Here is a 115343-nt window from a genome sequence, read left to right on the forward strand (position 1 = left end):
AGGACCTTTTGCTTACTTTTGGGTCCCTCCAAAAGTGAGTCGCTGTAAAAGCGAAACCATAAGTGGCCGTTACCGCAGCAACGGATATGTACTCGGTCAAAACCAACGACATGGTCGGCCCGAAGGCCGCCACGGAAACAAGCCCCCTCCCACATTTGGTTCTGCGTACATCAGGCAGGTAAGATGGCAGCCCTTCGCACAGCGTTTTGCTGCGCACTGCCAACCATAAGCCCTGCCCAATGCCCTTCGAACTCAGCGTAGACCTCACCACCCTCGCCATTCTCGCCGTCGTGGCCTTTATCGCCGGCTTTATCGACGCCATCGCCGGTGGCGGCGGCCTGCTTACCACCCCGGCGCTGCTCACCGCCGGGATGCCGCCCCACCTGGTACTGGGTACCAACAAGCTCAGCTCCACCTTCGGTTCGGCCACGGCCAGCTTCACCTTCTACCGTCGCAAGCTGTTCCACCCGCGTCAGTGGGTGCATGCGATCATCGGCACGTTGATCGGTGCGCTGGCCGGTGCGGTGGTTGCCCACTACCTGCCCGCCGAAACCCTGAACAAAATGCTGCCGGTGATCGTATTCGCTTGCGGCGTGTATTTGCTGTTTGGTGGCACGCCCAAGGCGCCACTGGACGCCGACGCGCCGATCAAGAAGAAATGGCAAGGCACCCAGGGTTTCGGCCTGGGCTTCTACGACGGCGTGGCCGGCCCCGGTACCGGTGCATTCTGGACCGTGAGCACCATGCTGTTGCACCCCATCGACCTGGTGAAGGCCAGCGGCGTGGCGCGCAGCATGAACTTCGTCAGCAACGCGGCGGCGCTGTCGGTGTTTATCTTCAACGGTTCGGTGGATTGGATTGTCGGCCTGGCGATGGGCGTGTCGGTGATGTGTGGCGCGTTCTTTGGCGCGCGCAGCGCGATCAGCGGCGGCGCCAAATTCATTCGCCCGGTGTTTATCACCGTGGTTCTCGGCCTGACCGTGCGCCTAGCCTGGCAGCACTGGTTCAGCGTGGCCTAGGCGACGGGCCAGGTAGAGGTCGATCAGGTAACGCGCAATCGAGCGTGACGCCGGCAACGGCGGCAGGTCGTGGATGCTGAACCACTGCGCGTCCTCGATCTCGTCGGCCTGGGGCACGATGTCGCCACCGGCGTACTCGGCATGGAAGCCCAGCATCATCGAATGGGGGAACGGCCAGCACTGGCTGCCCATGTACTGGATGTTCCTGACCTCCACCTGCACTTCTTCACGCACCTCGCGGATCAGGCAGTCTTCGGCCGACTCCCCCGGCTCGGCAAAGCCCGCCAAGGTGCTGTAGACCCCGGTGACAAACCGCGGCGAGCGCGCCAGCAGGATCTCGTCGCCACGGGTCACCAGCACGATCATGCTCGGCGAAATCCGCGGGTAGCTGCGCAGGTCGCAGGCCTGGCAATACATCGCCCGTTCCCGTGGCACCTGGACCATGGCCTGGCCGCAACTGCCGCAGAACCGATGCTCCCGCGCCCAGGTGCCGATCTGCGCGGCGTAGCCCAGCACTTTGTAGAGGGTGTGATCACCTTGCAGCATGAAGCCGCGCAGGCCCTGCCAGCTGCAACCAGGCACTTCGCCCGCCGAGTCGAGTTCCAGCAGATACACCGGCTCACCGTCGAGGTGGCCGATGCCATGTTCGGCAAACACCGAAAGCTCCTGGCGCTTGAGCCATTCCCGAGGGAACAGCGGGCCGTTGGCGTCATGCAAAAAGCCGTCGCGGCTGCGGGCGACGGCCCAGCCGCCGGGGGCGTCGTTGTCCAGCAGCGTTGTGGTAATCCAGCCTGGGGTCATGTCAGTCAATCCACGAATTCGGGTTTCTGCTTGCTCATATGGGCCGCGATGGCCACGCGCAGGTCGTTGGATTGCAACATAGCCGAGTTCCAGGTGGCAACGTATTCCAGACCGTCATTGACCGTATGGTCACGCATGTAGCTGATCATGGCTTTGGTGCCAGTGACCGCAATCGGCGATTTGGCCGCGATTTCATGGGCGATCTCGAACACGCCGGCCAACAGGCTTTCCTGGTCGGCATACACGCGATTGACCAGGCCGATGCTGCGCGCCTCCTCGGCACCGAACGGGCGGCCGGTGTAGGCCAGCTCACGCAGCATGCCGTCGCCGATGATGCGTGGCAGGCGTTGCAGGGTGCCGACGTCGGCGGCCATGCCGATGTCGATTTCCTTGATCGAGAATTGCGCGTCTTCAGCCGCGTAGCGCATGTCGCAGGCGCTGATCAGATCGATGGCGCCACCGATGCAGTAACCCTGGATCGCTGCCAGTACCGGCTTGCGGCAGTTGTCGACGGCATTGAACGAGGCTTGCAGCTCGAGGATCTTGCGCCGCAGCAGGCGTGCATTGCGGCCCACATCCTTGCCGAAGTCATTGGCCACCGAGGCCAGCATCATCAGGTCGATGCCGGAGGAAAAATGCTTGCCGGCACCGCTGAGCACCACGGCGCGTACGGCGTCGGTGTCTTCGATCCATTGGAAGATGTCGATGATCTCGGTCCAGAACGCGGCGTTCATCGCGTTGATCTTTTCCGGGCGGTTGATCTGCACATGGGCTACGTTGCCGCTGAGTTCGACGACGAAAGCTTGATATTCGGACATGGCAGTGATCCCTGGCTGGCGAGTGATAAGGCCTGAACTATAACAAGGGTACGTGACGGCGCATCGGCCAAAAGCGGGACTGGCAACGGCGATGGAAAAGACGCTGGATAAAAGCCCCGGCACACGCCATCCTTCGCGCTTTGAGCCGCCCCATCAGCGGCGTTCGACGTTTAAAGGATATGCCCATGCACGCCCAACCCCTCGCCCTCGCCGATTTCGAATTCATCGAAGAAACCCTGTTGAAATACGGCGACGACCATTCGGTGCTGAACCTGGCCGAACTCGACGGCTACTTCACCGCGCTGGTGTCCAGCCCGGCACAGGTGGACATCGCCGAGTGGTTCCCGGCGATCTGGGGCGGGCAGAACCCGGAGTGGGAAAACGCCGAAGAGGCCCAGCAGTTCCTTGACCTGTGCGTGCGTCATATCAACACCCTGGCCGCACAACTGGCGACTGACGCCAAGGCCTTTAAGGCACGCTTCGATGAAACCGAACACCAGGGCCAGGACGTGACCCTCGCCGAAGAGTGGTGCTTTGGCTATATCCGTGGCGCGGCGATCGGCAACTGGCCGGAATTGCCGGCCGAACAAGCCGCACAGCTGGAGAAAATCTCCTGGTGCGCCGAACAGGACAACTTCGAGTTGCCGGCCGACCTCGATGTGCCGGCCCATCAACAACGCGTCAGCGAAATCGAACCGGCGGCGCGGGCCCTGCATGATTACTGGCTGGCCTTGCGCTAAGCCTCGACAAGCACCGCACCTTTGGCCGATTATTCGGGTCCGCCCGTCGGCCACTCCGTACCACCTTGCCTTGATCAGGAGCCTTGCACCTTGAGTTCGCAGAAAACCGTGACCGTTACACCGCCCAACTTCCCCCTGAATGGCAAGGTCGCGCCCCCCGGCTCCAAATCCATTACCAACCGCGCCCTGCTGCTGGCGGCGCTGGCCAAGGGCACCAGCCGCCTGAGCGGCGCCTTGAAGAGCGACGACACCCGGCATATGTCGGTGGCCCTGCGCCAGATGGGCGTGACCATCGACGAGCCGGACGACACCACCTTCGTGGTCACCGGCACCGGCAAGCTGCAATTGCCGGCGCAGCCGTTGTTCCTCGGCAATGCCGGCACCGCGATGCGCTTCCTGACGGCCGCCGTGGCTACCGTGCAAGGCACGGTGGTACTGGACGGCGACGCGTATATGCAGAAACGTCCGATCGGCCCGCTGCTGGCCACCCTCGGCCGGAACGGTATCCAGGTCGACAGCCCGACCGGTTGCCCGCCGGTGACGGTGCACGGCGTGGGCACGGTCCAGGCCAAGCGCTTCGAGATCGACGGTGGCTTGTCCAGCCAGTACGTCTCGGCCCTGTTGATGCTCGCCGCGTGCGGCGCAGCGCCGATTGAAGTGGCGCTGACCGGCAAGGACATCGGCGCCCGTGGCTACGTGGACCTGACCCTGGACTGCATGCGGGCCTTCGGCGCCCAGGTCGATGTGGTCGACGACACCACCTGGCGCGTGGCCCCCACCGGCTACACCGCCCATGATTACCTGATCGAACCCGACGCTTCCGCCGCCACCTACTTGTGGGCTGCCGAAGTGTTGACCGGTGGCCGCATCGACATCGGCGTGGCCGCCCAGGCCTTCACCCAACCAGACGCCAAGGCCCAGGCCGTGATCGCGCAGTTCCCGAATATGCAGGCCACCGTGGTCGGTTCGCAGATGCAGGACGCGATCCCGACCCTGGCGGTCCTGGCTGCCTTCAACAACACCCCGGTGCGTTTCACTGAGCTGGCCAACCTGCGGGTCAAGGAATGCGATCGCGTACAGGCCCTGCATGACGGCCTCAATGCGATCCGTCCGGGCCTCGCCAGCATTGAAGGCGATGACCTGCTGGTCGCGGCCGACCCGGCGCTGGCCGGCACGTCGTGCAACGCCCTGATCGACACCCATGCCGACCACCGCATCGCCATGTGCTTTGCACTCGCGGGGTTGAAAATCGCGGGAATCCGCATTCAGGACCCGGACTGCGTGGCCAAGACCTATCCTGGGTACTGGAAGGCCCTGGGCAGCCTTGGGGTCGCGTTGAGCGACTGACTCAACGGCGTCGGAATGGGGAGGTAAGGATCATGACCATTCGCCAACCCTGCCCACCCGGTGCCTGTGTCTGCGACCGTGAACAACTGCTGGAAGCCCCCGGCGCGGACCTGCGTATCCTCAGCCTGACGCGGCAGGAAGAGAAACGCCTGGTCGAGCGCCTGGAAAACCTGCAAAGCCTGCAAGACCTGGAGCGCATGCAACAGCGGATGCACGAGCTATTGGGCATCCGCGTGCATATCGCGCCGGGGCACAACGAGGTCAAGAGCATGCGCGGCATCCAGATCGTCATCGACGAGCTGCCAGGCATGTGCCGCAAGACCCGGCAAGCGATCCCGGCGGCGATTCGCCGGGGCCTGGAGAAAAATCCGGAAATTGCCTACCGCCTGCTGGACGCCCACGACCTGTTTCGCGAAGGTTGAATCAACCGGCGACCGTCTCGGCCTCGAACAGTTTCTGCCCTACCGCCCTGGCTGTTTGCAGATGCGCGGTCGCCGCGCCATCTTCCGACTCCAGCAACAACGCCGACGTCACCACTTTCGCTCCACAGTAATCAAAAATCCCGTAGTCGATCTGCGTGCGCATCGCCTTGGCGTAGCCGTGTCGGTCAAACGCGCTTTCATCGGCCGCCCCCAGGGCCAACAGGTGCACGTGCAAGTGCCGCAGTTTTTTCACCACGGGCATGTCCGGGCCGTAATCGATCGCCCAGCCGTTGACGAACACGCGGTCGACCCAGCCCTTGAGCAGGCCCGGCAGCGACCACCAGTAGATCGGGAACGCCAGCACCAGGGCATCGGCGCGGTCGATGCGTGCCTGTTCCGCCAGCACGTCGGCCGGGGGCGTGGCGCGGGTGTGGTGTACGAGGTGGTCGGCGGCGGTGTAGCGCGGGTCGAAGCCTTCGGCGGCGAGGTCGGCGATTTCGAAGGTGTGGCCCTCAGCAGTCAGCCCGGCAGCCACTTGCGCGGCCACGGCGTGGGTGAGGGATTGTGGGTCGTGATGGGCAACGACGATGAGTGCATGCATGACTTTGACTCCCTTTGGGTTTAATCTACTTTTGGTAAGTTAACGCCAACAAGTTACTTTTGGTATATAAGCATGTCAAGCCCTGAATCCCCTGCCCCACGTCGTCGCCTGTCCCGTGAAGATCGCCTGCGTCAATTACTGGAGGTGGCCTGGCAACTGGTGCGCGAGGAAGGCACCGAAGCCCTGACCCTGGGCCGCCTGGCGGAACTGGCCGGCGTCACCAAACCGGTGGTCTACGACCACTTCGTCACCCGTGCCGGGCTGCTCGCCGCGCTGTATGAAGACTTTGACGCGCGTCAGACCCAGGTGTTTGCCGAAGCCCTCGACGCCAGCAGCGCGACCTTGGAAGAACGTGCCTGGGTGATCGCCTCGTGCTATGTCGATTGCGTGTTATTGCAGGGCCGGGAAATTCCGGGGGTGATTGCCGCACTGAGCAGCTCGCCGGAGCTGGAAGCGCTCAAGCGTAAGTATGAGGCGATTTTTCTCGACAAATGCCGCGCCGCGCTGGCGCCCTTTGGCCAGGTTTCACAGCCAGGATTACGGGCGATGCTGGGGGCGGCGGAAGCGCTGTCCGATGCTGCGGCGAGCGGCGAGATCAGCCGGGAAGAAGCGCAACAGGAACTACTGGCAACCATCCTGGCGATGGTCAATCGCGCACAGCGTTGAAGACTGAAGAAGCTTCTGTGGTGAGCGGGCTTGTTGTGGTGAGCGGGCTTGCCCCGCGCTGGGCTGCGAAGCAGCCCCAATAAGAGCACTGCAGTGTGCCAGGCAGCTCAGGGGCTGTTTCTGGGGCCGCTTCGCAGCCCAGCGCGGGGCAAGCCCGCTCACTACAGAAGCACTACAAAAAAGCCAAGCAGGCCAGGCTAACGCCCTGCCACAAACAGCTGGACCTTGCGTGCCAGTTGATCGAGGTGCCGGTCCCGCTGTTTCTCGGCATCCACCATCGCCCGCTTGCCGTGTTTTTGCAGCAGGTAGGTATGGATCTGGCGTACCTCCAGCGAACTGTAGATTGCCGCCACATCCAACACGCCCATCAAGCCATCGGTGCCGTAGGCCCGGGTATTCATCAACACCTGGGTGCCCCGCGCACCCCGCACTTGAAAACCCATGGCCTCGAAGGCCGCTACCTTCTCCACGGCACATGCCAACTCGGCATGGGGATAGCGCGCCACCACGTCCGCCATCATCCCGCGCGCCACACCCTGACGCCGGAAACCGGCCTGTACCGCCATAAAGGCGATGCCACAGGCTTCAGGATCATCTTTCACCGGCAGGTACAGGCAAAAGCCAATCACCTGCTCCTCGAGCATCGCCACGATCAACTCAACGGCAATCCCCTTCGACCCGCCCAATGCCTCCAGGTACAGGTGCACCTCAAAGCCGATGGCATATTGGTAGATGTTGTAGAGCAGGTTGCTCGGCGGCAGTGCGACGCTGCTGATGTCGGTGAGGTTGTCCACCACCATCTGCAGGATCTGGGCATTGATGGGCTCGGGGCACGGTGTGGTGTAGCGGGTAAGGCTGAACATGCAGATTCCTGGGGTTTCGCGTCAAGGCAGCGGCGATTGTACCTGTTGCAGGCCGTTCAGTGTCCGCACACCTCACGCACGCACCCGCGCAACCAGCGGTGGGCCAGGTCGGCATCCAGCCGCGGATGCCAGAGCATCGCCACGGTGAACGGTGCCAGCGTCAACGGCAACGCAAAGCTGTACAGGCCTTCGCGCTGATGGGCGGTGTAGCGTTCGGGCACGCAGGCAATCAGGTCGGTGTCGCGGGCCAGGGCGATGGCCGTGGCGAACCCGGCGACGATGGTGCCGATCTGCCGCGTCAAGCCCAGGGCTTCAAGCCCATCGTCGATCTGGCCGCGCTCCTGCCCGCGCCGCGAGACGTAGACGTGGCGCCCCTGGGCAAACCGCTCGGCACTGATGTCGCCCTGGCTCAGGGGATGGCCGCTGCGCACCACGCCAATCAAACGGTCGCGAAACAGCGCCTGGGTCAGCACTTCGGGGCTGGCGTCAGGGTCGACCACGCCGGTTTCCAGGTCGACGCTGCCTTGGCGCAGTAACGTGCTGTCCTTGTCGGTCTTGCTGACGAAACGCAGGCGTACACCGGGCGCCTCCCGTGCGATGCGCGCCAGCAACACGGGACCGAAGTTTTCGACGAACTCTTCACTGGTGCGCAAGGTGAACGTGCGCTCCACCTGGGCCAGGTCCAGGGCGTGTGCCGGGCGCAGCACCGCATGGGCGTCCTGCACCAGGCGGCTGACCTGCTCACGCAATGCCTGCGCCCGCGGCGTCGGCACCAGCCCGCGCCCGGCGCGGACCAACAGCGGATCGCCGGTAGTCTCGCGCAAGCGCGCCAGCGCCCGGCTCATGGCCGAGGGGCTCAACTGCAAGCGTTTGGCCGCTCGGGCGACACTGCCTTCGGCCAGCAAGACATCCAGGGTAATCAGCAGATTAAAGTCGGGCATGGGCGCTCCTTAGCAGGCGTTTGACGCAGGTATTAACTGCAAACCCTGCGTCTTCCGCCATGTTAGGCCAGGCCGTAGATTTGTGACAGTTGCGTCCACCCAAGGAATCTTCCATGAATACGTCTTCACGCGGCGGCCTTGCCAGCCTGTCGCTGTCCATGTTGCTCGCCGCCCTCGGCACCAGCATCGCCAATGTCGGCCTGCCCAGCCTGGTACAGGCATTCGATGCGTCGTTTCATGCCGTGCAGTGGGTGGTGCTGGCCTACCTGATGGCGATCACGGCGGTGATTGTCATGGCCGGCCGAATGGGCGATCGCCTGGGCCGTCGCCGGCTGTTGCTCGCCGGGCTGCTGTTGTTTGCGCTGGGCAGTGGGCTGTGTGCGGGCGCGCCCTCGCTGGGCTGGCTGATTGCCGCACGCCTCCTGCAGGGCTTGGGCGCGGCGAGCATGATGGCCATGGCGCTGGGGATGGTCGGCGACACGGTGCCCAAGGAACGCACCGGCCGGGTGATGGGCCTGCTGGGCACGATGTCAGCCGTCGGTACCGCCATGGGCCCCGCCGCTGGCGGGTTATTGCTCAGTGTGTGGGGGTGGCGCGCGCTGTTTCTGGTGGGCATGCCCTTGGGGTTACTCGCGGCCAGCCTCGCGTGGCGCTACTTGCCGGTTGATCGACGCCAAGCAGGCTCACCTTCCAGCGTCTGGTCACCGTTGAAGGAAGCACCCTTGCGCACGAGTCTCGCGATGAGTGCGTTAGTAGCGGCGGTGATCATGGCAACCTTTGTGGTCGGCCCTTTCTACCTGTCCAAGGGGCTGGGGCTGGACCCGCAATGGATGGGCCTGGCCATGGCCGTCGGGCCCTGTGTCGCGGCGCTCAGCGGTGTACCGGCGGGGCGCCTCACCGACCGCCAGGGCTGGCGCCTTATGACTTTCGCCGGGTTGGGCATCCTGTTTTGCGGCGCATTACTGTTGTCGTTGGCCTCGGGATTGATCGCCTACCTTGGGGGGCTGGTGATTCTGACGACGGGCTATAGTCTGTTCCAGGCCGCCAACAACACTGCGGTGATGTGCGATGTAGACGGTGCGCGCCGAGGTACGGTCGCAGGCTTGCTCAACCTGTCACGCAATATCGGGCTGATCTTCGGTACCTCGGCCCTGGGGGCGGTGTTCGCCTGGGCGACCCCGGATGTCACCCGCGCCAACGCGCAATCCGTGACCAGCGGCCTGCATGCGACTTTCACCGTCGCCGTGGGCTTGATCCTGCTGGCCACCGCGATGGCAACGGGCCGTATCCGCGCCGTGAATGCCCCACAGAATACCCGTTGAGGCAAAAAAACAAAAAAGGCGTTGCGCCAGACGGGGTTACATCGCGCATCATGGGCACTTTCAAGCTCAAGGGTAACGTCCATGCGCGTTCTGTCATTGATGATGGGTCTTACGACGCTGGCCGCCAGTACGGTGTTCTGCGCCAGCGCGATGGCGAATGAAGAAAGTCAGTTGGTGCAACAGATCAACGAGTACCGCAGCCAGGTGCAGCGCTGCGGCGACCAGGGTTCCCAGGAACTGCCACCGTTGGCCAACGATACACGGCTGGTGCTGCCGGCCAATAACGTCGGCGACCTGCAGCAGGCCCTGGCCCGTGCCGCGTACCCGATGGTCAATGTGCAGGCGATCAGCCTGTCCGGGCCCAAGGACGCCCAGGCAGCCATGAAAGCCGTGCGCGAGAGTTTCTGCCGGGTGGTGCTGGACCCGCAATTCGTCGACATCGGCGTGAGCAACAGCGGCCAGGACTGGCGCATCGTGCTGGCCCGCCCGTTGCTGTCCAGCGGCCTGGGCGATTGGCAAACCGAAGGCCGCAAGCTGCTCGACCTGATCAATGCCGCCCGCACGCAACCGCGCCAGTGCGGTACCCAGGCGTTTACCGCGACCACGCCATTGTCGTGGAACGAGGCGCTGGCCGGGGCCGCCAACAGCCACACGCGCAACATGGCCAACGGCAATTTCTTCGACCACCTGGACCACGACGGCCGCACGCCTGGCGACCGCGCGGAACTGGCCGGGTATATCGCGAAGAACATCGGCGAAAACATCGCCGCCGGCCTGGACACCCCGCGCAAGGTGGTCGACGGCTGGCTCGCCAGCCCAGGTCATTGCGCCAACCTGATGAACCCGCAGTTTCGCGAATTGGGCTCGGCCTATGCCATGGACCCGAAGAGTGACGCGGGCATCTACTGGACCGCTTTATTCGGCACGCAGTAAGGGTTGGGCAATCGCCCGCCCCCCGGCCTTCGCTCTTTCAAACGAATACAGCATCAAAATGCCATCTAGCGGATAATCGTGCTGAACTGGCAGCGACCAGACAGGTCTGTAGCTTTACGCCACATCCTTGCGGGCGCGTTGAAGATTCCGGAATACAAGGTGTTCTCCCAATGATGAATTGGCTGCAAAGCAGCAGCGACATGGCTGAGCAAGTACGTCAGCATGATTGGGCCAATACGCCCCTAGGACCGCTGGAACAGTGGCCGGACGTGTTAAAGACCACCGTGGCGCTGTGCTTCGCCTCCAGCTTTCCCCAGGCGATTGTCTGGGGCCCGCAGCTGATCACGCTCTACAACGATGCGTTTATCCCGATCCTGGGCAGCAAGCCCTACGCGTTGGGGCGCCCGTTCAACGAAGTGTGGGCCGAGGTGTGGGATGACGTCAGCCCCATCGCCAACGCCGCCTTCGAGGGCCACGCCACCTATATCGAAAACTTTCCCCTGGTGATTGAACGCGGCCCGAGGCGGGAGCAGGCGTACTTCACCTTCTGCTACAGCCCGATCCGCGATCCCCAAGGCAAGGTGGTCGGCATGCTCGACACCGTCACCGAGACCACCGCCACGGTGTTCCTGGCACGCCGCCTGGCGGTGCTGGACGCCATCGGCAACGCGGTGGTCAACGCCGTCGATGCCGAAGCCATCATGACCAGCACCACCCGCTTGCTGGCCGAGCACCTGCAGGTGAGCAATTGCGCCTACGCCGACATGGACGCCGATGAAGACGGCTTTACCATTCGTGACAATTGGACCGCGCCCGGCTCGCCCAGCATCATCGGCCGCTACAGCCTGGCGGCGTTCGGCGAGATGGCCGTCAAATGCCTGCGCGCCGGCGAGCCCCTGGTGATCCACGACAATCTGCGCGAGTTGCCACCCGCAGAGTCCGCCACCTTCCAGGCCCTTGGGGTGACGGCGACGATCTGCATGCCGCTGATCAAGAACGGTCGCCTGACCGCCCTGATGGCCGTCCATGACAAAAACCCACGCGCCTGGTCACCCTACGACCTGGCCCTGTTGCGGGAAGTCACCGAGCGCTCCTGGGCGCATATCGAGCGCGTGCGTGCCGATGCCGATGTGCGCAAGGGCCTGGCGGCCTATGCCGAACTGAACACCACTCTCGAACAGCGCGTCGAAGAACGCACCCTGGCGCTGGCCAAGGCCGAAGCCGCGCTGCGCCAGTCGCAGAAACTCGAAGCCATCGGCCAACTCACCGGCGGCGTGGCCCATGACTTCAACAACCTGCTGACCATCATTCGCTCATCGGTGGACTTCCTGCGTCAGCCAGACCTGCCGGAACAGCGTCGCCAGCGCTATATGGGCGCAGTGGCGGATACCGTAGAGCGGGCGAGCAAGTTGACCAGCCAATTGCTCGCCTTTGCCCGCCGCCAACCGCTGAACCCGGAAGTCTTCGACGTGGGCCAGCGCGTACAGAACATCGGCGAGATGCTGGAGAGCGTCACAGGCGCGCGTATTCATGTACGTGTCGAGATGCCTTCGCAGCCGTGTTTTGCGCGGATTGATGCCAGCCAGTTTGAAACCGCACTGATCAACATCGCCCTCAATGCACGGGACGCAATGGAGGGCCAGGGCACCCTGACCCTGAAGGTCCTCGGGGCACAGCCGTTGCCCCACATTCGCGGCGACGCCGGGTCGGGTAAGGCGTATGTCGCCATTTCGCTCGCCGATACCGGCCCCGGCATTCCCGAAGACACCGTCGAACGCATTTTCGAGCCGTTCTTCACCACCAAGGCGGTGGGTAAAGGCACCGGCCTGGGCCTGTCGCAAGTCTTCGGCTTCGCCAAGCAGTCGGAGGGCAATATCGATGTGACCAGCACGCCTGGCCAAGGCAGCGTATTCACCTTGTATCTGCCCCAGGTCGAAGCAGAAGCAGCGCCGCCCCCCTGCGAGGAAACGCTGGCGTCGTCCCACGACACATCACAGTGCCGGGTGCTGATTGTGGAGGACAATCTGGAGATCGGGCGGTTTGCCAGCCAGATTCTTCAAGACCTGGGCTACCAGGCCAGCTGGGTGACCGATGCCGAACAGGCCCTGACCCTTGCGGGGCACGATGGGAGGGCCTTCGATGTGATCTTCTCCGACGTGGTCATGCCCGGTATCACCGGCGTCGTCATGGCCAAGCTGCTGCGCCAGCGTCGAGCGGACCTGCCGGTGATACTGACCTCGGGCTACAGCGAAGAGCTGGCCGATAATGGCTATGACGGCTTCGAGTTCCTGCCCAAGCCTTACTCTGCCGAGCAGGTTTCGCGGGTATTGATCAAGGCCATGCACAAGGATTGAGCAGCGCCCTACTCCGCCACGGCCACTTGGTTGCGGCCCAATGCCTTGGCCCGGTACAGCGCTTTGTCGGCGCTGTTCATCAGGCCGTGCAGGTCCTCGTCCACGGCATGGGTAAACGCCACCCCAAGGCTGGCTGACAGCCCCTTGACCGGCTCGGCGGCCAAACCGGCTATAGCCTTGATCAGGTCCTCGGCAATATTGCGCGCGGTGTCCAACGACGTATTGGGCAACAACACGGCAAACTCTTCGCCGCCCAAGCGACCATACACATCGGCCTTGCGGAACGACGCACTGATCACCCCGCCAATCTGGCGCAAGACCTGATCGCCGGCCTGGTGCCCATAGGTGTCGTTGATTTGCTTGAAGTGGTCCATGTCCATCATCAGCGCGCACAGCGGCTGCTGGTTATGACGGCATTGCGCATACAGCAATTGCGCATGTTCGAAAAACGCCCGGCGGTTCATCAGGCCGGTCAGCTCATCGGTCTGTGCGGCACGGGTCGAGATGTTATGGGCCCGTTCCATTTGCCGGGTCAGGCGAAAGGCTTTCTCCAGTGCATCGGACAACTTGCGCGTGGCACTGGCCACAAACGTGGAAAACACCAGGACCGCGATGCCGATACCCACTTGCATCGATGTCGGCTGGAACAACAGCCACAGGGTGCACGGCAGCAACACCAGACCGATGGACACCAGGGTCATATAGCGATAGGCCGAATAACACGACACGGCACTGACCGACATCCCCACGGTGAACAGCATCACCAGCGCCTGGGACAACCGATCATCGGGGGGCATCAGCGCGAGTGCCCCAGCCCCCCAAATGCTCGCGGACAGTACCAGCGTGACCCAGTAGCGGCGCTCCCAGCGATCCGGGGTGCGTTCGCTGTTGGGGCAGCGGAACCAGTCCAGGAACATCTTGACCCGCAGCAGCGACGACGCGCCCAGCACCACCAGCCACACCACCATGAACGTGTGATCGAAGCGCTCCCAGCACAGCCAGCAGAGCATGGCGGCTGCCATGTAGCTGCCGAAAATGGCTGCAAATGACTGGCGAAACAACTGGTGCAAACGGTCGGTTCGCACCTGTGCCTCTATAAAGCAATCCTGATCCCGCCCATGCCCAAGGCCATTCATGAAATTCGCCTGATTCGACTGCCATGACAAAGGCGCCATTGTGGCACCCTGCCACCAGCGTGGACAACTGAATCCAGCAGGGTAGAGCCTTTAACTCCCGTCAGGCCGCAAAATCAGCACCCCCAACGGCGGCAGGTTCAACGACAGTGACACCGGTTGCCCATGGCGTGGCTCATCCTCGGTGAACACGCCACCGCCATTGCCGTAATTGGAACCCGCGTAGGTATCGGCGTCACTGTTGATCACCTCGCTCCAACGCCCACCGAACGGTACGCCCACCTTGTAGGCCTCACGGGGCACCGGGGTGAAATTGGCCACCACCAGCACCGGCTTGCCGTCCTTGCTCCAGCGTAGCCAGGCGTAGACGCTGTTGATCGCGTCGTCGCCGATCAGCCACTGGAACCCCTGAGGCGCATCATCCTGCTCGTGCAGGGCCGGCTCTTCGCGATACAGGCGGTTCAAGTCACCCACCAGCTTTTGCACGCCTTTGTGCTCGGCGTACTGCAGCAAGTACCAGTCCAGTTGCTGGTCGTGGTTCCACTCGCGCCACTGGCCGAATTCGCAGCCCATGAACAGCAGCTTCTTGCCCGGATGCATCCACATGAACGCCAGGTAGGCGCGCAGGTTGGCAAACTTCTGCCAACGGTCGCCCGGCATCTTGTCGATCAGCGAGTGCTTGCCGTGCACCACTTCATCGTGGGAAATCGGCAGGATGAAGCGCTCGGACCACGCATACACCAGGCCGAAGCTCAGCTCGTTATGGTGATGGGCGCGATAGACCGGATCCTGCTGGATGTAATGCAAAGAATCGTGCATCCAGCCCATGTTCCACTTGTAGTTGAAGCCCAGGCCGCCCTGTTGGGTGGGCTGGCTGACGCCGGGCCAGGCGGTGGACTCTTCGGCGATCACCAGGGCGCCGGGCGCTTCCAGTGCCACCACGTCGTTCAAGTGGCGCAGGAAGTCGATGGCTTCCAGGTTCTCGCGCCCGCCATGGCGGTTGGGCACCCATTCGCCGGCCTTGCGCGAATAGTCGCGGTACAACATTGACGCCACAGCGTCCACGCGCAGCCCGTCAATGTGGAAGTGTTTGAGCCAATGCAGTGCCGAGGCCAGCATGAAGCCGTGGACCTCAGTGCGGCCCAGGTTGTAGATCAGCGTGTCCCAGTCCTGATGGAAGCCTTCCAGCGGGTTGGCGTATTCATACAACGCAGTGCCGTCGAATTGCGCCAGGCCGTGGGTGTCGGTGGGGAAATGCGCCGGCACCCAGTCGAGGATCACGCCGATATCGGCCTGATGGAGCGCGTTGATGAAATAGGCGAAGTCCTCCGGCGAGCCAAAACGCGCCGTCGGTGCGAACTGTGAAAGCGCCTGGTAACCCCACGAACCGCCGAACGGGTGTTCCATGATCGGCATCAATTCGACGTGGGTGAAGCCCAGTTGCTGCACATACGGCACCAACCGCTCGGCCAGCTCGCGCCAGGTGTATTGGCGCGCTACTTCGCCGGCCTCGTCCAGCTCGCACTGCCAGGAGCCCACATGCAACTCGTAGATCGACAGCGGCGCCGTGGCCTTCTGTCGCTCGACCCGCGCTTGCATCCACTCATGGTCCTGCCAGTCCACCTGCAACGGCGCGGCGACTTTCGAGGCGGTATCGGGTGGCAACTGGGTCGCCAGCGCCATCGGGTCGGCCTTGAGCGGCAGAATCCCGTGGGCGCCGAGGATTTCGTACTTGTAGGCGGCGCCAGGTTGCAGGCGGGGAATGAAGATCTCCCACACGCCCGACGGATGCCGCAGGCGCATCGGGTGGCGGCGGCCGTCCCAGATATTGAAGTCCCCCACCACCGAGACCCGCCGCGCATTCGGCGCCCACACGGCAAAACGCACGCCGTCTACGCCATCGACGCTGGTCACCTGGGCCCCCAGGCAACTGCTGAGGTCACGGTGGTTGCCTTCGGCGAACAGGTACAGGTCCATCTCCCCCAGCAACAGTTGCTGGAAGCTGTAAGGGTCTTCGGTGATCTGCTCGCCACCGGCCCACTGGATTTTCAGCAAGTACGCCTGGCGGGTGTTGAACTGCCCGACGAACAGGCCCGGCACCTGGGTCGCATCCAGGCTGCCGATCTGTTCACCGCCATCGCGGCTCAGCACCTGGACACTCAAGGCCTCCGGCAGGAACGCGCGGATAAATTGGCCGCCCTGCTCGTCATCGTGTGGCCCGAGAATGGAAAACGGGTCGTGGTGCTCGGCGCGCACCAGCGCTTCGACGTCCTTGGACGCCGGCATGGCTGTCAACTTCGGTTGCAGCGGTTCTTTATTCGTAAAGCTCATGACGTCTCCCCACCGCGTGCAGTGTTCGATTTAGATGTAATCCCGCTCAACAACCCGTGCAAGCCCCGCAGGGGCACCGGCAACCAGGTCGGGCGGTTTTCCGCTTCGTACGCTACCTCATACGCGGCCTTCTCCAGGCTGAACAACGTCAGCGCGGCGTCCTGGCCCTTGGCATCCTGCCAGTCATGCGCCAGTGTAGACGCAGCGGCCTGATAAGCCTGGATAAATGCCTGGCGGGCCTCTTTCAGGTAGCGATCGGTCACGCGCCTGCGCGCCTGGTCCGCTGCGGGCGAGTGATCCACCCCTTGTACGTTCAAGGCCATGGCCGCCGCGTAGTCAAAGGAGCGCAACACGCCGCTCACATCTTTATACGGGCTGTGCTTGCCGCGCCGTTCATGCAGCGGCCGCGCCGGTTCGCCTTCAAAGTCGATCAGGTAGGCATCGCCCTTCACCACCAGCACCTGGCCCAGGTGCAAGTCACCATGAACCCGAATGCGCAGCCCGCCCAAGGTGGCTTTCGCCAGCGCCTGGACATGCGCGCCGATGGCTTTTTTCTGCGCCAGCAATTCACTGACCAGCGCCTGATCGGCAGGGTTCAATTGGCTTTGATGCAGCTTGAGCAATTGCAATGCACGGTCGATCTGCGTCCCAACGTCCTTGGCCCAGGCTTGGGTATCCTTGGCGCTGGTCGGTTCGGGGTTGAAGTCCTTATTGGTCGTGTTGGCACCCAGTACCCCGTGCATTTCACCCAGGCGCTGGCCGAGCAGCCCGGCGAAGTCCGCCAGCTCGCCCAATGCGTTGTAATGCTGTTCCTGTTCGGAGATGGCCTCGGCCAGTTCATCGCGGATGGCACGTTCCAGATTGTTCTGGGTCCAGCTCCATGCGTCACCCTGGTTGCTCAAGTAGCCCTGGGCGATCATCAGCAGGTTGTCCTCGCCTGCGCCATCATGGCGAATCACCGAACCCATCAGCGGCGAGATATTCGGGTAACCCGCCTGCGTCAGGTACGCGCTCATTTCCAGCTCCGGGTGCACCCCGGCGCTGACTTTGCGGATCAGCTTGAGCACCAGGCTCTCGCCCACCACCACCGAGCTGTTGGACTGCTCGGCAGACAAGTAACGTACCGGCGACTCGTCCGTCAGTTGCAGCGTGTCCAAGTGTGGCGTGGCTTCAAAACGCAGGTCGCCGTCGCTGCCGTTTAACACGGTACCGGCCTGCAGGCCTTGGATCACCGCGCGGATAAAGTGCTCCAGGCTGAAGGCGTCCGTCACCAGGCCGACCTGACGCACCCGCCGTACCCGGGCCAGGGCCAACTGTTGCGGCAAGGCGCTGGTGAACTGGTCTTCGCCAAGAAAACCGAACGGCAGCTGATAACGGCTGACCTGGCCACCGGCGGTCACCTCAAGCTCGCTGAGCAAGACCGGGTGCTGGGGGTCGCCAAAGCGCACACCGTAGGCGATGCGCACGCTGTCGATGGCGGTGTCCTTGCCGGCAAACCAACGGCGCTTGGGCAGCCAGGCGGGCAGCGAGGTCTGTTCGAGGGCGGTGCGACACGGTTCGTCGAGCAGCTCTTCCATGCGTTTTTTCAATACCAGGGTGGTGAAGTCCGGCATGCTTTGCGCCGGCTCCACGTGCCAGCTGGGCATCTGGTTTTCCGCCGCCAGCACGAACCAATAGAAGCCATACGGCGCCAGGGTCAGCAGGAAATTCAGCTGGCCGATGGGCGGGAACGCATTGCCGCCGAGCATCTCCACCGGGACCATGCCGGCAAAGGCCGATAGGTCCAGCTCGGCCGCCTGGGCGCTGCGCGAGACGTTGGCCACACACAGGATGATTTCGTTGCGCCCGTCTTCGCCGGTGAATTCGCGGGTATACGCCAGGATGCGGCGATTGCTTGGCGAGAGCATTTTCAGGCTGCCGCGCCCAAACGCCTTGGACTGCTTGCGCACCGCTAGCATGCGGCGGGTCCAGTTCAACAGTGAGTGCGGGTCCTGGGCCTGGGTTTCGACGTTGACCGACAGATAGCCGTACTGCGGATCCATGATCGGTGGCAGCACCAGGCTGGCCGGGTCGGCGCGGGAGAAACCGCCGTTGCGGTCAATGGACCATTGCATCGGCGTGCGCACGCCATCGCGGTCGCCGAGGTAGATATTGTCGCCCATGCCGATTTCGTCGCCGTAATACAGGGTCGGCGTGCCGGGCATCGACAGCAGCAGGCTGTTGAGCAACTCCACACGGCGGCGGTCGCGCTCCATCAAGGGCGCCAGGCGCCGGCGAATGCCCAGGTTGATGCGTGCGCGGCGGTCAGCAGCGTAGTAGTTCCACAGGTAGTCGCGCTCTTTATCGGTGACCATTTCCAGGGTCAGTTCGTCGTGGTTGCGCAGGAAGATCGCCCATTGGCAGTTGGCGGGGATCTCCGGGGTCTGGCGCAGGATATCGGTGATCGGGAAGCGATCCTCCTGGGCCAGCGCCATGTACATGCGCGGCATCAGCGGGAAGTGGAACGCCATGTGGCACTCATCGCCGTCATCGCCCTTGCGGTCGCCGAAATACAGCTGCGTGTCTTCCGGCCACTGGTTGGCCTCGGCGAGCAGCATGCGGTCGGGGTAATGGGCGTCGATCTCGGCGCGGATCTGCTTGAGGACGTCGTGGGTTTCCGGCAGGTTTTCGTTGTTGGTGCCATCGCGCTCGATCAGGTAAGGGATGGCGTCCAGGCGCAGGCCGTCGATGCCCATGTCCAGCCAGTAGCGCATCACCGACAGCACGGCTTTCATCACCTGCGGGTTGTCGAAATTGAGGTCCGGCTGGTGGGAATAAAAACGGTGCCAGAAGTACTGGCCGGCGACCGGGTCCCAGGTCCAGTTGGACTTTTCGGTGTCGAGGAAAATGATGCGGGTGCCGTCGTATTTCTGGTCGTCATCGGACCACACGTAGAAGTCCCGCGCCGCCGAGCCCGGCTTGGCCTTGCGCGCCCTCTGGAACCACGGGTGCTGATCGGAGGTATGGTTGATCACCAGTTCAGTGATGACCCGCAACCCGCGTTTGTGGGCTTCGGCGATAAAGCGCCGGGCATCGGCCATGGTTCCGTAGTCGCTGTGCACGCCCCGGTATTCGGCAATGTCATAGCCGTCATCGCGGCGTGGCGAGGGGTAGAACGGCAGCAGCCAGATGGTGTTGACACCCAGGTCGGCGATGTAGTCGAGCTTGGCGATCAGGCCGGGAAAATCACCGATGCCGTCGTTGTTGGAGTCGAAATAGGATTTGACGTGAACCTGGTAGATCACCGCGTCCTTGTACCAGAGCGGGTCTTTGATGAAGGTGGCAGCCTTGGGTTTCTTCGCCATTGGAAACTCCTGAAATACTCGAAAAATCGTGCAGACTGAACCGGGTCAATGTGGGAGGGGCTTGCCCCCTCCCACATGTTGCTCTTCACCAGGCTCAGGAGGTGCTGATGCGCCAGATCCCGAACGGCATCTGCGGCTCCAGCCGCGTCCACTGGGTCTTGCCATACCAGGTCCAGCGGTGGCCGTTCATTAGGTCTTCGCCCTGGGTCTGCGCATCGTCCGGCAGGCCCAATTCCCACAACGGCAACTCAAAGTGGGCCTCCTGGGCATTGAACGGATCGAGGTTGACGGCTACGAGGATGAAGTTGCTGCCGTCCTCGCTGCGCTTGCCGAAGTACAGGATATTGTCGTTCCAGGCGTTGTAGAGCTTCAGGCCCAGGTGAGTCTGCAAGGCCGGGTTTTGGCGGCGAATGCGGTTGAGCTGGGCGATCTCGGCGATGATATTGCCGGGTGCGGTGAAGTCCCGAGGGCGAATCTCGTATTTCTCCGAGTCCAGGTATTCCTCTTTGCCCGGCACCGGTGCCGCTTCACATAGCTCAAAGCCCGAATACATGCCCCACAGGCCCGAGCCCATGGTGGCCAGCGCGGCGCGGATCAAAAAGCCCGGGCGCCCGGATTCATGCAGGAACCCTGGGTTGATATCCGGTGTATTGACGAAAAAATTCGGCCGGTAGCATTCGCGCCACGGCGACTCGTTCAATTGCGCCAGGTATTCGGCCAGTTCGGCCTTGGTGTTGCGCCAGGTGAAGTAGGTGTAGCTCTGGGAGTAACCGACCTTGCCCAGGCGCGCCATCATCGCCGGGGTGGTGAAGGCTTCGGCGAGGAAGATCACCTCGGGATGCTTTGCCCGTACATCGGCGATCAGCCACTGCCAAAAGGGCAGCGGCTTGGTGTGGGGGTTGTCGACGCGAAAGGTCTTCACGCCCTCTTCCACCCAGCCCACCACGATGTCGCGCAGTTCAGTCCACAGGCCTGGGACCGCATCCGCGGCATAGAAGTCGACGTTGACGATGTCCTGGTACTTCTTTGGCGGGTTCTCGGCATATTTGATCGTGCCGTCCGGGCGCCAGTTGAACCAGCCCGGGTGCTCTTTGAGCCACGGGTGGTCCTGGGAGCACTGGATGGCGAAGTCCAGGGCGATCTCCAGGCCATGCTCGGCGGCGGCCTTGACCAGGCGACGGAAGTCTTCGCGGCTGCCCAACTGCGGGTGGATGGCCTCGTGGCCGCCGTCCTCGCTGCCGATGGCATAGGGGCTGCCCGGATCATCGGGGCCTGCGGTTAGGGAATTGTTCTTGCCTTTGCGGTGGCTGCGCCCGATCGGGTGGATCGGCGGGAAGTACAGCACGTCGAACCCCATGTCATGGATCATCGACAGGCGCGAGTGCACGTCGTTGAACGTACCGTGGCGGGCCGGATCGTCGGTGATCGAACGGGGAAACAGCTCGTACCAACTGGCAAATTGCGCCGCCTCGCGCTCCACATCAATCGGGTAGACGGTGCTGATGCTCAAGTAGGCGCGGTGGTCGGCCTGGGTCATCAGGTGTGCACTGTCTTCGTGCAAAAACAGCGCGACCTGCTCGGTTTCCAGCAAACCGGAGAGTTCGTGGTGCAACAGCATCAGGCGGTCACGCAGTTCGTTGTCGCTGCGTTCGGCGGCCTGCAGCACCAGGCTGCGGCCTTCCTGCAACTCCAGGCTGACCGGCACCCCGGCTTCATGTTTTTTGCGCAGTTCATAGCAGAAGCTGGCGTAGGTATCGATCCAGGCCTCGATGCAGTATTCGTGAGGGCCCTGGACGGTGACGGTAAACGCCCCTTCCCAGCCATTGTTGCCCACGTCGTTCATGACCACGCTGTGCCAGCTTTCGTCATGCAGCGGGCGCCAACGGATCAATACGGCCAGCTTGTCGTGGCCATCGGCGAATACCTTGCTGGTGACGTTGACCCGCTGGCCCACCACAGCCTTGACGGCAAATTCGCCGCCGTCGATCACGGGTGAAGTGCTTTCGATCGCGATCCTGGGCAGCAACAGCGCCTGGGACAGCGGCAATATGGAGTCTTCTGGAGCCAGTGTTTCAGCAGTCATCGAGCATCTTCCCCTTACGCCCTGTGGACGCTCTTTGCTTGATCCGAATTCCGATACGGCAGCGCTCTCCCTGAGCAGGGCCGCTATAGGTCCGAGCCTGGGCCAAGGTTAAAAGTTCAGCTGGATGTTCCGCCATTGGGCGGGGAATCAATTGGCCCCGGTGGATGTCCACCACTGGAGCAAAGCACAAAGGAGGCCACACCGATGAATATCCCTATCCCGGCTGAAACCCCGGACCCGAATATCGACAACCCGACCTTGCCCCCCACGGAGCCGGAGCCGATTCCTGAGAAGGAACCGCCGGAAACCCAACCGCCAGCGGTGGAAGAACCACCAACGACAATGCCACCGGTAATTGTAAGAACCAGCTGACGGCGACGGGAGGCTCGCTCGAAAACAAGATATCGCCCTTCGAGCGGACCTCATGAAAAACCGAAATTTCCTTCGCTATTAAGAAAATATTGCTTAAGCCCAGCTTTATATACTGACCTCGCGAAATGCTCCCCCCACCCTTTGGGATAAGGCGTTTCAGTCCATTCTTCGTGAGGTTATATATGTCGACCATCCCTCCTCAGCTGACCCCGAACTACGTACCGTCCACCCCCGTCACTCCGGCGCACACCGATGCAACGCCTCTGGCTGAGCTGAACTCGCTGTTATCCCAGCACAACATCCACTGCATTCTGCACGCCCCGAACTCCTTTCATTCCCGCACACAGCTTGACAAAGTCCGCAGACTGTTAACTGAAGACAACATCCGGTTGATGTTGCACGGTGAGAATGCTGAAGCGAACGCCAAAACCCTCGAAGCGCTCGGTAAACAGTTAAATCCGGACATGATCAGCACCAACCTGGAATCCGCCAGGCGTGATGCGGAAGAAACCCTGATCAAGGAGCTCAGGTTGAAAGGGCTTGAAAACTTGATGAAAGCATATTCTGGCAGTGACACCGCAGATCTGCTGAACGCTTATCATAAGTCGAAAGACGATGTGGAGACCCTTGGCAAGAACCATTCAGCAATGGGACGTATGGCTGGGTTCTTGACTGGGTTTGGTAGTCTGTTGAACATGCACAGGCTCGACTCTTTACGCACAGAACGAGTGCCCGCCGAACGCCAACACGGTCCTGAAACCTACAGCGTCAACATGAAGGTCCCTTATTAAGTCAGGTCTCCTTGTCCAACAGCTTGACGATCCTTGGCATCACGCTGAACACCGCCAGGGCCAGCAAGGTACTCAACACCGCCGTCGACTCGCGGCCCATTCCCGCCGCCACCCCAATGGCGGCGGTCATCCATAACCCGGCAGCGGTGGTCAGGCCTTTGACGTGCTGGCCCTCTTCATCTTCCTTGCCCTTGAGGATCGTCCCTGCGCCGAGGAAACCAATCCCCGCGATCACCCCCTGGACCACACGACTCATGGCATCCGCCTGGTTGCCAGACATCTGAGGTACCAGCACAAACAATGCGGCGCCCATTGCCACCAGCATATGGGTGCGCACACCGGCAGCCTTGCCCTTGTGCTCGCGCTCAAACCCGAGGATGCCGCCCAACAGCGCTGCGATCAGCAGGCGAACAGTGATTTGAGTGAGCTGTTTCGCGTCGCCAAGGTCGGCGAATTCGGCCTGCAGGGTTTGCCACACTTCGTGCCACCAGGCGTCCATGGATGCTGTCCTTTATTTATGGATAAAGGATGGACAGCGGCGACCGCCAGTCAGTTGCCTTGAACCCACACACCTTGCTGCCCCCTAACCTTCATACCCCATGAAAAAGGAGATCGGCATGCCCCTGCGTATCGAAAACCAACTGTGCTACTTCATGCTCGATGACAATGGCCAGGAACAGAGCGTGCCGGCGACCCGCGTCCATATCGTTACCGACACCGACAAATCCATGTCGTACGTGGAACTGGCCGCCGAGCGGATCTATATCACCGAAGCCGAGGCCGACGCCCTGACGGTGGCAGGTGCCCATGATGGGCGCCAACATGTAAAGGCTGAAGAACCTGGTTCGCTGATTTAATTGACCTGTATCAGCACGCGCCAGATCTAGCTGCACCTCCAGCGCCATGGGGTGCAGCACATTGACGCAGGCCCATGGCCAAAGCCCATCTGATCCGCTTTTTATCGCCATACCTGAGCCTGTTATGCAAACAGACCGGCGCGCATAGTTCATCGGCCTGATGGAGGCTGATGAGCGAACGACCATGAGCGAACGAATCCCAACCGTGGAAACCTTTGAGCCGATCCACCCAAAGAAGGTGAAGGCCAAATCCAGCGACAACCTGATCCATACCCGCAGTTTCACCGGCCTGTTCCGCACCTTGCGCGTAGCTGGCGCGGGCTTTCTGTTCCTGGCGTTCTTCGGCACGGTGTGGCTGAACTGGGGTGGGCGGCAAGCCGTGCTGTGGGATTTGGCCGAGAGTAAATTCCATATTTTCGGCGCCACCTTCTGGCCCCAGGACTTCATCCTGTTATCGGCTTTGCTGATCATCTGTGCCTTCGGCCTGTTTGCGATTACGGTGTTCGCCGGCCGCGTGTGGTGTGGCTACACCTGCCCGCAAAGCTCGTTTACCTGGCTGTTCATGTGGTGCGAAAAGCTCACCGAGGGCGAGCGCAACCAACGTATCAAGCTGCAAGCGGCGCCCTGGAGCCTGAACAAACTCGCGCGACGCTCGGCCAAACACATGTTGTGGCTGGGCATCAGCGTGCTCACCGGGCTGACCTTTGTCGGCTACTTCACGCCGATCCGCCCCCTGGCCGCCGAACTGCTGACCTGGCAAATGGGGGGCGTGAGTCTCTTCTGGGTGCTGTTTTTTACCGCCGCCACCTACATCAACGCCGGCTGGCTGCGTGAAGCGGTGTGCATGCATATGTGTCCGTATGCGCGGTTCCAGAGCGTGATGTTCGATAAAGACACCCTGACCATTTCCTACGATAGCGCCCGTGGCGAGCATCGCGGCCCGCGTAAACGCGAGGTCACGCCGGCCGCTGTCGGCCTGGGTGACTGTATTGACTGCCAGCTGTGCGTGCAGGTCTGCCCCACCGGCATCGACATCCGCGACGGCCTGCAAATGGAGTGCATCGGCTGCGCGGCGTGCATCGACGCCTGCGATTCGATCATGGACAAGATGGGCTATGCGCGGGGCTTGGTGAGCTACACCTCCGAGCATCAACTCCAAGGCGGCAAGACCCACCTGCTCAGGCCGCGCCTGATCGGCTACAGTGCGGTGCTGCTGGTGATGATTGCGGCGTTGGTGGTGGCATTGGTGGAGCGGCCAATGGTGTCGCTGGACGTGACCAAGGACCGTGGCATGTTCCGCGAGAACGCCCAGGGCCAGATCGAAAACATCTACAGCCTCAAGGTCATCAACAAGACACAGCAGCGCCAGGAATACCGGGTGCAGCTGCTGGATGCAGAGGGTTTCCAACTGCAAGGCAAGACCGAGATCAGCCTGGCACCGGGGGAAATCGTCGATGTGCCGGTTTCGGTGGCATTGCTGGCCGACAAGCCGGCGAGCAGTTCGCAGACAGTGCGCTTCAAGGTTTCGGATGTGGACGAGCCGTGGATCTACAGCGCCGCCGACAGTCGCTTTGTGGCACCGCTCAACCGCTGAGACCTCGCTATCGAAAATGATGCAGATCAAATGTGGGAGGAGGCTGGACTCATATTACCTATTTGTTTAAGGCCAACATGAAACGCTACGAAAAATTCGCCGATGACATCGCAGAACTGATCCGCTCCGGCGTGCTCGGCCCCGGCCAGCGTGTGCCGTCGGTACGCTATGCCAGCCAGACCTATGGCGTCAGCCCGTCCACGGTGTTCCAGGCCTACTACCTGTTGGAGCGTCGCGGGCTGATCCGGGCACGGCCGCGCTCCGGCTATTTCGTCAACACCCATGCACCCAGCCCGTTCTCCGAACCGGTGGTGAGCGAGCAGGTGCATGAGTCCACCGAAGTCGATGTCAGCGAACTGGTGTTCTCGGTACTCGATTCGATCAAAGACCCCAACACCGTGCCCTTCGGCTCGGCCTTCCCCAGCCCCATGCTGTTCCCGCTGCCGCGCCTGGCCCGCTCCCTGGCCAGCGCCAGCCGCGAGATGGACCCGCGTCTGGTGGTCACCGACATGTCGCCGGGCAACCCGCAACTGCGTCGGCAGATTGCCCTGCGCTATATGGTCGGCGGCCTGATGCTGCCCATGGAGGAGCTGCTGATCACCAACGGCGCCCTGGAAGCGTTGAACCTGTGCCTGCAAGCGGTCACCGAACCGGGCGACCTGGTGGCCATCGAGGCCCCGGCGTTCTACGCCTGCCTGCAAGTGCTGGAACGCCTGAAGCTCAAGGCGGTGGAAATCCCCGTGCACCCGCGCGACGGCATCGACCTCAACGCCCTGGCGCAAACCCTGGAGCGCTACCCGATCAAGGCCTGCTGGACCATGACCAGTTTCCAGAATCCCATGGGCGCCACATTGCCGGAAGCAAAGAAGCAGGCGCTGGTGGAACTGCTGCGTAGCCACCAAGTGCCGTTGATCGAGGACGACGTGTACGCCGAGCTGTACTACGGGCAGCAGGCACCCAAGCCGGCCAAGGCCTTCGACAACGAAGGCCTGGTGATGCACTGCGGCTCCTTCGCCAAGAGTCTGGCGCCGGGCTATCGCGTCGGCTGGGTGGCGGCCGGGCGCTATGCGCAGAAGGTCGAGCGCTTGAAGCTGATGACCTCGCTGTGCCCTTCGATGCCGGCGCAAGCGGCGATTGCCGACTACCTGCAACACGGCGGCTATGACCGCCACTTACGTAAACTGCGCTATGCCCTGGAAGAACAGCAAAGCGCCATGCTGGCGGCTATCGCCCGCTACTTCCCGGCGCAGACACGGGTGAGCCAGCCGGCCGGCGGGTATTTCCTGTGGCTGGAATTGCCGGAGCAGACCGATTCGTTGAAGTTGTTCCAGATGGCGCTGGCGCAAGGCATCAGCATTGCGCCGGGGCCGATCTTTTCTGCGACCCAGCGCTTTCGCAACTGTATTCGCCTGAACTACGGCAGCCCGTGGACCGAGGTCTCGGAGAAGGCGATGGAGACGTTGGGGCGGATTGTGCGGTCGTTTTGAGGGATGGCGTTGCGCTTTCTGACGCCATCGGGGGCAAGCCCCCGATGGCCATGGGTATCTACACAACTTCCAGTGAATACGGAATCTATGGCAATTAGGCTTCTGTGGTGAGCGGGCTTGTCGAATCGTCGCACCGCCCGCTCACCACAGAGTTATGTGTCAGCCTTTAAGAGTTGTGTAGATACCTATGCCCCGATGGCGCCGGTACAGGCACTGCATCACTAGCGCCCGCCACCCAAATCCAGAAAAGTCCCCGTGGCATACGAAGCCTTGTCCGACAGCAGCCAGATAATCGCTTCCGCCACTTCATCCGGCCGCCCGCCACGGGCCATGGGAATACCGGACTCGAGCTTGCTGACCCGGTCCGGGTCGCCGCTCAGGGCGTGGAAGTCGGTGAAGATGTAGCCGGGGCGCACCGCGTTGACGCGGATGCCCTCGCCCGCCACTTCTTTCGACAGGCCGAGGGTGAAGGTGTCGAGTGCGCCCTTGGATGCGGCGTAGTCGACGTACTCACCCGGCGAACCCAGGCGTGCAGCCACCGACGACACATTGACGATACTGCCGCCCTGCCCGCCATGCTTGGGCGACATCCGCAGCACCGCGTGCTTGGCACACAGGATCGGACCGAGCACATTGGTCTTGAGAATGTTCAGGATGCGGAACTCGGACATCTCATCCACCCGCGACTTGTGCCCCACGGTGCCGGCATTGTTCACCAGCGCGGTGACCCGGCCCAGTTCGGCGTCCACGCGATGGAACAGCGCAATCACCTCATCTTCGATACTGACATCCGCGCGCACCGCAATCGCCTGGGCACCGAGGCCGCGAACCTGCTCGAGCACGCTGTGGGCGGCTTTTTCATCGGAGTGATAGTTGATGCAGATGCGATAGCCCTCGCGGGCAGCCAGCAATGCCGTCTCGGCGCCGATACCACGGCTCCCCCCGGTGATGATGAGGACTTTGTCCATGCGTGCGGTCTCCTGATCCAACCTGGTGTTTAGGGTTGGATCCGATACTAACCGTCACGCACGGCTTTTGTCAGGCGCCGCTGCATCTTCGCCGCGCTGGATATGGGCCATGAAACCGTCCGCCGGCAACGGGTGGCCGAGCAGGTAGCCTTGCAGGGAGTTACACCCCAACCGCGTGAGAAAACTCTGCTGCACATCGGTTTCCACGCCTTCGGCGACGATTCGCAGCCCCAGCGCCTGGCCCAAGGCAACAATGGCAGACACGATGGCGGCGTCGTCGCTGTCATGCTCCAGGTCACGCACAAAACCACGGTCGATCTTCAACTCGTTGGCCGGCAGGCGCTTGAGGTACATCAGGCTGGAGTAGCCCGTGCCGAAATCGTCGATGGACAGGTCCACGCCCATGTCCGACAGCTGCTGCAACACCGTCATGCTCGCATCGGCGTCGCTCATCGCGGTGGTCTCGGTGATTTCCAGGGTCAGGCTGTTGGCCGGCAACCGGTGCTGCGCCAGGGCGCCGGCCACGCTGTTGACCAGCCCGGCGTGGCAAAACTGCAACGCCGACAAGTTCACCGCGATGCGCCAGTGCTCATAACCCTGGGCGTACCACAGGCTCATTTGGCGACAGGCTTCATTGAGCACCCATTCGCCGATGGGGATGATCAGGCCGGTTTTTTCCGCCAGTTCGATAAAGGTCGCCGGCAACAACAAGCCTTGTTGCGGATGCTCCCAGCGCACCAGCGCTTCGGCGCCCACCGGGATCCCACTGATCGCATCAAACTTGGGCTGGTAATACAGCCGGAACTGCTCGTGCTCAAGAGCATTGCGCAGGTCTTGCAGCAGCTGCAATTGCTTGCGCGCATTGGTGTTCATCGACACATCAAAGAAGCTGTAGCCGTTCTTGCCCATGCCCTTGGCATGGTACATGGCGGCGTCGGCGTTCATCAGCAGTTCCTGGGGGGTGTTGCCATTGCCCGGGAACATGGCGATGCCGACGCTGGCGGAAATCTTCAGCTCATGCTCGGCCACCTGGAACGCGCGGTTGATCAGCACCACCTGGCGTTCGGCAAGGCCGAGGGCATCGTCGGGCTGGGTCAACTGCACCAGCAATACAAACTCATCGCCGCCGATGCGGGCCAGGGTGTCGTGACTGCGCAGGTCTTCGCGCAGGCGCAGGCCGACTTCGCGCAACAGCTGGTCGCCCATGTGATGGCCAAAGGCATCGTTGACCGGCTTGAAGCCATCCAGGTCGATGAACATCAGGGCAAAGCAACCGCCCTGCTCCTTTACCGCCTCGATGGCCTGTTGAATACGATCGGCCAGCAAGGTGCGATTGGGCAGGCCGGTGAGCATATCGTGCAGGGCCAGGTGGGTCAGTTCCTGGTTGGCTTGGGTCAACGAGTCGGCGAGCACCGCAGTACGGGCTTCCAGGCGCGCGTCGAGCAACGACGTCAGCAACGCGATGGCCAGTACCGCCAGGGTCGTCACCAACACCAGGTTATCCAGGCCCTTGCCGCTCAAGCCATCCAGCACGGCGGCGCAGTAACTTTCATCGGCAAAGCCTGCGGCCGCCATGCCGGTGTAATGCATGCCGACGATTGCAAAGCCCATCACCACCGCCGCACCACCACGGGCCAGGCGTACATAAGGCGTGTTGCGGCGCAGGTTGAACGCAATCAACAGTGCGGCTCCGGACGCCACCACCGCGATCAGCAACGACAGGCCAAATAGCGTGGGGTCATAGTCGATGCCCGGCGTCATGCGCATCGCGGCCATGCCGGTGTAGTGCATGCTGGCAATACCGCTGCCCATGACCAGCGCGCCAAACGCCAGTTGCCAGGCAGGCAAACGCGCTTGGCTGACCAGCCATAATGCAAAGCCGCAGGACAATACCGCGATCAACAACGACAGCGCGGTGATACCGATGTCGAAGCCCAAGGCAAACGGCAGGCGCAACGCCAGCATGCCGATAAAGTGCATGGACCAGACGCCTACCCCCATCGCCATGGCCCCGCCGGCTATCCATAAATACACAGCGCGCCCCTTGGCGGTCGCGATGCGGCCGGTGAGGTCCAGGGCGGTGTAGGAAGCGAGGATCGCGACAAACAGCGAGATCGCGACCAGCGAGGGGGAATAGCTACCGATAAGCATGGGACTTCTCGTGGGCAACGGACCCGAAACGCCCGTACCAAGTGGCAAAGCGGGCGATTGTAGCGAGAATAATTCTTGAACAGTTGATTAATTATCAGAGGGCCATTAGTGGCAGTTTGACGCCAATCTACTGATTGAAATTACCCACACACTGCGTTCCCACACACGTGAGAACGATCGATCAATCCTTCTCGGCAATCGGCGTCTGCCCATCCCAACCACCACCCAGCGCGGCGATCAGTTGCACGCTGGCCACCAGGCGGCTCTGCAACAGGGTCAACACGGTGCGCTCGTTACTCAGCGCCGTGGCCTGGACCGTCACCACATCCAGATAGGCAATCAGCCCGGCCTTGTACTGGTTCTGGGTCAAGCGCAGCGATTCTCGGGCGGCCTCGAGGGCTTCGTTGCTGACCACCGCCTCGTCTTCCAGCACCTTGAGCTGGACCATGTAGTTTTCCACTTCACGGAAGCCGTCGAGCACGGTCTGGCGGTACTTGGCCACGGTTTCGTCGTAGGACGCCACGGTGCGGTCGACTTCCGCCGAGCGTTGGCCGCCGTCGAACAGGGTCATGGCCAGTTTCGGCCCTACCGACCAGAAGCGGTTCGGCAGGCTGATCCAGTCGGCATAGGTGCTGCTGGAATAGCCGCCGGCCAGGCTCAGCGTCAGGTCCGGGTAATAGGCGGCCTTGGCCACGCCAATATTGGCGTTGGCGGCGATCACCGAGCGTTCGGCCGAGGCGATGTCCGGGCGCCGTTCAAGCAATTGCGACGGCAGGCTGACCGGAATCTGCGGCAGGGCCGGGATGTCCTTGCTCACCGCCAGGCTGAAGTTGGCCGGTGCCTCGCCGATCAACACGGCGATGGCGTTTTCCAGTTGGGCACGTTGCCAGATCAGGTCGATCAGGCTGGCCTGGGTGGTCTTGAGCTGGGTTTGCGCCTGGGCCACCGCGTCCTTGCCGGAAACCCCGGCGCGGTATTGGTTTTCGGTCATTTGCAGGGAGCGCTGGTAGGTGTCCAGCGTGGCTTGCAGCAGGCGGGTCTGCTCGTCCATGACCCGCAGTTGCAGGTAGCTTTGCACCAGTTCCGACTGTTGGCTCAGGCGCATCGCGGCCAGATCCGCCGAGCTGGCTTCGGCACTGGCCTCGTTGGCCTCCAGGCCACGGCGCAACTTGCCCCAGATATCGGCTTCCCAGCTCACGCCGAGCTGCGCATTGAGGGTGTCACGGATCCCGCTGCTGGAACTGCTGAGGCTGGCGCTGCTGCTGCCGGTGCCCTGGCTGGCGCGGGTTTTGCCCGCGCTCAGGTCGACGCTGGGGTAAAACGCCCCGCGTGAACTGCGCACCAGGGCCTGGGCCTGGCGAAAACGCGCTTCGGCCTGGGCCACGGTCTGGTTGGAATTATTCAGGCGCAGCACCAGGTCGTTGAGTTGGCGGTCGCCATACAGCTCCCACCAGGCGCCACGGGCCAGGGAATCACTCGGCGCGGCCTGGCGCCAGCCCTGGGCTTCCTTGAACTGCGCGGGTTCAGTGACTTCCGGGCGTTTGTAATCCGGGCCGACGGCACAGGCGCTGAGCAACAACGCCAACCCTACTGTAGGAGCGAGCTTGCTCGCGAAGGTCGTTAACGATAACGCGCCGAGCCTGAATGAACGCGGTGCCTGCCGTTTTTTCGCGAGCAAGCTCGCTCCTACAGGGATGAGTGCCGTGTCGGAAGCCCGCAGTGCATTGGCGTTGGTTGAATCGGTCATAGCGCAGTGTCCAGGGCAGCATCGGTACGCACGCCGCGCCAGGCATTGAAACGGTGGCGCGCGCGGTCGAGATAGAGGTAAACCACCGGGGTGGTGTAGAGGGTCAGGACCTGGCTGAAAATCAGGCCGCCAATGATGGTCAGGCCCAGGGGATGGCGCATTTCCGCGCCATCGCCGGTGCCCAGCAGCAACGGCAAGGCGCCGAGGATGGCCGCCAGGGTGGTCATCAGGATCGGCCGCAGACGCAACAGGCAGGCGCTGCGAATCGATTCCAGCGGGCCTAGCCCATCGTTGCGTTCCAGCTGCAACGCCAGGTCGATCATCAGGATCGCGTTCTTCTTCACCACCCCGATCAACAGGAACAGGCCGAGCAGGGAAATCAGGCTGAACTCCCCTCCCGTCAGGTAGATGGCAAGCATCGCGCCGACGCCGGCCGACGGCAGGGTCGAGAGGATCGTCAGCGGGTGAATGTAGCTCTCATACAGAATGCCCAGCACCAGGTACACCGCCACCAGCGCGCCGAGGATCATGAACGGCTGGCCCTTCTGCGTGGCCGCAAAGGCATCGGCAGTGCCGGCCATCTTGGCGATCACATCTTCCGGCAGGCCGACCTTGGCAATCGCCCGCTCGATGGCCGCCGTGCCCTGCTCCACCGTGACCCCGGGGGCCATGTCGAAGGCGATGTTTTCCGAGGCGAACTGGCCTTCGTGGCTGACGCGGTCGTCCGCCAGGCTGTTCTCGTAATGGGCAATGGTCGACAACGGCACCCGCGCGCCGCTGGAGGTGATCACCTGCATCTGGTTGAGGGTGATCGGGTCCTGGGCGTATTTGGGGTTGACCTCCATCACCACCTGGTACTGGTTGAGGCTGTCGTAGATGGTGGAAATCTGCCGCTGGCTGTAGGCGTTGTTGAGCACCGCGGTGACCATGTCCATGTCGATGCCCAGGCGCTTGGCCTGGTCACGGTCGACAATCAGCGTGACCTGGGCCGCGCCCCGGCCTTCGCGGGCGTCGATGGCGGTCAGTTCCGGCAGCTCACGCAGCGCCGCAACCACTTTCGGGTACCACAGGCGCAGCGCGGCCAGGTCGCCGCTTTGCAGGATGTAGGAATACTGCGCGCTGGTCTGGTCACGGCTGCCGCCGAATTGCAGGTCCTGGTCGGCCATCAGGAACAGGCGCCCGCCCGGCACCAGCGGTACATCCTTGCGCAGGCGCTCGATCACCGCCTGGGCGGACACCTTGCGTTCGCTGATGGGCTTGAGGCGGACCAGCATCACCGCGTTGTTGGTACCGTTGTTGCCGCCGATAAAGCCGGCCACGCTGAGCACCGCTGGGTCGTTGAGCACCGCCTTGCGGAAGATTTCCATCTTCGGCTGCATGACGCTGAACGACAGGCCGTCGTCCCCGCGCACAAAGCCGATCAATTGGCCGGTGTCCTGTTGCGGCATAAAGGTCTTCGGGACCACCACGTACAGCGCCACGTTCACGCCAATGGTCAGCAGCAGGCTGAGCAAGGTCAGGCGGCGATGGCGCAGCACCCAGTCCAGGCTGGTGGCGTAGCCGGCCACCATGCGGTCGTTGATCTTCTGGCTCCAGCGCTGCAGGCCGGTCATCTGCCCTTTCACGTGGGGCTTGAGCCAACGGGCGCAGAGCATCGGCGTCAACGTCAGCGACACGATCAGCGAAACGATGATCGCCGCCGACAAGGTGATGGAAAACTCGCGGAACAAGTTGGTGACGATCCCGCCCATGAACAGGATCGAGAGGAACACCGCCACCAGCGATACGTTCATCGACAGCAAGGTAAACCCGACTTCCTCGGCACCCAGGTAGGCGGCCTTCATCGGTGGCACGCCCGCGTCGATATGCCGGGAAATGTTCTCCAGCACCACAATGGCATCGTCCACCACCAGGCCGGTGGCCAGGATCAGCGCCATCAGCGAGAAGTTGTTCAGTGAGAACCCGTACAGGTACATGATCGCGAACGTGCCCACCAGCGACACCGGCACCGCCAGGGTTGGAATCAGCGAGGCGCGGAAGTTGCCGAGGAACAGGTACACCACCAGGATCACCAGCCCCACCGCAATCAGCAGGGTCATCTCGGCTTCATGCAGGGTCGCGGTGATCACCGGCGAGCGGTCCATGGCCAGGCTGAGCTTGACGCTGGACGGCAGCACCGCCTGCAACGCCGGCAGTTGCGCCTTGATCTGCCTGACGGTCTCGATGATGTTGGCGCCGGACTGGCGGTTGATCACCAGCAGCACCGCCGAATCATTGTTGAAGAAGCCACTGTTGTAGCGGTCCTCCACGCCGTCGCTGATCTTCGCCACATCCTTGAGGCGCAGGGCGGCGCCGTCCTGGTAGCGAATCAGCAGCGGCTCGTAATCCTTGGCCTTTTCCAGCTGGTCGTTGGCCTGGATCTGCCAGTTGCGCTCGCCGTCTTCCAGGGAGCCCTTGGGCCGACGCTGGTTGGCATTGGCGATGGTGTTGCGCACGTCGTCCAGGGCCACGCCGTACTGGTCGAGGGCCTTGGGTTCCAGCTCGATACGCACCGCCGGCAGGGAGCTGCCGCCGATCTGCACTTCGCCCACCCCCGGCACCTGGGACAGGCTTTGGGAGAGGATGGTCGAGGCCAGGTCGTACAGCTGGCCCTTCTGCAACACGTCCGAGGTCAGCGACAGCACCATGATCGGCGCCTGGGACGGGTTGATCTTCTTGTAGGTGGGCATGCTGCGCATGCCGCTGGGCAGCAGGTTGCGCGAAGCGTTGATCGCCGCCTGCACTTCCCGCGCGGCGCCGTTGATATCACGGTCGGAGTCGAACGCCAGGATCACCCGGGTGGAGCCCTGGCTCGACGAACTGCTCATGGTGGTGATGCCGGCAATCGCGCCGAAGGAACGCTCCAGCGGCGTGGCCACCGTGGAGGCCATCACCTCGGGGCTGGCGCCGGGCAGGCTGGCCGAGACCACGATCACCGGGAAATCGATCTGTGGCAGCGGCGACACCGGCAGCAGGTTGAAGCTGACCCCGCCCAGCAACATGATCGCCAGGCTCAGCAGCAGGGTCGCTACCGGCCGGCGAATGAAAGGTCCGGACAGGTTCATGACTCAACCGGCTCCAGGCTTTGCGGCTCTTTGCGCCAGCGGCGGCCGAGGCGATCGAAATACAGGTAGATCACCGGCGTGGTGAACAGCGTCAACACCTGGCTCACCAGCAGGCCGCCGACCATCACCAGGCCCAGGGGCTGGCGCAGTTCGGCACCGGAGCCGGTAGCGAGCATCAACGGCACTGCACCGAACAGGGCGGCCAGGGTAGTCATCAGGATCGGCCGGAAGCGCAGCAGCGCCGCCTGGTAGATCGCGGTCTGCGGGTCCAGGCCCTGGTTGCGTTCGGCGTCGAGGGCGAAGTCGATCATCATGATCGCGTTCTTCTTGACGATACCGATCAGCAAAATGATGCCGATGATCGCGATCATGCCCAGGTCATTGCCGCTGAGCAGCAAGGCCAGCAAGGCCCCCACTGCCGCCGACGGCAAGGTCGAGAGAATGGTGATCGGGTGGATATAGCTCTCGTAGAGCACGCCCAGCACGATGTACATGGTGACCACCGCTGCCAGGATCAGCAGCAAGGTGCTCGACAGCGACGCTTCGAATGCCTGGGCAGCGCCCTGGAACTGGGTCTGCACCCCCACCGGCATGCCGATGTCCTTCTGCGCCTGGTTGATCAGCTCCACGCCTTTGCCCAGGGCAACGCCGGGGGCCAGGTTGAACGACATCATGACCGCCGGGAACTGGCCGATATGCGCAATCGCCAACTGCGCCTGGCGCTGTTCCACATGGGCGAGGCTGGACAGGCGCACCTGGCCGCCGTCGGTGGTCTTCACATGGATCTGGTTCAGCGCCGCCGGGCCCAGGGTTTCCCCAGACTGGGCCTGCAAGACCACGCGGTACTGGCTGGCCTGGGTGTAGATGGTGGAAATCTGCCGCTGGCCGAACGCGTCATACAGAGCATCGGTGATGGTCGACACACTGACGCCCAGGCGCGAGGCCGCATCGCGGTCGATCACCAGGTACACCTGCAGCCCCTTGTCCTGCAGGTCGCTGGCGACGTCTGTGAGCTCCGGCATCTGGCTCAGTGCGTGCACCAGCTTGCCGCTCCACAGGGCCAGCAGGTCGGCGTCCGGCGAGGACATGCTGAACTGGTACTGGGTGCGGCTGACACGGTCTTCGATGGTCAGGTCCTGCACCGGCTGCATGAACAGGCGGATTCCCACCAGCTTGTCGATTTGCGGTTGCAGGCGCGTGATCACCTGGGCCGCGCTCAAGTCGCGCTGGCCGTGGGGCTTGAGGTTGATCAGCAAGCGGCCGCTGTTGAGGGTGGCGTTATCGCCATCCACGCCGATATAGGACGACAGGCTTTCCACCGCCGGGTCGGTGAGGATGATCTGCGCCAGTTCCTGCTGGCGCTGGCTCATGGCGGCGAATGAAATCGACTGCGGCGCTTCGGAAATACCCTGGATCACCCCGGTGTCCTGCACCGGGAAAAAGCCCTTGGGCACCACCAGGTACAGCACCACGGTCAGGCCCAGGGTCGCGATGGCCACCAGCAGGGTCAGCGGCTGGTGCCTGAGCACCCATTGCAACTTGCGCCCGTAGGCTTCGATCAGCCAGTCGATCCAGGCGCCGCTGGCCTTGTAGAAACGGCTCTGCTCTTCTTCCTTGGGCTCGCGCTTGAGCAAACGCGCGCACATCATCGGCGTGAGCGTGAGGGACACCACCAGGGAAATAAGGATCGCCACCGCCAGGGTGATGGCAAATTCGCGGAACAGCCGTCCCACCACATCAGCCATGAACAGCAGCGGGATCAATACGGCGATCAGTGACAGGGTCAGGGAGATCAGGGTGAAGCCGATCTGCCTGGCGCCCTTGAGCGCGGCGGCCAGCGGCGTCTCGCCTTCCTCGATATAGCGGGAAATGTTCTCCAGCATCACGATGGCATCGTCCACCACGAAACCGGTGGCAATGGTCAGGGCCATCAGCGTCAGGTTATTGATGGAGAACCCGGCCAGGTACATCACCCCGAAGGTGCCCACCAGCGACAGCGGCACGGCAATCGACGGGATGATCGTGGCGCTGACCCGCCGCAGGAACAGGAACGTCACCATCACCACCAGGGCAATGGCGATCAGCAATTCGTGCTGCACATCGGTGACCGAGGCGCGGATGGTCTGGGTGCGATCGGTAAGCACCGTCACGTCGAGGCCGGCCGGCAGGTTGTCGGTGATGCTCGGCAGCAGCGCCTTGATGCGGTCGACCACCTCGATCACGTTGGCGCCCGGTTGGCGCTGGATATTGAGGAGTACGGCCTGGTTTTCATTGGCCCAGGCGGCAAGGCGTTCGTTTTCGGCGCCGTCGACGATCTGCGCCACATCCTTGAGGCGCAGAGGCGCGCCATTGTTGTAGGCCAGGATCAGCTCGGCGTATTGCTGGGGCGACACCAACTGGTCGTTGGCATCGAGCATCGACACCCGCGTGGGGCCGTCGAAGTTGCCTTTGGGCTGGTTGACGTTGGACGCGGCGATCAGGGTGCGCACATCGGAGAGGTTCAAGCCGTTGGCCGCCAGGGCTTCGGGGTTGACCTTGATGCGCACGGCCTGGCGCTGGCCACCGGCGATGCTGACCATGCCGACGCCGCTGATCTGCGCGATCTTCTGCGCCATGCGTGTGTCGACCAGGTCATTGAGCTTGGGCAGCAGCATGGTCTTGGAGGTAATGGCCAGGGTCAGCACCGGGGTATCCGCCGGGTTGACCTTGTTGTACACCGGCGGTGCCGGCAAATCCTTGGGCAGCAGGTTGGTGGCGGCGTTGATCGCAGCCTGCACCTGTTGCTCGGCGACATCCATATTGATGTCGAGGTTGAAACGCAGGGTCAGCACCGAGGCGCCGCCGGAACTGGTGGACGCCATCTGGGTCAGGCCGGGCATCTGCCCGAACTGGCGCTCAAGGGGCGCGGTGACCGCGCTGGTCATCACATCGGGGCTGGCACCGGGGTACAGGGTCATCACCCGGATGGTCGGGTAATCCACCTGAGGCAGCGCCGAGACCGGCAACAAGCGGTAGGAAATAATGCCGGCCAAAACAATCGCCAGCATGCTCAGCGTGGTGGCGACCGGACGAAGGATAAACAGTCGCGACAGGTTCATGAACCGACCTTTTGCGCCTTGCCGGCGGTGGTGCCGGTCTCCCCTTTAGCCGCCGGCTTGCCTTGCAGGTGTTCGGTGGGCGTCGTCGGCACTTCGCTGCTGTCGTTGACCACTTCGATCTCGCTGCCGTCCTTGAGGCGGTCGGTGCCTTCCAGCACCACACGGTCGCCGGCGACCAGGCCTTCCTTGATCACAGTGTTGTCGCCATCGGTGTCACCCACCACCAGCGGCTGGACCTTGACCTTCTTGTCGCCATCGAGCTTGTAGACAAAGGTGCCGGTGTTGCCGAACTGAATCGCGGCGGACGGCGCCAGCACCACGTTGTGCAAGGTATCGGCGAGCAAATGCACGTTGACGAACTGGTTGGGGAACAGCGCCTGGTCCTTGTTATCGAAACGCGCCTTGAATTTCAGGGTGCCGGTGGTGACGTCGATCTGGTTGTCCAGGCTTTGCAGCACACCAGTGGCCTGCCGCTTGACGTCGCCACGGTCCCAGGCTTCCACGGGCAGCTTGTTGCCGGCGTGATAACGGGCGAGCACGGTTTCCAGGGTGTTTTCCGGCAGGGTGAAGGCCACGCTGATCGGTTGGGTCTGGGTGATCACCGCGAGGAAGGTGGTGTCGTTGGCCGCCACCAGGTTGCCCACATCGACCTGGCGCAAGCCGACGCGACCGCTGATAGGCGCGCGGATCTTGGTGAACTCGAGGTTGAGCTTGGCGTCGTCCACCGCGCCCTGGTTGGTCTTGACCGTGCCCTGGTATTGCAGGACCAGCGCTTCGGCGGTGTCCAGGGTCTGCTTGGCGATACTGTCCTGGGTGTACAGGTCGCGATAACGCTGCACGTCGACCTGGGCGTTTTTCAACTGGGCCTGGTTCTGCATCAGCGTGCCCTGGGCCTGGAGCAAGGCATTCTGGTAGCTGCGCGGGTCGATCTCGGCCAGCAGGTCGCCGGCCTTGACCATCTGCCCTTCTTCAAAGGCGATCTTGACCAGCTCGCCACCCACCCTGCTGCGCACATTGATGGTATTGAGCGCGGTGACCGTGCCCAAGGCCTTGTAGTACACCGGGAACTCCCCCAGCACCGCTGGCGCTACACGCACCGGCACCGGGCCGGTGGACCCGCCGAACCCCGGGCGCGCCATGCCGGTTTTACCGGTATGCCCGGCCGGTGCGTCTTTGTGGGCGGCGCCGCCTGGCCAGAATTTCCAGCACAGGCCGGCGATAACCAGCAGCACGAGCAGGCCGAACAGCCAGCGGCGGGAGTTGCGGGGGGAGGATTGCATGGAGTGATCAACCATTGGGCGCGAGAGCTTCTTCTTCGGGAGGCTGAAAGATAAGCACTGGAGCGCGTTAAGAAAAGCGCCTTTACCGGCTATTTACCTTGGGCTTACAACTTTTAACTTCTGCGGCTTAGTCTGCGGGCTATTTCGCTAAACGTCTGAGCCACAAATAAAAACGGCCTGGACTAGGCCAGGCCGCAATCATGTCTTACGGGTGTTACTGCAAAACGACAGTAACGCGCCGCAACAGTTACTTCAAAACAGCCAGGGCCGCTTCGTAGTTCGGCTCCTGGCCGATTTCCGAAACCAGTTCGCTGTGCAGCACGGTGTTATTTTCGTCCAGCACCACGACCGCACGGGCGGTCAGGCCCTTGAGCGGGCCATCGGTAATCGCTACGCCGTAATCGACGGCAAAACCAGGGTCACGGAAGTCCGACAGGTTCTTCACGTTTTCCAGGCCTTCGGCGCCGCAGAAACGCGCCTGGGCGAATGGCAGGTCGGTGGAGATGCACAGTACGACGGCGTTGTTCAGCTCGTTGGCCTGGGCGTTGAACTTGCGTACCGACGTGGCGCAGGTCGGGGTGTCGACGCTTGGGAAGATATTCAGCACTTTGCGCTTGCCGGCAAAGGTAGCCAGGGTTGCATCCGACAGATCGCCGGCGGTCAGGGTGAAGTCTGCTGCTTCAGAGCCGACTTTCGGCAATTCGCCTTCAACCTGGACAGGGTTACCGCGAAGAGTGACTTGAGCCATGAACAGAATCCTTATGCTGGGTTTTGGTTAAACGAATTCGAGAGGCGGAAGTTAACCACAAAGTACCGTGGCTACCTACCGCCAGACACAAATTGTCATGCCACGCGGTTGTGGTTTAATTGCGCGCTTTGCGCCTGCCCTCCAAGGAAACCGTTTCTAATGAATCAGCCCGCCACCAAAGTCCTGGTCATTGGTTATGTCTGGCCGGAGCCCCGTTCCTCGGCCGCGGGCGGGCATATGATGCAGATCCTTGAAACTTTTCTTACACAAGGTTGGGATATTACCTTCAGCAGCCCGGCAGCACTGGGCGAGCACAAGGCCGACCTGCTGGCGCTGGGCATCGCCGAATGCGCGATCGAGCTCAATAGCAGCAGCTTTGACGACTTTGTCCGCGAGTTGGCTCCGGATATCGTGCTGTTCGACCGGTTCATGATGGAAGAACAGTTTGGCTGGCGCGTGGAGAAGTGTTGCCCCGACGCCCTGCGCGTGCTGGAGACCTCCGACCTGCAAAGCCTGCGCGACGCCCGTCAGCAGCGCCTCAAGGCGCACCTCAAGGCCCACCCGGGCAGCGACGACTTCAGCGCGCTGTTCGCCCCGGCCCTGGAGGAGGCGTTCCAACTGATGGCCGACACCGACCTGGCCAAGCGCGAAATCGCCGCGATTTACCGCTGCGACATCAGCCTGATGATCTCCGACGTGGAAATCCGCCTGCTCACCGAACAGTTCAAGCTGCCCGCCGCCCTGCTCCACTGGTGCCCGCTGATGATGACGCCGCCAACCGAGGCCTTCGTACCGTTCGAAGAGCGTGCACACTTCCTCAGCATCGGTAACTTCCGCCATGCGCCGAACTGGGACGCCGTACTGTGGATGAAGAACAGCGTCTGGCCAATAATTCGCCAGCAATTGCCGGGCGCCCAGCTGCATATCTACGGCGCCTACACCCCGCCCAAGGCCACCGCCCTGCACAACCCGGCGCAGGGCTTTCATGTGATGAACTGGGCCGAAGATGCCCTGCAAGTGATGAGCGCCGCGCGCATCTGCCTCGCGCCCCTGCGCTTTGGCGCGGGTATCAAGGGCAAGCTGGCCGATGCGATGCTGTGCGGCACGCCCAACATCACTACCCCCATCGGCGCGGAGGCCATGGGCGATGAGCGGCCATGGCCCGGCGCCATCGAGCAATGCGCCGAAGCCCTGGCGGCGGCGGCCGTGGCGCTTTATCAGGATCGCGAACGCTGGACCCAGGCCCAGCAGGATGGGCGCCAACTGATTGCCGGCCGTTATGACCGCACTGTCCACGGGCCTGCACTGGTGGAGTGCCTGCAACACTGCCGCAGCCACCTCGCCGCCCATCGCCGCAGCAACTTCACCGGCAGCATGCTGCGCCACCATGCGCATAAAAGTACGCAGTACATGTCCCAGTGGATCGAGGCGAAAAACCGTAGCCTGTAAACCGCGGCGCTGGCGAGGTCGTGCGCGAGGGGGCATTATCCCAAGCAGCAACCACAATAAAGCGACGGCAGCATGACCCGAGCAACGCGAATCACCGACCCTTCCTACGAGCTGATGGACGATCACAACGGCCTGTCCATCATCTATCGCCAGCATGGTTTCCCCTGCCCGCTGGTGCGCTGGCATTTCCACAAGGAATACGAGCTTCACCTGATCGTCGCCAGTTCCGGCAAGGTGTTTATTGGCGACTATATCGGCAACTTCTATCCGGAGAGCCTGTTCCTCACGGGGCCCAACCTGCCCCACAACTGGATCAGCCAGGTGGAGGAAGACGAAGTGGTGCCCAAGCGCGACATGCTGGTGAACTTCACCGATGAGCTGTTCGAGCAGGGCAGCCATATTTTTGCCGAGCTCAAGACCTTGACGCCCATGCTGGAACGCGCGCAGTCCGGCATTGAGTTTCGCTGCAAGAAAACCATCGCCCAGGCCATGACCCTGATGCAGCGTATCGAAGACGCCCGGGGCATGGCGCGCCTGGGGCACTTCTTTATCCTGCTGGAAGTGTTGAGTAGCTGTGAGGACTACCAGTTGCTGTCCGGCGTGACCACGCCGCAACTGGCGGATGAACATAGTATCGACCGCACCAACCGCGCGGTGGACTACATTTTCGCCCACTACGCGCGCGAGTTGCCCCTGGAGGAAGTGGCGGAACACCTGGGGATGAAGCCGACGTACTTTTCCCGGGTGTTCAAGCAGGCGACCGGGCGCACGTTTATCGAGTTTGTAAATCGGCTGCGCATCAGCAAGTCCTGCGAGCTTCTGGCCGATGGCGACAAGGCCGTGACGGATGTGTGTTTCGAGTCGGGTTTCAACAATATTTCCAACTTCAACCGGCGCTTTCAGCAGCTCAAGGGGATGACCCCCTCTCACTACCGCCGTTTGGCAGTTCAGCGTCTGACGGAACAAAACCTGGCCTGACCCAGCACCTAAACAGGTGCTTACAAAGCGTGTCGGCAATTCCCACCCCAAACAGGAACGTGGAACAAGCCCCAGGCCACTTAGCGAAGTGCCTCTCTCGTTTAACCAGCAAGAGGGGAACTCAATCTACGCAGGCATAGGGTAGTTCCATGATCAATGTTCGGCCGTCGCACACGCCAGGTTTCTTCATTCCAAAGGAACTGAATCTGCCCACAAAACCTGCCGGGTCAGTGACACCCCAAGTCATCGAGCTGTTTCTTAAACGCTTGAACGACGCTCAACCCATGCGGGCGAGCGCCCAAGCGAGTGATATACCCTTGCCAGACCGCACGCGCATCGAGCAGTTGCTCAGGTTTGCGGTCACCAAAGAACAGCCCAGCCTGGACGAACAAATCAGCCAGTTGATCAAGAACACACGTGAACCGCTGGCGGACGTAGCGCTGCACAATGAGGTGGGACAGCGACTCAACCAGCCCAGCGCAATCAATCCGCAAAAAACCTATGCCCAGCTTATTCAGGAGATACTGGATGGCGCCTCGCCCAGTGCACCAAACACTTACCCTGCCCCGCCGCGCCTGAGCCGAAAGCGCCGTGATACTTCATCAACCTCCGCCCCACGCATTGCACCCGTTCGCCAGTTCGCCGAAGCCTTGGTTGAAAACGGTGACCGACAATTGGCCATAGGCGTCGCCAATAGCTTGATGCGCCAACGGCTTGCCGTCGAGAAAGGTCACTCCGGCGATGCCGAGGACAAGGTGACCATCCCGGCCGACTCCACCTTCGGCCACGCCTGGGCGGAACTGGCTGAAGCGCTGCACTCGGAACCGTTCAAATCGTTTGCCGAGGCCAGGAAGCTCGATCTCTCCCAACTGACCATGACTCCCGAAGGCCGCCTGATCGAAACAGGCAAGGAACCGCCTGCCGACTTCTCCCTGGGTAACGACGCCCGCTGGGCAGCCGCGTCAGGGGCGGTATTGGCCGCAGTCAAAAGGATCGCCGGGAACACCTCGCTGGCCGTTGATTTCCATGGGCGCAATCAAGCTTCGGCCTTCAACGTCGCCGCTTTCTACGGCTTGCAACTGGGTCAAATCGAAAGCGACCACACCTTGCTTGCCATCGAACAACTGCTGAGCGAGGGCAACTTCCACGCGTTCAACACTACCGATCCGAACTACGCCACGGTTTACGCGCCGGTCAAACAGCGACAGCGAGAAGCCAGCCAACGAATCATGGATTTACCGCCGGATCAATTGAAACTGCGCCTCGAGCAGTTCACACCCTCAAGCGTGGAGCAAAAGGTCCAGGAAGCCGATCGGGCCCTGGCACAACAGTGCAGCCAGGCCATGCTGAAACTCACACCTCAATTGCGAATCGAAGGCGACGATTTCCCGCCGGTGCTCAAAGAGGTTCCGGAGTATTCGACCTTCTACCAGGTGCGCAAAAACCTCCTGGATGCGCTGACCGGCAGTGCCTTTACCACCTTTGCACAAGAAAAAAACGTTGAGGCCGGCAGCGTGCGTATCCACCCCGTCACCGGTGAGCTGACAGGCAAGGTGAATGGCAGGGACACCCTCTTTGTCCCGAACGATCTTTCGGGCTGGGGTGGCGTCTGGGCAGAAATAGCCGATGCAATCCGGCAGATGGCGGCCGGAGCGGAACGCCCCGTTCGATACCCCTCCCCACCCTCTGCATCACTGTATGAGGTCATGTGGTTTTACAAGGAAGAGATACCTCGTCAACAAAACGGCCTACCCGCCCTGGTCTCGCTTCTCGATCGAAGTATCGAGATGACCGGTAACAACGGTTTCAAGGCATTCACAGACCCCCACGCGGACAGCACCTGGTATACGGCTGTACGTGAGCGCCAATACGCCATCACCCAACAGCTTGCCGACACGCCCACTACCGGCTCTGAACTTGAAACCCTGGCGGCCGCTGTGGAGTCGGGTCTCAGCGCGACGGTGGAGAGCGCACCGTCCCCGCAAGACGCCCTGGCCAGCGCCGAAAGCGCACTGGCCACCGCCACGTATCGCGCAATGCACGGGCTGAAAAACAATCCCGCCCAAGCCTCGACGAGGATGATCGGACCGATCCCGGCTGACAGCCTGCTCGGCCAATGGCGCAGCTACCTGGACAAAGCCATCAAGGCGCGTGGTTTCACCGAGTGGGCCGAGAAACACAAGGTTGATTTGACCTCTCTGCGCTTTGACCCCGATGGCGAGGCGCTGATCGGCAAAATCGACGGCGTTGACCGGCGCTTTGGCGCCGCCGACTTTGCGAAAAACCACCCCGAGCATTTCGACGTGCTGGCGCCGGTGCTCAGCGCCGCCAGGGTATTTGCGACGCCTGGAAGGCCGTTCACACTGTCTCAAGCCAGCAGCAACACCGTGCCGCTGGACTGGGTAGGCCGCTTTTATGGCATCACTACGCAGCCCGGCAGCCAGGCATTCGACACCAGCATGACGCAGCTGGACAGTATGAAGATGTTCCCAAGGAGTCCCGACCACCCGGAACAAATGGTGAATTGGCTGAACCAGCAAAAAACCGCATTGGGTGACAGCAACGATCGGTATGCACTGATCAATCAGCTCAAGCAGGGCAACCTTTCTAACGACGACACCACGCGCTTCATTGTCGACCCGGCTTCGTCCCATCGGCCTAAAGGCGAGACGACCGTGCAGAAATTCCTCGCGGATCAGGGCTGGTTTGGAGCCACGTCGGCAGCGCAGGTCGATAACCTGTTACTGGCACTGCAGACACCTACGCCGCAAGCTCCGACATTGGGCAACAACTGGGGTTTTCTGGCCACGGACCTCCCGCTGAGCACGGCCCAACGCGAAGCCGTGAGTAGGTTCGTGAAACAATCCATCGTCCCCCATCCCAACCTCTTCAGCTACCTGAGTGCGCAAACCCCTCAGCTCAGCAGCAGCCCTGCACGCGCGCTGGAACAACTGCTGTCCAGCGACAGCGCCCTGGAACTGGCCACGAATCTGCAAACCGAGATGAAGGGTGCAGTCACTTCAACCAGTCTCAAGCAGTGGCTACTGACCGCGTGGGTACTGGAGCTTGATCCCGCGGCCGGCACGCAGCGCAATCGTGTGGCGGGTTATGACTTCATGCAGGCGCAAAACTGGGGCAGGCCTGCGCATGAAATACGCCAAGGCTTTGCACTCCACCTTGATCAGCCCGGCACCGGCGACGTGCCGTCTCAGAAGGCAATGATTGCGGCGCATTTGCTGATGTCAGGTGCCGCACCGCAGTTTCTGGTTAACGATCTGCCCCCGTCTCTTGTTCAGGGCACACCCCAATGGGCGATGTTTCATACGGCTGTAAACCGGATCGAACAAATAGCGCCCGGCGCCACGCGGCACATGAACTTCAAGCAAGTGATGGATTACCACAAGGTCAAGCCTCTCTCCTCCCATGAACAGCTGCAATTGCTCAGAGCGCAAATGAACCCTCTGATTGATTGGGGGATCATCAATGACATCATCGGCAGGAATTCAAATGACGAGTACACGCCAGAGCTGCTGCAAGCGTGTATCAAGGCACTGGGTGAACAAACCACTGCTGTGGCGCAGGCCAAACGCTATATCAAGGATAACCCTGAGCCCACACGACGAGCCCTGGCACTTGAGAACCTCGAGCAAAAATTTGGTAAGGGAATCCCCTATGAACAACGCAGCCTCTGGAGAGAGAGCGATCAGTTATACGGCACCCTGGCGAGCGTGGTCGAAGCCTATGAAGCCGGACAATTGGGGGATACGTACAAGCCAACAAACCTGATCGATAGTTTGACAAGTGGCTCGACCACTCCTGCCTGGGAAGCCAGGGATGCGCGTATCCCTATCCAGGCAATGCATGATCAGGCGAACCAATTGCCCGACGTCAATACACAGTACGACGCAGCGATCGAAAGCGATTTCGTCCCTCGGCGCGCGCACTCGATCGTGATTATCAAGGACCTGCTGTCCAGGCTCCCGGCCGAAGTCCGCAACCATCTGGCCAACGGCAGGATTGAGTACTACAGCGTTCGCGAATCAGACACCAGCATATGGCAAAACCTCAGCGCCAAAACCGGTAAAAAAGGCAGCCATGGCCTACTGATTCGTGCGACCGGACACAACGGGAACATCACCGATGTAGCCGTCTTCCCCGATGCGGGCACGGTAAAAACAATGTCGAAACTGCCGAACCCCATGCCCATAGGCGGTACGAACAAGCATTTCGGCAAGATTTATGACGGCGCCGATGAAGGCCCCCATGAATTGCCATTGGACTTCGCCGCCTTCGATTCGGCGGCGGCGCCACGAGACGGAATGATCTCCAAGGTCATCGTCGACCGCGTCACACCGAGCACGCTGGTGAATGGGGAGCTGGTAAATGACGGTCGGGCCACATTCGGCGACACCCGCTCAAACGCGGCGCCCGCGTTCTTCAATGAGCAACTCGAGAAAATCGCCACCATCTGCGTCGATTCACACTTCCTGCGCAAAGACGAGTACAAGGCGATCAATCATGGTCATAACCCTCTGGAAACAGAAGGCCCCACGTTTCTTGAACGGCTCAATTCCCTGGCGCGCATGATCCCTGGCGTCAGCAGCGTCGAAGACCTTTACGAAGGCAACTACGCCGAGGCCGGCCGGGACCTCTTATTTGATGCGCTGAGCATTGTCGTCCCTGGTGCATTAGGAAAGGTTTGGTCAGTCGCCGCGGGGGCCTTCGAACGTGCAGCCGTCAAGTTTGGAGAAACTGCCGTTGAATCTGCAGCCGAAAGAGCCGTCGCCTCAATGGCGGTTACAGACGTGACTGCCGCCAATACTGCGAAGTCGTCCGGCGCAGTCAGCCGTATGCAGGGCAGCCCTCTGGTGGAACAGACGGACGGTGAATGGAACATGGCGACCGACAGGGCCGACGGTGCGCTTATTCAATCCGGCAGTGCGCAGCAGATCAGGCTCACCGCGGTGCGGCAAGATGGAGAATGGTACGCCTACGACGCCAAGACCATGACAGCTTACGGGCCAGCCCTGGAAGGGTTCGTCTCTGATACGTCTTCAGTCGTGAGACAAGAGACCTTTTCGGACGGTACTCAAGCACTGGTCACGGAAAAACCACTGGCGGCCGACGCCTATACCCTGCCCCGTAGCCATGGCTTTGATCTGGTCAATGAGGGCAAGGTTTACCGTTACGACACCCGCACCCCTGGCGTGCTGAGCGATCTGGAGTCAGCCGATCACTTTAAGCCCCTGGAGGGTTTTGAAGCGACCTGTCCAGCCCCTCCGGTTGCACTGGGCCGGGTCAGGCGCGGGGCCAGTGATACGTGCTTTTCCAAGGAAATAGAGATCGTCGCCGAAACATCGCGCCGGGATCTTCAAGCCCTTGAACACCAGCGCCTGTTCCCCTCGACGCCAGGTTTTTTGAGAAGGGACCAAGTTGTCATTTTCGAGCGACGTCGATACAAGGTGGTCGATGGCGATATGGGCCCCCAACTGGTCCCGATGCCTCAGAACAAACCCATCGTCTACAAATCGCAGATCAGCGGCAGCCTGAAACACGATCCCAATTTTGGTTTTTCCGGCGCACACGCCAGTGATTCGTTTGCGAAGGAAACCCGGGTGGTCAAGCTCAACAAAATCAGCGATGACTGCAATGACAAGCGTGAACTTCGAGGCGTGATTGTGGAGAGGGGCGCAAGTAAAACCAAATACCTGGTGATAGAGGCTGATACCGCAGAGTTTTATTACACCAAGCTGAATGACGCCTCCACCGGCGAGCTGACGTTCAATAAATGCACGCCCCAGGATTTTCCGCTGGTAGAAGGTTACCGAAGCGCGTTCGGTATTCGTCAAGCTGTCAATGAGGCGCCCTTTGATGCCAACTTCATTGCGTTGCCCAAACTGGATTCAGCCTTTAAAGAGCTGGAGCGTTCCGGTTTCCTGAAAGAAGACATCGATCAACTAAAAGCATCGTGTAAAGGCCTTACTCACGAACAACAGCGCGAAGTGATCTATCAGTTGCAGCGGACCAGGGCGATAGGCAAACCGGATATAGCGTTGCGGCCGAACCAAGTTGCCAGGGTCAACCCACCCCGCGATTTCGCCGGTTGGACACAAGGACGAAAAAACGAGTTCTATGCAGTCCAGGCAAAAAACAGCGTGGATCGCGCCATGAAGGCAACCGGGCTGGGGCCCGGCAATATCATCCGCTCAACAGCGGACAAGGCACGCGCAGAGGCGGCAAACATGACCAATGAATGGTTACGCAGAACCGTGCCGGAACATGCCTTGAATCGCCCGAGCCTGATCTTGAAAGCCGGCGCTGGCAACTGTGGAGAAATGGCCTTGCTGTCCAAGGACATCATTGAAAAAAGCGGTGGCAGCGCTTACGAATGGAAAGCTTCAGATGCGCATGCGTTCACCGTCGTCGGAGGTCCCTCCACGCTCCCCCAAGGCACAGTAGACTTCTCGGAACCTGCTTGGGCGGATGCCTGGATTGTCGATGCATGGGCAGATATCGTCTGCCCAGCCAGCCAGTACACACAGAAATTGAGCGAAGTCATGAAGCGCTGGAGTCGTGAAAACCTGAAGATTTTGGAGGGAGGCAAATCCATTGACCCGCTGGACCCAACATGGTTGGAGAAGCTTATCGTAAAACCGAAGACCCCCTATTCTCATGGGTATATCGGCGGGTTGGCCGCGCAGGGATAGGACCCCCTCGTACGCCTGGCGTTTGGCAGCGCAGCGTTTCACGCAACAAAACCTGCGCTGACCAATCCAGGCAAAGACTTACAATCACTCAACGTTCTCACAGCCCTGCACAGGAACGCCCATCAGTCCCTTGGCCACGTATTGAAGTACCTCTCTGTATCTGTCGAGAGGCCATTCTTATAAATACGCCGGTAAAGGGGCAGTCCCATGATCAGCTTTAATCCGCCACACACTGTCAGCACCACGATTTCAAGCGAGATGAATCGGTCCACGCCCCCCATAGGCTCAGTAAGCTCTAAAGTCATCGAGTTTTTTCATAAACGCCTCCAGGATATTCAAACGTTCCCCGCGTCCGCGCAATCGAGTGATGGACTGGCGTCAGCCCGCAAACGTATCGAGCAATTGCTCAGATTCGCCGTGACAAAGGAATACCCCAGCGTAGCCGAGCGCATCAGCCAGTTGATTAAAAGCAGTCATGAGCCACTGACGGACACAGCGCTGCGCAATCAGGTGGAGCAACACCTGAACCAGCCAAGCGCCCTCGACGCGCAAAAAACCTACGCTCAACTTCTTCAGGAAATACTCGACAGTTCGGCCTCCCACACTTCGAACACTCGCCCTGCCCCGTTGCGCTTACGCCGAGATCTGCAAGCCCCTGAACCGGCCTCCGCTACGCGCAATGCGGCGGTTCGCCAATTCACCGATGCCTTGATCGACAGCGGTGACCGGCAGTTGGCCATAGGTGTGGCCAATAGCTTGATGCGCCAACGGCTTGCCGTCGAGAAAGGTCACTCCAGCGATGCCGAGGACAAGGTGATCATCCCGGCCGACTCAACCTTCGGCCAAGCCTGGGCCGAACTTGCCGAGGCGCTGCACTCGGAACCCTTTAAATCGTTTGCCGAGGCCAGGAAGATCGATGTTCGCGGATTGATGATCGACTCCAGTGGACAACTGACCGAAATGCGCGACAACGTGCCGGTCAACCTCTACCTGCATCGGGACGCGGACTGGGCAGCGGCGTCGACCCAAGTGATGAGCGCAGCCAGAAAAGTCTTTGCGGGGAAACAAGGCGTTGTCATGTTTCGCGATAGGGAACACGCATCGGCTTACAACATAGCCTCGTTTTACGGCCTGCAACTGGGCGGCATACGCAGCGACGACACGCTGTTCAGCATCGGACAATTGCTGCGCGAGGGTACCTTCCACGCCTTCAGCAGCACCGATCCGCACTACGCGACCGTTTACGCCCCGGTCAAACAGCGACAAAACGAAGCCAGTCAGCGGCTTATGAATTTACCGCCGGATCAGTTGACGCAACGCCTTGATAGGTTCACATCTTCAACTACGGCACGAAAGGTCCAGGACGCCGATCGAACCCTGGCGCAGCAGTGCAGCCAGGCCGTGATGAGGCTCGCCCCTCAAGCCCGAGTCGAAGGCGAAGCATTCCCGCCGGTGCTCAAAGAGATTCCGGAGTATTCGACCTTCAACCAGGTGCGCAAAAACCTTCTGGATGCGCTGACCGGCAGTGCCTTTACAACCTTTGCACAAGAGCACAACGTTGAGCCCGGCAGCGTTCGTATCCACCCCGTCACCGGTGAGCTGACAGGCAAGGTAAATGGAAAGGATACCCCCTTTGTCCCGAACGATCTTTCGGGCTGGGGTGTTGTCTGGGCAGAAATTGCAGATGCAGTCCGGCAGATGGCGGCTGGAGTGGAGCTACCTGTTCGATACCCCTCCCCACCCTCTGCATCGCTGTATGAGGTCATGAGGTTTTACAACGAAGAGATCCCTCGCCAACAAAACGGCCAACAAGCCGACTGGCGTCAACGCGCGCTGATATCGCTGCTTGATCGAAGTACCGAGATGACCCGTAACAATGGCTTCAAGGCACTCATTGACCCCAGCACGGGCGACAACTTCTCTAAAGGTGTACGTGAGCGCCAATACACCATCAGGCAACAGCGTGCCGACGCGCCCGCGCCCCTCTCTAAACTTGAAACCCTGGCGGCGGCTGTCGAGCCCAGCTCCAGCGCGACAGTGGGCGGCGCACGGTCCCCGCAAGACGCCCTGGCCAGCGCCGAAAGCGCACTGGCCGTCGCTACGCATCGCGCAATGCGCGAGGTGAAAAACAACCCGACCCAAGCCTCGATGAAGATGATCGGACCGATCCCGGCCGCCAGCCTGTTCGGCCAATGGCGCAGCTACCTGGACAAAGCCATCAAGGCGCGCGGTTTCATCGAGTGGGCGGAGAAACACAAGGTTGATTTGACCTCCTTGCGCTTTGACCCCAATCGCGAGGCGCTGATCGGCAAAGTCAACGGCGTTGACCAGCGCTTCAGCGCCGCCGACTTTGCGAAAAACTACCCCGAGCATTTCGACGTGCTGGCGCCGGTGCTCAACGCCGCCAGGGTATTTGCGACGCCTGGAAGGCCGATCACGCTGTCTGACGCCAGCACCACTAACGCACCGCTGGAATGGGTAGGCCGTTTTTATGGCATCACTACGCACCCCCGCAGCCAGGCATTCGAACGCAGCATGACGCAGCTGGAAAGCATGAAGAAGTTCCCAAGGAACCCGGACCACCCGGAACAAATGGTGAATTGGCTGAACCAGCAAAAAACCGCATTGGGGGATAGCAATGATCGCTATGCACTGATCAGTCAGCTCAAGCACGGCAATATCGACAACGACGACACCACCCGTTTCATTGTCGATCCGGGCTCATCCCACCGCCCTAAAGGCGTGACGACCGTGCAGAAATTCCTCACGGATCAGGGCTGGTACGAGGCGAAGTCGGCAGCGCGGGTCGACAACCTGTTACAGGCTCTGCAGACTCCCCTGCCGCAAGCGCCGACACTGGGTAATAACTATGGGTTTCTGGCCTCGGCCCTCCCGCTGAGCAAGGCCCAACGCGAGGCCGTGAGTACCTTCGTAAAACAAGCCATCAGCCCCCATCCCAACCTCCTGAGCCACCTGAGTGCCCAAGTGCCCAAGCTCAGCAGCAGCCCTGCACAAGCACTGGACCAACTGCTGTCCAGTGACAGCGCCCTGGAACTGGCCACGAATCTGCAAACCGAGATGAAAGGTGCAGTCACTTCGACCAGTCTCAAGCAGTGGCTGCTGACCGCTTTGGTACTGGAGCTTGACCCCGAGGCCGGCACCTCACGCAATAGCCTCGCAGGCTTTGATCTGATGCATAAGGATAATTGGGGGTTGGACACGGACAAGATTCGTGAGCTGTTCAACAACCACTTGACCACAAATCGAAAAATCCCGGCAAACCTTGCGCCAGTAGCCGCGCACCTGTTGATGACGGGCGCTGCGCCCCATCTGCTGGTTAACGATGTGCCATCGACCGTGACGCTGGGCTCGACCGATTGGGTCAGCTTTATGACCGCCGTCAATCGGATCGAACTGAATGCTCCCGGTGCCGCCTCGGGTATGACCTTCGGGCAAGTCATGAACCTTCACCGGATCAGCCCCATTTCCGAACGTGAATCCCAACTGCACTCTGTCGCCCAGATGAACCCGGTGTTGGATTGGGCCATCGTGAATGGCCATATCGTGAGAAATGACAAGGACGAATACACCCTTGAACAGCTCGCCAGCAGCCAGGAGAAGCTCAAAAAACAAAATGATGACATCTCCAGTGCCAGGCATTACTTGAGTAATTTCAACCCACCAAGCAGAAGGGAAATGGCCCTGTCAGAGCTGAGGGAAAAATGGGGTACCGATACCCACTATGAGCGTCCGTACCTCACTGAAATGGTTGGCCCGTTTGGAATGTTTTCCAATACTCGGGAAAGTATTGTCGACGTCTATGAAGCTGGCCGCCTGGGTGAAAGTTGGCGCTGGGAGTCAACGAGGGGGCCCGACTTCGATGCACTTCGCGCGCGCGCCTCCGAGTTGCCTGACATCAACGCGAAATTCAATCAGGCATTTGAAGAAGACTTCGCCCTACGCAGGACCCACACCATTTCCCTGTTCAAAAACATGTTCAGCCAGCTACCGCTGGCGGACCGGGACATCGTCAACAATGGCTCTGCGACAATCCTGCAAGTGAAAGGCACCGGTAGTGGCATCCTGATGCAGTTCACCCATAAGGAGCAGTCCAGAACGTTCGCGATCTATCCAGCCTATGGAAAAATAGTGCCGGTCCCCAATATCGAACAGAGAGCACCTTACCGCCAAACCACCGAAGAAACCGTCGACACAGCCGCGTTTAAAACCAACGCCCAGCCAAAACCGGATATCAAATCCAAGGTCCTCATAACACGCCTTGATCAAAACAGCCTCGTCGACCCGGATCACTTTGCACACGGCAGGCGGCCCTTATATGCGGAGAACGACAAAACTGACCTTTCCAGCTATGACGGAACAAGAATACAGCACCTCGCCGAGGTGCTGGTTGACAGTGTGTACTTGAACAAGGCGGCTGCACTCGCTACGCAACGTGGGCTGAACAACGCTGTTGAAAACGGTTTGGAGCTCAGTGACTACTTCCAAAAAGGTTTGCGCTTCTTACCGGGAGGCTCGAGCCTCGTGGACATCTACCACGGTGAATATGCGGAGGCGGTAAAAGACCTGGGCGTTGATATCGCGATCTACGTATTTACCGAGGGCGTCGGCAAACTCTGCAATGTGGCCAAATCCGGCGCGGCCTGGGCGGCGGCCAAGGCCTCGGCGAAATTCGTCGAAAGGTTTGGGATCGAGGAAACAGAAAGCATTGTGCTCCAAGACCTGACTACCACCGGCGCCGAGAAGGCGTTCAGCTCAGTGAGCCAAATGCAGGGCGGCCAATATACAAAGCCAATTGGAGAGGCGTTTGTCCCGACTGCGGACATGGTTGATGGCACGGTGAGAAACGGCGATACCTCTGCACTTGTCAAACTCACGGCCATTTTCCAGGATGGCGAGTGGTATGCCTATAACCCCAAGACAATGGCGGCTGATGGGCCTGCGCTAAAAGGGTTCGTGCCCGAAAGTAACCAACGCAACGTCAATGGCCTGTTTGACTTTTTTTCCAATGCCGAACCCGATCCGGACATGCCCGCCAGATTCGAGATGAACGTCGTGAACTCGCAGCTAAGAGATGAGCAAGCCTTTAAAGCCGGCTACAACAGCTTGAAACCGGAAACTATACCGGGCTACCGCAGCGACATGGGCAAAGACCGAATCAGACAACTGATTGCAGACACCCCGCTAAGCGCCGAACAAGTGGGAAGCCTGGTTCGGCAACGGGAAAGACTCATCATTGCCGATTCCCGCATCAACATTGAGACGTTCAATCGAGAAGTAGAGGGTGCGGGCGGAACCAGTCGTGGAATGTCCCAAGGCTATTATCTTGCCCTGACACAACCAGGCTCAGACGGTGAATGTGCTGCCCTGTCCAATACGATGGCGCTCGCGCTCTCGGAGGGCACCGAAAACACGTTGATCGATAACGTGCATATGGCCATGGCCAACCCGAAGTCCGCTGGCGGTTCAAAATTCATCTCAGAGCTGTCAGCGTTGCAAGCTAACGTAGACAGACAAAGCACCTTTCAAACCGGGACCTCAGGCGTCCTCACGCCCTACAAGGATATTGGCACAACACTGGGTAACGCCGAGACTTCGAAGACCTTGCTGATCGGCGCGAAAGATCATGGCATGCTCGCGGGGGTTAGGGTCGACCCCGCCGACGCCAGCAAAAAAAGCTGGTTTTATTACGATCCCAACTATGGTTTGGCGACATTCAATTCAGAAACATCAATGAAAGCCGGGCTGGAAAAAACACTGAACAGTGGCAAAGTCGGCAAAGGACTCAACCATTTTGGCAACGCATTCACGGGACCAAAATATAACGTCGGTGTCTTTGATATCAATGCGATGGCACAGCGCAGATTTGATATTGCCCGGGTTAGAGACCTGACCCGGCCAATCAGCCTTGACACAACGCAAGCCGTCACCGACGCCCTGTATGGCCGAATCAGGCTGGGAGGCCCGATGGAAACGGTCAGGCCACTTGATGGCGATCCAGACATTTGTCGATACTTATGATGGAAAGCCCCGGCTCAATATTATCGGACACGCCCCTGAGCCAGAAAACCCAGGCGATCCGATAAAAATCGTCGGTGACAATGACGCACGCTATTCGGCCGCAGAGGTTAATCAAAAGCTGCTGGATCGAGGCGTAGACATTCGTGACTACGCCAATGTCCGGACATTGACCTGCTTCTCCGCAAGTGGCGGCACTCGTTCGTTCGCTAACGAGTTGAATAAGCTAACGGGCGTCCCCGTAAAGGGATTTGAAGGTCCGGTAACGACCGAATGGATGGCGGGTACAGATCTGAATGAGCAATATCAACTGCTATTAAAGCGCGCCAGGACAAAGTACCCGAAATTCAAGCAAGAAGACATCGAGTGGATCGCGGAAAATGACCTGAATAAAATCTATCATAATAAATTCAGAGTCTTTACCGTTAGAAAGGACGTGGGCACTCTTGTCGAGGCCAATATGGGAACAACGAAAAAACCGGTATATGTCACGCTTCCAGTCGATTATCGACCTGTACGTTTCGGCCCCGCCAAAGCACCCAAGGAATCCGTCACGCTTTGACCGCTGAACCATTAGCATGATGAAAGAAGCGAGGGAAGCCAATGCAACGGTGCCCCCTCGCTGCTGCCGCGTGAATACGCGACACACCACGCTTGATGGTTTCAGCTGTTTACCTAACGAGTGCAAAAAAGTATCAGTCCAAGTGCTCCCAAGGATTTGTCACAACCCCGTTTGAAGGCTGTAATCAACGCACACTCTTCCTGACTCCCCGTAGGAAGACACAACAACAATAACTGTCCTTCCGTAGCCCCTGGGCGCGGAAATGGAGTGCGCGATGAAGTTCACAGCAAAAGCTCTGCTTGCCTGTACCTGTATGACCCTCAGCGCCGTCAGCCTTGGCGCGCAAACCCTGACCATTGCCACCGTCAACAACAGCGACATGATCCGCATGCAGAAGCTCTCGAAAACCTTCGAGGCCGAGCATCCGGAGATCAAGCTGAACTGGGTGGTGCTGGAAGAAAACGTGCTGCGCCAACGCCTGACCACTGACATCGCCACCCAGGGCGGGCAGTTCGATGTGTTGACCATCGGCATGTACGAAGCCGCACTCTGGGGCGCCAAGGGTTGGCTCGAACCGATGAAGGACCTGCCGGCGTCCTACGACCTCGACGACGTATTCCCTTCCGTGCGTGACGGTTTGTCGGTCAAGGGTTCGCTGTACGCCCTGCCGTTCTATGCGGAAAGCTCAATCACCTACTACCGCACCGACCTGTTCAAGGACGCCGGGCTGAGCATGCCCGAGCACCCGACCTGGAGCCAGATCGGCGAATTCGCGGCCAAACTCACCGACAAGAGCAAAGAGCAATACGGCCTGTGCCTGCGCGGCAAAGCCGGTTGGGGCGAGAACATGGCGCTGATCACCACCCTGGCCAACGGCTACGGTGCGCGCTGGTTCGATGAGAAGTGGCAGCCTGAATTCAACGGCCCCGAATGGAAGGACGCGCTGAACTTCTACGTCGACAACATGAAGAAATCCGGCCCGCCGGGTGCTTCCAGCAACGGTTTCAACGAAAACCTGGCGCTGTTCAACAGCGGCAAGTGCGCGATCTGGGTCGATGCCAGCGTCGCCGGCTCGTTCGTCACCGACAAGACCCAAAGCAAAGTGGCCGACCATGTGGGCTTCACCTTTGCCCCCCACGAAAAAACCGACAAGGGCACGTCGTGGCTGTACTCCTGGAGCCTGGCGATCCCGACCAGCTCCAAGGCCAAGGATGCCGCCAAGGTGTTCACCAGTTGGGCCACCTCCAAGGAATACGGTGCCTTGGTCGCCAAGACCGACGGCGTTGCCAACGTGCCGCCAGGTACCCGCAAGTCGACCTACAGCGACGAGTACATGAAGGCCGCGCCGTTCGCCAAGGTGACCCTGGAATCGCTGAAAGTCGCCGACCCGACCAAACCGACCCTCAAGCCGGTGCCGTATATCGGTATCCAGTTGGTGACCATTCCTGAGTTCCAGGCGATTGGGACCCAGGTCGGCAAGTTCTTCTCCGGCGCGCTGACCGGCCAGCAAACGGTCGATGCTGCACTGACCGCCGCGCAGACCACCACCGAGCGTGAAATGAAGCGGGCGGGTTACCCCAAGTAACCCCCGATCCTGTAGGAGCGAGCTTGCTCGCGAAAAAGGTACATCCGACGCCGCAAGGCGCCTGAAATACCTTCGCGAGCAAGCTCGCTCCTACAGGGGTTTTACGCACCTGTACCTGACTGGCCTTGACTATCATGAATACATCCGCCAAAAACCGCCTGGCCAACCCCGGCTGGTTCCTCGTCACGCCCTCGGTCGCCCTGCTGCTGCTGTGGATGATCGTGCCGCTGGGCATGACCCTGTACTTTTCGCTGATTCGCTACAACCTGCTCTACCCCGGCGAGAACCAATTCGTGGGGCTGGAGAACTTCACCTACTTCATCACTGACTCGGGTTTCCTGCCCGGCGCCACCAATACGTTGTTGCTGGTGGGCAGCGTGCTGCTGATCAGCGTGGTGTTCGGCGTGTTGATCAGTGCGCTGCTGGAGGCCAGTGAGTTCCTCGGGCGTGGCATCGTCCGGGTGCTGTTGATTTCGCCGTTCTTCATCATGCCCACCGTCGGTGCGCTGATCTGGAAGAACCTGATTTTCCACCCGGTGTCGGGGATTCTCGCCGCCGTGTGGAAGTTCTTCGGCGCCGAGCCGGTGGACTGGCTGGCGCACTACCCGTTGCTGTCGATCATCATCATTGTCTCGTGGCAATGGCTGCCGTTCGCCATCCTGCTGCTGATGACCGCCATGCAGTCCCTCGACCAGGAACAAAAGGAAGCCGCACGCCTGGACGGTGCCGGCGCCATCGCGATTTTCTGGCACCTGACCCTGCCCCACCTGGCCCGCCCGATTGCCGTGGTGGTGATGATCGAAACGATCTTCCTGCTCTCGGTATTCGCCGAAATCTTCACCACCACCAACGGTGGCCCCGGCTACGCCTCGACCAACCTCGCCTACCTGATCTACAACCAGGCATTGGTGCAGTTCGACGTGGGCATGGCCTCGGCCGGCGGCTTGATCGCCGTGGTCATCGCCAATATCGCGGCGATCATCCTGGTGCGGATGATCGGCAAAAACCTGACTGACAAGCCTTGAGGGCCGCGCCATGACGCTTCAACAATCCCGCCGCCTGCAAAGCCTGTTGCTCGGCACCCTGGCCTGGGCCATCGCGATCCTGATTTTCTTCCCGATCTTCTGGATGGTGCTGACCAGCTTCAAGACCGAAATCGACGCGTTCGCCACGCCGCCGCAGTTCATCTTCACGCCGACCCTGGAGAACTACCTGCACATCAACGAGCGCAGCAACTACTTCAGCTATGCCTGGAACTCGGTGCTGATTTCATTCAGCGCCACCGCCCTGTGCCTGCTGATTTCGGTGCCGGCCGCCTACTCCATGGCGTTCTACGAAACCAAACGCACCAAGAGCACGCTGCTGTGGATGCTCTCCACCAAGATGCTGCCACCGGTGGGCGTGCTGATGCCGATCTACCTGCTGGCCAAGAGCTTTGGCCTGCTGGATACGCGCATCGCGCTGATCATCATCTACACCCTGATCAACCTGCCGATCGTGGTCTGGATGGTTTACACCTACTTCAAGGACATCCCCAAGGACATCCTCGAAGCCGCGCGCCTGGACGGCGCCACGCTGTGGCAGGAAATGGTCCGGGTGCTGCTGCCGATCGCCAAGGGCGGCCTGGCCTCCACGGTGCTGCTGTCGCTGATCCTGTGCTGGAACGAAGCCTTCTGGTCGTTGAACCTGACCTCGTCCAACGCAGCGCCGTTGACCGCACTGATCGCTTCCTACTCCAGCCCCGAAGGCTTGTTCTGGGCCAAATTGTCTGCCGTCTCGACCCTGGCCTGCGCGCCGATCCTGATCTTTGGCTGGATCAGCCAGAAACAGCTGGTGCGCGGTTTGTCCTTCGGCGCCGTGAAATAACGGTTTCCTATAAAAATTCAAAAAGGAGGCCCATCCCATGGCCAACCTGAAAATCAAGAATCTGCAAAAAGGCTTCGAAGGTTTCTCGATCATCAAGGGCATCGACCTGGAAGTGAACGACAAGGAATTCGTGGTCTTCGTCGGCCCCTCGGGCTGCGGTAAATCCACCCTGCTGCGCCTGATCGCCGGCCTCGAAGAAGTGAGCGAAGGCACCATCGAACTGGATGGCCGCGACATCACCGAAGTCACCCCGGCCAAGCGCGACCTGGCGATGGTGTTCCAGACCTATGCCCTGTACCCGCACATGAGCGTGCGCAAGAACATGTCATTTGCCCTGGACCTGGCCGGCGTCGACAAGCAGCTGGTGGAGAGCAAGGTCAACGAAGCGGCGCGCATCCTCGAACTGGGCCCGCTGCTGGAGCGCAAGCCCAAGCAACTCTCCGGTGGCCAGCGCCAGCGTGTGGCGATCGGCCGGGCGATTGTGCGCAACCCGAAGATCTTCCTGTTCGACGAGCCGTTGTCCAACCTCGACGCCGCCCTGCGCGTGCAGATGCGCCTGGAACTGGCGCGCCTGCACAAAGAGCTGCAAGCGACCATGATCTACGTGACCCATGACCAGGTTGAAGCCATGACCCTGGCCGACAAGGTGGTCGTGTTGAACAGCGGGCGTATCGAGCAGGTCGGCTCGCCGCTGGAGCTGTACCACCAGCCGGCCAACCTGTTTGTGGCGGGTTTTCTCGGCACGCCGAAAATGGGCTTCCTCAAGGGCAAGGTCACCCGCGTCGACGGCCAGGGCTGTGAGGTGCAGCTGGACGCCGGCACCCTGATCAGCCTGCCGCTGAGCGGCGCCAGCCTGAGCGTGGGCAGCGCGGTGACCCTGGGCATTCGTCCGGAGCACCTGGAAATCGCGTCGCCTGGGCAAACCACCCTGACGGTGACGGCCGACGTCGGCGAGCGCCTGGGCAGCGACACCTTCTGCCACGTCATCACCTCGAATGGCGAGCCGCTGACCATGCGGATTCGCGGCGACATGGCCAGCCAATACGGCGAAACGCTGCACCTGCACCTGGACCCGGCGCACTGCCATCTGTTCGACACCGACGGCGTGGCTGTGGCCCGTCCACTGCGCGCCGCCGCCTGATTTCGCGAGTATTGATCGATGAAACTGAATAAGCAGAACCTCACCCAGCTGGCGCCCGAAGTGAAATTGCCAGCCTATACGCTTGCCGACACACGCCAGGGCATCGCCCATATCGGCGTCGGCGGCTTCCATCGCGCGCACCAGGCGTATTACACCGATGCGCTGATGAATACCGGCGAGGGCCTGGACTGGAGCATCTGCGGCGTTGGCCTGCGCAGCGAGGACCGCAAGGCCCGCGATGACCTGGCCGGCCAGGACTACCTGTTCACCCTGTACGAACTGGGCGACACCGACGACACCGAAGTGCGCGTGATCGGCTCGATCAGCGACATGCTGCTGGCCGAAGACAGCGCCCAGGCATTGATCGATAAACTGGCCAGCCCCGAGATTCGCATCGTCTCGCTGACCATCACCGAAGGCGGCTACTGCATCGACGACAGCAACGGCGAGTTTATGGCCCACTTGCCGCAGATCCAGCACGACCTGGCTCATCCGTCGTCGCCAAAAACCGTGTTCGGCTTTATCTGCGCGGCATTGACCCAGCGCCGCGCGGCCGGCATCCCGGCGTTTACCGTGATGTCCTGCGATAACCTGCCCCACAATGGCGCTGTCACGCGCAAGGCACTGCTGGCGTTCGCCGCCCTGCACAATGCCGAGCTGCATGACTGGATCAAGGCCCATGTGAGCTTCCCGAACGCCATGGTCGACCGCATCACGCCGATGACCAGCACCGCCCACCGCCTGCAACTGCACGATGAACACGGCATCGACGATGCCTGGCCAGTTGTTTGCGAACCCTTTGTGCAGTGGGTACTGGAAGACAAATTCGTCAACGGCCGCCCGGCGTGGGAAAAGGTTGGCGTGCAGTTCACCGACGATGTGACACCCTATGAAGAGATGAAGATCGGCTTGCTCAACGGCAGCCACCTGGCCCTGACCTACCTGGGTTTTCTCAAGGGCTATCGGTTTGTGCACGAGACCATGAACGACCCGCTGTTAGTGGCCTACATGCGCGCCTACATGGACCTCGACGTCACGCCAAACCTCGCGCCGGTACCGGGCATCGACCTGACCGACTACAAGCAGACCCTGGTGGACCGCTTCTCCAACCAGGCGATTGCCGACCAGTTGGAACGGGTGTGTTCGGATGGCTCGTCGAAGTTTCCCAAGTTCACCGTGCCGACCATCAACCGCCTGATTGCCGACGGCCGTGAGACCGAGCGTGCAGCACTGGTCGTCGCGGCCTGGGCCTTGTATTTGAAGGGTGTGGATGAGAATGGCGTGAGCTACACAATCCCCGATCCGCGCGCCGAGTTCTGCCAGGGGCTGGTGAGTGACGATGCACTGATCAGCCAGCGGTTGCTGGCAGTGGAAGAGATTTTCGGTACGGCTATTCCCAACTCGCCTGAGTTTGTGGCAGCGTTCGAGAGGTGCTATGGGAGCCTGCGTGATAACGGCGTCACCACTACCCTGAAGCACCTCCTGAAGAAACCGGTTTAAATGTGGGAGGGGGCTTGCTGTGGTGCGGGCTTGCTGTGGTGAGCGGGCTTGCCCCGCGCCAGGCTGCGAAGCAGCCCACAAATCTGTGGTGAACCCGTCGGGGGACAAGCCCCACTCACCACAGCAAGCCCCCTCCCACACTGGACCGGGTTGCCAATCCAAAAAAATAACACCGCTGAGCACACCCTCATGACCCAGCAAAACCTGTTCCTCGGCATCGACTGCGGCACCCAAGGCACCAAGGCCATCGTCCTCGACGCGTCCAGCGGCAAGGTACTGGGCCTGGGCGCCGCCGCGCACACCCTGATCAGCGGCGCCAATGGCCGTCGCGAGCAGCACACCCAGGAATGGCTGGACGCCTTTACCGAAGCCACCCACCGCGCCTTGCAACAGGCCGGCGTGGACGGCCAGGACATCCTCGGCATCGGCGTGTCCGGCCAGCAGCACGGCCTGGTGTTGCTGGATGACAGCGGCCAGGTGCTGCGCCCGGCCAAGCTGTGGTGCGACACCGAAACCGCGCTGGAGAACGAGCGCCTGCTGGCCTACCTGGGCGGCGAAGGCGGCTCGCTGGAACGCCTGGGCGTGGCGATTGCGCCGGGCTACACCGTGTCGAAACTGCTGTGGACCCGCGAGCAGCACCCGGATGTGTTCGCGCGCATCGCCCATGTGCTGCTGCCCCACGACTACCTCAACTACTGGCTCACCGGCCGCGCGGTCGCGGAATACGGCGATGCCTCGGGCACCGGTTACTTCAACGTGCGCACCCGCGCCTGGGATATGGCGCTGCTCAAGCACATCGACCCCAGCGGCCGTCTCGAAGCTGCGCTGCCGACATTGATCGAAGCCGATCAAAGCGTAGGCACGATCCTGCCGGCCATCGCCGAACGCCTGGGCATCAACCCCAATGCCAGGGTGTCCAGCGGCGGCGGCGACAACATGATGGGTGCCATCGGCACGGGCAATATCGCCCCCGGCGTGATCACCATGAGCCTGGGCTCGTCCGGCACCGTGTATGCCTTCGCCGACCAGCCCAACGTCAGCCCGCAGGCGTCGGTCGCAACCTTCTGCTCGTCCAGCGGCGGCTGGCTGCCGTTGATCTGCACCATGAACCTGACCAACGCTACCGGGGTGATTCGCGAGTTGTTCGAGCTGGACCTCAACGCCTTCAACGCACTGGTCGAGCAAGCCCCGATTGGCGCCGATGGCGTCAGCATGCTGCCGTTCCTCAATGGCGAACGCGTACCCGCCCTGCCCCACGCCACCGGCAGCCTGCATGGGCTGACCATGACCAACCTGACCCGTGCCAACCTGTGCCGCGCGGTGGTCGAAGGCACCACCTTCGGCCTGCGCTACGGCCTCGATCTGCTACGCCACACCGGCCTGCAAAGCCAGAGCATCCGCCTGATCGGCGGCGGCTCGAAAAGCCCGGTGTGGCGGCAGATGGTCGCCGATATCATGAACACCGAAGTGATCTGCACCGAACAAAGCGAAGCCGCCGCCCTGGGCGCGGCGATCCAGGCGGCGTGGAGCCAGTCCGGAGAGTCCCTGGCCAGCCTGTGCGACAAATGCGTGAGCGTCGACCCGGCCAGCCGTACCCTGCCGGTGGCGGCCAATGTCGGCGCCTATCAACTGGCTTACGAACGTTATCAACAGCACGTGGCAACCCTTTAAGAGCGAACGACTATGTATCTGGTGTGTGGTGAAGCGCTGTTTGATTTTTTCAGCGAGGAAGATGCCAGCGGGCAGGCCTCCAAGGTCACTTACAAGGCGATTGCCGGTGGTTCACCGTTCAACGTCGCGGTGGGTTTGCGCCGCCTGGGCATTGAGGCCGGGTTGTTCGGCGGCCTGTCCAGCGACTTCCTCGGACGGCGCCTGTTGCAGGTGCTCAAGGATGAAGGCGTCAGCGAGCGGTTCCTGGTGGAGTTCGCCGCGCCGACCACCTTGTCGATGGTCGCCGTGGGCGCCGATGGCTCACCGCAGTACAACTTCCGTGGTGAAGGCTGCGCCGACCGACTGCTGGAAGTCGCGCATTTGCCGGTCCTCGGCGATGAGGTGCGCGGGCTGCATATCGGTTCGTTCTCCCTGGTGGTGCAACCGATCGGCGACACCCTGCTGAGCCTGGTCAAGCGCGAAAGCGGCAAGCGCCTGATCAGCCTCGACCCCAACGTGCGCCTTAATCCGCAGCCGGATATCCAACTGTGGCGCGACCGCGTCGCCGAGTTGGCCAAGCATGCCGACCTGATCAAGGTCAGCGACGAAGACCTGCACCTGCTCTACCCCGGCCAGTCGCCGGAAAGCGTGCTGCAGGGCTGGCTGCAACACCGTTGCCAGCTGGTGTTCCTCACCCGTGGCGGCGATGGCGCCAGTGTGTTCAGCCGTCAGCATGGCACCTGGTCGCAACCGGCACAGCGCGTGGTGATGGCGGATACCGTGGGTGCCGGGGATACCTTCCAGGCCGCGTTGATTGCCTGGCTGACCGAGCACCAGCTGGACTCGGTGCAAGGCCTGCAACAACTGACCCGCGTGCAGATCGACGCCATGCTCGGTTTTGCCATCCGCGCTGCGGCACTGACGTGCGGCAAGACCGGGCCGGACCTGCCGTATCGCCAGCAGCTTGGATGAAGGTTTTGTCAGCCAGGGCAAAATTAATCGATGGTTAATCCCGCAAGTCGAGAGTGAAATTCCACTCACTTGCGGAGCACCACCATGAAACTGCACACCTTAATGCTCGGCGGCGCCCTGGCGCTGGCGGCAGTGTCGGGCCTGGCCCAGGCTGACGATCAAACCCAGGCGGTCAACCCCGTGCCTTATCATTACGGCATGCCGATGAACATTGCCAAGGTCCTGGCCATGAACGAAACCCCAACCGGCGACTGTAAAGTCATTGATGCGGATATCAAGTTCCTGGACAAGGCGGGCAAAGTGGAAGACGTGAGCTACCGGAAGATGTCCGAAGCCTGCGATTTCCAGAATTGATGGGCAAACATACACAGCATTGGGCCTGGCATTTACCAGGCCCACCGTTCATAACCAACGATCAGTAGTAACCGCGCCCTCCAGCCCGCTGCTGGACAGGTGCATGGCTGTGCTTGAGGTCTTCACGCAACCCGGTAATGAGGTTGCAAATAGCTCGACTGCTGTCGAGTTTGTCAGCATTGATACCTTTGACCTCCAAATCCACCCGGTCACGGTCGCGGTCGTCATAGACCTTGATCGTCAGCGAAGCATCTTCGGCTTTGGTGCATTCGCACCGTTTAGGCAGGAAACTTCCTTCAATAATGCTGCGAAGTTCTAATTCCGAAAGCATGGCCAACCTCTCCTTTTTTGAGACTGCCAATCGATTGTTATAGGTCTGCAGGCCCGTGCCTGCCACGTCTCGCCAGCCCTGGAAGACGCTTACCTTTACCAGCCTACTCGGCAAATTCCGTTTTTGTTGTAACTTTTCTTCATAAGCAATGTAGGAATTTATATAGCTTAGGTCACCCCAGTTAAATCATCGTCGAACCGCTTCGATTAATCGTTTAACCCCACGCTTCGAATTAAACTGCAGCTTGTGCCGCCACTCTTTCAGCAACATATCGCAAACTATCAAAGTTGATATTTGCGCCTGAATTAACTGCGACCAAGGTCTGCCCACTCACCCCACGACTGGCCACGTACTTGCGAACCCCCGCCACCGCCAACGCACCGGAAGGCTCGGTGATGGAACGCGTATCGTCATAGATCAACTTCATTGCGCTGCACAGTTCGTCATTGCTGACGGTGATCACCTCGTCGACCCAATCGCGGCAGATCTCAAAGCCATAGGCGCCGATCTGCGCGACTGCGGTGCCATCGGCGAACCCGTCGACACTTGGCAACACCACCCGTTCCCCGGCCTGCAGTGCGGCGAGCAGGCAACTGGAGCCTTCGGGCTCGACCCCGATGATGCGCACTTCGGGCCGCAGGTATTTGACGTAGGCCGCAATGCCGGCGATCAGGCCGCCGCCGCCCACGGGCACGAAGATCGCGTCCAACGGGCCTTGTTGCTGGCGCAGGATTTCCATGGCCACCGTGCCCTGGCCGGCGATCACCTCCGGGTCATCGAAGGGCGAGACGAAGGTGCAGCCGGACATCTCGGCCAGTTGCAGCGCATGGGCCAGGGCAAACGGGAAGCTCTCGCCGTGCAGCACCGCTTCGGCGCCCCGGGAGCGCACGCCCAGCACCTTCAATTCCGGCGTACTGCACGGCATCACGATCCGCGCCTGGAGCCCCAGCGTCTTCGCCGCCAGTGCCACGCCTTGCGCATGGTTACCCGCCGACGCCGTCACCACACCGCGCGCTTTCTGCTCGCCGGTAAGCTGCACCAGCTTGTTGTAGGCGCCGCGAATCTTGAAGGAAAAGGTCGGTTGCAGGTCTTCACGCTTGAGCAGCACCTGGTTGCCGAGCATTGCCGAGAGTGCCGGTGCGGCTTGCAGGGGCGTACGCACCGCGAGGTCATAGACCGGCGCGGCGAGGATCTTTTTCACATAGTGTTCAAGCAATGCCGTATCAGCGGTAGACGGGGCGGGGCACGTGCTCATGGGGTGTCTCCTGGTTTTTAAAGGCCCTGGAGACGGAACAAACAAAACCCGCCTCTAAGGCGGGTTGGGGTGCAGCCGTGTGCTATCCCGCCAAATGAGGAATGGCGGTAATAATGCTTGGCTGGCTGCGGAAGGCTGGGTAGGTCATGCCTGGAAATTAACCGGCCATCCGGATCAAGTCAACATCATGTTTACTGACGACATACGAAACATATACGATTCGTATATACAACCACTACAGTGAACCTCATGGGCATCGTCAAGATCAGCGACCAACTGCACGAACAACTGCGTCTGGCCAGTGCGGCCATGGACCGTTCCATCAACGCCCAGGCCGAGTTCTGGATCAAGGTCGGCCTGCTCGCCGAACTCAATCCCAGCCTGCCCTACCACGAGCTGATCAACAAACTGTTGCTGGACAAGCCCGACCTGATCCGGGGGCGCAGCTGATGATCAAGACCGCCGCCCAACTGGCTGTGATGCGCGAGTCCGGACGCCTGCTGGCCCAAGTGTTCGACATGCTCGACGGGTTTGTCGCCGCCGGCCGTTCCACCCTGGAACTGGACAGCGCCGTCGAAGCCTTTATCCGCAACGAATTGAAAGCCCGCCCTGCCAGCCTCGGGCAATACGACTACCCCTTCTCCATCAACACCTCGATCAACGAAGTGGTGTGCCATGGCATGCCCAGCGCCAAGGAAATCCTCAAGGAGGGCGACATCGTCAACATCGACATCACCCTGGAAAAAGGCGGCTTTATCGCCGACTCCAGCAAGATGTACATGATCGGCACCGTCGCGCCCAAGGCGCGGCGCCTGGTGGATATGACATTCGAGGCCATGTGGGCCGGGATCCGCCAGGTCAAGCCCGGCGCACGCCTGGGGGATATCGGCCATGCGATCCAGAGCCATGCACAGGCCAATGGCTACAGCGTGGTGCGTGAATACTGCGGCCATGGCATCGGCAAGCAGATGCATGAAGAGCCGCAGATCCTGCACTTCGGCCGCCCTGGCACCGGGCTGGAACTGCGTGAAGGCATGGTGTTCACCATCGAACCGATGCTCAACCAGGGCGGCGCCAAGGTGCGCAGCCTGAAAGACGGCTGGACGGTGGTGACCAAGGACAACAGCCTGTCGGCGCAGTGGGAACATACGGTGGCAGTGACGGCGGATGGCTTTGAAGTCCTTACCCTGCAAACCCGCCCTTGATTCACCCACCGCCGTAGATACCGCCTTATGCAACACCGCGCAAATCCGTAGCAGCTGTCGAGCCCCGGCGAGGCAGTTGCTACGGATTTGCGCGGTTGGCTACGCGGCGCGACTTTAAACACCTGTGGCATGCACTCAGCCACTCACCAGACCTGGCCCTGGCGTTTCAACTCCAGGCGCCGCACAAACTCTTCCAGCACCAGGCTGTACAGGTCGTCCTGCAAGTAGGCGTCTTCGATGCCGGCATCCAGGTTGGGGTTGTCGTTGACCTCAATCACCACCACCTTGTCGCCGGACTGCTTGAGGTCCACACCGTAGAGGCCGTCGCCGATCAGGTTGGCGGTCTTCACCGCCAGTTCCACCACCGCCCTGGGCGCTTCATGGACAGCCAGGGTGCGGCATTCGCCGTTGATGGCCTGGCCGATAGCCTTGTGGTTATAGATCTGCCAATGGCCCTTGGACATGAAGTATTGGCAGGCGAAGATCGGCTTGCGGTTGAGTACGCCGATGCGCCAGTCGTACTCGGTGTAAAAGAATTCCTGGGCCAGCAGCAGCACCGAATGCTCGAACAACTCGGCAGTGGCCTTGAGCAAGGCTTCCTGGCTTTCGACCTTGATCACGCCACGGGAGAAACACCCGTCGGGAATCTTCAACACCAGCGGAAACCCGAGGCGCTCGCCGACCCGCTCGAAGTCCTGCGGTCGTTCCTTGTAGAGAATCTCGGTGGCAGGCATACCTAACTGATGGCTGTTGAGCAGGTCGGTAAGGTAGACCTTGTTGGTACAACGCAGGATCGATGCCGGGTCGTCCATCACCACCAGGCCTTCGCTTTCGGCTTTTTTGGCAAAGCGGTAGGTATGGTTGTCGACACTGGTGGTCTCGCGGATCAGCAAGGCGTCGTATTCGGCCAGGCGCGCGTAGTCCTTGCGCTCGATCAGCTCCACATCGATGCCCAGTCCCTTGCCCACGCGGATGAAATTCTCCAAGGCACGGGCGTTGGACGGTGGCAACTGCTCCTGTGGATCGTGCAGGATCGCCAGGTCGTAACGGGCCAGTCGCCGCGAACGAGGTTGGCGCCAGATCTTGCGGCTGAAGTTATCGAGGGCGTGGGCGAATTGATCTTCCTGGTCGTCTCGTAACTTGTGCAATACGCCGGACTTGACCCCTACGATATGCCAACCGTTATGTTTTCTGAACTCAACTAACAAGATCGGACATGGGAATGTTTCAAACAACTGACGGGCCAATTCCTGCAACGGTTCTATATTGGTCCTGCCGAAGTAAAGTGTCAGGGTAAACCCTTCGGTATTACTGTAGAGGTGATGACTCAAGGCTTTATCAAGGGTTTTATCCAAGTCATCCAGCGCCAGGCCGTACAGCGACTTTTTAGTCAGCTCACTGATGGTGCGCACCGAAGGAATCACCTTGTGTCCGCGCGCTTCGGCCAGCAACGAGCAGTAGTAGCCGTGCCCCAGGTACTTGTAGCTGCGGCACAGGTTGATCACCTGCACCCGCTTGCCTGACTCGTTCTGCCGGGTTTGCTCCAGGTACTCCTGGGCGGTGACGATGTCTTCGCTGGGAAAGTAGGAGGCCCAATCTTCCTTGCGTTCAACAATGATCACCACTTGACTGTTACTTCGAGGCGGCGCAGAAAAAAAGCCCTTCGATGTTATTGTCGCCGCGACGATTTGCTCGGATACTTCACGCCAATGACCTTGTACCGCCGACATAATATTTGATCCGCTTTAGAGAACTCGACCTTTTCTATTAAGCACGATCTTTTAGGGAAGTCCCGTTTCGTTACGCAACTTTTACGGCGGTTATATGGCTCTTTTCTCTCGCGTTGCATTAGCCGGCGATATACCGGCATTAGTCGCATTGGAGCACCCGTGTTTCACCACAGACCGGCTCTCATCGCGCAGTTTTCACTGGATGATCAGCCGCGCCCACGGCCAGTTGCTGGTGGCGGAACAGGACGGGCAGTTGCTCGGTTATGCGCTGGTGCTGTTTCGTCGTGGCAGCGTGTTCGCGCGCCTGTATTCCATCGCCATTGCCGAGCACGCACGCAGCCTCGGGCTGGGCAAGCAGTTGCTCAGCCATGTCGAGGCCTGCGCGGTGACGCACGGTTGCACCCACCTGCGCCTGGAGGTACGCACCGACAACCCCCGCGCCCTGGCGCTGTATGAACGCAACGGCTACCGGCGTTTCGCCCAGGTCAACGACTACTACGCAGACCACACCCCGGCCCTGCGCCTGGAGAAAACCTTGGTCAGGCCACCTGCTTGATCCCGGCCTTGGCTTCCAGCTCGCGCACCAGCGGCAACACGCGCTTGCCGAAGTACTCCACTTCTTCCTGGAAGTGCAGGAAGCCCGCCAGCACCAGGTCCACGCCCACCGCCTTGAGCGCGACGATGCGCTCGGCAATCTGCTGCGGGGTGCCGATCAGGTTGGTCTTGAAGCCATCGTTGTACTGCACCAGGTCTTCAAAGCTGGACTTGGCCCAGTTGCCCTCGCCTTCGGGTGATGCCTTGCCGGCCTGCCTGGCCGCGTCGCCAAAGGCGTTCACGGCCTCCGGGTCGGCCTTGTCGATGATCTCTGCGAGCACGGCGCGGGCTTCTTCCTCGGTGTCGCGGGCGATGATGAACGCATTCACGCCGACCTTGACCGAATGGTTGTTCGCGGCAGCCTTGGCGCGAATGTCATCGACCTGGGCCTTGATGCCTTCCGGGGTGTTGCCGTTGGTGAAGTACCAGTCCGACACGCGCGCCGCCATGTCTCGCGCGGCTCGCGAACTGCCGCCCTGGAACACTTCCGGCTGGCCCAGGGGCTTGGGCTTGAGGGTGTAGTTGTTGAAACGGTAAAAGTCGCCCTTGAAAGTAAAGTCGTCCTGGGTCCAGATGCCTTTGAGGGCGCGGATGAATTCTTCGGAACGGCGATAGCGCTCGTCGTGCTCCAGCCAGTGTTCGCCGATGGCCTGGAACTCGCCCTTGAACCAGCCACTGACGATGTTCACCGCAATGCGGCCATTGGTGAGCTGGTCGATGGTCGCCAGTTGCTTGGCCGCCAGCGCCGGTTGCCACGGCCCGGGCAGGATCGCGGCGATAACCTTGAGCTTGGTGGTCGCGGCCAGCAAGGCATGGCTGAACGCCACGGACTCATGCTGGTTTTCCGCGCCGTAGCCGGCGGTGAAGCGGATCTGGGTCAGGCCGTATTCGAAGCCGGCTTCCTCGGCCAATTGCGCCAGTTTGCGGTTGTAGTCGATGCCCCAGTGGGTGCGTTGTTCGATCTTGCTGACCACCAGCCCACCGCTGACGTTGGGCACCCAATAGGCAAATTTCACGGCTTGCTGACTCATCGAACGGTACCTCGCATAAAGGAATGTACCGAGGTGTGGAGCAGCAAGCGTGCCAGGCGGAGGCAAACGCCCGCGCCACAAGGGGTGCGACATGTATTCAGGGCTGGGAGGCGTTGAATGCCGATGTCAGGGATTGCGACGGTTTGTCGATTTGCTGTTGCCAGGGCAACAGTAGACAGCATGCATCCCCCGTAAACATTGGCCCTGGCACCCGGCACGGACTGTGCAATCACTCCCTGCACCGATCACTGCCCCGGAGCCCTGCTCATGACCGAACACCACGTTATCAACCCGTTGTCTGTCGGCGTCGACTACCCCACGCTGGCGGCGCGCTTTCGCCCGATTTTCCAGCGCATCGCCGCTGGCGCAGTGGAGCGCGAACAAACCCGCGCCCTGCCCCACGAGCCGATCCAGTGGCTCAAGGAAGCCGGCTTCGGCGCGGTGCGGGTGCCGGTGGAATATGGCGGTGGCGGTGCTTCGCTGCCGCAGTTGTTCGAACTGCTGATCGAACTGGCCGAGGCCGACTCCAACGTCCCCCAGGCCCTGCGCGGGCATTTCGCCTTTGCCGAAGACCGCCTGAATGCGCCGCCCAGTGCCGGCCGCGATCTGTGGTTCAAACGCTTTGTCGACGGCGACATCGTCGGCTGCGCCTGGACCGAAATCGGCACCGTGGCCATTGGCGACGTTGTCACCAAGGTCAGCCCGGACGGCGAGCAGTGGAAACTCAACGGTGAAAAGTTCTACAGCACCGGCAGTATTTTCTCCGACTGGATCGACGTGTACGCCCAGCGCAGCGACACCGGCGGCGATGTGATCGCCGCCACCCGCGCGCGCCAGCCCGGCGTGGAACACAGCGATGACTGGGACGGCTTTGGCCAGCGCACCACCGGCAGCGGCACCTCGCGCTTTACCGATGCGGTGGTGGAGGCGGAAAACGTCATCGACTTCGCGACCCGCTTCAAATACCAGACCGCGTTCTACCAACTTGTCCTGCTGGCCAGCCTCGCCGGTATCGGCCGTGCCGCATTGCGCGATGTGGCCCACCAGGTGCGCAGCCGCAAGCGCATCTACAGCCATGGCAATGCCCAGCACGTCAGCCAGGATGCCCAGATCCAGCAGGTGGTGGGCGAAGTCGCCGCGTTGGTCTACGCCGCCGAAGCCAGCGCGCTTAAAGCCGCCCTGCCGGCGCAGCGGGCGTACCTGGCGCGCTTCGGTGGGGATGAAGTCGCCGAGCGCGAAGCCAACGTCGCGGCCGAAATCGAGTCAGCCACCGCGCAAGTGGTGGTGTCGGAGCTGATCCAGCGCGCCACCAGTGAGTTGTTCAACGCCCTGGGGGCGTCGGATGTGCGCCAGGGCAAGTCCCTCGACCGCCATTGGCGCAATGCGCGGACGGTGTCGTCGCACAACCCGGTGATCTACAAGGCGCGGATCGTGGGGGACTGGGTGATCAATGGCACCGAGCCGCCGTTTGTGTGGCAGATCGGTAATGGCCCGGCGAAAGCCTGAATCAAGGTTGGTCACAGTCAAAATGTGGGAGGGGGCTTGCTCCCGATGGCGGTTTGTCAGTCGCCTCATCAGTTGACTGATCCACCGCTATCGGGAGCAAGCCCCCTCCCACATTTGGCCCCTGCCTGTGTAGTTGAATCCCGTGTGCGCCTCAAAAGGCCAATTTGTAGCCGATGGTCATCAACATGATCGCCAGGCACGGGCGCAATACGCCGTCCGGGACCTTGCCGGTCATGTGGCTGCCGAAGTAAATGCCCGGCAGCGACCCCATCAGCAGGAAGCCCAGCAGGTGCCAGTCCATATTGCCCATGCCGGCATGGCCCAGGCCCGCCACCAGGGTCAGGGGCACGGCGTGGGCGATCTCGGTGCCGACCAGGCGGCGCGTGGCCAGGAACGGATAGAGGATAAACAGCGCGACCGTACCGAGGGCGCCGGCGCCGATGGAGGTGAGCGCAACCATGGTCCCCAGCACCGCACCGGTCACCACGGTCAGGGCATTCAGGTTGCGCGGGTTCATATGGTAGTGATCGCCGGCGTGGCGCTGGGCGAACGCCAGCAGGCGTTGCTTGAACAGGATCGCCAGGGCGGTCAGCAGCAGCACCACGCCGAGGGCCTGCTTGATCACCGCGTTCATGGCGCTGGGGTCGGTGTGCAGGCTGGCGAGGAACCACAGGGTCAGCAACACCGCAGGCACGCTGCCCAGGGTCAGCCAGCCGGTGATGGTCCAGTCGATGTTCTTGTTCTTGCTGTGGACCAGCACGCCACCGGATTTGGTGATGGCCGCGTACAGCAGGTCAGTGCCCACGGCCGTGGCCGGGTTGATGCCGAACCACAACAGGATCGGGGTCATCAAGGAGCCCCCGCCGACACCGGTCATGCCGACGATAAAACCAACGATCAGGCCCGCAATTACAAAACCAAAGTTACCCACTTCCATCAACGCTACCCGCGGCCTTATAAATTTCTGGCCGCAGGATAGCGATTTTTCTTATAACGACTTATATCAATATGATCTGACTTTATGCCTTTTATGGCAGTCGACGACAGACATACGCCTGGGTCTGATAAGGAAACGCCACCGTGTCGCGGCCCTTCAGGGCTGGATGGCTGGCGATCAAGCCACGCAACTGCTCGGTCACGAGGGCTTTTTCAGCCTCGGGCAACGCAGCAATAAAGCTCACGGAGAGGAAGCGATCCATGATCACTTCCTGTGGGCTGCCGACGTGGCTATAGGGGAAACAGGTCATTTCGGGGACTGAAAAGTACTTGCCGTCGAAGGCTTCTCGCCAGCGTCCGGAGTGAAAACGCGGGGTGTCACCCTCGTAGGGCGTGATGATCGCAGTGATCGCCGCCACCCAGTCCACCGACTCATCGCGCACATTCCACACCAGCCCGAGGCGCCCTTCGGGCTTGAGCACGCGGTGGATTTCCGCCAGCGCGGCCTGGGTGGAGAACCAGTGAAAGGCTTGCGCGCAGACCACCGCGTCGGCGCTGGCGGTTTCCAGGGGGATGGCTTCGGCGGTGCCGTTGACCAGGCGCACATCCGGCAACAGCCGGGTCAACTGCGCACCCATGGCCTGCACCGGTTCGACGGCGATCAACGTCGGCGCCAGGGTGCTGAGCAGGCGCGTGAACTTGCCGGTGCCGGCGCCCAGGTCGATCACCCGTGAGTGCCCATCGACGCCGAGCACATCCGTGAGCCAACCGGTGAGCTGCCTGGGATAATTCGGCCGGCCTTGGGCGTAAGTGACGGCCTGGGTAGAGAAACCTTGTTGAGCAGACGTGTGGACACCAGTCATTGCCAATCTCTCCTCGGGTAAAGCGGGGGCACAGTGTGCGCCTTCCCCGGGAGATTTTCTAATCGGCAGCCGTGGGCAACCACACCCGGAACCGTGCGCCGCCCAACGGCGAGGCCAGTGCGGTCAGGGTGCCACCTTGGGCCTCGAGGGCTCGCCGGCTGATGGCCAGGCCCAGGCCAAAGCCACCGGTGGAGCGGTCGCGGCTGCGGTCGAGGCGGTAAAAGGGCTCGAAGATACGCTCGCGCTGGTCCAGCGGAATGCCGATGCCATCGTCATCCACCCAGATTTCACAGCCTTTGGCGCAGACCTTGACGCCCACCTGAATGCGCTTGTCGCAGTAACGCGTGGCATTGCGCAACAGGTTCTGCAAGGCACGGGCGGTGAGGCGCGGGTCGAGGCTGAAGCGTTCCACAGCGCAGTCGAGTGCCACATCGATGACGATCTCGGGGTTTTCCAGCTCGTCATCGACGCTGCCCAACACGCTGTCGATAAATTCATCGAGCACCACCTCCACACGCTCGGGCAATTGCGTCGGGTTTTGCAGGCGACTGTAGGACAGCAACTCCAGCACCAATTCATCCAGCTCGCGAATATGCGCAACCAGGCCATGCAGGCGCTCGCGACTGGCCTCCGGCAAGTCCTCCGACAGCGCCAGGGCCAGGCCGAAATCCAGGCGTGTAAGGGGTGTGCGCAGTTCGTGGGAGACCGCGTTGAGCAGGTCGCGTTGCTGGTTGAGCAGGTGTTCGATGTCGTCGGCCATGGTGTCGAACACCGACGCCAGGCTGCCGATATTGGAGCTGGGCGGAATGTGCGTGCGCTCGGCCAGGTTGCCCTTGCCCAGTTGCGTGGCGGTGCTTTTCAGGCGTTCGAGATCGCGCCAGTGCGGACGCAGCCAGAACAGCAGGCAGGCCAGCAACGCCGCACCGATCAGCACGTTCATCGACCAGTACAACAGGTTCATGTCCAGCGGGTCTGGCGGAATGGTCAGCTTGACCACGAACTGCTCGTTGAGCGGCGAGCTGATGTCCTCCATCCAGCCAAACTCCCCCAGGTGAATCACGGGGTTGCCCTGCTCCAGCAGTTTGGCTTCCTGCGTGGTGTAGCTCGCGTCCTGGCGCAACAGCAATTGCACTTTGAGGGGCGCGAAGTCACTGCCCAGTTGCTCGGTCACCTGGGACCAGCGCTCCACCGGCGCGCGCAGGTACTGCTTGACGATCAGCTTCTGCATGCCCCGTGACTGCTCGACGTTGTAGTCCAGGTAGCGGTGTTCGAACAGTTGGATCACCAGCTTGGGAATCAGGAAGATCGCCGCGCTGTAGGTGACGATGGTGATCAGGTAAAGACGTAGCAGCACACGAAACATCGATCAGCATTCCCACTCGGAACGGCTGAACAGGTAGCCCTTGCCCCACACGGTCTTGATCTTGCGCGCTTCACCGGCGTGGTCGTCGAACTTGCGGCGCAGCTTGGAAATGGCCACGTCCACCGAACGGTCGGTGCCGTTGAACTCGATACCGCGCAGCCGTTGCAGGATCTGGTCGCGGCTGAGCACTTCGCCGGCATGCCGGGCCAGCACCACCAGCAGGTTGTATTCGCCGCTGGACAACTCCACCGCCTGTTCGCGCCAGGTCACCGTGCGTTCCGACAGGTCGATGCACAGGTTGCCCATCAGGATCTGGTCATTGGCCACCTGGGGCTCGGACAAACTGCTGCGCCGCAGCAAGGTGCGCACCCGCGCCAGCAGCACACGCGGCTCGCAGGGTTTGGTCACGTAGTCGTCGGCGCCCATTTCCAGGCCCAGCACCTGGTCGTGGCTGTCGTCGCGGGCGGTGAGCATCAGGATCGGCAGGCCCGCCGAGTCGGCGCGCAGCAGGCGGCACACTTGCAGGCCGTCGAGGCCGGGCAGCATCAGGTCGAGGATCACCAGGTCCGGCGGGTCGAGGCGCGCGCGCTCACGGACGTGGTCGCCACGGCTGAGCACACTGACGTGGTAGCCGTTGCGTTCCAGGTAGCTGGCAATCAGCTCGGAGAGTGCGGCGTCGTCTTCCACCAGGAGGATGTTGGGCATGGTGTTTCCAAATAATGCGGTTTGTTGGTGTGTTGCAGGATTGTGCAAGGATATACGCCCTCGGCGCCCCGCGCGCCGCACCTTACATTTCTTCACAGACGACCTACATAGCTTCACAGCACCACAGCGCCGGTGCCCTTAGGATGCGCCAGTCAATATTGGGATAAGAGCATGTCGAAGAATCTGTTTGCGCCATTTTGCCTGTTGGCCCTGATGCTGGCCCTGAGTGCCTGTGACCAATCGGCCGACGAAGCGCCGCAAATGCCCCTGGCCAAGGTGCGCATCGAAACCCTTGAGGCCAAGCCCCTCTCCATCACCAGCGAATTGAGCGGACGCATCGCCGCGCCACGCATTGCCGAAGTGCGCGCACGGGTGGCCGGGGTGGTGATGCAACGGGTCTTCAAGGAAGGCCATGACGTCAAACAGGGCGACGTGTTGTTTCGCATCGATCCGGCACCGTTCAAGGCTGACCTGGACAGCGCCCGGGCCAACCTGAGCAAGGCCGAGGCCAATGCGTTCCAGGCGCGCCTGCAGGAGCAGCGCTACAGCCAACTGGTGGAAGGCAATGCCATCAGCGGCCAGGACTACGACAACGCCCGCGCCAACCTGCGCCAGACCAACGCCGAAGTCGCCGCCAACAAGGCCGCCGTCGAGCGCGCCAGGTTGAACCTGGGCTATGCCACCGTGACCGCGCCGATTTCCGGACGCATCGGCCGCGCCCTGGTGACCGAAGGGGCACTGGTAGGCCAGAACGAAGCCACGCCCCTGGCGATCATCCAGCAACTGGACCCGATCCACGCCGACCTCACCCAGTCCACCCGCGAGCTCAACGACCTGCGCCGCGCCTTCCGCGCCGGCAGCTTGAAGCAGGTCGGCCAGGACCAGGCCAAGGCCACGTTGATCCAGGACGACGGCAGCCTCTACCCGCTGCCGGGCAAGTTGCTGTTCGCCGAGATCAGCGTCGACCCGGGCACCGGGCAGATCATCCTGCGCAGCGAGTTCCCCAACCCGGACCTCGACCTGTTGCCCGGCAGCTTCGTGCGGGTACGCCTGGAGCAAGCCGTCGACAAACAAGGCATCAGCGTGCCGCAACGCGCCATCACCCGCGACAGCGCCGGCATCCCCATGGTGCTGCTGCTCGACGCCGAGCAGACCGTCAGCCAGCAGCCGGTGGAACTGGGTGCGGTGATCGACGACCGCTGGGTGGTCAGCCATGGCCTCAAGCCCGGCGACCGTATCGTCGTCGAAGGCCTGCAGCACGCGCGCCCCGGTGAAAAAGTCGAGGTCGATGACAGCCCCACACCCGTTGCCCAGGCTTCCGGCCAATAAGGATCTTTGACAATGCCGCAGTTCTTTATTGACCGCCCGATCTTCGCCTGGGTGGTCGCCCTGTTTATCCTGCTGGCCGGCTTGCTGGCCATCCCGCAGTTGCCGGTGGCCCAGTACCCCAACGTCGCGCCGCCGAAGGTGGAAATCTACGCGGTGTACCCGGGCGCCTCGGCCCAGACCCTGGATGAAAGCGTGGTCAGCCTGATCGAGCAGGAGCTCAACGGTGCCGATCACCTGCTGTATTTCGAATCCCAGAGCAGCCTCGGCTCGGCAACGATTACCGCCACGTTCCAGCCCGGCACCCACCCGGAAATGGCCCAGGTCGATGTGCAAAACCGCCTCAAGGCGGTGGAGCCGCGCCTGCCCCAGGCCGTGACCCAGCAGGGTTTGCAGGTGGAGAAAGTCTCCGCCGGCTTCCTGCTGCTGGTGACCCTCACCTCCAGCGACGGCAAGCTCGACGACGTGGCGCTCAGCGATTACCTGGCGCGCAACGTGATGAACGAGCTCAAGCGCCTGGACGGGGTGGGCAAGGCCCAGCTGTACGGTGCCGAACGCGCCATGCGCATCTGGATCGACCCGCAGAAACTGATCGGCTTCAACCTCACGCCGGCCGACGTGAATGCGGCGATCAGCGCACAGAACGCCCAGGTTTCGGCCGGCAGTATCGGTGACTTGCCGGGTACCAGGACCCAGGAAATCACCGCCGCGATCCTGGTCAAGGGCCAGCTGTCCACGCCGGCGGAATTCGCCGATATCGTGCTCAAGGCCAACCCGGACGGCTCCACCGTGCGCATCGGCGATGTGGCGCGGGTAGAAGTGGGCAGCCAGGAATACCAGTTCTCCACGCGCCTGAACGGCAAGCCGTCCACCGCCGTCAGCGTGCAACTGGCGCCGGGGGCCAATGCGCTGAACACCGCGACCCTGGTACGGGCGAAGATGGACGAGCTGTCGCGCTACTTCCCGGCCAATGTGGAGTACAAGATCCCGTACGACACCTCGCCGTTCGTCAAGGTCTCGATCACCAAGGTGGTCTACACCCTGCTCGAAGCCATGGCCCTGGTGTTCGCGGTGATGTTCCTGTTCCTGCAGAACGTGCGCTACACCCTGATCCCGACGCTGGTGGTGCCGATCGCGCTGATGGGCACCTTCGCCACCATGCTGTTGCTGGGCTTCTCGATCAACGTGCTGACCATGTTCGGCATGGTGTTGGCCATCGGCATCCTGGTGGATGACGCCATCGTGGTGGTGGAGAACGTCGAACGGATCATGGTCACCGAGGGGCTGTCGCCCAAGGACGCGACGAAGAAAGCCATGGGCCAGATCACCGGCGCCATCGTCGGCATTACCCTGGTGCTGGTCGCGGTATTCCTGCCGATGGCGTTCATGGCCGGCTCGGTGGGGGTGATCTACCAGCAGTTCTCGCTGTCGATGGCCACCTCGATCCTGTTCTCGGCCTTCCTCGCCTTGACCTTGACCCCAGCCCTGTGCGCCACGCTGCTCAAGCCGATTGCCAAGGGCGAGCACCATGCCAAGGGCGGGTTCTTTGGCTGGTTCAACAAGCGCTTCGAGCAGCTCACCGACCGTTACGAAGGCTGGGTCGCCTATGCCCTCAAGCGCAGCGGCCGTTACCTGCTGATCTACCTGGTGCTGTTGGTGGGCCTGGGGCTGATGTTCAGCCGCCTGCCCTCCTCGTTCCTGCCGGTGGAAGACCAGGGCTACACCATCACCGACATCCAGCTGCCGCCCGGCGCGAGCAAGAACCGCACGGTGCAGGTGGCCGAACAGATCGAAGCGCATAACGCCGGCGAGCCTGGGGTGGGCGACACCACCATGATCATGGGCTTCAGCTTCTCCGGTTCCGGGCAAAACGCGGCGTTGGCGTTTACCACGCTCAAGGATTGGTCGCAACGCGGCAGCGATGACTCCGCCGCCTCGATTGCCGACCGCGCCAACATGGCCTTCAGCGAGCTCAAGGACGCGATCGCCTATGCGGTCCTGCCACCTCCCGTGGATGGCCTGGGCACCTCCAGCGGTTTCGAGTTCCGCCTGCAGGACCGCGGCGGTGTAGGCCACGCAGCCTTGATGGCGGCACGTACCGAACTGCTCGACGCCGCCGGAAAAAGCCCGATCCTGGCCAACGTGCGCGAAAGCGCCCTGGCCGAGGCGCCGCAAGTGCAGCTGGAAGTCGACCGCAAACAGGCCAACGCGCTGGGCGTCTCGTTTGCGGATGTGGGCAATGTGCTGTCTTCGGCCATCGGTTCGGCCTATATCAACGACTTCCCCAACCAGGGCCGCATGCAGCGCGTGGTGGTGCAGGCTGAAGGTGACCAGCGCAGCCAGGTGGCGGATTTGATGAAGATCCACGTTCGCAACAAGGATGGAAAGATGGTACCGCTGTCGGCGTTTGTCGAAGCCAAATGGACCCAGGGCCCGGCGCAACTGACGCGGTATAACGGCTACCCTGCCATCGCCATTTCCGGCGAGGCCGCACCCGGCCACAGCACCGGCGAGGCGATGGAGGAAATCCAGCGCCTGGTCAGCCAATTGCCGGCAGGCCTGGGCCAGGAGTGGACTGGGTTATCGCTGCAGGAACGTTTGTCCGGCTCACAGGCGCCGATACTGTTGGGGCTGTCGCTGCTGATCGTGTTCCTGTGCCTGGCGGCGCTGTATGAAAGCTGGTCGATCCCGACGTCGGTGTTGCTGGTGGTGCCGTTGGGCGTGCTCGGCGCGGTGCTGGCGGTGACCTTGCGGGGCATGCCCAACGATGTGTTTTTCAAGGTCGGCCTGATCACCATCATCGGCTTGTCGGCGAAGAACGCGATCCTGATCATCGAGTTCGCCAAGGACCTGTATGACCAGGGCGAAGACCTCATCGACGCCACCCTGAAAGCCGCACGACTCCGGTTGCGCCCGATCATCATGACGTCGCTGGCGTTTATCCTCGGCGTGGTGCCCTTGGCGATTGCCACCGGTGCCAGTTCGGCGAGCCAGCAGGCGATTGGTACCGGGGTAATCGGCGGGATGATCACCGCGACCCTGGCGGTGGTATTTGTGCCGGTGTTCTTTGTGGTGGTCATGAAGCTGGTGCGCAAAAAGCGCTAAGGCTTTTTGGGGGACACTGTAACGGTGGCGGGCCCGCTTGCCACAACAAAAATGCGCTAAGGTGCTCACAGGTAACCATCTGTGAGCTGCCATGCCTTTTCTAGCCCGTACCCACCCTCGCCTCTCCGCCGCCGCTGTGCTCGGCCTTGCCGTCGGCATCCTGGCGCCGGCCGACACCCTCGCCAGCAAAATCCTCATCGGCTGGAACGCCGGGGTCTGGACCTACCTGGTACTGATGCTGTGGTTGACCAGCCGTGCCAGGGCCGACGATGTGAAGCGCATCGCCGAAATCGAGGACGAAAACGCCGGGCTGGTGCTGTTCACGGTGTGCATCGCCGCCATCGCGAGCCTCGCCACCATCACCTTCGAACTGGTGGGCAGCAAAGACCTGGCCACTTCCGAGCGCCTGCTGCACTACGGGTTTACCGGGCTGACGGTGATCGGTTCATGGCTGTTGATCGGGGTGATTTTCAGCGTGCATTACGCCCGCCTGTATTACACCTGGAACGGCAAGGAACCGGCGTTGCGTTTTGCCGAAGGACTGTTGACGCCGAACTACTGGGACTTCCTGTATTTCTCCTTCACCATCGGCGTGGCGGTGCAAACCTCTGACGTCGGCGTCGCCACCCGCGGCATGCGCAAGGTAGTGCTGGGGCAATCGCTGATCGGTTTTCTGTTCAATACGGCGATCCTGGGGTTCTCGATCAACATCGCCGCCGGGCTGTTCGGCTAGGCTGCACAAACCTTCTAGACGCCCTGGTGCCGTTGGGCGCTAATACCCTTACACATTCCGTCCCGGTGTTTTATGGCTGCGCATAATTGGATCGATCTGTCCCAGGACGCCGACACCGGCATCGAGACCCTGCGCGCGCATTTCGAGGGTCACGCCTATGACCCCCACTGGCATGACAGCTATCTGGTCGGCGTCACCGAACAAGGCGTGCAGCAGTTCAACTGTCGCCGCGCCCGCCACAACAGCGTGCCCGGCCAGGTGTTCCTGGTGGAGCCCGGTGAATTGCATGACGGCGACGCGCCCACGCCGGACGGCTTTACCTACCACATGCTGTACCTCGACCCGCAGTGGCTGGCGCGAGAAGTGAGTGCGGTGTTCGAAGAGGCGCCGCCCCATAGTCAATTGAGCTTCGCCACCACCTTGACCAGCGACCCGCGCCTGGCCCTGGTCACCAGCCAGGCCTTCCAGACGCTGCACAGCGGCGAACTGCGCATCGTGCGCCAGCGCGCCATGGACCAATTGCTCGAACACCTCACCGGCCAACTGTATTGGCGCAGCCGTTACCGTGAAGACCCACGCCTGCCGCAGGTGGCTCACAAGGCCCGGGAGTACCTGCACGCCCACCTGCATCACGATGTCGGCATGGACGAACTGGCCCTGGCCTGTGGCGTCGACCGCTTCCGCCTGAGCCGCGCGTTCAAGAGCGCCTTTGGGTTGCCGCCCCACGCTTACCTGGTGCAATTGCGCCTGGCCCGCGCCCGGCACGCATTGGCCAGGGGCGAGCAACCGGCCGACGTAGCGATGGCCCTAGGTTTTGCCGATCAAAGTCACCTGGGCCGCTGGTTCGTGCGCGCCTATGGACTGACACCGGCGGCCTACCGCAAGCGCTGCTCAAACCTTCCAGACAGGTAAGCCACAGGCTTGTGAAGATGGACAGCCCTGATCTGTTCATTGGAGTCCGCCTGTATGCCATCCACCTTCCTGCCCTTCCTGTTATTCGCCTTCGTTGCCTCCATCACCCCCGGGCCCACCAATATCCTCGTACTCAGCAACAGCGCGCGTCATGGCCTGCGGGCAGCCGTGCCGATCATCCTCGGGGCGTGCGCCGGTGCGGCGGGGATCGTGCTGGCGGTCGGTTCAGGCATCGACGAATCACTGGTCCATCTGCCGCAAGTGCAAACCGCCATGCAATGGATCGGTATCGCCTGGCTGAGTTACCTCGCCTGGCAGATATTCAGCGCGCCGGCCCAGGCCATTGACACCGATGCCCCACAGAAACGCCTGGGCCTGCTCGGTGCGGCCAGCCTGCAACTGGTCAATCCGAAGACGTGGATGATGGCGTTGGCGGTGGTCAGTGTGTTTGCCGGGCAGGGAGAGGGGCGTGAGGCGCGGGTGTTGGCCTTGTCCCTGGTGTTTTTTGCGGTTTCCCTGCCATGTCTTGGGATGTGGGCGTTGCTGGGCGCAGGCTCCGCCCGCTTAGTGGGGTCGGCCAAGGCCATGCAACGCTTCAATCGATGCATGGCGATCCTATTGCTGGCGTCTGCCTGGCTGGGGATGTGGCACCCGGCGTAGACAACCGACGAATGGCACGGGGAACCTGTTAGTTCTGACAGTTGTGCGTTCGGCGCAGATGGCGCTGAATTGAGTCGCACACCACAGCAACCCATTTAAAGGGCGCGGGGGTTGATTCATGTCAGAACAACCGATGATCAATAATCTGGTTCTAAATGGCACCTTCGCCAGGCACGGGACCTCCTGGACCGCCACGGCCACCGCTCCAGGCCGGGTGGATTTTTCACGTCAACACTGCATCATCACTGCCACGGGACGCGCGGAACAGGAGGTGCCTGCTTCCGGCGGCACCTCCTACACCTTCAGTGCCTATACGTTGATTACCTATGAGGGTGCCGGTTCTGCCCGGCTGACATTTCGACCGTCGGATACAAGTGAATCCATCGGGCTGACGGGGAACCACGGCTGGACCCACCGATCGATCACGTTCAACACCCCCGCAGGCACGACCGGTATCACCGTACAACTGATCGGTGACGCCGGGGAAGTGTGGTTCGATAACGTCAGGCTGGTGGAAGATGAAGGCACCGTCATCCCCATCGAACTGATCCGCAATGGTGATTTCGCCGAAAACGGCAAGGATTGGAGTATCACGGAAATTCCTCCTGGATCTGTCTCGATCCATGACAACAGGTGCCAGGCAAACCTGGGTGGATTCATTGAGCAGGTGATTACCGTCACACCAGGACAAACCTACGATTTTTCCATTGAGGCAATGACCCCCTCAGGCGGTCATGGATTCGCAATATTCGAGCTCACACCGGACAACGTGCAGCAAATAGAACTTCGCGGCGGCGGCGGCTGGGACACTTACACTCACTCGTTGACCATTCCGGAAGGAATACCGGAGTTCACGCTACGGATTCTGGGCGAGACCTTCCTCGTGGTCGACAACCTGTCCCTGAAATTATCCACCGCCTCAGCAAACACACCCAATTAGCGCGCTCATCACACACACAGGTACAACCCATCGCAGGAGAACTCAATCATGACCACTGCAACCGCACGAAAAGCTAAATCCGAAGAAACGACTAAGCAATATTTTCAAGGCAAAATTGGAAGTGAGGATTTCAAGGCAGACTTTATTGAGCATGAATGGAAAAACAACTTTTGGCTGACTGAAGGCGCCATGAAAATTCCACCGGGTGAAACATCGAGACAAAGGGTGATTTTCAAATACCACAGCGAAGACTTGCCGTCCGGTCGTTATTCAATTCCAGACACCCAGTCCCCCTCTCGATACTCGGTGATTCTCATGACCGTCAACGACACGCCTGTCCCGGCTTATCAGGCACACCGGGGTACCATCGAGTTTTTTCACGACCCTAACGGCAATACGGTCGAGGGCGCACTCAACGTTTACCTCAAGGATATCCACGACAACGAAATAAATATGCAAATCCTGTTCAACACAAAAAATACGTCAGATGAGTCCTGACAAAACGCCCCGGATCCGGGGCGTTTTGTTAAACCTGCTTAAAGCGTACCGCCACTGTCGGATTACCAGTTATAGCGCACGCCGACATTCGCCCCCCACGGTTGATCAACATGTTTGCCCTGGCCGTAGTCGAAGTCGGCATGCACCTGCAGGTTCTGGGACAACGAGACCGAGAACCCCGCCCCCACTTCGATGCGGGAACCTGAGAGGTTATTGTCGAAAGTCTGGTTGTTGACCATGACTTTGTTGTTCTTGACAAATTCATGGGCCACGCCGGCGCGCAAGTACGGCTGAAGCACGCTGCCATCGTCCAGTACGAAGTCACGCCCCACCGTTACGCCCAACTTGCCCAGTACCGAGTCGGTGTGATCGTTCTTGGCTTTCAGGCCGTTGTCCAGGCGATAACTCTTGCCTTGTACCGTCACCACGGAGGCCTGGGCGAACGGTTCGACAAAGAAGTCATCGTCGAGTTTGATATGACGACCGACCTCCACGGACGCACCCAGCGCATTGGTGCTGTAGTTACCTTTGGTTTGCTTGCCGTCACTCAAACCGACCTTGGCATTGTTGTTCAGGCGGTTGGCCTTGACCACCCCATCCAAGTAATACCCGCTCTCTTCATCCAGCCAGGTGGCATACAGGCCCGCGTAGTAACTCTGCACCGTACCCGAGGTACCCCGGCTGAGATCCAGGTCGGAAGTACTGTGACCGGCCATCACCCCCAGCAACCATTGCCCGTCGCCTACCGGTGTATCGGCACCCAGAGAGAAACCGCGCTGGTTTTGATCGTAGGCTCCGCCGTCCCCACCGCTGATTTCGTACTTATTGCCGTAGGCACGCAGCCAACCGCCGGCTTCGACACCGCTATAGCGAAGGTCTCCCATGCGGCTGCGCAGGGAAGTCATTTCGCCATACCACACGGTCGGCGCAGTATTGAACAACGCCAGTACCGAGCGGGTACCTGGGCTGACGGTACGATTGTTCGGGTCGAGGAACCAATCGTTGCCTTCCTGCTTGAGTCCATAAGACCAGGCCCCAACGTCCACCGCCCCGCCCAGCAACTCGAACTGCGCGTCACCGCCACCGGTATGGACGATATGCACCGCGCCAGGATTGCCGGGCTCTGCACCGCTACTGGCGAGCAACAGGCCATGATGACCGGTGGCCTCACCGCTGATATTCAAAAAGTCAGTCAGGCCCCGGGCAAAATCAGTGCCCATCGCAAAGGTGCCCTGGCCCGACAGGCGCTCCAGGTCCAACCGATAAAAAGCGTCATCGTCGCCGAACTTGACCACGCCGTCGGCCAGTCTCAGATCGCCGACCTGACTATGGCCGGTCATGATCCACAGGGACTCATCACCTACTTCCAAGGATGAAACATTCTCCATGCGGCCGATCAATGAGGCCCGATCATTAAGCTTGAGATGAGCCTGGCTGCCGGACTCGACAATGACATCACCTTGAAGCCGGCTGTTCTCGACCCTCATGTTCGCCGTGGAGTTGCCTTTTACTTCCAGCAAATGGCCATTGCCGCCGGTAAGGGTCGAGCCATTGCGTACCACAATATCCGCCACGGCGCCCTGGCCCCTGGCCCCCTGTACCAGCAGCGCAGCACCGGTGACGCCGGTCACGTGGGTTTGGTCCAGAAGCAGCGTATTGGCCCCCGGCGCATATCGGTCATAAGACATTTCCACGCCGTTGCGCCCGCCAGTGATGTTGCTTTGATAGGCACGCGCCGTGGCGCTCTGCAGGCTCAACCCGAAACTGTCCGCGCCGGTACCGACTACCTGGCTATTCACGGTTTCCAGCAGGCTACCGCCGGTAACGGCGGCACCACCGGTTGCGCCCACGATGACACTGCCGTTTGCGGTTGCCGTGGACGCCTGGGTTGAGGTGGTAAATTTACCGACCACCATCCCATGGTAGTCAGCACTGGAAATCACACTGTCGTTGATCTGTGCTGTGCTGCTGAGCAAAGTGATGCCGGTCTGGAACGCGCCGGAAGCGGTGACGCGACTGGCGCCTACATTCACATTCGAGCCGCCCTGGGCGACGACAGTGCCCATGATCAAGCTGTTCTGGCTGACATTCAGGCTCGAAGCATTGGCATAAACGTCCAGTGTCCGTCCGTCTATTACGTTGAGCGTGGCATTTTGCAGCTCAAACGTATCGATATAGGCATCATGGTCAACGGTTTCAGTGCCATTCTCGATGAGCCTGGCATGGGCCCCAGGCGCCAGAAACAATAACGTTACAACAGAGGGCACCTGCATCATTGCAACTAACGGTTTTAACTTGAAAAACGAATTGATATTCACAACACACCACTCATTCAACAGACATTCCGCGACGGAACGGTTCGGCCTATTTCCAGAGGGTTGGAGCCAGGCCACTCAAGGCCGCAAAACTACAGATTGGAATTACCTGCATATGTAGGACTAATCCCAATCTATCTGTATGAATGAATGCTTGCCCCATGAGCGTGTGCACTGGGATATTGGAACCGAGGGGTGCGCAAACACCCCCCGTAGACTTTTTTAGGCAACGCCATCCTCTTGGGTGGTAGGGGGTTGATTTTCGCAGAACACGCCATTCAAGTCCGTGAACCGAGTGCGGGTCCACGCTCTCACGGAGGGTTGCTCTCCCTCTCCGGGGATGGGAACGAAGTAGTGAAAGTCCGCCGAGTTCCGGACCGCTGGCCGTATGACAGCATAGGGGACAGTTATAGTGAATCCGTTGGCCACCATGTCTGGCGTCAATGGCGGCGAGTGGATCGTCGTGGTCTCGCCCAGCTGGCTATCGCCGGTGATATCGCTGAACACCCGCACCTCACAGCGGATCACCATAAACTCCCTGAAGTAAGTCATATTTCCGGGAACCCTGACAGTGCCCGCAAACGTCGTGCGATTGAGATCGGTACACGACCAGAATGTGGTCGCCTTGGAAAAGGTTGCCGGCTCCAGTACGACCTTATTGGCATTGACAACCACCGGCTGTGGCGCAGAGCGCTGGATGTTGTCGTTGGTCGCCCACTCCAGCGTGTAGAAGACGTTGACTATACCGTTACCGACAGCACGAATTATCGACCAGGGTACGCTCATTGAAACCGTATCCCCCGGTCCTTCGGTCGTGATCGGCACAACGTCGAACGCATATTCAAAACTGCCCCAATACCCCCTCAGCACCGTGCCTGGCGCCGGAATAGGCGTGTCCCACAGTACGATTTCAACCGTAGCTTCCTTCTCGAAGTCATCTTCAGTCAGCTGGTTTTCCAGGTCTGGATCAGAGCCGTAGACCAGCACGGGATTGAGCAGCGGATTCTCCGGGTCGGTTCCCGGCGTGGGACCTGGCGCGGAAAAATCAATTTTGATGTCATGGGTAGGCGCATCGAATGGACTGCCGTTACGGTCGATAAAATAATCAATCGAGGTATCCAGTTCACCTGTGCTCGTACCGTAATGGGCCAGAAGTGTCGCCCTGCTGACGGGAAGCATTAACGGAAAGGGCAAATAAAAATTAACCGCGAAACGCTGTGGCGGCTGGCTACCGAGCGTCAGTTCGATTACATCGATCGTCGGCAGATTGTTGGCATATTCGCGAATAGCGACGTAAACCCCGGTCGGCTCATAAAGGTCCTCCAAGTCAAGCAGGCCATCATCAGGCAGAAGCGCCAAAGGTACATACGCTTCCAAGGGCTCTGGTTCAGCGGTCAGATTCAACTTAACGCGCGCAGGGGCTGAGTCTTTGCTGATGTTGCCGGCGAGATCGATCAATTGGTAAAACAGGTAGTTGAGTCCCGCGCGGTTGCCGGTAATCAACGCCCACGGCACGGTAAAACTCAACGCAGCGGTTATGGGATAGGTGTCAATCGGCTCAGACAATTGTGAAGAGAAGTCGGGAGAAAAATACACGGCGATGCTAACGCCCAACTCGGCACCACCCGGAGCATCCGGAAAGGTGCACACCAGACCGTCCGGGTTGTCTTCAATATGTTGCTCAGTGATTTCATCTGTCAAATAGCCCGGAAAACTGGGCGCAGGCGGATAGTTGGGGCGTAGAGGCTCGGTTCGGTCGACCTCCAAGGGCGCCCCCACCCTCAGCGGCGTGGGGGATGCGCCTTCATAAAGGATGTAGCCGATCTCATGCTGCCCTTCCGTCAGCCGGGAGACAGGGATGTCCCGGATAAAGGGTTCGTCAATAGGCTGGCGATCAGGGAATGTGGGGGTTTGGAATTGCACGCTATACATCGCCGCCCCCCAATTCGTGGAGCCTTTGCCGCGCATATGTATATCGAGTCGGGTGGTTGCCGGATCAAGATCTTCTTCCTCCGCCAACTCTGAAATATCAAACGTTACAGGAAGCGGTTTTCTCGCATCGATCTCCAAAATCAACCCGTTTTCATTCAGAGAGTCAAAGGTAGGCAGAGGCAGCGCCAAGCCCCCTGCTCTACGCCGGGACAAGAGTTCTTTATTAACCTCGCGCGATTGAATGGCAGCCTTCTGCTTTTTACTTAACGTTGTCATCTGTATTCTCCTTTTGCACTTGAAGTCACTCTTACAGCCGGATAAACCATTGCCTCACATGACACTCATCAAGTCGCACAGCTGCTTCATCGCCACCACCAAACGCCGCAATTCATATCAGCCATCACTTTAAAGTGCCCTACACTACTTGCCCGCCGAATCCTCTCCGTCCGGACCGCAGTAACTCCCTCCCGAGTACTTCTGGTCAATCTTCGCGTAGCGTTCCCTTGAGGAGCCTATGATTCTTTTCTTGCGCCACAAGGTATACGTGACGCCCACCGAACTCCCCGGACTGTTGGGGTGCGGTGACCTGATCGGTTTGATTTTTTCTTCATAGTTGGATTGCTTGAACGTATATCCCTCTTGGGCCTGCTGCTCCGTCAAGCGGTGCGTCAGGGTGTCCGCAGTCAATGTTATGGCCTTGCCACCGCCTCCGAACTCTTCATAGCCCTGCCATGTCACCACAAGATCATCGTCTTTCCTGAAGGCGCCCTCAGGAAGAATCCGAATGGGAATGTGATCCCACATCGCCGGGCTGGAGCCACAGTTAATAAACATGTTGTCATTGGCGCTGGGGTACTCGACACGCTGAAAGACCAGGGGAGGCACTACATCGACATTGACTTCAGTAAAGTTGGAAAGCTGTTCATTAACGCCATTAAATGTCGTGTAGTACACCTGCATCTTTTCCTCATTGCCGGCACCGACAATAACTTCCCACGGAATATCACTGAACTCCACGCGCACGCCCTCGGCATCACCCTTATCGGTATCGACGACATAACGCGCAATCGGGTTATCCATGTTGGGAAAGTCCCCCCAATACAATTCCAATACTTCGCCGGTGCGCGGGTGGTGATACAGCGGGACACTGGCATACACGCGCTTGCCCTCATCACGAATATCAATGTGGTTTTCAGCCATGGAGCCTTCACCCCATACCGTCACCCTGGGCAGGTTAAGGTTGAGCAGTGCGGGGGCATCGAGATGGTCCTGCCCGGCGACTCTGAAGTCCCAGCGGATCAATGCCGGCGGGCTGGGTGGGGTGGGCGTGTCGCTACCGGACCGGGTAATGGTGTAAGTGGCCACGCCTTCTGCGAGTCCCAGGCCATCCTCTATCAACCTGGGCCACGGGATGACGACATCGAAAGGCAACTCGGGGACGGACTGGCGGGTAAGCACGGTTTTCCCCCATCGGACTGTGACCCGGTCACCGGCTTGCCAATTGTCGTATTGCACCTTGGCGACTACGCCGATCCGAGCGTCATGCCGATTGATCAGGCCGCTCGCCATCGCAGGAATGACAAGGGGCTGCAGATCAGACGGAACCGCCGACAACTGGACTTCCACAGGCGACTGCTCAGACCTGGGGCCGCGGTTGCTGGAGCGGTCCTGAAGCCGGATATGAACGTACTGAGTACCGTTGGGGTACAGGCGAAACAAATCCCCAGGCACAGGGAGGACAAGGGGCGTGTCTTCGAAGGGAAACTCTACATAGCCACTCGGCGCAGCGTCCGGTGGCGGGTTTTGGTCCGTAATCCAGTAATAGATCCTGTCCCAGGATCGACGACCGTTGTAGGGCGGCACTACCAGGTCAACGGTTGGATGCGTGGCCAGATAGCCTTCATCAATCAACCCCACCGGAAAAGCCGGGGACGGAGGGGTAACGTTATTGTTGGGTGGGCTCCGATCAAGCACCAGGGTCCGGAACTCCGACGTAGTCGACAGACCGGTTTCATCAGTGATCCGATAAGCCAAGCGGACTGTGCCGTCGTTCTCCAGATAGTCTCGCGGCACACTGATCGGAAAAGGGAATGCCTTGGTAATCGGGCCATCCCACCGCTCCCGGAACGGCGGGACACCCTCCCCGCCACTGCGCGACCAAACGATTTCGACAATATTGAACTCACCGGCTTGCGCAGCATCCTCCCACAGTTCCGGGATCACCACTTCCAGGTCGCTGTCGAGATATTGGTGAGGGATATACCCCTCCACGATCGGTGGGACAACATCGTCCAGAATGGGCACCCGAATATCGGCCAAGCGCAAAATGCCGTTATACAGCCGCCTACTTTCGGGGGTTTTATCAGCACTCATCGGAGCCTCCCGTCATACCCATGTCGCACACCGCCACGGCGCGTCTGGTATTCATTAAACGCTCAATGCCTGGCGTCGAATACTGTCAGAACTAACAGGTGGGTATCGCCACTTGTCGGATATCAAGCGATGCCGAGGGCATGAGACGCTTGACGAAATGAGCGAGTTGATGTCTTCTGAAACCGGTTTCAGCCTGCCAAGCCACGGCTGAAACCGACTCATCCAATAAGAAAGGCCTGCGACCGTGACTCCTTTTTCCGCCGCCCAGCGCACCCGCGTCACCATGCTCGACGTCGCCCAACACGCCGGCGTCTCCAAGGCCAGTGTGTCGCGCTTTATCGGCGACGACCGCGCCCTGCTCTCCGATGCCATCGCCCTGCGCATCGAACACGCCATCGAACAGCTCGGCTACCGCCCCAACCAGATGGCCCGCGGGCTGAAACGTGGCCGCACGCGCCTGATCGGCATGCTGGTGGCCGATATCCGCAACCCCTACTCCATTGCCGTGATGCACGGCGTCGAAACCGCCTGCCGCCGGCATGGCTACAGCCTGGTGGTGTGCAACACCGACCGCGATGACGAGCAGGAGCGCCAGCATTTGGCGGCGCTGCGCTCGTACAACATCGAAGGGCTGATCGTGAACACCCTCGGCCATCACCTCGACCAATTGCTGGAACTGCAGCGGGAAATGCCCCTGGTGCTGGTAGACCGCAAGGTCGAGCCGCTGCACAGCGACTTGGTGGGGCTGGATAACCCGGCGGCGGTGCGCATGGCGGTGGAACACCTGGAACAGCAGGGTTACCGCGATGTATTGCTGGTGAGCGAAGCCTGCGATGGCACCAGTTCACGGCAGGAGCGCCTGGACAGCTTCAAGAGCGAAATCGCCCGGCGCCCGGCGCTGACCGGCGCGGTGCTGGCGCTCGATGACGGGCTGGAACAACGCCTGCAAGCCTTTCTCGCCAAACCCGGGCCCAAGGCGGTGTTCTGTGCCAACGGCGTCGCCACACTGGCCTGCACCCGTGCGCTCAAGGCGCTGGACTGCAAGCTGTTCGACGACGTAGGGCTGATCGCCCTGGATGACCTGGACTGGTACCCGCTGGTGGGCAACGGCATCACCGCCCTCGCCCAACCCACCGAAGCGATTGGCGCCAGTGCGTTCGACTGCCTGCTCAAGCGCTTGCGCGGTGACACCGAACCGACCCGAACCCTGGACTTTTTGCCCCAGTTGATCATCCGAGGCTCAACCCAGCGCCCCTGCACGTAGCAGCTGCCGAGCCTTGGCGAGGCTGCGTCGGCGGCGTACCTGACACACCGCAAACGCAGCCTCGCCAAGGCTCGGCAGCTGCTACGGCAGAGTCGATTAGATATTTAACGCAAAAAATGAAACCGGTTTCAGAGGTAAACAACAATGCACAAATACCCCGTCTCCATCAGCCTTTCCAGCTACGGCGCCGACCTGGTCCGCCAGCAAGGCCAATTGAGTTTTGTCGAATTGCTGGCCGCCGCCGGTGCCCGGCGCATCGAGTGGCGCGAAGAACTGCTGACCAGCGAGCAACCTGCACAACTGGCCCAGGCTGCCGCCGAGCAAGGCCTGGAGTCTGTGTTCTCATCGCCTCTGGAATTGTGGATCGCCGGCCGCGCCCAGCCGAATGCCGACCTCAACGCAACCCTGGACCGCGCCCAGGCCTTTGGTGCGCGCTGGCTGAAAGTCTCCCTCGGCTACTTCACCGACACCAACGACCTGGAAAGCCTGCACGCCCTGCTCGCCCGCCATCCGGTCAAGCTCTTGGTGGAAAACGACCAGACCCTGCACGGCGGGCGCATTGAGCCGATGCAGCGCTTCTTCACCGAGGTCGAACGCCTGGGCCTGCCGGTGAAGATGACCTTCGATATCGGCAACTGGCAGTGGCAGGACCAGTCCGCCCTGACCGCCGCGCGCCTGCTCGGCCGGCACGTCGACTATCTGCACTGCAAGGCCGTGGCCCGTCGCGCGGACGGCAAGCTGGTGGCGCTGCCGCCCGGCGCCACCGACCTGCATCTGTGGGAACAACTGCTCACGCACATGACTCAAGGCATTACACGGGCGGTGGAATTCCCGTTGCAGGGCGATGACCTGGTCGACGTCACCGCGCAACAGGTCGCAGCCCTCGCCCTCCTTGGCCAACCCCGTGGGGAGAATGCCCATGTCTGAGATCGATATCCTCTCGTTTGGCGAAACCATGGCGATGTTTGTCGCCGAGCAGACCGGCGACCTGGCCCAGGTGGCACAGTTTCACAAACGCATTGCCGGCGCCGACAGCAATGTCGCCATCGGCCTGTCGCGCCTGGGCTTCAACGTCGCCTGGCTGAGCCGGGTGGGCAATGATTCCCTCGGGCGTTTTGTGGTCGACACGCTGAAAAAAGAAGGCCTGGATTGCCGGCACGTGGCGGTCGACCCGGCGCACCCCACCGGCTTTCAACTCAAGTCCCGCGAAGAAGCCGGCGATGACCCGCAAGTGGAGTATTTCCGCAAGGGCTCGGCCGCCAGCCATTTGTCCACTGCGGCCATCAGCCCGGCGCTGTTGCAGGCCCGCCATCTGCATGCCACCGGCATTCCGCCGGCCTTGTCCGAGGCCACCCGCGAGCTGTCCCGCGAGTTGATGACACAGATGCGCAAAGCCGGTGGCAGCGTGTCGTTCGACCCAAACCTGCGTCCGTCGCTGTGGACCAGCCAGGAACAGATGATCCGCGAAATCAACGCCCTCGCCGGTCTCGCCGACTGGGTCCTGCCGGGCCTGGGCGAAGGCCGTCTGCTCACCGGTTTCGACGACCCGGCGGATATCGCCGCCTTCTACCTCGACCAAGGCGCCGAAGCCGTGGCGATCAAGCTCGGCCCGGACGGCGCCTACTTCCGCACCCAGCTGGACCAGGGCTTTGTCGCCGCCGTGCGCGTGGACAAGGTGGTGGACACCGTCGGCGCCGGCGATGGGTTTGCGGTGGGCATGATCAGCGCCCTGCTGGAAAACCTCAGCTTCCCCGAGGCGGTACAACGGGGTAACTGGATCGGCAGCCGCGCCGTGCAAAGCCGCGGCGATATGGAAGGCTTGCCCACCCGCTCCGAATTACCCACCCGATCCGTCGCTTGACCCACACCCTGTTGCCACAACTACAACAAGCTCAGGAGCAACCTTATGGACACCGTGAAACTCGCCACCCGCCGTTGGTGGTACATCATGCCCATCGTCTTTATCACCTATAGCCTGGCGTATCTGGACCGCGCCAATTACGGCTTTGCCGCCGCCTCCGGGATGGCCGAGGACCTGATGATCACCCCCGGTATGTCGTCATTGCTGGGTGCACTGTTTTTCCTTGGCTACTTCTTCTTCCAGGTGCCGGGTGCGATCTACGCGCAGAAGCGCAGCGTCAAGAAGCTGATTTTCGTCAGCCTGATCCTCTGGGGCGGGTTGGCCACCCTGACCGGCGTGGTGTCCAACGCCTACATGCTGATCGTCATTCGCTTCATGCTCGGCGTGGTCGAGGCCGCCGTGATGCCGGCCATGCTGGTGTACCTGTGTCACTGGTTCACCCGTGCCGAGCGCTCGCGGGCCAACACCTTCCTGATCCTCGGCAATCCGGTGACCATGCTGTGGATGTCGGTGGTGTCCGGCTACCTGGTGCAGCATTTCAGCTGGCGCTGGATGTTTATCATCGAAGGCCTGCCGGCGGTGCTGTGGGCGTTTATCTGGTGGAAACTGGCGGATGAAAAACCCGCAGATGCCAAGTGGCTGAGCGAACAGCACAAAAAAGACCTGGAAAGCGCGCTGGCCGCCGAACAGGTCGGTATCAAGGCGGTGAAGAATTACGCCGAAGCGTTCCGTTCGCCCAAGGTGATCATCCTGGCGCTGCAGTTTTTCTGCTGGAGCATCGGCGTGTACGGCTTCGTCTTGTGGCTGCCGTCGATCCTCAAGAAAGGCCTGCAGATGGACATGGTCGAAGCCGGCTGGCTCTCGGCTCTGCCCTATCTCGCTGCCGTGATCGCCATGCTGGCGGTGTCGTGGGGCTCGGACAAACTGCAAAAGCGCAAACGCTTCGTATGGCCGCCACTGCTGGTTGCCTCCATCGCGTTCTATGCCTCCTACGCCCTGGGCGCCGAACATTTCTGGTGGTCCTACACCCTGCTGGTCATTGCCGGAGCCTGCATGTATGCGCCGTACGGACCGTTTTTTGCCATCGTCCCGGAAATCCTCCCCGCCAACGTCGCCGGTGGCGCCATGGCGCTGATCAACAGCATGGGCGCCCTCGGCTCGTTCGGCGGCTCCTACCTGGTGGGCTACCTCAATAGCAGCACCGGCTCGCCCGGCGCCTCGTACCTGCTGATGAGCGGCGCGCTGATGCTGTCGGTGGTGCTGACGATTTTCCTCAAGCCCGGCGCCAGTGACCGTGAACGCGCGCCCATCTCGACCCTCGAATTGAAGGTGAAAACCCCATGAAAAAGTCTGTGGTTCTGTACAAGAAGCTCTCCGCACCGTTAATGGCGCGCCTGCATGAACAGTGCGACGTCACCCTGATAGACGCACTGGACGAGACTGGCCTGGCCAAGCTGCGCGATGCACTGCCCAACGCCCACGGCCTGCTCGGTGCCAGCCTGCGCCTGGATGCCGGGTTGCTGGATCTCGCACCGCAACTGGAGGCCGTGGCCAGCGTGTCCGTGGGGGTCGACAACTACGATATCGACTACCTGACCCGGCGCGGCATCCTGCTCAGCAACACCCCGGACGTGCTCACCGAAACCACCGCCGATACCGGCTTCGCGCTGATCCTGGCCACCGCCCGGCGTGTGGTGGAGCTGGCCGACATGGTGCGCGCCGGCCAGTGGAACAAGAATATCGGCCCCTCACACTTCGGCAGCGACGTGCATGGCAAGACCCTGGGCATCATCGGCATGGGCCGCATCGGCGAAGCCTTGGCCCAGCGCGGGCATTTCGGTTTTGGCATGCCAGTGATCTACCACAGCCATTCGCCCAAGCCGGCGGTGGAACAGCGCTTTGGCGCGCAGTACCGCCGCCTTAACGATTTGCTGCAACAGGCCGATTTTGTCTGCCTGACCCTGCCGCTCACGGCTGAAACCGAAAAGCTGATCGGCGCCGAACAATTTGCGCGGATGGGCCCGGAGACGATCTTTATCAATATCTCGCGGGGCAAGGTGGTGGACGAGGCCGCGCTGGTGGAGGCCTTGCAGCAACGTACGATTCGGGCGGCGGGGTTGGATGTGTTCGAAAAGGAACCGCTTGATCACGGCTCACCGTTGCTGCGTCTGAATAACGTGGTGGCGACGCCGCATATCGGCTCGGCGACCCATGAGACGCGGGAGGCGATGGCCACGTGTGCGGTGGACAATCTGTTGCAGGCGTTGGCGGGTGAAAAACCGAAGAACCTGGTCAACCCAGGGGCTTGGAAACAATAAACACATGTGGGAGGGGCGGTGCGACGATTCGACTTGCCCCTCCCACATTTTTGCCAGTATTCCAAATACTTAGATAACGAACCTCGCCACCATCCCATTCAAATCCACCGCCAGGCGCGACAGCTCGTGGCTGGCGGCACTGGTCTGGTTGGCCCCCGCCGCCGACTGGGTGGCCAGGTCGCGGATGTTGACCAGGTTGCGGTCCACTTCGCGGGAGACCTGGGCCTGTTCTTCCGACGCGCTGGCGATCACCAGGTTGCGTTCGTTGATCAGGCTGATGGACTGGGTGATCTGCTCCAGGGCCACGCCGGCGGCGCGGGCCATTTCCAGGGTGTCCTGGGTGCGCTGGTTGCTCTGTTGCATCGACTGCACCGCTTCACCGGTACCGTTCTGGATGCCGGCGACCATCTTCTCGATTTCCTGGGTCGACTGCGCCGTGCGATGGGCCAGCGCCCGCACCTCATCCGCTACCACCGCAAAGCCGCGGCCGGCTTCACCGGCGCGGGCCGCTTCGATGGCGGCGTTGAGCGCCAGCAGGTTGGTCTGTTCGGCAATCGCGCGGATCACGTCCAGCACCTTGCCGATGTCACGGCCCTGGGTGGCCAGGCCTTCGATCATCGCGGCAGTGTTTTGGACGTCCTGGGTCATGGTCTGGATCGCGCCGACGGTTTCCATCACCCGGTCGCGACCGGACCGCGCGGCCTGGTTGGACTGGTTGGAGGCCTCGGAGGTGGACACCGCATTGCGCGCCACTTCCTCCACCGCCGCGGTCATCTCGTTGACCGCCGTGGCGGCCTGATCGATTTCATTGTTCTGTTGCTGCAGGCCCCGGGACGCTTCCTCGGTCACGGCGCTCAACTCTGTCGCCGCCGAGGCCAACTGCGTGGCCGAGCCGGCGATATGCTGGATGGTCTGGCGCAGGTTGGTTTGCATGGTCGACAGGGCGTTGATCAGGCGCGCGGGTTCATCGTTGCCATTATCTTCAACGACGCTGGTCAGGTTGCCACCGGCGATGGTTTCAGCCACCTGAACGGCTTTGCGCAACGGCGTGACAATGCTGCGGGTCAGCAGCCAGGCCAGCAGCACCGTGAGCAGTGCAGCGCTGACCGAGACCACGATAATCCCGGTGATGGCACTGGTGTAACTGTGCCCTGCCGCGTCGCTGGCTTGCTTGGCGTTGGCGGCATTGATCGCAATCAGCTTGTTCAACTGCTCGCCCATCTGATCGGTGCCTTCCTTGATCCGGGTATTGATAAGGGTGCGCATCTGCTCGACGTCGCCTTGCTTGGACAGCGCCAGCATGTCCGCCTGGGCCTTGAAGTAGTTATCCAGGGTGCTGACAAACGTCTTGTACAACGCCGCTTCCTCCGTACCGGCGGGTAATGCCGCGTAGCCGGCCTGGGCCGTCTTGACCTTGTCGACCAGCACGCCGATGCGGGTTTCGGCTTCCTGCAGGCCGGCCGGCTCGCGGTTGACCAGCACCCGAAATGACAGGATACGCATGCGCAGGACGTTCTCCGTCATCTGGGCCAGGTACGTCACGCTGGGCAGCTGGTTGCTGCTCATGTCCACCGAGGCCTGGCGGATCAACGTCATGCGGTTGGCCGCAAACCCGCCCAACACCACCACTAACAGGGCGATGAAGGCGAAACCGAGGGAAGCGCGAGGGGCGATATTCAGGTGACGGAGCGACATAAGGGCGATCTCGAAATATAGAGTGGCGGCGCGCGTCCATGCCACGAAACGATCAGCCAGCGTCAACGCACTGCCTGACACCGGCCATCACTGTTGTTTTTGATAGATGGGCCTATAAGCAGTATCGGCAGGAATCGGGGTTTTATGCAGGGTCTTTATAAATATTTTTTTACACTTCTGACGCTGGGCCGTTTCTGGCATCCTGCGCCTCCATTTTCTGACCCGAGCCCTCATTTTGTCTGACGCTCAAGCCCCCCGCCCCCGCTATAAATCCGACCTGATCTACGGCCTGGAGGATCGCCCGCATTTCAGTGCGGCGATATTTGCCGCGTTGCAGCATGTGCTGGCCAGTTTTGTCGGCATCATCACCCCGACGCTGATCGTCGGTGGTGTGCTCGGTCTGGAAAGCGAAGTGCCCTATCTGGTGAGCATGGCGCTGTTTGTGTCGGGGCTCGGCACCTTCGTCCAGGCGCGCACGTTCGGCCCCATTGGGTCGGGGCTACTGTGCCTGCAAGGCACCAGTTTCTCGTTTATCAGCGTGATTCTCAGCGCGGGGTTCATGGTCAAGGCCCGGGGCGGCGGCACCGATGAGATCCTCTCGACGATCTTTGGCATCTGCTTTTTCGCGGCGTTTATCGAAGTGGTGCTCAGCCAGTTCATCGGCAAGCTGCGCAAGCTGATCACCCCGGTGGTGACCGGCACCATCATCACCTTGATGGGGCTGTCGCTGATCAAGGTGGCCGTCACCGACATGGCTGGCGGTTTTGGCGCCAGCGACCTGGGCGCCGCGAGCAATATGGGCCTGGCAGCACTGGTGCTAGTGACCATCGTGGTGCTCAACCGCTTCAACAACCCGTTCCTGCGCCTGGGCTCCATCGTGATCGGCCTGACCTTGGGCTTTGTGGTGGCGTGGTGGATGGGCCGTGTCGACCTGGCCGCCCTGCCCCACGTGCCACTGATCAGCGTGCCGGTGCCCTTCAAGTACGGTTTCTCGTTCGACTGGGTGGCGTTTATCCCGGTGGCGGTGATCTTCCTGATTTCGCCGTTGGAAGCAGCCGGTGACCTGACGGCCAACTCGATGATTTCCCAACAGCCGGTCAAGGGCCCGCTGTACATCAAGCGCATCAAGTCGGGCCTATTGGCCGACGGCCTCAACTCGGCGATGGCGGCGACCTTCAACAGCCTGCCAATGGTGACGTTCGCCCAGAACAACGGCGTGATCCAGTTGACCGGCGTGGCCAGCCGCTACGTGGCGTACTTCATCGCGGGTTTGCTGGTGCTGCTGGGGCTGTTCCCGATGATCGGCGCGGTGCTGCAACTGATGCCCAAGCCGGTGCTGGGCGGCGCGACCCTGATCATGTTCGGCACCGTGGCGGTGGCCGGCATCAAGATCCTCGCCGAAGCCGGGCTGCACCGCCGCAATGTGCTCATCGTGGCGATCTCCCTGGGCATGGGCCTGGGCGTGGCCGCCGTGCCGGAAGTGTTGCGCGACCTGCCCAAGGCGCTGCACAACATCTTCGAGTCGCCGATCACTGTGGGCGCGTTCTGTGCAATCCTGCTGAACATTTTCCTGCCGGAAGCGTTCATAGAGCTGCAGGAAGATGAATTTGATCCGGAGTCCTCTACCCTCAAAGTGATGCAGGACCCGGACGTCACGAAATAGGAGCACCCTTTGCATGCGCAAGCTCATGGTTCTATCGCTGCTACTGCTGAGCTTGAGCGCCTGTGCGCTGTTCCCCAACCGCGACCCGGTGAATATCAATGTGGTGGGCATCGAGCCGCTGCAAAGCCAGGACCTGGAAGTGCGCTTCGCCGTGAAACTGCGGGTGCAGAACCCCAATGAAACGGCGATCGACTACAACGGCGTGGCCCTCGACCTGGAGGTCAATGGTCGGCCGCTGGCGTCGGGGGTGAGTGACCAGCGCGGCAGCATCCCGCGTTTTTCCGAAACCGTGCTGATGGTGCCGGTCAGCGTTTCGGCGTTTTCCGTGCTGCGCCAGACCTTAGGCCTGAGCCAGACCCAGAGCTTGAACAACCTGCCCTACGTGCTGCGGGGCAAACTGGCGGGCGGGCTGTTCGGCACGATGCGCTTTGTAGACCGTGGCACGCTGGACTTGCCGAATACCGCGACCTGGTAGTAATGACACCATGCAACCGACACTCTTTACCGAACGCCTGATCCTGTCTGGGAAATGACCCGCGAGGAATGGCTGGAAACCCAATCGCCCAAAGGCTGAGAGAGCCAAAGGTGGAAGGGGCTTGCCAGAATGCCGTTCAGTTGGCTTTTTGTAGGAGCGAGCTTGCTCGCGAAGCACTCAGGGCCACCGCGTTTATCGAGAATGAACGCGTTGCCTGAGCGTTTTTCGCGAGCAAGCTCGCTCCTACAGGGATTAACTGAACGGCGTTAGGGCTTGCCCCCTCCCACATTTCGACCGTGTTTCAGTCCGTGATATAGCGCACGCCTGGCTTGGCCCGCTCATCCACCACCAGCTCGAACACATCCGGGCGGGCGTAATGCCCCACCACGTCATAGTCGTACCGCGCTCGCACCAGGTCATCGGTGTCGATCTGCGCCGTCAGCAGCCCGACCTCCCCCACCAGTGGCCCGGCCAGGATGTCGCCCATCGGGCCGACAATCACGCTGCCGCCGGCGATCAACGGGCGCTCTGCAGGCCAGTTGGCGACCTCGATGCCCAGTGCCTGGGGCGAGGCCTGCACCTGGCACGCACTGACCACAAAGCAGCGCCCTTCATGCGCCACATGGCGCATGCTCACCTGCCACATCTCGCGCTCATCCACCGTCGGCGCGCACCACACCTCGACGCCCTTGGCGTACATCGCGGTGCGCAGCAGCGGCATCATGTTTTCCCAGCACACCGCACCGCCGATACGCCCTGCCGCCGCGTCGATCACCGGCAAGGTCGAGCCGTCGCCCTTGCCCCAGATCAGCCGTTCGGTGCCGGTGGGCATCAGTTTGCGGTGCTTGGCCACCAGGCCGCCCGTGGGTTCGACATACAGCACGGTGCAATACAAACTGCTGCCACTGCGCTCGATCACACCCAGCACCAGGCTGGCGCCGGTACGTGCCGACAGGCCGGCCAGAGCCTCGGTCTCGGCGCCCGGCACATCGATAGCGTTGGCAAAGTAGCGGGCAAAGGCTTCGCGGCCTTCGGGCAGGCGATAGCCCAATTGGGTGCCAAACCCTTCACCCTTGGGATAGCCGCCGAGCAGCGCTTCGGGCATCACCACCAATTGCGCGCCGCTGCGCAGGATCTCGTCTTCATAGGCGAGGATTTGCGCCAGGGTCTCGGCCTTGCCGCCAGGCAGGGAACCGATTTGCAGGGCCGCCACAGTAGAAACGGGCATCACGATCACTCCAGATAAGGGGGTTGCCCATTCTCTCGCCAGGCTCGATCATGAATAAAGCCCACCTCAGTGCTGAATGATATGAGCCAGATGAATATCGCCCAGGTCGACCTGAACCTGCTGAAAACCTTCGAAGCCCTGCACGATGAGTCCAGCGCCAGCCGCGCGGCATTGCGCCTGGGTGTCACGCAGTCGGCCATCAGTGCAGGCCTGCGACGTCTGCGCGACGTCTATGGCGACCAATTGTTTGTGCGCACCGGCCGTGGCCTGGCGCCGACGCTGCGGGCCAACCAATTGAAACCGGTGATCAGTGAGGCGCTGGAGCGCTGTCGGCAAAGCCTGGCGATGGTCAATCCGGACAACCCGAACTATCAAGGCCGCTCGGTGGTGGTGGGCCTGTCCGACGACTTCGAAATTGCCTATGGTCGCCGGTTGATGGACACCATCGCACAGCGCTTGCCGAAGCTGCGGGTGATCTTTCGCCAGACCCACAGTCAGATCGTCGCCGGCGCCCTGCTCGACCGCACCCTGGACCTGGCAATTACCGCGGGCGGCTTTGCGCAAAGCCGATTGAGTCGGCAGGTACTGGGAGAGGGGGATTATCGCTGCGTCGTGGACCCACGCAGCCTGGCGCCAGGCCAGGAAAGCCTCAGCCTGGATGAATTTATCACCCGCGAGCATGTGTTGGTGTCGTCAGGCGGGTTCATCGGCATCACCGACGAAGGGCTGGCAGCGCAGGGCCTGAGCCGCCAGGTGTGCGCCTCGACCAGTCATTTTGCCGCACTGCCGTTTCTGCTCAAGGGCAGCCAGGCGGTAGCGACCATTCCCGGGCATGCGGCGCAGGCCATCGCCGAGATGACCGGCCTGCGGGTCCTGCCCTGCCCGTTGGCACTGCCGCGATACCCGGTGGAACTGGGTTGGCGCACCCAGGCCCAGCTTGATCCGATGTTGCTTAAAGTACGCGAAGCGATTGCCGCCGGCTTTACTTCGCCGCCGCCATCAGTTTGTTGACTTCACTGCGCACCATGTTGGAAAACTCCGGTGGCGACATGCCGTCCAGTTCGGCGCGGACCCATTCGGACCACCTGCCCTTGCGCTTGGCGCGCTCACCGAACAACCGCGCGGCTTCGCCCTTGGCCTTGCCCAGGTTGGTCTGCCACAGGTCATAGAGGCGGGACTTTTCATCTTCCAGCTCGGCGCGTTCGGCGAGGGTCTTGTTGGCGAGATTGAAGCTCATGTTGAAATTCCTGCTGCACAAATAGACGACATCTTACACTGTAGGTCGATTTTTCCGGATTCGGATTTCGTTCGCCAGTGCCGACCCGGCAAAAAAACTGCAACTTTTGCCACCGCCCGGCACTCCATTGTTCACTGTCACATTCACTTGCAAGGAGTCACACCCATGGCCCGCAAAACTGCCGCCCAAGCTGTTGAAGATCAAATCAAGGATCAAGCATTCAGTGAACTGACGGCCCTGATCGAAGAATCGGACAAGCTGCTCAAAAGCAGCGCTGCCCTGGTGGGCGAAGAAGGCGAAACCCTGCGCGAACAGGTCGCCATCAAACTCAAGCAGGCACTGGATTCGGTATCCAACGTGCGCGAGCGTAGCAAGCCAGTAGTCGATGCCACCGAGACCTACATCGGTGGCCATCCATGGCAGACCGTCGCGATCTCCGCAGGCTTCGGCCTGGTGGTTGGCCTGTTGTTGGGTCGCCGTAACTGACATCGTCCGTATAGCGCTATGCGTGCGGAGCAGCTGCCGAGCGCAAGCGAGGCTGCGTCAGGCGCACTGCCGATTCAAGCTCGGGGCGCGGCCGACGCAGCCTCGCTTGCGCTCGGCAGCTGCTACGGAATTGCGCGGAGCGGGATAGACAGCCTCTACGTAGCCCAGTCCCGCAGCTGGTTCAGCGCTTCCAGATCCACCATCACGCCCTCCTCCAACGACTTCGCCCGCGTGCGATGACGTCGATCCCCCGGCAACCGCCGCAGCCCCGCCGCATGCATCTGCCGCACCAGTTCCTGGCTGCGCTCGGCAAAGTTCTGCCCGGCGGTTTTGCTTGGGTCGATCAGGATCAGCAATTGCCCGGTCCAGGGTGTGCGCGCTCCCGGATGGTCGGCCCAGTTGAACTCAAAGGAGAAGTTACCGCCGGTCAAGGCCGCTGCCAGCAACTCGACCATCATCGACAACGCCGAGCCCTTGTGCCCGCCAAAGGGCAACAACGCGCCACCTTCCAACACAGCCTTGGGGTCGGTGGTGGGCTGGCCGAGGCTGTCGACCCCCATGCCCGGCGGCAAGCGCTCACCCTTGCGCGCGGCAATCTGCACATCGCCATGGGCAATGGCGCTGGTGGCCAGGTCGAAGACGATAGGTGCGCCGTCGGCACGCGGTGCGGCGAACGCGATGGGGTTGGTACCGAACAACGGCCGGTCGGCCCCATGGGGCACCACGCAAGTCATGCTGTTGACCACGCTCAGCGCCACCAGGCCTTCTTCGGCGAACGGTTCGACATCGGGCCACAGGGCGGCGAAGTGATGGGAGTTGTGGATCGCCAGCAGCGCAATGCCGGCACTGCGCGCCTTGGCCACCAGCAGCGAACGGGCGGCCTGCAACGCTGGCTGGGCAAACCCGTTGCCGGCGTCGACCCGCACAAAGCCGGACGCCACGTCAGTGACGACCGGCACGGCCTTGCCGTCGACCCAGCCGCTGGCCAGGGTGCTGAGGTAACCGGGAATACGGAAGATCCCGTGGCTATGGGCACCGTCGCGTTCGGCGCCGGCGCAGTTGTGCGCCAGGATCGCGGCGACGTCCGGCGAAGTGCCGTGCTTCACGAATACCGCGTGCAACAAACCCACGAGGTCGTTGAAACCGATGAGCGCTGTAGCGTTGTCAACTATCGGGGACTGGGCAGACATCTGTAGCTCCGATTTTATAATTGGAAGAGACAACAAGAATCCAGACCCCCGATTAAACAACGCCTCAGGTGGCTGCTGTCAACGGGCGCTTGACATCTGCGGCGGTTTGATCGCGAGTTATCTACCCCCCTGCACTCCCGCGCAATCCTTAACGTGGGCGCTCGTAAACGTCTATCTGATGGAGAGTGCCCTATGTCGACGGTCATCCCGCCCTACTTCTTCGACGAGTTCCTGCTTCCCGTAAAACGCAATGAGCCGACACCACGGGAGCGTGCCCTGGGGTTCACGGTCAAGGACCTTGAATGGTTGCACACGCTGTACTACGCCACCGACGCAGCCCGCCAGGACCCCGCGGTGCAAGGCAACCCCATGCACGTAGAACGGTTGTTGATCAACCCCGGCGGTCAACCCGCCATTCCACTGGCGGGCGCGTTCATGATGAGCCCGACGCCGGACGACAACAAAGCCGTGCTCTATACCCCCTACGGTGGCCTGGAACTGTTCGACAGCCGTGCCGGCCTGCTTGGCGAGGTGCAGGAACGCTTGACGCAACCGAGCAGGCGCAGCGAGTTGCTCCAGTTTCTGTCCATTGCCGAACGGGACGCGTTGCCCATAAACGTGCGCCTGACGCTGACCACCGCCACGATTGCGGACGCCGTGATGGCCGACCAACAGAGGATCATCCTGGCTAACCAGCAAAAAAATGTACGGGCGATGCTCGATGAACTGCGCAAGCTCCCCGGTCTGAACGACATGCTCGACACCTTGCTCGGCATCATGGCCCGCTCCTATTTCCCAGGGTTGAACCCGGCCGACACTCGCGTGAACTTCTTCAGCCGCCCGGCCACGGGCGAAGAGGCCCGCTGGGTCGACTCGCTTCCCTTGCGTGATGCGTTGCTGCGGTTTTATGTCAGGCATGCCTGGCCAACCGACCAGACTCATTCGTTCTTCAACATCGGCCGAAACACCACAGCCTTCAGCCAGCAGCAACTGGCCGAGGACCAGCAGCGATGGAACAGCGTGGTCGAGCAAACCAGCGGCATTCTTTCCAAGCTATTGAACAGCCTGCTCCAGTCGTACTGGAACCAAGAGGTCAACGCGGACCAGTCGCGCCAACGGTTTTGCGCCCGCGTCATGAGTGACAAATGTCGCGCAGACCTGCTGTTCAAGCATCAGGACATGATCCTGAGCAGCGAAGAAAGCGAGCAACTGCGCGCGCTGTTCCTGGCAGACAAGACCGCGCGCGCGGCCCATACCCACCACCTGAACGTCGAGAGGGTGCGCATCCATGCGCCCTTTCAGCACTATGTCCATCTTGGGGGCACCTTGATGATCAGCAATGCCCACGCGTACCTCTACACGCAATCACGCGGCTTGCAGGTGCTCAAGGACATCGATGATCTGAAGGACATCCTGTTGACCATGCTCAAAACCGCAGGGCATGAAGATGAGTTGCTCAATTTCCTCTCCTTGGACGAGCGTAGCGTGTTCATTGGCAGTGATCAGATAGAAGTGACCGGCAAGCCGGTGGCGGGCGATGCGTTCCAGGAGATGGTCGAAGACATTCTCGCCAAACAGTTCGACAACCTGGAATATGCACTGGGGCTCTATCGGCGTAGCGCAGGTGAGATCGACCTGGCCGCGCTGCTCGACAATGCCCTGGACGTGCGCACCATGCTCGACAGCCGTTTGCAGGCGCTGGACGCCGGCGGGCGCTGGTCCGTCCACCCCATCACCAGCGGCAACGGCCGCCCCTCTACCGTCCATGCCGAAAAGGCCAAGGCACAGCTGAAGACGCTGGAAACGGTCGAGGCGGCGATGGCGATGGAGCGCAGCAAACACCCGACCCTGCGCGAGTTGGTGGGCCGAGCATTGAACGTCGAGCTGGGCAAAAGACAGTTGAGCCTCAAAGCCAAAAACGTCTACATCAACCGCTACGCCACGCCAGCCAGCGAGCGCGAAGAGCGATTGCCCCTGGCGTCGACAAGCATGGTGGAGCACTTTATTGCGCGCCTGGCCAAGCAAGCCGAGGCCTTGACCGACTCGCCCCTGACCTGGTTTTACGGCAAGCGCCGCTCAGGCGTCGCCAACCAACTGCACAACCTGACCACGAACAGCTTCAATGCGGTGATCGAGCAGGTCCTGACCACCTTTGCAGAACATGACCTGCGGACGCTGCCGCATCTACTCCTGGAACATAACCGCGCGCACCTGAGCCATGGCATGTTGCTGGGGCTCAGCGGTGAAGCACAACTGAGGCGATTACAAAAGAGCCTGCCGGTCGCCTGCCTCGACCTGCTGGACAGCGCCCTTCACGCCGAAAACATGACCCGACTCACCCGGCGTGGCCTCAACGGGTTTATCCCTGACGCGTTTGGCTTGACCCTCAACCTCGGGGCTGACGCCGTACCCGAGGCGCTGACCAACTGTTTTGTACTGACCGAGCGTGGTGGCACCGACCCCGACCATTCAGGGCTGGCAATGCTGTGGACGCCGCGTGCCGGCTATGAGGCCTTTGCGTCGTTCAACGTCTTGCGCGAAGTGCTGGAACAACGCTTGCTGAGCCCCACCGCACGGTTACCGCTGATCGAGAACCTGAGGCCCTCCAAGCGCATACCCCACCAGTCCTATCGGCTCGGCCCCGTGCAACGTATCGACGAGCATCTGCTGCACAATCGCCAACAGACTTACAGCGACTTCATGCGCGACAAGATCGACCATGTACTGTCGATGAAATTGAACGCTCAACGCTTTCAGGACTTCATGGACAGTTTTATCCGCCAGGCCACACCGACCAACCTGCCCAGGGCGATGGCCATTGCACGTGCCATGATCCATCAACAGGCACTGCCGGTCTGGCTGGGGATGGCGCGGCCACATGAACAAATCCTGCATGCCGAACTGCTTGAGCAATACCGCGCCAGCGTAACGGATGAGCAGGATTACCTGCACGGCCTCACACCCATGCGCGAACAGGTGCTGAGTAGCTTATCTACCTTGCTCAATGCGCGGTTTCCCGGGCAAGTGGTCAACCCCGACGCCATATTGATACCTGGCCGTATCGACCTGCAAAACCACACCCAGACCCTGACCGACTTCGCCCTGCGGCACTTGCCTGAACTGAACGCTGACGATATCCGGCCGCGATCGCGTACAGACACGCCCTTGCCAGCAGCACTCGATGGCAGCACCGTGGTGCAACTGGTGCGCCAACTGGACTTGAAAAGTCTCTACCAGACACAACTGACCACCCTGCTCAAGGGCCAGACCGAAGACACCCGTCGCCGTCGTCGATTGTTTTGTCGGCAACTGCCGTGGCAATTGCTGCAATACGCCCATGAACAAACACTTCAGGAGCGCCTGTCGGCATCAGCCTGGAGCTTTATCCAGCAAGTCTTTGATATGCCCGATGCCCTGGCGCGCAACAGCGTAAGCGGCGTCACGGCGATGGTTCGCCCGCTCGAACTGATCGCCACGCCGGGGGCGGCGCTGGTCAAGGCTCTGGGCTGCTACCTGATCGGCCCGAAGGGCGGCGCGACGGGCCCGTTGATCCTGTATGCGCCCTATAGCCCCAGCCACCTGTTGAAGGAATACGCAAATGAAGCGGCGTTCATCAGCGAATTCACCACCCCCGGGGCGCTGCAAGAGTGGGTGGTCAGCCAGTTGGAAGAATCGCAACAAGCCACTTACCGCAATTTGCTCAGCCAGAACTGGCGTCATGGGCTTTCGGAAATCCGTGTGGGTGCCAACCCGATTGTCGGCAACCTGCTCAAGCGCCTGTTCAAGGACAATATTGAGTTGCTGCTGCAGATGCTCGCCTGCCAGTTCTCTGAGTCGGGCAAGGTCAAATGGGACGGGATCACCAGCCTGTTGACCCGGGAGATTCCCAAGGGTTTGCAGTTCATGGCCGGTAAACTTGCTTACCCGCTAGTGGTGTGGCGCAGCTACAAACTGTTCCTGGCCTCCGCAGAAGACCTGCAACAGCACCGCTGGCAACGCGCGCTCAAGGCCTTTGCCGGCGGAGTGGCCGAATTGGCCGCGCTGCGCAAGGCGCTGGACAAGCTCTTGCCCCAGGACGCGCCAGTCACGGAGCCGCCCCCCGTTGAGCAGTGGTTGCAAGCCCCCGCGCCTGCTGCGGATACCCTGGCAGACCTGGACCTGACCGCACCCGCACGGACACACCTGCAAGTATTCGAAGACCACGATATTGCGCTGGCGGACCTCACCCCAGGCAAGCCTACCGGCCTTTACAGGGATCAGGCCGGCACGCGGCAGTTCATCCCCTTGTCGGGCAAGGTTTATCCGATAAAACAAGCCGGCAAACACTGGCGGTTGATCAAGGACGAGCTACCGGGCCCTTATGTGCAGTGCAACACCCAGGGGGTGTGGACACTGGACCTCGACCGGCATTACCCGCGCTACGGCAAAACGTTAAGCCGCTACGCCGGCAAACTCACCACCCGTGCAGCCGAGCGCGATGCCATCAATATCGAAGCGGTGGGCATACGAGAGATTGCCACGCTATCCAACTGGAAGGCCCAGTGCATTGATGAAGCGCTCAATGTCGCGACGTACTATTCGGTCAACTGCAAACGCAACCTGCTGCACTTCGCGACACATTTGGCCCCCAATAGCCGGCTCGGGCGGTTTTTCAGCGAACTGTTCGGCATCGTCACGCTGACGCCCGAGCAGGTGCAGCGAGTCGAGCGACGGGTCGACGAGATACTCGATGAGTTGACGAACCATACCCTCATCAGCCCCGATTCGATGCGGTTTGTCAGCGGCACCCATCGCTACAGCCCGCGCAACACCTTTGCCTTTGTGCTGCCCGATGACCAGGAGCAGAAAATCTATTTGCTCGACCGCTTTTTCGACCCCCCACTGGATAACTATCAAAACCGCCTGACCACGCCGTTCAACATCTCGGCCCACGCACGGGCAACGGTGCTGATTCACGAGATATCGCACATCAAATCCTTGACTGAGGACCTGGCCTACCTGGACAGCATGCGCCCGTTTCACGACCTGATTAATGTGAAGATCCAAGGTGCCAGGCTGATGCAGACCGACCTGGCCGACTTGCGTGATACCGCGCTGTCCACGCTGACGCCCGCCACGCTGTTGTTCAAAACCTGGGATGAGTTCAGCGAAGAATGGGAGGATTTCGGCAGCAGTCGGGCGACCACGCCGCAAAAAGATAAAGTCCTCGGCATCACCGGCTGCCGAACCCTGAATGAGGCACGGGACATGTTCATGAGCAATCCAGACAAACGAATCGACACGATTCTGGCCAATGCCGATTCGGTCACTTACCTGATCAGCCAACTCGGGCGAGAGCTGGATGCGGGAGCCTGAGCAGGCTCCCGGCAGGTACGTCAGTCTTTCTGGTCGCGCAGGATGTTGCCGGAGGCCCCATCGATACGGGCTTCGTACACGGTACCGTCGGACTTGCGTCCCTTGACTTCCCAGTAGCCATTGTCATCGGCTTCCGCCGCATAGACCTCGACATAACCCGCCTTGGTCTTGGCAACGTCGATGGCTTTTTCGATGGTGATCCAGCCTGCGCCTGGCTTATCGGCCAGGGCAGCGCCCGCACTAAGCAGAGCAGTGGTTGCACACAGCGCGACTAAGGTTTTCTTCAGCATTTTCGTACTCCATTGTGGGAATGTCCTGATTTTTAGGTACTCCCAAACGAGAATAAGTTCCAATTGATGTGCAATCGCCATGACGCCTGTTCTCGCGGTCCACCTCGGGAGGTTAGAATGTGCGAAATCAGGATGAGTTAATGAGCGAAAAGTCCATTTCAGAAGCCGAATATGACGCCATCACCGACGCCGCCGCGCATTGGTGCATGCGCCTGCACGCCAGTGATTGCACAGCGGATGAACGTCAGGCTTTTGCGCAATGGCATGACTCCCATCCGCTGCACGCCTTTGAATACGCGGCCATGCTGGAAATCTGGGACGTCGCCGACCACCTGCCGCGCCACGAGATCCCGTCGGTGGTGGTGCCGTTCAAGCCGCGCAGCCGGCTGCGCACCTATGCAGTAGCGGCCGCGATCTGCCTGGTCGCCTTGCCCCTGGCCGCTTTCACTGGCTGGGAAGCCGGCTGGCTGCCGAGTTCCTATGAACGTTTCCAGGCCGCCAACGGCTTGCGCCAAGTCATTCTGGGCGACGGCAGCCGGGTGGAACTCAACCTGGGCACCGAGCTGGTCTACAGCAACTACAAGGATCAGCGCCGCGTCACGTTGAACAAGGGTGAGGCGTTCTTCAAGGTCAGCCATGACAGCGCGCATCCGTTTATCGTGCACGCAGGCGAAGGCCAGGTGCGCGTCACGGGCACCCAGTTCAACGTCTGGAAGTATGAAGACCAGGTGCGGGTGATGTTGCTCGAAGGCTCGGTGCAGATTGCCAGCGACTCGTTACACGGCAGCGTGCCCCTGACGCCGGGCATGCAGGCCAGCTACCAACAGGGCGATGCAACGCCGCGTATACAGGCAATCACCGCCAATGACAGCGCCCTGGCCTGGCGCCAGGGCAAGCTGGTGCTCGACAACCTGGCGCTGGTGGATGCGTTGCCGTTGATCAACCGCTACCTGAACAGACCGGTGATGCTGGCAGACGCCAACACCGGGACGATTCGCATCGGTGGCATCTACAACATCACCGAGGTCAATAACCTCATCCCCTCCTTGCCCAAGGTCTTGCCGGTCTATCTGACGCAGAACCAGGATGGCAACCCCGTACTCAATTCCATCCCGCGTAAATCCCCCAAAGGCTGAGCCTGCACCCCGGCCGGGGCATCGTTGCGCCTGAAGTGTCCATTTTTGAAACACTCGACTCCCCTGGACCGCCCGTGTGGTGCGGATTCATCGTTTTGTCATAGGCAGTGTTACAGCGCTGATACAGCTTGGTGAATCGTTTGTGGTATGCCGCTGTGTGTATGCCTTGGAGGCAGGTGTCTCAGTGCTGAAACAGCACTGACATCACTTCGCCCACAAACAAATCCAAGCCATTGAATAACAACGGCAAATAAAAAGCGGCACGGCTTCTGCTCTATCCCTTGCAGCGCTGTTTAGGGTCAGCGCGACGAATAAGGAATGCCGCCGTGGCCACACTCACTCAAGGTTCGATGAACGTGCTGCTGATCAGCTGTGTACTCAGCGTCGGCATCAGTGTTCCCAGCTTTGCAGAGGATGGCGTGATCGTGACAGGGCGCAACGTACAGGCTCATATGTACGGCCGCGCCGCCTTCGGTAAAGACCCCTACCCCACCACCGCCAACGCCAACCCCAGCCGGGACATCATCGGTGCCACTGGCGAGCTCAGTGATATGGATATCGGCGGCATCAGCAGCGGCTCAAGCATTGTCCGCGCAGTTCAGACCAACGGCACCTTGACCGGCCTGCACGCCACGCAAAACAGCATGTCCACCTTGGGGGCCGGCTCTGCCGCCGGCCACGGTGCGGGCAGCAGCATGGGCGGGCAGATCAGCGACTCGGTCCAGCGCGGCATGGCGCCGTTGAATAACATCGGCAGCATGCTGGGGGGCAAGTGATGAATCGTTCCCTGCTCGTTCTCGCCCTGTTGGCCAGCGCCCCGGCATTCGCCGACGACACGGCGGTGATCCACAACAGCGGCCAACAATACCAGGGTGTCGTGTCGATCAACCAGGCGGCCGGCAACCAGCAGCAAATGTCCAACAGCCGCGCCATCGCGCTCGGTGGCCAGGCCACCAACGTCAACATCCAGCGCCTCGACGGCAGTGTCGACCCGTCCCTGAACGCCAGGGCGGCGATCCAGGGCAGCTCATTTACCAACGGCAACGGTGTACTGGGCATCAACCAGTCCGCCGGGGCCAATAACCAATCCATCAATGCCGTGCGGATCAGCATCAACCCTGGCCCGCAAAGCATCGATGACAGCGTCCTGTTGCAACAGAACACCACGACGCTGGCAACCGACTCAGGGCTCACCCCCACCACTGGCAGCCGCCTTGTCGTTACGAGCGACCAGGCCTTCACAGGCAGCCGAGGAGTGATTCAGGTGAACCAGAGTGCCGGGGTGGGGAACCGAGTGGCTAACACCCTGGGCATCACTATCAAGTAAACGCTTGGTAGCACTCGTTAGACCGTACCAACACTTAACCAACTAATTAGAAGCAAGGAGAAACACCATGAAACCTCAAATGGCTCTGAAACCACTGGTTTTCGCACTGGCCGCACTCATGGCTGCTGCTGCTCAAGCAGGTGGTGGCTGGCACCCTGCACCTCAACCCACCGGTGTGGTTGCCTCTGTCGTGACCGATGTGCAAAACAGCGTGGGCAACAAGTTCGATGACACCAAAACCGAAAACAACGCCTCTGCCGACGGCTCGGTAACCAGCAACAGCGGTAACACCGGGGTCAACGTACAGGCGGGCAGTGGTAACCAGGCCGACAACTCCGGCGCCATCTCCAGTGCCAAAGGTGACTTTGCAACGGTATTCGCTGTCGTCGATGTCAATCAAAACAGCGGGCTCAACAACTTCGTCAACAAAGGCACCCAGAACAACGCCTCGTTGGATAACTCGGCTAACGGGAACTCCGGCAACCTGGGTTACAACGGCCAGGCCGGTCAAGGCAACCAGGGTAAAAACAACCTGGCAATCACCACCGCTGATGGCAAAAACATCGCAGCGGCCGCCAACACCGAACAAAACTCGCTCGCCAACAGCTACCTGAACACTGCCGCTACCAGCTACGGGTATGGCCATGGCAGCAAAGCCCAATACGTGTCCAACAACTCCAGCCTCGACAACTCGGTTAACCGCAACTCCGGCAACGTGGGTGTGAACCTGCAATCCGGCTCGGGCAACCAAGGCAGCAACAGCCTGTCGATCGGTCAAGGTTGCAGCGTCTGCGCCAGCGGCGTGCGCTTCTGATCCAACGGGGCCTTGGCAACAAGGCCCTTTTTTATTCCAGTGTCCAGCAGGTCACATGATCATGCGCCTCGCGACCCTCACCCTCCTGATGCTGCTCACCGGCCCGACCTGGGCAGGCACCATGGCGATCTCCGCCCTGCCTGGCGGTGCAGTGATCTACAAGAAGGTCGAGAGTATTCGTGAACGCCGGTTCGCCAACCTGGTGGAACAGAAAACCGATTTCAGCTGCGGTGCTGCGGCACTCGCTACCATTCTGCGCCAGGGTTATTGGCTGGATGTAGACGAAGATCACGTCATCAAAGGCATGCTGGTCAATTCCGACCAGGACCTGGTGCGTACCCAGGGCTTTTCCATGCTGGACATGAAGCGCTACCTCGAAAGCATCGGCATGCGTGCCCGGGGCTACAAAATCGCGCCAGAAACACTGGTCACCGTAAAGATCCCCGTGGTGGTCCTGCTGGAAATTCGTGGCTACAAGCACTTCGTGGTGATGCAGCGGGCCGACAAGGACTGGGTCTATATCGGCGACCCGGTACTGGGCCATAAGCGCTATTCCCATGATGACTTCGTCAAGGGCTGGAACGGCATCGTGTTCGCCGTGCTGGGTGAAGGTTACGACAAGGCCAACGCCCTGCTCGACCCGCCCACGCCACTGACCGCCAAGAACCAGTTGAATGAGTTCAGGCCCGTAGGCGATGCCGAGCTGATGGATTTCGGTTTTATCCAGAGCGACTTCTTCTAAGAAGCGCAATAAGGGGCAGGACGCTCCAGGAGCAAAAGATGAACACTTCCCGTTGGCTGACGGTCTTGTGTCTGGCAGCCTCAATGCCCGCTTATGCTTCGTCGGGGTTCAAACCCATCGAGCTCAAGGATTCGGAAATGGCCGACCTGCGCGGTCGTTACGTGATGCCGGGGCGGATCATCAGCTTCGGCATTGTCATGAGCAGCACCTGGACCAACGCCGTGGGTGACACCATCACCGGCAAGGCCAGCATGCAGATCGATTCGTCGACCATCACCCCGCAATTCTACGTACAAACCACCGGCTCGACCGGCAACGGCACGAACCCGAACACCGGCACCGGCACGGTAACCGGCGGCGCCGGCCTGGGCAGCGGCCAGGGTGTGACACAAAGCGTGCGTACCGCCGGCGATGGCAACACCGCCTATAACAATGTGGGCATCACCGTCGAGAACGGTTTTGCGCCCTCCAACATCGTGCAATCGGGGCAAGTGCTGGTCGCCGGCGGTACGGTGACCGGTGACAGCGCAGCAGGCCGCGTGAGCGTGTCGGCCAACAACGGTGGCTTGCAGATGGCGATCCAGGCCAACCACAACCAGGGCAACAGCCTGCAGCAGATCGGTGGTGGGAATGTGCTGCAAGGCACGGTTCTGACTGGCAACACTAACTTCGTCAACAACATGACCCAACTCAACGTAGTGATGAACAACAACGGTTTGAACAACGGCGCATTGAACTGCAATCTGGATCAACTCAAAGCCCTACGCACGCTCGGTTATTGAACTACGCTGACCGTCGACACTTACGCATTAGAAAAGGACGGCTTATTTCATGCATCGATCGTTATCGCTCCGTGCTGTGATCTGTTTAAGTACGCTCTTGCCCGCATCCGTTCTGTATGCAGCGCCAGATAGCGACATCGAAACCCTCAAACAGGAACTCCTGGAACTCAAGCAGCGGTACGAAGTGCAGCAAAAAGCGCTGGCCGTGCTGGAGCAGCGCGTGCGTCAGGTCGAAGACCAACCGGCCACACCGGCCCCCAAACGTCTGGCCAAGTCGCCGGCAGACTTTCAAAAAGCCAACGGCACCACCGTCGCGGGCACGGGTGCCGCAGCTGCATCCGGTGGCGCTGGAGGGGGTGGTGGCAGTTCCTACGGCCAGTCCCTCAAGGACGACTCCGCCCCGGCGCAAAGTGTCAGCAACCTTTATAACGAAGCCAGCGGCTTTTTCGGCA

86 protein-coding genes and 1 pseudogene (1 of these 87 running past the window's edge) are annotated in these 115343 nt (G+C 61.0%); 54 read left to right on the forward strand and 33 right to left on the reverse strand.

Annotation, left to right across the window (positions count from 1 at the left end; all coding sequences use genetic code 11):
- The first annotated feature begins 239 nt into the window (after positions 1 to 239).
- On the forward strand, positions 240 to 1019 hold the full coding sequence (locus BFQ01_RS27910) for a TSUP family transporter (protein WP_065927824.1): 780 nt from the start codon (positions 240 to 242) through the stop codon (positions 1017 to 1019).
- On the opposite strand, the gene nudC is transcribed toward BFQ01_RS27910, so the two are convergent.
- Both nudC and BFQ01_RS27920 read right to left on the reverse strand, forming a co-directional pair.
- Positions 987 to 1820: an NAD(+) diphosphatase gene (gene nudC / locus BFQ01_RS27915; protein WP_065927825.1), complete on the reverse strand. Its 834-nt coding sequence runs from the start codon at positions 1818 to 1820 to the stop codon at positions 987 to 989. The genes BFQ01_RS27910 and nudC overlap by 33 nt on opposite strands.
- A gap of 5 nt (positions 1821 to 1825) precedes the next feature.
- Entirely contained in the window at positions 1826 to 2638 is an 813-nt protein-coding gene (locus BFQ01_RS27920) for a crotonase/enoyl-CoA hydratase family protein (RefSeq protein ID WP_027606371.1), read from the reverse strand.
- Positions 2639 to 2823: 185 nt separating this feature from the next.
- Here BFQ01_RS27920 and BFQ01_RS27925 point away from each other — a divergent pair, with 185 nt between their 5' ends.
- The 3 genes from BFQ01_RS27925 (at position 2824) to BFQ01_RS27935 (ending at position 5147) form a co-directional block, all read left to right on the forward strand.
- Positions 2824 to 3378, forward strand: coding sequence for a UPF0149 family protein (locus tag BFQ01_RS27925; protein WP_065927826.1), 555 nt, complete (start codon positions 2824 to 2826; stop codon positions 3376 to 3378).
- Positions 3379 to 3468: 90 nt separating this feature from the next.
- The gene (gene aroA, locus BFQ01_RS27930) at positions 3469 to 4725 is read left to right on the forward strand and encodes a 3-phosphoshikimate 1-carboxyvinyltransferase (RefSeq protein ID WP_065927827.1); all 1257 of its coding nucleotides are present in this window, start codon (positions 3469 to 3471) and stop codon (positions 4723 to 4725) included.
- A 32-nt stretch (positions 4726 to 4757) separates the two neighbouring features.
- Positions 4758 to 5147, forward strand: coding sequence for a hypothetical protein (locus tag BFQ01_RS27935; RefSeq protein ID WP_065927828.1), 390 nt, complete (start codon positions 4758 to 4760; stop codon positions 5145 to 5147).
- A gap of 1 nt (position 5148) precedes the next feature.
- On the opposite strand, the gene BFQ01_RS27940 is transcribed toward BFQ01_RS27935, so the two are convergent.
- Entirely contained in the window at positions 5149 to 5748 is a 600-nt protein-coding gene (locus BFQ01_RS27940) for an NAD(P)H-dependent oxidoreductase (protein ID WP_065927829.1), read from the reverse strand.
- A 72-nt stretch (positions 5749 to 5820) separates the two neighbouring features.
- On the opposite strand from BFQ01_RS27940, the gene BFQ01_RS27945 reads away from it, so the two are divergent.
- On the forward strand, positions 5821 to 6414 hold the full coding sequence (locus BFQ01_RS27945; protein ID WP_065927830.1) for a TetR/AcrR family transcriptional regulator: 594 nt from the start codon (positions 5821 to 5823) through the stop codon (positions 6412 to 6414).
- A gap of 197 nt (positions 6415 to 6611) precedes the next feature.
- Here the strand turns inward: BFQ01_RS27945 and BFQ01_RS27950 are convergent, their stop codons facing one another.
- Entirely contained in the window at positions 6612 to 7277 is a 666-nt protein-coding gene (locus tag BFQ01_RS27950; protein WP_065927831.1) for a GNAT family N-acetyltransferase, read from the reverse strand.
- A gap of 56 nt (positions 7278 to 7333) precedes the next feature.
- A complete protein-coding gene (locus BFQ01_RS27955) occupies positions 7334 to 8218 on the reverse strand; it encodes a LysR family transcriptional regulator (RefSeq protein ID WP_065927832.1) in 885 nt (294 codons plus the stop codon).
- A gap of 113 nt (positions 8219 to 8331) precedes the next feature.
- Here BFQ01_RS27955 and BFQ01_RS27960 point away from each other — a divergent pair, with 113 nt between their 5' ends.
- The 3 genes from BFQ01_RS27960 (at position 8332) to BFQ01_RS27970 (ending at position 12827) form a co-directional block, all read left to right on the forward strand.
- Positions 8332 to 9540 (forward strand): MFS transporter, encoded by a 1209-nt coding sequence (locus tag BFQ01_RS27960; protein ID WP_065927833.1) that lies wholly within the window; start codon positions 8332 to 8334, stop codon positions 9538 to 9540.
- Between the two features lie 81 nt (positions 9541 to 9621).
- Positions 9622 to 10473 (forward strand): CAP domain-containing protein, encoded by an 852-nt coding sequence (locus BFQ01_RS27965; protein WP_065927834.1) that lies wholly within the window; start codon positions 9622 to 9624, stop codon positions 10471 to 10473.
- A 170-nt stretch (positions 10474 to 10643) separates the two neighbouring features.
- Positions 10644 to 12827: a GAF domain-containing protein gene (locus tag BFQ01_RS27970; RefSeq protein WP_065927835.1), complete on the forward strand. Its 2184-nt coding sequence runs from the start codon at positions 10644 to 10646 to the stop codon at positions 12825 to 12827.
- Positions 12828 to 12835: 8 nt separating this feature from the next.
- Here the strand turns inward: BFQ01_RS27970 and BFQ01_RS27975 are convergent, their stop codons facing one another.
- The 4 genes from BFQ01_RS27975 to BFQ01_RS27990 all read right to left on the reverse strand — a co-directional run bounded on the left by BFQ01_RS27975 (position 12836) and on the right by BFQ01_RS27990 (position 21718).
- Positions 12836 to 14002 carry a GGDEF domain-containing protein gene (locus BFQ01_RS27975; protein WP_065927836.1) on the reverse strand — a complete coding sequence of 389 codons (1167 nt, stop codon included), beginning with the start codon at positions 14000 to 14002 and terminating at the stop codon, positions 12836 to 12838.
- A gap of 51 nt (positions 14003 to 14053) precedes the next feature.
- Positions 14054 to 16291, reverse strand: coding sequence for a 1,4-alpha-glucan branching protein GlgB (gene glgB, locus BFQ01_RS27980; RefSeq protein WP_065927837.1), 2238 nt, complete (start codon positions 16289 to 16291; stop codon positions 14054 to 14056).
- Positions 16288 to 19635: a maltose alpha-D-glucosyltransferase gene (gene treS, locus BFQ01_RS27985; RefSeq protein WP_065927838.1), complete on the reverse strand. Its 3348-nt coding sequence runs from the start codon at positions 19633 to 19635 to the stop codon at positions 16288 to 16290. The genes glgB and treS overlap by 4 nt, the downstream gene beginning before the upstream one ends.
- 94 nt (positions 19636 to 19729) lie before the next feature.
- Entirely contained in the window at positions 19730 to 21718 is a 1989-nt protein-coding gene (locus BFQ01_RS27990) for an alpha-1,4-glucan--maltose-1-phosphate maltosyltransferase (protein ID WP_065927839.1), read from the reverse strand.
- A gap of 204 nt (positions 21719 to 21922) precedes the next feature.
- On the opposite strand from BFQ01_RS27990, the gene BFQ01_RS32665 reads away from it, so the two are divergent.
- Complete coding sequence (locus BFQ01_RS32665; protein WP_162844262.1) at positions 21923 to 22090, forward strand: hypothetical protein; 168 nt, start codon at positions 21923 to 21925, stop codon at positions 22088 to 22090.
- Positions 22091 to 22272: 182 nt separating this feature from the next.
- Positions 22273 to 22881 carry a hypothetical protein gene (locus BFQ01_RS27995; protein WP_065927840.1) on the forward strand — a complete coding sequence of 203 codons (609 nt, stop codon included), beginning with the start codon at positions 22273 to 22275 and terminating at the stop codon, positions 22879 to 22881.
- A gap of 1 nt (position 22882) precedes the next feature.
- On the opposite strand, the gene BFQ01_RS28000 is transcribed toward BFQ01_RS27995, so the two are convergent.
- Positions 22883 to 23380, reverse strand: coding sequence for an MgtC/SapB family protein (locus BFQ01_RS28000; protein WP_065927841.1), 498 nt, complete (start codon positions 23378 to 23380; stop codon positions 22883 to 22885).
- Between the two features lie 118 nt (positions 23381 to 23498).
- Here BFQ01_RS28000 and BFQ01_RS28005 point away from each other — a divergent pair, with 118 nt between their 5' ends.
- The 3 genes from BFQ01_RS28005 (at position 23499) to mapR (ending at position 26819) form a co-directional block, all read left to right on the forward strand.
- Positions 23499 to 23738, forward strand: coding sequence for a DUF3203 family protein (locus BFQ01_RS28005; RefSeq protein ID WP_027606388.1), 240 nt, complete (start codon positions 23499 to 23501; stop codon positions 23736 to 23738).
- A 184-nt stretch (positions 23739 to 23922) separates the two neighbouring features.
- Positions 23923 to 25332, forward strand: a complete 1410-nt coding sequence (gene ccoG, locus BFQ01_RS28010; RefSeq protein WP_065927842.1) for a cytochrome c oxidase accessory protein CcoG — start codon at positions 23923 to 23925, stop codon at positions 25330 to 25332.
- Positions 25333 to 25409: 77 nt separating this feature from the next.
- The gene (gene mapR, locus BFQ01_RS28015) at positions 25410 to 26819 is read left to right on the forward strand and encodes a GntR family transcriptional regulator MpaR (protein ID WP_065927972.1); all 1410 of its coding nucleotides are present in this window, start codon (positions 25410 to 25412) and stop codon (positions 26817 to 26819) included.
- A 221-nt stretch (positions 26820 to 27040) separates the two neighbouring features.
- On the opposite strand, the gene BFQ01_RS28020 is transcribed toward mapR, so the two are convergent.
- The 7 genes from BFQ01_RS28020 to tpx all read right to left on the reverse strand — a co-directional run bounded on the left by BFQ01_RS28020 (position 27041) and on the right by tpx (position 39915).
- Positions 27041 to 27787: an SDR family oxidoreductase gene (locus BFQ01_RS28020; RefSeq protein ID WP_065927843.1), complete on the reverse strand. Its 747-nt coding sequence runs from the start codon at positions 27785 to 27787 to the stop codon at positions 27041 to 27043.
- A gap of 54 nt (positions 27788 to 27841) precedes the next feature.
- Positions 27842 to 29938 (reverse strand): putative bifunctional diguanylate cyclase/phosphodiesterase, encoded by a 2097-nt coding sequence (locus BFQ01_RS28025; protein ID WP_065927844.1) that lies wholly within the window; start codon positions 29936 to 29938, stop codon positions 27842 to 27844.
- Between the two features lie 181 nt (positions 29939 to 30119).
- On the reverse strand, positions 30120 to 31685 hold the full coding sequence (locus BFQ01_RS28030) for an efflux transporter outer membrane subunit (RefSeq protein ID WP_083244951.1): 1566 nt from the start codon (positions 31683 to 31685) through the stop codon (positions 30120 to 30122).
- Positions 31682 to 34789, reverse strand: a complete 3108-nt coding sequence (locus BFQ01_RS28035; RefSeq protein WP_065927845.1) for an efflux RND transporter permease subunit — start codon at positions 34787 to 34789, stop codon at positions 31682 to 31684. Before BFQ01_RS28035 ends, BFQ01_RS28030 begins: the two co-directional genes overlap by 4 nt.
- Entirely contained in the window at positions 34786 to 37887 is a 3102-nt protein-coding gene (locus BFQ01_RS28040; protein WP_065927846.1) for an MdtB/MuxB family multidrug efflux RND transporter permease subunit, read from the reverse strand. Before BFQ01_RS28040 ends, BFQ01_RS28035 begins: the two co-directional genes overlap by 4 nt.
- On the reverse strand, positions 37884 to 39182 hold the full coding sequence (locus BFQ01_RS28045; RefSeq protein WP_065927847.1) for an MdtA/MuxA family multidrug efflux RND transporter periplasmic adaptor subunit: 1299 nt from the start codon (positions 39180 to 39182) through the stop codon (positions 37884 to 37886). Before BFQ01_RS28045 ends, BFQ01_RS28040 begins: the two co-directional genes overlap by 4 nt.
- Positions 39183 to 39414: 232 nt before the next feature.
- Positions 39415 to 39915 (reverse strand): thiol peroxidase, encoded by a 501-nt coding sequence (gene tpx / locus BFQ01_RS28050; protein ID WP_065927848.1) that lies wholly within the window; start codon positions 39913 to 39915, stop codon positions 39415 to 39417.
- A 159-nt stretch (positions 39916 to 40074) separates the two neighbouring features.
- Between tpx and BFQ01_RS28055 the strand changes: the two genes are divergently transcribed.
- The 13 genes from BFQ01_RS28055 to BFQ01_RS28115 all read left to right on the forward strand — a co-directional run bounded on the left by BFQ01_RS28055 (position 40075) and on the right by BFQ01_RS28115 (position 64715).
- The gene (locus BFQ01_RS28055) at positions 40075 to 41364 is read left to right on the forward strand and encodes a glycosyltransferase (RefSeq protein WP_065927849.1); all 1290 of its coding nucleotides are present in this window, start codon (positions 40075 to 40077) and stop codon (positions 41362 to 41364) included.
- Between the two features lie 72 nt (positions 41365 to 41436).
- Positions 41437 to 42342, forward strand: coding sequence for an AraC family transcriptional regulator (locus BFQ01_RS28060; protein ID WP_027606399.1), 906 nt, complete (start codon positions 41437 to 41439; stop codon positions 42340 to 42342).
- 149 nt (positions 42343 to 42491) lie between these two features.
- Positions 42492 to 49049, forward strand: a complete 6558-nt coding sequence (locus BFQ01_RS28065; RefSeq protein WP_141691321.1) for a hypothetical protein — start codon at positions 42492 to 42494, stop codon at positions 49047 to 49049.
- Positions 49050 to 49256: 207 nt separating this feature from the next.
- Entirely contained in the window at positions 49257 to 55088 is a 5832-nt protein-coding gene (locus BFQ01_RS28070; RefSeq protein WP_065927850.1) for a hypothetical protein, read from the forward strand.
- Positions 55057 to 55647 (forward strand): hypothetical protein, encoded by a 591-nt coding sequence (locus BFQ01_RS28075; protein ID WP_065927851.1) that lies wholly within the window; start codon positions 55057 to 55059, stop codon positions 55645 to 55647. The genes BFQ01_RS28070 and BFQ01_RS28075 overlap by 32 nt, the downstream gene beginning before the upstream one ends.
- A 274-nt stretch (positions 55648 to 55921) precedes the next feature.
- Positions 55922 to 57232: an ABC transporter substrate-binding protein gene (locus BFQ01_RS28080; RefSeq protein ID WP_027606401.1), complete on the forward strand. Its 1311-nt coding sequence runs from the start codon at positions 55922 to 55924 to the stop codon at positions 57230 to 57232.
- 134 nt (positions 57233 to 57366) lie between these two features.
- The gene (locus BFQ01_RS28085; protein ID WP_051429369.1) at positions 57367 to 58257 is read left to right on the forward strand and encodes a carbohydrate ABC transporter permease; all 891 of its coding nucleotides are present in this window, start codon (positions 57367 to 57369) and stop codon (positions 58255 to 58257) included.
- 10 nt (positions 58258 to 58267) lie between these two features.
- Positions 58268 to 59098, forward strand: coding sequence for a carbohydrate ABC transporter permease (locus BFQ01_RS28090; RefSeq protein WP_027606403.1), 831 nt, complete (start codon positions 58268 to 58270; stop codon positions 59096 to 59098).
- Positions 59099 to 59135: 37 nt separating this feature from the next.
- Complete coding sequence (locus BFQ01_RS28095; protein WP_065927852.1) at positions 59136 to 60239, forward strand: ABC transporter ATP-binding protein; 1104 nt, start codon at positions 59136 to 59138, stop codon at positions 60237 to 60239.
- Positions 60240 to 60257: 18 nt separating this feature from the next.
- Complete coding sequence (locus BFQ01_RS28100) at positions 60258 to 61739, forward strand: mannitol dehydrogenase family protein (protein ID WP_065927853.1); 1482 nt, start codon at positions 60258 to 60260, stop codon at positions 61737 to 61739.
- 189 nt (positions 61740 to 61928) lie between these two features.
- Positions 61929 to 63410: a xylulokinase gene (gene xylB / locus BFQ01_RS28105; RefSeq protein WP_065927854.1), complete on the forward strand. Its 1482-nt coding sequence runs from the start codon at positions 61929 to 61931 to the stop codon at positions 63408 to 63410.
- Between the two features lie 12 nt (positions 63411 to 63422).
- Positions 63423 to 64361: a carbohydrate kinase family protein gene (locus tag BFQ01_RS28110; RefSeq protein ID WP_065927855.1), complete on the forward strand. Its 939-nt coding sequence runs from the start codon at positions 63423 to 63425 to the stop codon at positions 64359 to 64361.
- Between the two features lie 84 nt (positions 64362 to 64445).
- Entirely contained in the window at positions 64446 to 64715 is a 270-nt protein-coding gene (locus tag BFQ01_RS28115; protein ID WP_027606408.1) for a DUF2790 domain-containing protein, read from the forward strand.
- A gap of 61 nt (positions 64716 to 64776) precedes the next feature.
- Here BFQ01_RS28115 and BFQ01_RS28120 read toward each other — a convergent pair whose 3' ends face one another.
- Positions 64777 to 65046 (reverse strand): DUF1652 domain-containing protein, encoded by a 270-nt coding sequence (locus tag BFQ01_RS28120; protein ID WP_027606409.1) that lies wholly within the window; start codon positions 65044 to 65046, stop codon positions 64777 to 64779.
- A gap of 232 nt (positions 65047 to 65278) precedes the next feature.
- Positions 65279 to 66301 carry a threonine ammonia-lyase, biosynthetic gene (gene ilvA / locus BFQ01_RS28125; RefSeq protein ID WP_083244953.1) on the reverse strand — a complete coding sequence of 341 codons (1023 nt, stop codon included), beginning with the start codon at positions 66299 to 66301 and terminating at the stop codon, positions 65279 to 65281.
- A 249-nt stretch (positions 66302 to 66550) separates the two neighbouring features.
- Here ilvA and BFQ01_RS28130 point away from each other — a divergent pair, with 249 nt between their 5' ends.
- Both BFQ01_RS28130 and map read left to right on the forward strand, forming a co-directional pair.
- Positions 66551 to 66751 carry a ParD-like family protein gene (locus BFQ01_RS28130; RefSeq protein WP_027606410.1) on the forward strand — a complete coding sequence of 67 codons (201 nt, stop codon included), beginning with the start codon at positions 66551 to 66553 and terminating at the stop codon, positions 66749 to 66751.
- Entirely contained in the window at positions 66751 to 67506 is a 756-nt protein-coding gene (map, locus tag BFQ01_RS28135; RefSeq protein ID WP_065927856.1) for a type I methionyl aminopeptidase, read from the forward strand. Before BFQ01_RS28130 ends, map begins: the two co-directional genes overlap by 1 nt.
- 143 nt (positions 67507 to 67649) lie before the next feature.
- On the opposite strand, the gene BFQ01_RS28140 is transcribed toward map, so the two are convergent.
- Positions 67650 to 69236 carry a RimK family protein gene (locus tag BFQ01_RS28140; RefSeq protein ID WP_065927857.1) on the reverse strand — a complete coding sequence of 529 codons (1587 nt, stop codon included), beginning with the start codon at positions 69234 to 69236 and terminating at the stop codon, positions 67650 to 67652.
- A 94-nt stretch (positions 69237 to 69330) separates the two neighbouring features.
- Here BFQ01_RS28140 and BFQ01_RS28145 point away from each other — a divergent pair.
- A pseudogene (locus BFQ01_RS28145) lies at positions 69331 to 69780 on the forward strand (GNAT family N-acetyltransferase); the annotation flags it as partial.
- On the opposite strand, the gene sfnG reads toward BFQ01_RS28145, so the two are convergent.
- On the reverse strand, positions 69776 to 70861 hold the full coding sequence (gene sfnG / locus BFQ01_RS28150; protein ID WP_065927859.1) for a dimethylsulfone monooxygenase SfnG: 1086 nt from the start codon (positions 70859 to 70861) through the stop codon (positions 69776 to 69778). The pseudogene BFQ01_RS28145 and the gene sfnG overlap by 5 nt on opposite strands.
- Positions 70862 to 71128: 267 nt before the next feature.
- Between sfnG and BFQ01_RS28155 the strand changes: the two genes are divergently transcribed.
- Entirely contained in the window at positions 71129 to 72367 is a 1239-nt protein-coding gene (locus BFQ01_RS28155) for an acyl-CoA dehydrogenase family protein (protein WP_065927860.1), read from the forward strand.
- 151 nt (positions 72368 to 72518) lie between these two features.
- Here the strand turns inward: BFQ01_RS28155 and BFQ01_RS28160 are convergent, their stop codons facing one another.
- From BFQ01_RS28160 to BFQ01_RS28175, 4 genes are all read right to left on the reverse strand, one after another.
- Positions 72519 to 73304 carry a sulfite exporter TauE/SafE family protein gene (locus BFQ01_RS28160; RefSeq protein WP_027606416.1) on the reverse strand — a complete coding sequence of 262 codons (786 nt, stop codon included), beginning with the start codon at positions 73302 to 73304 and terminating at the stop codon, positions 72519 to 72521.
- Positions 73305 to 73395: 91 nt separating this feature from the next.
- The gene (locus tag BFQ01_RS28165; protein ID WP_065927861.1) at positions 73396 to 74166 is read right to left on the reverse strand and encodes a class I SAM-dependent methyltransferase; all 771 of its coding nucleotides are present in this window, start codon (positions 74164 to 74166) and stop codon (positions 73396 to 73398) included.
- Positions 74167 to 74224: 58 nt separating this feature from the next.
- On the reverse strand, positions 74225 to 75529 hold the full coding sequence (locus BFQ01_RS28170; RefSeq protein ID WP_065927862.1) for an ATP-binding protein: 1305 nt from the start codon (positions 75527 to 75529) through the stop codon (positions 74225 to 74227).
- Positions 75530 to 75532: 3 nt separating this feature from the next.
- Positions 75533 to 76234 (reverse strand): response regulator transcription factor, encoded by a 702-nt coding sequence (locus BFQ01_RS28175; protein WP_027606419.1) that lies wholly within the window; start codon positions 76232 to 76234, stop codon positions 75533 to 75535.
- A 171-nt stretch (positions 76235 to 76405) separates the two neighbouring features.
- Between BFQ01_RS28175 and BFQ01_RS28180 the strand changes: the two genes are divergently transcribed.
- From BFQ01_RS28180 to BFQ01_RS28210, 7 genes are all read left to right on the forward strand, one after another.
- The gene (locus BFQ01_RS28180; protein WP_065927863.1) at positions 76406 to 77563 is read left to right on the forward strand and encodes an efflux RND transporter periplasmic adaptor subunit; all 1158 of its coding nucleotides are present in this window, start codon (positions 76406 to 76408) and stop codon (positions 77561 to 77563) included.
- A gap of 12 nt (positions 77564 to 77575) precedes the next feature.
- Positions 77576 to 80665, forward strand: coding sequence for an efflux RND transporter permease subunit (locus BFQ01_RS28185; protein ID WP_065927864.1), 3090 nt, complete (start codon positions 77576 to 77578; stop codon positions 80663 to 80665).
- A gap of 91 nt (positions 80666 to 80756) precedes the next feature.
- Entirely contained in the window at positions 80757 to 81398 is a 642-nt protein-coding gene (locus BFQ01_RS28190; protein WP_053135146.1) for a DUF1345 domain-containing protein, read from the forward strand.
- A gap of 72 nt (positions 81399 to 81470) precedes the next feature.
- Positions 81471 to 82310 carry an AraC family transcriptional regulator gene (locus tag BFQ01_RS28195; RefSeq protein WP_065927865.1) on the forward strand — a complete coding sequence of 280 codons (840 nt, stop codon included), beginning with the start codon at positions 81471 to 81473 and terminating at the stop codon, positions 82308 to 82310.
- Positions 82311 to 82364: 54 nt separating this feature from the next.
- Entirely contained in the window at positions 82365 to 82970 is a 606-nt protein-coding gene (locus BFQ01_RS28200) for a LysE family translocator (protein ID WP_065927866.1), read from the forward strand.
- Between the two features lie 118 nt (positions 82971 to 83088).
- A complete protein-coding gene (locus BFQ01_RS28205; protein WP_141691322.1) occupies positions 83089 to 83910 on the forward strand; it encodes a hypothetical protein in 822 nt (273 codons plus the stop codon).
- A 48-nt stretch (positions 83911 to 83958) separates the two neighbouring features.
- Positions 83959 to 84408, forward strand: a complete 450-nt coding sequence (locus tag BFQ01_RS28210; protein WP_065927868.1) for a hypothetical protein — start codon at positions 83959 to 83961, stop codon at positions 84406 to 84408.
- 62 nt (positions 84409 to 84470) lie between these two features.
- Here the strand turns inward: BFQ01_RS28210 and BFQ01_RS28215 are convergent, their stop codons facing one another.
- The 3 genes from BFQ01_RS28215 to BFQ01_RS28225 form a co-directional block, all read right to left on the reverse strand.
- On the reverse strand, positions 84471 to 86681 hold the full coding sequence (locus tag BFQ01_RS28215) for an autotransporter outer membrane beta-barrel domain-containing protein (RefSeq protein WP_065927975.1): 2211 nt from the start codon (positions 86679 to 86681) through the stop codon (positions 84471 to 84473).
- A gap of 264 nt (positions 86682 to 86945) precedes the next feature.
- A complete protein-coding gene (locus BFQ01_RS28220; protein WP_065927869.1) occupies positions 86946 to 88931 on the reverse strand; it encodes a hypothetical protein in 1986 nt (661 codons plus the stop codon).
- Positions 88932 to 89075: 144 nt separating this feature from the next.
- Positions 89076 to 91028: a hypothetical protein gene (locus BFQ01_RS28225; protein WP_065927870.1), complete on the reverse strand. Its 1953-nt coding sequence runs from the start codon at positions 91026 to 91028 to the stop codon at positions 89076 to 89078.
- A gap of 244 nt (positions 91029 to 91272) precedes the next feature.
- Between BFQ01_RS28225 and BFQ01_RS28230 the strand changes: the two genes are divergently transcribed.
- The 5 genes from BFQ01_RS28230 (at position 91273) to BFQ01_RS28250 (ending at position 96471) form a co-directional block, all read left to right on the forward strand.
- Positions 91273 to 92292, forward strand: coding sequence for a LacI family DNA-binding transcriptional regulator (locus BFQ01_RS28230; protein WP_065927871.1), 1020 nt, complete (start codon positions 91273 to 91275; stop codon positions 92290 to 92292).
- 144 nt (positions 92293 to 92436) lie between these two features.
- A complete protein-coding gene (locus BFQ01_RS28235) occupies positions 92437 to 93219 on the forward strand; it encodes a sugar phosphate isomerase/epimerase family protein (RefSeq protein WP_065927872.1) in 783 nt (260 codons plus the stop codon).
- Complete coding sequence (locus BFQ01_RS28240) at positions 93212 to 94153, forward strand: sugar kinase (protein WP_065927873.1); 942 nt, start codon at positions 93212 to 93214, stop codon at positions 94151 to 94153. The genes BFQ01_RS28235 and BFQ01_RS28240 overlap by 8 nt, the downstream gene beginning before the upstream one ends.
- Positions 94154 to 94198: 45 nt before the next feature.
- Positions 94199 to 95497: an MFS transporter gene (locus tag BFQ01_RS28245; RefSeq protein ID WP_065927874.1), complete on the forward strand. Its 1299-nt coding sequence runs from the start codon at positions 94199 to 94201 to the stop codon at positions 95495 to 95497.
- Positions 95494 to 96471, forward strand: a complete 978-nt coding sequence (locus BFQ01_RS28250; protein ID WP_065927875.1) for an NAD(P)-dependent oxidoreductase — start codon at positions 95494 to 95496, stop codon at positions 96469 to 96471. The genes BFQ01_RS28245 and BFQ01_RS28250 overlap by 4 nt, the downstream gene beginning before the upstream one ends.
- A 69-nt stretch (positions 96472 to 96540) precedes the next feature.
- On the opposite strand, the gene BFQ01_RS28255 is transcribed toward BFQ01_RS28250, so the two are convergent.
- Positions 96541 to 98166, reverse strand: coding sequence for a methyl-accepting chemotaxis protein (locus tag BFQ01_RS28255; protein ID WP_027606434.1), 1626 nt, complete (start codon positions 98164 to 98166; stop codon positions 96541 to 96543).
- 235 nt (positions 98167 to 98401) lie between these two features.
- Between BFQ01_RS28255 and BFQ01_RS28260 the strand changes: the two genes are divergently transcribed.
- Together BFQ01_RS28260 and BFQ01_RS28265 are read left to right on the forward strand one after the other, a co-directional pair.
- Entirely contained in the window at positions 98402 to 99829 is a 1428-nt protein-coding gene (locus BFQ01_RS28260; protein ID WP_065927876.1) for a nucleobase:cation symporter-2 family protein, read from the forward strand.
- Positions 99830 to 99842: 13 nt separating this feature from the next.
- The gene (locus BFQ01_RS28265) at positions 99843 to 100304 is read left to right on the forward strand and encodes an LEA type 2 family protein (protein WP_065927877.1); all 462 of its coding nucleotides are present in this window, start codon (positions 99843 to 99845) and stop codon (positions 100302 to 100304) included.
- Positions 100305 to 100605: 301 nt separating this feature from the next.
- On the opposite strand, the gene BFQ01_RS28270 is transcribed toward BFQ01_RS28265, so the two are convergent.
- Entirely contained in the window at positions 100606 to 101532 is a 927-nt protein-coding gene (locus BFQ01_RS28270) for a carbon-nitrogen hydrolase family protein (RefSeq protein WP_065927878.1), read from the reverse strand.
- Positions 101533 to 101622: 90 nt separating this feature from the next.
- Here BFQ01_RS28270 and BFQ01_RS28275 point away from each other — a divergent pair, with 90 nt between their 5' ends.
- On the forward strand, positions 101623 to 102543 hold the full coding sequence (locus BFQ01_RS28275) for a LysR family transcriptional regulator (protein WP_065927879.1): 921 nt from the start codon (positions 101623 to 101625) through the stop codon (positions 102541 to 102543).
- On the opposite strand, the gene BFQ01_RS28280 is transcribed toward BFQ01_RS28275, so the two are convergent.
- Positions 102515 to 102769 carry a hypothetical protein gene (locus tag BFQ01_RS28280; RefSeq protein ID WP_065927880.1) on the reverse strand — a complete coding sequence of 85 codons (255 nt, stop codon included), beginning with the start codon at positions 102767 to 102769 and terminating at the stop codon, positions 102515 to 102517. The genes BFQ01_RS28275 and BFQ01_RS28280 overlap by 29 nt on opposite strands.
- A 165-nt stretch (positions 102770 to 102934) precedes the next feature.
- Here BFQ01_RS28280 and BFQ01_RS28285 point away from each other — a divergent pair, with 165 nt between their 5' ends.
- Complete coding sequence (locus BFQ01_RS28285; protein ID WP_032887039.1) at positions 102935 to 103255, forward strand: DUF883 family protein; 321 nt, start codon at positions 102935 to 102937, stop codon at positions 103253 to 103255.
- A gap of 155 nt (positions 103256 to 103410) precedes the next feature.
- Here the strand turns inward: BFQ01_RS28285 and BFQ01_RS28290 are convergent, their stop codons facing one another.
- Positions 103411 to 104445, reverse strand: a complete 1035-nt coding sequence (locus BFQ01_RS28290) for an Ldh family oxidoreductase (RefSeq protein WP_065927881.1) — start codon at positions 104443 to 104445, stop codon at positions 103411 to 103413.
- 192 nt (positions 104446 to 104637) lie between these two features.
- Here BFQ01_RS28290 and BFQ01_RS28295 point away from each other — a divergent pair, with 192 nt between their 5' ends.
- A complete protein-coding gene (locus BFQ01_RS28295; protein WP_065927882.1) occupies positions 104638 to 109800 on the forward strand; it encodes a dermonecrotic toxin domain-containing protein in 5163 nt (1720 codons plus the stop codon).
- Positions 109801 to 109820: 20 nt separating this feature from the next.
- Here the strand turns inward: BFQ01_RS28295 and BFQ01_RS28300 are convergent, their stop codons facing one another.
- Complete coding sequence (locus BFQ01_RS28300) at positions 109821 to 110090, reverse strand: PepSY domain-containing protein (protein WP_065927883.1); 270 nt, start codon at positions 110088 to 110090, stop codon at positions 109821 to 109823.
- Between the two features lie 140 nt (positions 110091 to 110230).
- On the opposite strand from BFQ01_RS28300, the gene BFQ01_RS28305 reads away from it, so the two are divergent.
- The 7 genes from BFQ01_RS28305 to BFQ01_RS28335 form a co-directional block, all read left to right on the forward strand.
- Positions 110231 to 111226 (forward strand): FecR family protein, encoded by a 996-nt coding sequence (locus BFQ01_RS28305; RefSeq protein WP_065927884.1) that lies wholly within the window; start codon positions 110231 to 110233, stop codon positions 111224 to 111226.
- Between the two features lie 326 nt (positions 111227 to 111552).
- A complete protein-coding gene (locus BFQ01_RS28310; RefSeq protein ID WP_065927885.1) occupies positions 111553 to 112002 on the forward strand; it encodes a hypothetical protein in 450 nt (149 codons plus the stop codon).
- The gene (locus tag BFQ01_RS28315; RefSeq protein ID WP_027606446.1) at positions 112002 to 112553 is read left to right on the forward strand and encodes a hypothetical protein; all 552 of its coding nucleotides are present in this window, start codon (positions 112002 to 112004) and stop codon (positions 112551 to 112553) included. Before BFQ01_RS28310 ends, BFQ01_RS28315 begins: the two co-directional genes overlap by 1 nt.
- A 67-nt stretch (positions 112554 to 112620) precedes the next feature.
- Complete coding sequence (locus BFQ01_RS28320) at positions 112621 to 113367, forward strand: hypothetical protein (RefSeq protein ID WP_027606447.1); 747 nt, start codon at positions 112621 to 112623, stop codon at positions 113365 to 113367.
- A gap of 61 nt (positions 113368 to 113428) precedes the next feature.
- The gene (locus tag BFQ01_RS28325; protein ID WP_065927976.1) at positions 113429 to 114109 is read left to right on the forward strand and encodes a C39 family peptidase; all 681 of its coding nucleotides are present in this window, start codon (positions 113429 to 113431) and stop codon (positions 114107 to 114109) included.
- A 38-nt stretch (positions 114110 to 114147) separates the two neighbouring features.
- A complete protein-coding gene (locus BFQ01_RS28330) occupies positions 114148 to 114891 on the forward strand; it encodes a hypothetical protein (RefSeq protein ID WP_027606449.1) in 744 nt (247 codons plus the stop codon).
- 49 nt (positions 114892 to 114940) lie between these two features.
- Positions 114941 to 115343 carry the start of a hypothetical protein gene (locus tag BFQ01_RS28335; protein WP_065927886.1) on the forward strand. It continues 905 nt past the right edge of the window, so the window shows 403 of its 1308 coding nt (coding positions 1-403); the start codon lies at positions 114941 to 114943; the stop codon falls past the right edge of the window.

Source organism: Pseudomonas sp. 8 R 14, from assembly GCF_900005955.1.
Classification (GTDB): Bacteria; Pseudomonadota; Gammaproteobacteria; order Pseudomonadales; family Pseudomonadaceae; genus Aquipseudomonas; species Aquipseudomonas marginalis.

Excerpts from the sequence above, each read along its gene's own strand:
- BFQ01_RS28110 (WP_065927855.1), top strand. The coding sequence starts at position 63,423 with ATGTATCTGGTGTGTGGTGAAGCGCTGTTTGATTTTTTCAGCGAGGAA.
- glgB (WP_065927837.1), bottom strand. The coding sequence starts at position 16,291 with ATGAGCTTTACGAATAAAGAACCGCTGCAACCGAAGTTGACAGCCATG.
- BFQ01_RS28075 (WP_065927851.1), top strand. The coding sequence starts at position 55,057 with ATGGCGATCCAGACATTTGTCGATACTTATGATGGAAAGCCCCGGCTC.
- BFQ01_RS28170 (WP_065927862.1), bottom strand. The coding sequence starts at position 75,529 with ATGTTTCGTGTGCTGCTACGTCTTTACCTGATCACCATCGTCACCTAC.
- BFQ01_RS28280 (WP_065927880.1), bottom strand. The coding sequence starts at position 102,769 with ATGAGCTTCAATCTCGCCAACAAGACCCTCGCCGAACGCGCCGAGCTG.
- BFQ01_RS28005 (WP_027606388.1), top strand. The coding sequence starts at position 23,499 with ATGCCCCTGCGTATCGAAAACCAACTGTGCTACTTCATGCTCGATGAC.
- BFQ01_RS27970 (WP_065927835.1), top strand. The coding sequence starts at position 10,644 with ATGATGAATTGGCTGCAAAGCAGCAGCGACATGGCTGAGCAAGTACGT.
- BFQ01_RS28030 (WP_083244951.1), bottom strand. The coding sequence starts at position 31,685 with ATGACCGATTCAACCAACGCCAATGCACTGCGGGCTTCCGACACGGCA.
- BFQ01_RS28055 (WP_065927849.1), top strand. The coding sequence starts at position 40,075 with ATGAATCAGCCCGCCACCAAAGTCCTGGTCATTGGTTATGTCTGGCCG.
- BFQ01_RS32665 (WP_162844262.1), top strand. The coding sequence starts at position 21,923 with ATGAATATCCCTATCCCGGCTGAAACCCCGGACCCGAATATCGACAAC.
- tpx (WP_065927848.1), bottom strand. The coding sequence starts at position 39,915 with ATGGCTCAAGTCACTCTTCGCGGTAACCCTGTCCAGGTTGAAGGCGAA.
- BFQ01_RS28080 (WP_027606401.1), top strand. The coding sequence starts at position 55,922 with ATGAAGTTCACAGCAAAAGCTCTGCTTGCCTGTACCTGTATGACCCTC.
- BFQ01_RS28290 (WP_065927881.1), bottom strand. The coding sequence starts at position 104,445 with ATGTCTGCCCAGTCCCCGATAGTTGACAACGCTACAGCGCTCATCGGT.
- BFQ01_RS28130 (WP_027606410.1), top strand. The coding sequence starts at position 66,551 with ATGGGCATCGTCAAGATCAGCGACCAACTGCACGAACAACTGCGTCTG.
- BFQ01_RS28115 (WP_027606408.1), top strand. The coding sequence starts at position 64,446 with ATGAAACTGCACACCTTAATGCTCGGCGGCGCCCTGGCGCTGGCGGCA.
- BFQ01_RS28330 (WP_027606449.1), top strand. The coding sequence starts at position 114,148 with ATGAACACTTCCCGTTGGCTGACGGTCTTGTGTCTGGCAGCCTCAATG.
- ccoG (WP_065927842.1), top strand. The coding sequence starts at position 23,923 with ATGAGCGAACGAATCCCAACCGTGGAAACCTTTGAGCCGATCCACCCA.
- BFQ01_RS28270 (WP_065927878.1), bottom strand. The coding sequence starts at position 101,532 with ATGCCCGTTTCTACTGTGGCGGCCCTGCAAATCGGTTCCCTGCCTGGC.
- BFQ01_RS28065 (WP_141691321.1), top strand. The coding sequence starts at position 42,492 with ATGATCAATGTTCGGCCGTCGCACACGCCAGGTTTCTTCATTCCAAAG.
- BFQ01_RS28045 (WP_065927847.1), bottom strand. The coding sequence starts at position 39,182 with ATGGTTGATCACTCCATGCAATCCTCCCCCCGCAACTCCCGCCGCTGG.
- BFQ01_RS28200 (WP_065927866.1), top strand. The coding sequence starts at position 82,365 with ATGCCATCCACCTTCCTGCCCTTCCTGTTATTCGCCTTCGTTGCCTCC.
- BFQ01_RS27925 (WP_065927826.1), top strand. The coding sequence starts at position 2,824 with ATGCACGCCCAACCCCTCGCCCTCGCCGATTTCGAATTCATCGAAGAA.
- BFQ01_RS28155 (WP_065927860.1), top strand. The coding sequence starts at position 71,129 with ATGACCGAACACCACGTTATCAACCCGTTGTCTGTCGGCGTCGACTAC.
- BFQ01_RS27950 (WP_065927831.1), bottom strand. The coding sequence starts at position 7,277 with ATGTTCAGCCTTACCCGCTACACCACACCGTGCCCCGAGCCCATCAAT.
- nudC (WP_065927825.1), bottom strand. The coding sequence starts at position 1,820 with ATGACCCCAGGCTGGATTACCACAACGCTGCTGGACAACGACGCCCCC.
- map (WP_065927856.1), top strand. The coding sequence starts at position 66,751 with ATGATCAAGACCGCCGCCCAACTGGCTGTGATGCGCGAGTCCGGACGC.
- BFQ01_RS28020 (WP_065927843.1), bottom strand. The coding sequence starts at position 27,787 with ATGGACAAAGTCCTCATCATCACCGGGGGGAGCCGTGGTATCGGCGCC.
- BFQ01_RS28315 (WP_027606446.1), top strand. The coding sequence starts at position 112,002 with ATGAATCGTTCCCTGCTCGTTCTCGCCCTGTTGGCCAGCGCCCCGGCA.
- BFQ01_RS28275 (WP_065927879.1), top strand. The coding sequence starts at position 101,623 with ATGAATATCGCCCAGGTCGACCTGAACCTGCTGAAAACCTTCGAAGCC.
- BFQ01_RS27945 (WP_065927830.1), top strand. The coding sequence starts at position 5,821 with ATGTCAAGCCCTGAATCCCCTGCCCCACGTCGTCGCCTGTCCCGTGAA.
- BFQ01_RS28120 (WP_027606409.1), bottom strand. The coding sequence starts at position 65,046 with ATGCTTTCGGAATTAGAACTTCGCAGCATTATTGAAGGAAGTTTCCTG.
- BFQ01_RS28195 (WP_065927865.1), top strand. The coding sequence starts at position 81,471 with ATGGCTGCGCATAATTGGATCGATCTGTCCCAGGACGCCGACACCGGC.
- BFQ01_RS27955 (WP_065927832.1), bottom strand. The coding sequence starts at position 8,218 with ATGCCCGACTTTAATCTGCTGATTACCCTGGATGTCTTGCTGGCCGAA.
- BFQ01_RS28250 (WP_065927875.1), top strand. The coding sequence starts at position 95,494 with ATGAAAAAGTCTGTGGTTCTGTACAAGAAGCTCTCCGCACCGTTAATG.
- BFQ01_RS28000 (WP_065927841.1), bottom strand. The coding sequence starts at position 23,380 with ATGGACGCCTGGTGGCACGAAGTGTGGCAAACCCTGCAGGCCGAATTC.
- sfnG (WP_065927859.1), bottom strand. The coding sequence starts at position 70,861 with ATGAGTCAGCAAGCCGTGAAATTTGCCTATTGGGTGCCCAACGTCAGC.
- BFQ01_RS28215 (WP_065927975.1), bottom strand. The coding sequence starts at position 86,681 with ATGCAGGTGCCCTCTGTTGTAACGTTATTGTTTCTGGCGCCTGGGGCC.
- BFQ01_RS28035 (WP_065927845.1), bottom strand. The coding sequence starts at position 34,789 with ATGAACCTGTCCGGACCTTTCATTCGCCGGCCGGTAGCGACCCTGCTG.
- BFQ01_RS28040 (WP_065927846.1), bottom strand. The coding sequence starts at position 37,887 with ATGAACCTGTCGCGACTGTTTATCCTTCGTCCGGTCGCCACCACGCTG.
- ilvA (WP_083244953.1), bottom strand. The coding sequence starts at position 66,301 with ATGAGCACGTGCCCCGCCCCGTCTACCGCTGATACGGCATTGCTTGAA.
- BFQ01_RS28025 (WP_065927844.1), bottom strand. The coding sequence starts at position 29,938 with ATGCTTATCGGTAGCTATTCCCCCTCGCTGGTCGCGATCTCGCTGTTT.
- xylB (WP_065927854.1), top strand. The coding sequence starts at position 61,929 with ATGACCCAGCAAAACCTGTTCCTCGGCATCGACTGCGGCACCCAAGGC.
- BFQ01_RS28190 (WP_053135146.1), top strand. The coding sequence starts at position 80,757 with ATGCCTTTTCTAGCCCGTACCCACCCTCGCCTCTCCGCCGCCGCTGTG.
- BFQ01_RS28295 (WP_065927882.1), top strand. The coding sequence starts at position 104,638 with ATGTCGACGGTCATCCCGCCCTACTTCTTCGACGAGTTCCTGCTTCCC.
- BFQ01_RS28300 (WP_065927883.1), bottom strand. The coding sequence starts at position 110,090 with ATGCTGAAGAAAACCTTAGTCGCGCTGTGTGCAACCACTGCTCTGCTT.
- BFQ01_RS27975 (WP_065927836.1), bottom strand. The coding sequence starts at position 14,002 with ATGGCGCCTTTGTCATGGCAGTCGAATCAGGCGAATTTCATGAATGGC.
- BFQ01_RS28060 (WP_027606399.1), top strand. The coding sequence starts at position 41,437 with ATGACCCGAGCAACGCGAATCACCGACCCTTCCTACGAGCTGATGGAC.
- BFQ01_RS28235 (WP_065927872.1), top strand. The coding sequence starts at position 92,437 with ATGCACAAATACCCCGTCTCCATCAGCCTTTCCAGCTACGGCGCCGAC.
- BFQ01_RS28205 (WP_141691322.1), top strand. The coding sequence starts at position 83,089 with ATGTCAGAACAACCGATGATCAATAATCTGGTTCTAAATGGCACCTTC.
- BFQ01_RS27940 (WP_065927829.1), bottom strand. The coding sequence starts at position 5,748 with ATGCATGCACTCATCGTCGTTGCCCATCACGACCCACAATCCCTCACC.
- BFQ01_RS28085 (WP_051429369.1), top strand. The coding sequence starts at position 57,367 with ATGAATACATCCGCCAAAAACCGCCTGGCCAACCCCGGCTGGTTCCTC.
- BFQ01_RS28140 (WP_065927857.1), bottom strand. The coding sequence starts at position 69,236 with ATGTCGGCGGTACAAGGTCATTGGCGTGAAGTATCCGAGCAAATCGTC.
- BFQ01_RS28245 (WP_065927874.1), top strand. The coding sequence starts at position 94,199 with ATGGACACCGTGAAACTCGCCACCCGCCGTTGGTGGTACATCATGCCC.
- BFQ01_RS28180 (WP_065927863.1), top strand. The coding sequence starts at position 76,406 with ATGTCGAAGAATCTGTTTGCGCCATTTTGCCTGTTGGCCCTGATGCTG.
- BFQ01_RS28100 (WP_065927853.1), top strand. The coding sequence starts at position 60,258 with ATGAAACTGAATAAGCAGAACCTCACCCAGCTGGCGCCCGAAGTGAAA.
- mapR (WP_065927972.1), top strand. The coding sequence starts at position 25,410 with ATGAAACGCTACGAAAAATTCGCCGATGACATCGCAGAACTGATCCGC.
- BFQ01_RS28320 (WP_027606447.1), top strand. The coding sequence starts at position 112,621 with ATGAAACCTCAAATGGCTCTGAAACCACTGGTTTTCGCACTGGCCGCA.
- BFQ01_RS28175 (WP_027606419.1), bottom strand. The coding sequence starts at position 76,234 with ATGCCCAACATCCTCCTGGTGGAAGACGACGCCGCACTCTCCGAGCTG.
- BFQ01_RS27965 (WP_065927834.1), top strand. The coding sequence starts at position 9,622 with ATGCGCGTTCTGTCATTGATGATGGGTCTTACGACGCTGGCCGCCAGT.
- BFQ01_RS28160 (WP_027606416.1), bottom strand. The coding sequence starts at position 73,304 with ATGGAAGTGGGTAACTTTGGTTTTGTAATTGCGGGCCTGATCGTTGGT.
- BFQ01_RS27990 (WP_065927839.1), bottom strand. The coding sequence starts at position 21,718 with ATGACTGCTGAAACACTGGCTCCAGAAGACTCCATATTGCCGCTGTCC.
- BFQ01_RS28255 (WP_027606434.1), bottom strand. The coding sequence starts at position 98,166 with ATGTCGCTCCGTCACCTGAATATCGCCCCTCGCGCTTCCCTCGGTTTC.
- BFQ01_RS28095 (WP_065927852.1), top strand. The coding sequence starts at position 59,136 with ATGGCCAACCTGAAAATCAAGAATCTGCAAAAAGGCTTCGAAGGTTTC.
- BFQ01_RS27995 (WP_065927840.1), top strand. The coding sequence starts at position 22,273 with ATGTCGACCATCCCTCCTCAGCTGACCCCGAACTACGTACCGTCCACC.
- BFQ01_RS27935 (WP_065927828.1), top strand. The coding sequence starts at position 4,758 with ATGACCATTCGCCAACCCTGCCCACCCGGTGCCTGTGTCTGCGACCGT.
- BFQ01_RS28265 (WP_065927877.1), top strand. The coding sequence starts at position 99,843 with ATGCGCAAGCTCATGGTTCTATCGCTGCTACTGCTGAGCTTGAGCGCC.
- BFQ01_RS28070 (WP_065927850.1), top strand. The coding sequence starts at position 49,257 with ATGATCAGCTTTAATCCGCCACACACTGTCAGCACCACGATTTCAAGC.
- BFQ01_RS28285 (WP_032887039.1), top strand. The coding sequence starts at position 102,935 with ATGGCCCGCAAAACTGCCGCCCAAGCTGTTGAAGATCAAATCAAGGAT.
- BFQ01_RS27920 (WP_027606371.1), bottom strand. The coding sequence starts at position 2,638 with ATGTCCGAATATCAAGCTTTCGTCGTCGAACTCAGCGGCAACGTAGCC.
- BFQ01_RS28225 (WP_065927870.1), bottom strand. The coding sequence starts at position 91,028 with ATGAGTGCTGATAAAACCCCCGAAAGTAGGCGGCTGTATAACGGCATT.
- BFQ01_RS28185 (WP_065927864.1), top strand. The coding sequence starts at position 77,576 with ATGCCGCAGTTCTTTATTGACCGCCCGATCTTCGCCTGGGTGGTCGCC.
- BFQ01_RS28090 (WP_027606403.1), top strand. The coding sequence starts at position 58,268 with ATGACGCTTCAACAATCCCGCCGCCTGCAAAGCCTGTTGCTCGGCACC.
- BFQ01_RS28165 (WP_065927861.1), bottom strand. The coding sequence starts at position 74,166 with ATGACTGGTGTCCACACGTCTGCTCAACAAGGTTTCTCTACCCAGGCC.
- treS (WP_065927838.1), bottom strand. The coding sequence starts at position 19,635 with ATGGCGAAGAAACCCAAGGCTGCCACCTTCATCAAAGACCCGCTCTGG.
- BFQ01_RS27910 (WP_065927824.1), top strand. The coding sequence starts at position 240 with ATGCCCTTCGAACTCAGCGTAGACCTCACCACCCTCGCCATTCTCGCC.
- BFQ01_RS28305 (WP_065927884.1), top strand. The coding sequence starts at position 110,231 with ATGAGCGAAAAGTCCATTTCAGAAGCCGAATATGACGCCATCACCGAC.
- BFQ01_RS28325 (WP_065927976.1), top strand. The coding sequence starts at position 113,429 with ATGCGCCTCGCGACCCTCACCCTCCTGATGCTGCTCACCGGCCCGACC.
- BFQ01_RS28220 (WP_065927869.1), bottom strand. The coding sequence starts at position 88,931 with ATGACAACGTTAAGTAAAAAGCAGAAGGCTGCCATTCAATCGCGCGAG.
- BFQ01_RS28240 (WP_065927873.1), top strand. The coding sequence starts at position 93,212 with ATGTCTGAGATCGATATCCTCTCGTTTGGCGAAACCATGGCGATGTTT.
- BFQ01_RS28210 (WP_065927868.1), top strand. The coding sequence starts at position 83,959 with ATGACCACTGCAACCGCACGAAAAGCTAAATCCGAAGAAACGACTAAG.
- BFQ01_RS27960 (WP_065927833.1), top strand. The coding sequence starts at position 8,332 with ATGAATACGTCTTCACGCGGCGGCCTTGCCAGCCTGTCGCTGTCCATG.